This is a genomic window from Pseudomonas gorinensis (assembly GCF_042015035.1).
In the GTDB taxonomy this organism is placed as follows: domain Bacteria; phylum Pseudomonadota; class Gammaproteobacteria; order Pseudomonadales; family Pseudomonadaceae; genus Aquipseudomonas; species Aquipseudomonas gorinensis.
Genome location: NZ_CP167125.1, coordinates 6519946 through 6633279 on the forward strand (window position 1 = coordinate 6519946; position 113334 = coordinate 6633279).

The window sequence follows — 113334 nt, forward strand, 5'->3', positions numbered from 1 at the left end:
GTCTTCGAGGTCGTTCTCGATTTGCTTGAGCGTGAACTGGTAATACGCGCTCTCGTCCCAGTAGGGTTCGTCGTCGATGGTATGGAACAGAAAGCCAAGGTTTTCAGCCGTCTGTTTCCAGTCATCACGTTCTGCGCAATGGATTTTCTTCATGGCCCGGCTCCTTAACTGCTCGACCCGCCGCCGCCCCAGCCGCTGCGTGCGCTGGCCTTGCTGCCGAAGCCGCCACGGGAGGTGGCCGACGCCACGGAGCTCGACTGGCTGGAAGAGCGCAGCGTGTTGGTGTAATTGCTGCTGCCGTACCTGGCCTGATTCGAGCGGCCAAACGTCGCCCCATTCGAGACCCGCTGATTGAGCGTCGAGGAGCCGTAGTCGCCGCGATCATCGCGATAGCGATACACAGGCTCGGAGCGGTAGCTGTTGCGATTGCTGCTCAGCATGTTGCCGATCAGCAGACCGGTCAGCAGGCTGCTGGTGGAGAAGCCGGAGCCGCCGCTGCTGGCTTGCGAGCCGGGAACCTGGGCCTGGGCAGCGTCTACCTGGGATTGTGTCACCTGGCCTTCGGCGGTCAGTTCGAAACCGCCCAGCTTGGGAATGAACTGGCCATTGGAGTCCAGCTGGCACCAGCCCGCGACAAAGTCGGCATCGCAATCGGCCTGGCTGGCGTATACCGGGGCAATGCGGCGATGCTCGGCCATGGCGGTCATGTAGGCGTCCGAGCAGACGTCCACTGGAAGCTTTTCATCGGCACACTGCTGAACCGACTGGAAGTTGTACTTTTTCTGCAAATCGTAGGTTTTTTCCGTCGGCCCACAACCGGATATCGCCATGGCGACCGACGCTGCCAGCGAAAGCTGGACGTACTTGCTTCGTTTCATCGGGAGCTCCGTGCGCAATCAGTTCTGGGTAGGCGTCATGCACGCGGCATTCAACATGCCCACGCTGATGGCCACGGCGGCCACGTAGATGCCCGCAGCGAGCTCGCCTCTCTTGATGCGCTCGGAAGTGCCTTTGAGCACGAGGCTGGTCAGCAGAAACGCCAACAGTTGGACGACGGCGGCGATCACCGCCCAGACGACGAAGTCGAGGATGCTGATCGAGTAGGCAATCACGTTGCTGGCTGGAATGGCGAAACCGACGATGGCGCCGCCCAGGGCGACTGCCGCGGAAACGTTGCCCGCCCGGATCAGCTCGAACTCCTTGTGCGGGGTAACGCGGGTGTAGATGAACTGGAACAGCGCGAACAGCACCGCCGCCCCCAGAATGTAGGTGACAAAGCCGACGACGGCGGCTTTGTTCAGGGAGATGGAGAGAGCTTCTAGCATGGACTTCTTCCTTTTTTAGAGCGCATTCAAGTCGGTTGTGTACAGCGAAATGCCCAGCGACGTGCTCAGGCTGACGGTGCCTTCAGCGTCTTCTTCGACAGAGAACAACAGAAACTCCCGTCGATCGGTCAGGCCTGTGTCACGGGCATATAGCATCGAGCGGTGCTCGACACTGTAGGAGTCCTCGGGGTTTATCACGTGCTCGCTCATGGCCACCAATTCTGTCTGGCCGTCCTCGCTGCCCCACACGCGCGTGTACTCGACGCCATTGTGGGTGTAGGTCGGCAACCCGATCAGACTCTGCGGCCCCGCCAGCCGACGCAATTCAGCCTCGCTGCTGAGGGTGACGTAACTCAGGTAGTTGAACAGGATCACCGACTCGACCTGCCCGGCGATGTCGCCCGTGGTGTGCACCTGCAACCAGTAGTCTTCGTCGTTCATGTAATAGCGCGACAGCCAGGTCGACTGCCCGAGGTCCACGGTGCCGTTACTCCAGATTTCCTGGGAGCCGGGGATAACCACTGTGGTTTTCCCGTCGAGCAACAACTTCAGGGTCGCATCGAATATCACGCCTTTGCCCGGTGCCAGGCCCAGCGGGCCGCTGGTCGGCAGCGGTTCGGCGGCGGCGCCTTTCGATTGTGTAGTCGCTTGCGGGGCCTCAAGCCCCATCAACTGTTTAAACCATCCCATTGGAAATTTCCTTGAGGCGGGTGGAGGCGATGTAGAAGAGTTCGCCGCCTTCAACGCGCGTAGCGCTGGGCGGGTTGATCGAGGGTTGCTGGGCACCTTTGGCGCGATAGCCGATGAGGGTGGCGTTGTGGCGCTCTTTCATTTGGGTGTACAGATCGCCGAACGTTGCTTCAAACGCCTCGGGCAATCTCATCAGGTATTGGGTGGCGCCCTGCCCCACGCACAGCAACTCATTGATGACCACCGACGAGCCCGGATCCTGGGAGGCGCGCACCAACATTTCGATGGCCATGCTTGACGTGCATTCCAGGCTGGGGGCGTAGGAACTGGCCAGTGCGGCAATTTCACTTTCATTGAAGTGGGCGACGACATGCCCGACCGGACTCAGTTGATTCACCGCCAGCACGGTGGCCAGCGTCAAATCGTCAGACGGGGTTCGCACCAACACACGCTCGGCGCCGGGCACACCGGCACGCAGCAACAACGCTGTGGAGGACAGGCTCTCACCACGGATGAACGCCGCTTTGCCCGGCATCGGGTTTTCTTCGAGGGTGCAATCGCAGATGACGATCAGGTTGTCGTTCGAGGTTTCGTCTTGAAGCAATAACTCGATGACCCGCTCACTGGACGCGCCCTCCCAGCCGATGAGCACGGTATGGCCGACCTTGCCGGTGAAATCGCCTTTGCCCTTCATGCCTTTTCTCCATGCATCGATGACAGTGCTGGTGGTTTTGCCGATGGCTGCCGTCAGCAGCGCAATGCCGCCGAGCATGACCCAGGTCGCTACGAACACGCGCCCCGCCGAGGTCTGTGGCGCAAGATCGCCATAGCCGACGGTCAGCGTGGTGGTGAGATAGAAGTAAACAAACGTGGCGAGAGCTGTGAGGTGCTGCTCGCCCAGGAACACCAGGCCCAGATAAGCCGTGCTCAGGTGAACGCCCAAGGCAACGACCAGGCCTGCCCAGCCGAAACGGTGAAAGAGGGAGGAGGCGTACATGCGCAGCAAAAGAAAAATCGACATTCCGTCCCTGACTCCCTGGGTACTTGATTCCTGATCACGCCATCGCCTCGACGTCTGGATGCTCAAGTGCGTTCAGCCGGCATTAAACCTGCTGCGTGGTTTGGAGAGAAGTACCTTGGCTGCAATAAATCCGGCGAATGCACCAAACAGATGCCCTTCGAAGGAAACACCCTGACGCGGCAGGAAGCCAAGGATCAGGCCGCCATACAGTACCGCTACGACACCGGCCGTTATCAGGTTGCTCCAGCTCCGGTGGAACCAGGCGCGCGATAACAGGTAGGCCCATAACCCGAAGACCCAGCCGCTGGCCCCCACGTGTATGCCCGCAAAACCGAACAACCAGAGCAGTGAACCGCCCAGCAGGATAATGATCGCGCTGACGGTAACGAACCGATTGAGCCCTTCGATGATCACCAGGGTGCCCAGGATCAAAAAGGCAACCAGGTTGGCGCTCAGGTGGGCAAACGACCCGTGCAAAAACGGTGAGGTGAGGATGCCGGGCAGCCCCTGCAGCGTTCTCGGGATCAGGCCGAACGCCATGAGGCTGTAACCGGTCGCCACATTGAGCAGTTGCAGCGCGACCATGAAGAAGGCCAAGCCTGCGATTGTCTTGAAACCCTTCAGGGCATCCATCCTGACCTCGACGTAAAAAAGAAGGGCAGACACTGCCCTCCCTGCGGCGACGCTGCTTACTCCGCCGACTTTTGCTTCAGACGCTCCAGAATCGCATTGGCGCTGCCTTCGTTCGGCGTGATGCCGGCTTCGCGCAGCTTGCGCTCCAAGTCGGTCCCGGTCGATGCATCCGCCAGTTCATCCTGGGCTTGCAGTTCAGCGGCGCGCTGCTGTTGCTTGGCCTGCAAACGATTCAGCGTACCGACGGCGGTTTCCAGCTTGCCGTTGGCACCGCCGCTGGCGATGGAGGCGCTGACCTGGGCCTTCTGTACGCTTTCGCGAGCCTTGGCCATATCCACTTGCTGGCGCAGGCTTTTGATCCGGCTTTCGGCCTTGGTGATGTCCTTGCGCATGCTTTCGGCATAGCCACCGAACTCGGTGGCTTGCTTGTGCTCCACATCCCGCTCGTTGGTCAGGGTCGAGATGGCTTCGGCCACTTCCAGGGCGAGGTCTTCACGATTGGCCTGCAGGGCAGCCACCGCCTTGGACTCCAGGTCCTTGATCTTGGCGTCGTACTCGTTGACGCGATCAGTCGCCAATTTGTGCTTGGCCATGATGCTGACCAGTTCACGCTTGGCGTTGGCCAGCGCGGTGTCGGCGTCGCGAATTTCCTGATCGAGGATGCGCAGGGCCTGTTGGTCGACGATCGATTCGCCGACTTCATTGGCACCGCCACGCAGCGCGGTGAACAATTTGCTCCAGATGGACTGAGTCATTGGATACTCCCGAATACTTAATTGAAGAAACGTTCGAAGGCTTCGCTGGCGCGCTGCACGTTGTCGACCAGGGTTTTCACCTCGGTGACGATGTTTGTCAGGCTGGAGTCGGAACTCAACGCACCGAACATGTTGTAGACAACTTGCCCGTTAGGCATGGACTCGATACCGATCGAGGACAGCGGGAACATTTCCCGGCTGCGCAACACCGCGTCATTGAATTTCGTGACATCGTTGATGGATTCGACATCGACTAGAACGGTGTCAACGATGATCTGCTCGCCCACCACCGCGATGTAAATCGGTAAGCCACCGAAGTCGTTCATTTCCAGCTTGATACTGGACTCGGAGCCTTGGACGAGAGAAAGCGTAATGTCCTTGGACACCACGTCGTCCAGGGCCTGAAGAGCGGTGTAGAGGCGATCGATATTCCAGTTGGTACCTGCGCTCATGTAATTCTCCGACATGAATGAGCCAGCCAGAATCGGCTGGCGAAGCTGTTTCTCCATCTGCTTGAGCAAGCTTCGGTTTTCGGGAAGCACCCAAGTCTCGTGTTTCACGTAGCCGGCGGCCGCCAGGCCTGCACGCATCTGCTTCATGTAAAAGCTCGATGGCTTTTTGGCGGACGGCTTCAAGCGCTCTCCCTGAAGGCTCGTTGAATCGGTATCGGGCCCTTTAGACGGACTCGATGGAGAGCGGCGTTCCATGGTACTGACCTCGCTGTGAAAAACTCACGCGTGAGAAAATCTACAGGCATTTTTTGCCACGCTCAATAGCTCACGCGTGAGATTTTTTGACTTACTTTTCCGACCACTAAAAGGATCAGTCCTACTGACAACTCATGAATTGTCGCTTTTGAGTTGACGGTATTACCCATTCCAGCCGATTTATCCCCCAGCACCCACCCATTAATCTGTGCCCATGTTGAACGCAACGCCCAACCAACCTAAACAAAAAAGGATTCAACCATGAGCACTGCAACCTACAACCGCTTGAACAAAGACGACGCCGTAGTTCTGCTGGTCGACCACCAAACCGGCCTGATCTCCCTGGTGCAGGACTTCTCGCCCAACGAGTTCAAGAACAACGTGCTGGCCCTGGCGGACCTGGCCAAGTTCTTCAACCTGCCGACCATCCTCACCACCAGCTTCGAGCAAGGCCCCAACGGCCCGCTGGTCCCCGAGCTGAAAGAGATGTTCCCGGACGCGCCGTACATCGCTCGCCCAGGCCAGATCAATGCCTGGGACAACGAAGACTTCGTCAAGGCGATCAAGGCTACCGGACGTAAGCAGATCATCATTGCCGGCGTGGTAACGGATGTATGCGTAGCGTTCCCGACCTTGTCGGCACTGGCGGAAGGGTTTGATGTGTTTGTGGTTACCGATGCGTCGGGGACCTTCAACACCACGGTGCAGCAGGCAGCGTGGAGCCGGATGACCCAAGCGGGTGCGCAGATGATGAACTGGTTCTCGGTGGCGTGTGAGCTGCATCGCGACTGGCGCAACGATATCGAAGGCCTGGGGAATTTGTTGTCCCAGCGTATCCCTAACTATCGCAACTTGATGAATGGTTATGCGGCGCTGACGGCCCATCAGAAGTAAGTAAGCCGACGGTTGCGATAAGCCTGCCCTGAAAAGCAGGCTTTCGCTGTTTTGTGCCAGCAGTTGCCCCCCTTGACTCTCCCCTATACAGCACACCCTACCCTGAAAGCCCCACCTTTCAGGTCACGCCCCATGGCTCAACGCATCCTGGTCATCCTTGGCCATCCTTCAACCACCAGCTTCTGTTCGGCCCTGGCAGACACCTACAGCCACTCGGCAAAGATCGCCGGCCATGAGGTGCGCGTCCTACGCCTGGGTGATCTGGTTTTCGACCCGATCCTTCACAACGGCTACAGCGAAATCCAGCCCTTGGAACCCGACCTGCTCAGCGCCCAATCCGACATCCTCTGGGCCACTCATCTGACGTTCGTCTTTCCGATTTGGTGGGGCGGCATCCCGGCGCTGTTAAAGGGCTTTATCGACCGCATTTTCCTACCTGGCTTTGCCTTCAAATACCGTGAGGGCAAGCTGTTTCCTGACAAGCTGCTACACGGCCGCACCGCACACTTGCTAGTGACCCTGGATACGCTGCCGTGGTATTACCGCTGGTTCTATCGCATGCCGGGCGTGCATCAGATGCGCAGCACTACATTGGCGTTTTGCGGGATCAAGCCGCTCAAAACGTTACTGCTGGGAGCGGTGCTGGGTTCTACGCCGGGGCAGCGAGCCAAGTGGCTGACACGAGCCAGCGTACTAGCGGGAAAAGGGAGTTTTCATGTACATCGGCAAAGCCGCGCAATTGTCGGGCACGACCATCAAGGCGATTCGGCACTATGAAGCGATTGGCCTGCTGCCGACGCCGCAGCGCCGGGGCCAATACCGGGTCTATTCAGAGCAGAGCGTTGAGCTGCTGATGTTTATCAAGTGTGCGCAGCAGTTGGGTTTCAAGCTCAAGGAGTTGCAGGAAATTTTGCGCGGTTCCCAAGGCGACGCGTTGCCTTGGGAGCGGGCAGACCGGGCCATCGCCAGCAAGAAACGCGAGTTGGCCGCACAAATCGCCAAGTTACAGAGCGTACAGGCCGGCTTGCTTGAGTTTGAGAGCCAACTGAAAGAGGCGCATGGACACTGTTCGTCAATGAGCAGCATCGCTATTTGAAGTAGCCTTTGAAGGTGAACTGACGCGATTTTTTCGCTGCCCACGTAAGCCCATTCTGATTTTCAAAACCGTTCATCCAGCCGCTTTTCGCTGCGGCAGACTCCGACGCCTTGCCTTCTGCCGAGACGTCACGGATGACCAACGCTTCCCACATTGCCCATATCGAACATGAGCTGGATAGCTTCCATCAGAGCCTGGTGACGTATCGCCAGCAACTGGGGGCCTGGTATTCGCGCGCGCTGGATTCGGTGAGCCACGCCGCTGATTTACCGTCGTTGCTGGGGATGGATCGGGTGTTGCGCGCGGGGAATTCGCAACGTTCCGTGAGCCTTTCCGATACCGACTTCTCCACCGTGGCCCGCTGCCCGGCGGGCGGTGTGTTGCAGATCGAAAGCAAGTTCGAGTCGGTGTATGACGTGCCGATCGGCGATATCCCGGTTGAGGTGATCGGCCTGGATGACGGCAGTTCTACCGTGGTCATGCTCGATGAACAGGGTAAAGGCTCACACCCATGCGTCGCGGGCGCGCGCTACCAGGTACGGGTGCAAGGCGGCGTGTCGGCGCAACAGGTGGACGCGTTGTTTGTGTCCTACGCCGGGCTGACCGCAGACCTGGAGCAATGGCTGCGGTCGCAGTGGGAAGGGTTCAAGCCGCATTGGCAACAGTCGACGGCCAGCGCGATTGGCAGCGGGATATTGGCTGGCAGTTGGGCGGCGATTCGCGAGGTGTGGGACAGCATCCAGCTGGTGCAGGCAATTCTTGAAGACCCGTTGAAGTACGTCGAACAGCTTGGCGCCGAAGCGGCCAAACTGGCGGATTTGGCCGCCAGCGCCCCCAAGGTCATGGAACAGGCGATGTTGCTCGCCAGTGATGAAGCGGCGCTGTTCCTGCTGGTGCGCACGGCGATGATCTGGTTGGACGCATTGCCGCCCAGTGAGATTGCGCAAGTGGCGGCTGGGTTTGTGGTGTCGCTGCTGATCGACCTGGTGATGGGTGCGGTGCTGACCATCGCATTGCCGGCGGCGGCTGTGGCGTATTTGAGCCTGCGGCTGGCCAGGTATGGCGCGCAGATGGTTAAGGCGGCGGTGGGTTTTGTTCAGGGCGTGCTGGCGATTCTGACGAAGTTCATGCAGGCGGTGGATCGCTACAAAGCGGTGGCGGTTCGCGGCGTGGTCGGCGGGCTCAAGCAAGGCACGCTGCAGATGCGCTGGCGGGCGCGGCAGAACACGGTGCTGAAGCAAAAAGAGCACGTGGATGATGCGCCTCTTTCGGGGAAAAACCCTGCGGGGGATGCTGCCGCGTCTTCGGATAAAACCGTAACCAACGGCTGCCCGGTGTCGATGGTTACCGGCGAGGAGCTGCTCACCCTCACCGATGGCACGCTGGACGGGATCTTGCCGTTCGAGTGGACCCGGTTGTACCGCACCAGTGCGGTGGAAGTGGATTGCGGGTTGGGGTTTGGCTGGAGTCATTCGCTGGCGCACAGGCTTTCTGTGGTGGGCGATTCAGTCGTCTGGATTGACCATGAAAACCGCACGACTGAGTTCCCGCTGCCCACCGCGGCTCGCCCCGCGATCACCAACAGCCTGGCTGAAGCGGCGATCTATCTGGGCGCTTCGCCGGATGAACTGGTGCTGGCCCAGGCGGCGCGGTTTTATCACTTTCGCGACGGTGTATTGGTCTCGATCAGTGACGCGTATGACAACCGCCTGCGAATTTTCCGCGACGTATTGGGGCGCATTGAGCGGTTGGATAACGGCGCGGGCCGGTCGCTGTTTTTGCGCTATGAACGGGGCCGCATTGTGGCGGTGGACTACCAGGTTCAGCGCGCCAAGGGGCATGAACCCTACGTCTGGGTGACGGAGCAGCACGTTGTTGCCTACGCCTATGACGACGCTGGACGGCTGGTCTCGGCGACCAATGCCGTCGGCGAAAGCGAGGCGTATCGGTACGACGAGCAGCACGTGATTCTTGAGCGTGGCTTGGCCGGTGGGGCGAGTTTCTTCTGGGCGTGGGAACGGTCTGGCAAGGCGGCGCGATGTGTCCGGCATTGGGCCAGCTTTTCGCAGATGGACACGCGCTATGTGTGGAGTGACGACGGGCGCGTCACGGTGCACAACGCCGATGGCAGTCAGGAAGTGTATGTCCATGACCACCGGGCGCGGCTGGTGCAGCGGATTGATCCGGACGGTGCGCAGCACTTCAAATCCTACGATGACAAAGGTCGGCTGACGGTCGAGCAGGACCCGTTGGGGGCGGTGACGGCGTATCAGTACGATGAAGCCGGGCGCTTGGTCGCGCTGTTTCCGGGGGATGACGAGCCGACGTCCTACGAGCATGACAATAGCTTCGTACGGGTTGTAAGGCGGGGTCTGGCGGTCTGGAAGTACGAGCGCAATGACCAGGGCGATGTCATTCGTAAGACCGATCCCGATGGGCATGTCACCGACTACAGCTACGACCAATACGGACAACTGGTTGGGGTTTGGTACCCGGATCACAGCTGCCAGCGGCTGGTGTGGAATGAGCGCGGGCAACTGCTGGAGCAGACGCTGCCCAATGGCGGTGTGCGGCGCTATCGCTATGACGACTTGGGTCGACAGATTGCCCGCGAGGATGAGCATGGCGCGCTGACCCAGTACCAATGGGATGCCGCCGGGCGCCTGGTCAAGCTAACTCAACCGGACGGCGCTACGCGCGAATACAGCTACAACCCCTACGGAAAAATCACCGCCGAACGCGATGAACTCGGGCGCGTCACCCGCTACGAATACGCCGACGGCTTGCACCTGATCAGCCGCCGTATCAATGCCGATGGCACCCAGGTCCACTACCGCTACGACAACGCCCGGCTACTGCTGACCGAGATCGAAAACGAGGTTGGCGAGACCTACCGGCTCGACTACCACCCCAACGGGCTGATTCAACAGGAAGTCGGGTTTGATGGGCAGCGTAGCGCTTACGCCTATGACCTCAACGGCAACCTGCAGGAAAAGACCGAACACGGCGACGATGGCAGTCAGCTCGTTACTCGTTATGAGCGAGACCACGCCGGTCGCCTCGTACGAAAAACCCTGCCCGACGGCAACCTTGTTGAATATACCTACGACCGCCAAGGCAACCTCCTCAGCGTCGACGACGGTCACTGGGCGCTAGCCTACGAATACGATAGCCAAAACCGTCTCACCGCCGAACACCAAGGCTGGGGCACCTTGCGCTATGGCTACGATGCCTGCGGTCAACTTCAAAACCTGCGCCTGCCCGACAACAACCGCGTGGTGTTCAACCACAGCAAAGGCGGCCACCTCGCCACCGTCGAGTTAAATGGCGCACTGCTGACCTCTCATCTATTCAAGGCCGGCCAAGAACACCAACGCCAACAGGGCCAGCTCCTCAGCCACTACCACTACGACGAACAACACCGCCTGCACGCCCACACCGTCGCGCAACAGGACACCCACCTTTACCAGCGCCACTACGACTACGACAAAACCGGCAACCTCACCCGTTTAGTCGACAGCCGCAAAGGCGAACACCACTACCACTACGACCCCCTCGCCCGCCTCACCCGCGCCGACCATACGCAAGCCCCGCACGAACGCTTCGCCCACGACCCGGCCGGCAACCTGCTCATGCAAGACCGCCCCGGCCCCGACATCGTCGCCGGCAACCGCCTGATGATCCAGGGCGACCGCCACTACGACTACGACGCCTTCGGCAACCTGATCCGCGAACGCCGCGGCAAAGACCATCAACTCGTCACCGAGTATCGCTACGACTGCCAGCATCGGCTGATCGGCATTACCCAGCCCGACGGCCAAACCGCGAGCTATCGCTATGACCCGTTTGGGCGGCGCATCAGCAAGACGGTCGACAACATCACCACGGAGTTTTTCTGGCAAGGCGACAAACTCATCGCCGAGCACCACGCCGAAAAGCATCGCAGCTATCTCTACGAACCGGACAGCTTCCGCCCACTGGCGCTACTGGAAGGCTTCGGTCCAAAAGAAACGAAGCCTTATCACTACCAACTCGACCACCTCGGCACACCCCAGGAGCTCACCGCCCCCGACGGTGAAATCGTCTGGTCCGCCCACTACCGCGCCTACGGCGAAATCACCCGGTTCGACATCGGAACAGTCGACAACCCACTGCGTTTTCAGGGTCAGTACTTTGATCAGGAAAGTGGGCTGCACTACAACCGCCATCGCTACTACAATCCGGATGTTGGTCGTTACCTGACACCGGATCCGGTGAAGTTGGCGGGTGGGATCAATGGGTACCAGTACGTGCCTAACCCTACGGGGTGGGTTGACCCGTTGGGACTGAATACTTGTCCCGGTGGAGACAGATGCAAGCCATCTGTCGATGCCAAAAATCCGAAGATAAATGCTAACTCCAATCCGGGCGAACCTGCCCTGCCATCCGCATCAGGAGAGATGGTCAGGGTTAGACACTACACCAATAGGAAGGGATTGAATGGAATAGAGCAAGATGGAGAAATTTTAGCGCTTGACAACAATAGAGTTTACGTAGAACGAGCAAGAAGTAAGATTCTAAGCGCTGCTGATGTACAAAAGCGCTATCAGGTCGATATAAGCCGGGGTCGAGACTACGTAGAAACTGACGTTCCGAAACACATGCTGAAAGAGAAGAAAAACCCAAGGTACGGCTCGTTAGAGCTGACAATTTGGGGAAATCTAAAATTAATAAATCCTACTTTCGTCAGGAGAAAGTGAAATGTTGGATGCAAACAAAAAAATAACCATCTCTGGAGAAGACGCTCTGGAAGCACTGGCAGAAATCGAATTCATGTTAGTTTCACTGCGCAAAATGGGCACCTACTATATTGATAAACCCTGCGAAGACTATCAGCGAGCCACTACGGACTTTATTGACAACGCTCGAATTACATCGAGGCTCGCCAAAGTAAGAGGACTAATCACTGCAGGATTCGACACAACTTTGGGCGACGACGACATGGATGACTTAGAGCGCTACATGCAAGGCTTGGAATTCTGGAAGCCCACATAACACCAAAGCCTTGGCAGAAAGGGGACAGAACTATTTATAGACTAAAGATCCGACTCGCTGTTTTCGATCAAATAAATCTGCCCCCCAGCCCCCTATCTAGCAATAAAAGTCGTACCACACTCTTACGAAGAAGGGCACGGAACCGGATTTTTACCGGGTGAAAAACATCCAGGAAGCTGATATGAAAAAAATCCCTGTGGCAGATGGAACAATTGAAAAACTGATTTGCAACCGCAATACATTGATAATGGAGTTTACAGACTGGCAGGAAAAACGTTGGAATATAACCTTTAACGACCTAGTTGCCTTTCAAGGCTTAGGCCCTGTCGGCACCGAAATATGCGACATGTACGAAGAGGAAAACACATGGCTTTCGCAAGAAGCCACTAGACTGGAGCCTGGTGAAACTGGAATAACCTACTGCTTTACATCGAGTAATGGCGGAAAAACAATTCTTCTCGTAGTTGCTGGCAGCTATAGCGCACAAGAGATATGACATTGACTGACGCGGAGTAGAAAGGGCGCAATCAAATAATTCCGCCCCCTTTTTCCAAAAACCGTATTACAAATAACTAAAAGGTTCGCAAAAAAAAATGAGCTATTTTGATGACGAGCTAATTGCGGAACTGAGATCCCACAACATTGCCTTTAATATTCTTCCTGCCAATGATCACGCTTCCATTGTTAGAGAGATCAATGAAAACATCCCTTTCTCAGGAAGCAAAATTGCCTGGAGCAAATTAAACAACAGCATGAACTTTGGGGGCGACCTTACGGACTCGCCGACCTCACGACTGGCCAAGGAAATCAAAAAAGTCGCCGACGACACAATAATTATTGTGGGTGATTCGGTTTGTGACGACGCTTACTGCATAAACCTCGAACAACTAGAAGAGGCACTCAGCGTTTTCTCCGAAATACCACAGCACACATATATAGTTCAAAAACAGCTAAACTGGATTGCTTGTATTTCATTTGAGGGCGATATCGACTTTGCACTATTGAAGCCCTCCATACCACAAACTCCCAGACGTTGAGACGTGAACAGTGATAGCCATATAGAGAAACTAGTAGACGCAGAACGAAACTTATCTTCGCAGCACAAACCTTACTCTAGACCGCAGGCGTTCGCGGACAACACCATTGAAAAAACGCTATACAAACAAATGAAACAAAGCTACGCATTAGTGCCACCTTTAGCACTAGAGATATTTGCGCACGAGTGCTTTTAACAAAAACACACCAGCCATAAATTTTATAGATCAGCAAAACAGTTTATGGAGCGGATCAAACTCAACGATCTAGTTGCCTTACAAATGATAGGCGCCGCCGGGCCTAAAATAGGCGACATGTACAATGAATAAGACTCTAGCCCCTCACAAAAAAGTCATAAAGCTTGAAGCTAGTGAAGCGAGAAAGCTACTGCTTTATGGCGAATAATACCGGAGAGGGCATCTTCCAGTGGTTGCTGATAGTTATATCGCCCAGAAGGTAAAATCAAAACCTCACATCGCCATAGCTACAGAAAATAACGACAGCCTGACTAGACCCTGAGCCGAATCCGCAGCACAATCGGTTCACAAAATGAGCCGAATAACCTCTTTATTCGGCTCACGCACCCCAGGCATTCCACCATGGCTCATCCACACTGGATCTGGCAACACGCCGACTGGCCTCATTTCCACTGGCAACCCGGTCGCCTTGCGGCTTTGCTGCGCGAGTGCGGGCACGCCCAAGGCAAGCTTTTGGGCATGCTCGGCTCCGTCAGCCAAGCAGTCAGCGCACAAAATGAACTGGATGCGCTGCTGCAAAATATCCTGACGTCCTCGGCGATTGAGGGCGAGCTGTTGAATGTCGGCTCGGTGCGCTCGTCCCTGGCAAGGCGGATGGGCCTGGAAGCAATGGAAGACGGTCAGGTAAGCCGCCGTAGCGAAGGCCTCGCCGAGTTGATGATGGATGCCACTCAACAATTCACCCAGCCTTTTACCCTCGCCCGCTTATTGAACTGGCATCACTTATTGTTCCCGGCCCCAGAAGCAGGCTATGCCGCCAGAGCGCTCAATATTGGGGCATTGAGGGGGGATGAGCCGATGCAGGTAGTGTCGGGCCGGCTTGATCGGCCGACCGTGCATTTCGAGGCGCCACCACGTCTGGGGCTGGAGCAGGCACTGGCGGATTTTCTGGAGTGGTTCGAAATCAGCCGCGATCAGCCGGAGCTGGACCCTCTGGTACGCGCCGGCGTCGCGCACTTCTGGTTTGTCACACTGCATCCCTTCGATGACGGCAATGGTCGCCTGACGCGCGCCATCACCGATTTGGCACTGGCCCAGGGTGAACACCAGGCCATCCGTTTCTATGCCATGTCAGCCAGCATCCTCGAAGACCGCACCGGCTATTACAACGCGCTGGAATCCAGCCAGAAGGCCTCACTGGATATCACGGACTGGCTGGAGTGGTTCCTTAAAACCCTGTTACGCAGCGTGCAGCAGGCCATGGCGCGGATTGACCGAGTGCTGGAAAAGAGTCGGTTCTGGCAGCAACACCGCGACCTCCCTTTGTCGGCTGAACAGATCAAGGTCCTCAATCGCCTGCTCGACGGTGGTGAGAAGGGCTTCGAACACGGCATCAGCGCTGCGCAGTACCAGGCGGTCGCAAAGGTCTCCAAGGCGACAGCGACGCGACACCTGACCGACCTGCTGGAAAAAAACTGCCTGGTCCGCCTCCCCGGAGGCGGCCGCAGCACGCGATATCAGGTCAATACAGGGGGCGAGTGACACCCCACTCATTTGCCCCCATCCCCCATGTCTGCTAGTGTCGCGCCGGTTTACCGTCTACCGGAATAGCCGCCATGGCCCGCAAAAAAGTTGCACTCGATTTCGAACAATCCCTCGCCGACCTGCAAACCTTGGTCGAGCGTCTGGAGAACGGCGAGTTGTCGCTGGAGGACTCGCTGACGGCGTTTGAGCAAGGCATCGGCCTGACCCGTGACTGCCAGAGCGCGTTGGCGCAGGCGGAGCAGAAGGTCCAGGTGTTGCTGGAGCGCGACGGGGAGTTGGCCGAAGAACCTTTCGATGCGGAACAGCCGGAATGATCGACGCGTATCAGGCCAGCAGCCAAGCCCGGGTGAATGCGGCGCTGGAGCCCTTGTTTGTTGCGCCAAGCCCGGAAATGAAGCGTCTCTATGAAGCCATGCGCTACAGCGTGATGAATGGCGGCAAGCGTGTGCGCCCGTTGCTGGCGTATGCGGCCTGTGAAGCCTTGGGCGCACCGGCCGAAGAGGCGAATGGCGCGGCGTGTGCGGTTGAGTTGATTCACGCGTATTCCCTGGTGCATGACGATTTGCCGGCGATGGACGACGACGATCTGCGTCGTGGCCAACCCACCACCCATAAAGCCTTTGATGAAGCCTATGCGATCCTGGCCGGCGACGGTTTGCAGAGCCTGGCGTTCAGCGCCTTGCTGGACCCGGCGCTGAGCAGCGTCAATGCCGAGATCCGCCTGCGTATGGTGACCGCGTTGGCCCTGGCTGCGGGCCCGGCCGGCATGGTCGGCGGGCAGGCGATCGACATGGGGTCGGTCAGCCTCAAGCTGGATCAGCAAGCCCTCGAACATATGCATCGCCACAAGACCGGCGCATTGATAGAAGCTGCCGTGCACCTCGGTGCCCTGGCCAGTGGCCGGGCCAAAGCGCCGCAGTTGGCGGCCCTGCAAACCTATTCCCGGGCCATCGGCCTGGCGTTCCAGGTACAGGACGACATTCTCGACGTGGAAAGTGACACCGCCACCCTGGGCAAACGCCAGGGTGCGGATATCGCACGGGACAAACCGACTTATCCTGCATTGCTCGGGCTTGAAGCTGCCAAGGCGTATGCCATCGAGCTACGCGACCAGGCCCTGGCCGCCCTGCGACCTTTCGACGCGGCAGCCGAGCCGCTGCGGCACCTGGCGCGGTATATCGTCGAACGTCGGCACTGATAACTGCGGCCATTGCAGCCGCATATCAGCCAAGTTCGGCGCTCTGCGTGGGCAGTTTGCGATGCTTGAGGTAAACTGCCGCCTCTTCTATACCTATAACGATTCGCCTGATGCCCACGACGTTTCAAGAGATTCCCCGCAAACGCCCGTCCACGCCCCTGCTCGACCGTGCTGCCACGCCGGACGGCCTGCGTCGTCTGGGTGAAGCCGAGCTGGAAACCCTGGCCGATGAGTTGCGCCTGGAATTGCTCTACACGGTCGGCCAGACCGGTGGGCATTTCGGTGCAGGCCTGGGCGTCATCGAGCTGACCATCGCGCTGCATTACGTGTTCGACACCCCGGACGACCGGCTGGTGTGGGACGTGGGTCACCAGGCGTATCCGCATAAGATCCTCACGGGCCGCCGCGAGCGCATGAGCACCCTGCGCCAGAAGGACGGCATTGCTGCCTTCCCGCGTCGTTCCGAGAGCGAGTACGACACCTTTGGTGTCGGCCACTCGAGCACCTCCATCAGTGCAGCGCTGGGCATGGCGATTGCCGCCCGCCTGCAAGGCAGCGATCGCAAGGCGATTGCCGTGATTGGTGATGGTGCACTGACCGCCGGCATGGCCTTCGAGGCGCTCAACCACGCGCCGGAAGTGGATGCCAATATGTTGGTGATCCTCAACGACAACGACATGTCGATCTCGCGCAATGTCGGTGGCTTGTCCAATTACCTGGCCAAGATCCTCTCCAGCCGTACCTACGCAAGCATGCGCGAAGGCAGCAAGAAAGTGCTGTCACGCCTGCCCGGCGCGTGGGAAATCGCGCGGCGTACCGAGGAATATGCCAAGGGCATGCTGGTGCCCGGCACGCTGTTCGAGGAACTGGGCTGGAACTACATCGGCCCGATCGACGGCCACGACCTGCCGACCCTGATCGCCACATTGCGCAACATGCGTGACCTCAAGGGCCCGCAATTCCTGCATATCGTTACCAAGAAAGGCAAAGGCTTCGCCCCGGCCGAAGTCGACCCGATTGGCTACCACGCCATCACCAAGCTCGAACCCCTGGACGCCCCCGCCGCAGCACCGAAAAAGGCCAGTGGGCCGAAGTATTCCGGAGTGTTCGGCGAATGGCTGTGCGACATGGCCGCTGCCGACCCGCGCCTGGTAGGGATTACCCCGGCGATGAAGGAAGGCTCCGACCTGGTGGCCTTCAGCGAGCGTTTCCCGCTGCGTTACTTCGACGTCGCGATTGCCGAACAACACGCCGTGACCTTCGCCGCCGGCATGGCCTGTGAAGGCGCCAAGCCGGTGGTGGCGATCTATTCCACCTTCCTGCAACGCGGTTATGACCAGTTGGTGCATGACGTGGCGGTGCAGAACCTCGACGTGCTGTTTGCCATCGACCGTGCTGGCCTGGTCGGCGAAGACGGCCCGACCCATGCCGGCAGTTTCGACCTGTCCTACCTGCGTTGCATCCCCGGCATGCTGGTGATGACGCCGAGCGACGAGAACGAACTGCGCAAGATGCTCAGCACCGGCCACCTGTATAACGGCCCGGCCGCTGTGCGTTACCCGCGAGGCAATGGCCCGAACGCGGTGATCGAGAAAGACCTGGCGCCTATCGAGATCGGCAAAGGGATCCTGCGTCGCCAAGGCAGCAAGGCCGCCTTCCTGGTGTTTGGCGTGCAATTGGCCGAAGCGCTGAAAGTCGCCGAGAAGATCGATGCCACCGTGGTCGACATGCGCTTCGTCAAGCCGCTGGATGAAGCCCTGGTACGCGACATCGCCGCCAGCCATGAATTGCTGGTGACGGTTGAAGAGAACGCCATCATGGGCGGTGCCGGTGCCGCCGTCAGCGAGTTCCTGGCGCGCGAGAATATCCTCAAGTCGGTGTTGCACCTGGGCCTGCCGGATATGTACGTCGAACACGCCAAGCCGGCGCAGATGCTGGCGGAGTGCGGGTTGGACGAAGCAGGAATCGAAGCCTCCGTGCGCGAGCGTATGACCCTGCTGGGGCTGTAGAAACCGGCTCAACATGTGGGAGGGGGCTTGCCCCGATAGCGGCAGTTCAGTCAACTACGATGCTGACTGACAAGACGCCATCGGGGGCAAGCCCCCTCCCACATTTGATTTGCGTCACCTTCAAACGCCATGGACAGCCCCATGAGACATCTTCGCCTCGCCCTCCCCCTGCTGCTTCTGCCCTCCCCTGAATTGCTCGCCGACACCCGCGACGCTGCGCTGAAACTCCCCGATGTGGTCATCAGCGCCAACCGCCAGGTCCAGGCGCGCAACGACAGCAGCGCCGCCAACACCGTCTTCACCCGCGACGACATCGACCGCCTGCAACCCACCAGCCTGACCGACCTGCTCAGCCGCGTCCCCGGTGTGCAAGTTGCGCCCACCGGCGGCCGTGGCAGCCTTCCAGGCATTTACCTGCGTGGCACCAAGTCCGCACAAAGCCTGGTGCTGGTGGACGGCCAGCGCATCGCCAATACCACCTCCGGCGACAGTGGCCTGCAGTACCTGAATGTCGATCAGATCGAGCGGGTGGAAGTGCTGCGCGGTTCGCGCTCGGTGATCTACGGCAGCGACGCGATCGGCGGGGTGATCCAGGTGTTTACCCGGCGCAATGCCGAACAGGGCCTGCAACCACGCTTGAACCTGGGCTTGGGCAGCCACCAGTCCTGGGAGCGCAGCCTCGGATTATCCGGCGGTGATGAACACACACGCTTCAACCTGGGCGCGAGCCTGGATGAAACCGCCGGCATCAATTCGACGCACACGTCATTCCCCAGCGATGGCGATCGGGATGCCTACCGCAACCAGTCCGTCAGCCTGAACCTCAGCCATGCCTTCAGTGAGGCGCTGGAGGTGGGTTTCAATCTCCTGGACAGCCGCGGCAAGTCGGAATACGACAACAGCTTCGGGCGCTACGACGCCGCCACCGGGCAGACCGTCGGCCAGAAACCCTACACCGACTACGCCGTGAGCAGCGCCAGCGGTTATGTCGACGCCGAACTCAATGAGCACTGGCAGTCGCGCCTGGAACTGGGCCATAGCGAGAACCGCGATACCAAGCGCGATACCCTCAGCGAGGATTTCAGCGTGTTCAATACCTACCGCGACTCGGTCAACTGGCAGAACGACCTGACGCTGGATGACCAGAACAGCCTGATCCTCGGCGGCGACTGGTACGAAGACCGCTTCCACGGTTCCACCTCCTTTACCGAAAACAGCCGCTGGAACCGCGCCGCCTTCGTGCAGCACCGCTTCCACGGCCAGGGGTTTTCCACCGAGCTGGGCCTGCGCCGCGACCAGAACCAGCAATTCGGCGCCCAGAACAGTTGGAGCGGCACCCTCACCGTGCCGATCAACCCGGACAATGATGTGCTGCTCAGCTACAGCGAGGGCTTTCGCGCGCCGACCTTTAACGACCTTTATTATCCGGACACCCAGTACAGCAACCCCAACCTGCAGCCAGAGACCTCAAAGAGTTACGAGTTGCAATGGCGCAGCCAGCTCAGCGACCGCACACGCCTGGAAGCCTCGCTGTATCGCACCGACTTGAGCGACGCCATCATTCTCGACCGCACCAGCAAGCCGCAGAACGTCGCCGCAGCGCGTATCAACGGCTTTGAGGGCGCACTCAAACAGGAACTGTTTGGCTGGCAAGGCAACCTGGGCGTCTCGGTCATCGACCCGCGTGACCGCAACACCGGGCACACCCTGGCCCGCCGTGCACGGCGCACCGTGAGCCTGGACCTGGATCGGCAATTCGATCAATTCGGAGTCGGCGCGAGCTGGCAGGCGATCAGCAGCAGCTATGACGATGAAGACAATCGCCATCGCCTGGGCGGCTATGCCTTGTTGGGATTGCGCAGCAGTTGGGCGGTGAGCCGGGAAGTGTCGCTGTCGCTGAAGGTCGATAACCTGCTGGACAAGGCTTACGCGCGGGCGCGCTACAGCTATAACGATCCGGCATTCCTGAACAACCAGGATTATCGGGAAGAAGGTCGGGTGTGGAGGATTGGGGTGAGCTGGACGCCGGCGCTCTGAGCAAACATTCGAGGCCCGACCTCACAGGTTCGGCGCAATCACCTGGCACAACCGCGCCAGCGCCTCCAACATCTGCCCACTCGGCCGCTCCAGGCCTTTATCCGGCACTAACAACAAGCGCCCCTGCGCAACGGCAGCCACCTGCGGCCAGGCCTTCCAAGCCTCCAGCTGCGGCTGGTCACCCGCCAGGATCACCTCAGGATTACGCTGCAACACCGACTCGATGCTGACCTGCGGCGCGGGCAACTTCAGATCGTCGAACACATTGCGCGCGCCGCACACGCTGAGCGCATCGCTGATGATCTGCCCGCCGCCCACGGTGTACAGCGGCCGGTTCCACACTTGGTAAAACACGCGCAACGGTTTGGCACGCTGGTAGCGCTGGCGCAACTGAGCCAAGCGTTGGCGCAACTGGGCGGCCAATTGTCGACCGGTGTCGGCGCGCCCCAACTGCTCGGCAATGGCCTGCACCTGGGTGGTCAACTGTTCAAGGCTATGGGGTTCGGCGACGTACACCGGGATACTCAGGCGTTGCAATTGGTCTCGCTGCGCCGAATTGATGCTGCCGGGCCACAGCAGGATCAGGTCGGGCTTGAGGCTGAGCAGGCGCTCCATATTCAACTGCCCGTACTGCCCCACCGACGGCACTGTCGCCAGCGCGGCTGGCCGATCGCCGCCATCCAGTACGCCCACCAGCAGGTCGGCAGCGCCCAGTTCAACCACGATTTCAGACAGGGATGGGGCCAGGCTGACCACCCGTTCGACCGCCAGGGCTTGGGCGCCGCACGCCAGCAGCAGGAGCGCCAGCCAGTGACGCATCATCCCAACTGACGCGGGATGCGATAGAGGTAAAACAGCACCAGGGTCGACAACGCCAGCAGAAACAGCGGCACCGCTTCCAGGCCGACGAACACCGCCAGCGCGCCAATCCAGGCCGGCACGGCAGCCACCAGCAACGCCGTGCGGCGCCGGGCCGCGAGGGTGATCCAGGCCGCGGGTTCTTCAGGGGTGTCGAGGGCTTTGGCGGTGGCGATCAGCGCGTGTTTATAGCCATGGAAAAAACGCAGGCTGAGAAACATCGAGGCCACACCGGCAATAAAGAACGGCATGGCCAGCACCGGCAGCAGGGATTCAGCGTGGCCAAAGACCAGGTTGATCACGAACAACGGCAGCAGCGCCAGGGCCAGGTACTGCCACCAGTTGAAGGACAGTCGCCGTTTTATCTGGCCTCGGGTCACGCGCGGTCGACCTCGCCCTGATGCTCGTTGCCCATCATGTGGTCGAGCTTGCTGGCCTTGGTGGCCAGGTAGAGTTTGTTGTGCGGGTTGTGCCCGGTGTGCAGCGGCACGCGCTCGGCCACGGTGATGCCCATCTCGGTCAAGGCTTTGACCTTGCGCGGGTTGTTGGTCATCAGGCGCAGGGATTTGACGCCCAGGTGCTCCAGCATCGGCAAGCAGATGCCGTAGTCCCGCTGGTCAGCGGCAAAGCCCAGGCGTTCGTTGGCTTCGACGGTGTCGGCGCCGCCATCCTGCAACTCGTAGGCGCGGATCTTGTTCAGCAGGCCAATGCCACGGCCTTCCTGGCGCAGGTACAGCAGCACGCCCCGGCCTTCACGGGCGATGGCTTGCATCGCGGCCTCCAACTGCGAGCCACAATCGCAGCGCTGGCTGAACAGCGCATCGCCAGTCAGGCACTCGGAGTGCACGCGGCCAAGTACCGGCGCGCCATCGGCGATATCACCCAGGCTGAGCACAACGTGCTCGCGCCCGGTTTCTTCTTCGAGAAAGCCATGCATGGTGAATGTGGCAAAAGGGGTAGGCAGCTTGGAAGCAGCGACGAAAACGACGGGCACCGTGTGCTCCTGATTTCAGATTTCACAGAGGCGGGCATTGTAACAGCACGTTCCTACAGACGCTTAAGCTGAATTATCGCTGATAAAGATCAATCGGTTCGATTGGCCTTCGTATCGGTTCTATGTGCAGGAACGAGGGGCCGCCTGGATCTTGCTCGCGAACCTCGTCAACGCTGACGCGCGCAGCCTGAATAAACGCGCTGTGCTTACGTTTTTCGCGAGCAAGCTCGCTCCTACAGGGCGCCTGGGACGGATGAGACGCCTGTTCAGGGCGTCTCGCGAAAGTGCTGATAGCCACGCACGGCTGGGGTGATGTCCTGCCCGTTCGCGTCGAGCAGCGTCACCCCCTGCCCCACCTCGACCCGGCCGATCACATGCACCGGCCAGCCGCCCGCCAGCAACGGCGCCAGCTCGGTCGGTGGCAGAGTGAACACCAGCACGTAGTCATCGCCACCACTCAAGGCCGCCACTCGCGCGGCATCATCCCCCACAAACGCGAGCAGGGCCTTGGACAAAGGCAGCGCCTGGCGCTCGATCAGCAGGCTGACGGACGACGCCTTGGCGATATGCCCGCAATCGGCTAGGAGCCCGTCGGAAATATCCATGGCTGATGTGGCCTTGCCCCGCAGCGCCAGGCCCAGGGCCAATTGCGGTTGCGGCGACCAGTAATGCGCCAGCAGTGGATCGGCGATGGCCGCCTCGGCGCTGCGCTGGCCCAGCACCAACGGCAAGGCGCCGGCAGCATTGCCCAGTTCACCGCCCACACACAGCAGGTCACCCGGACGCGCACCGCTGCGCGTCAACGCCTGCCCGGCCGGCACCCGGCCAAACACGGTCAGGGTCAGGCTCAGCGGCCCGCGCGTGGTGTCGCCGCCGACCAGGCCCACACCGCAGCTTTGCGCCATGGCGTTCAGCCCCTGGGCATAGCGTTGCAGCCAATCGGCATCGACCGTCGGCGTTGTCAGGGCAAGGGTAAACGCAAGGGGATGGGCGCCCATGGCGGCCAGGTCACTCACCGCCACGGCCAGCGAGCGCTGGCCAAGCAGGAACGGATCACAGGGGTCGGCAAAGTGCACGCCGGCCACTAAGGTATCGGTAGAGATTGCCAGTTGCTCCCCAACGGGGAGCGCCAGCAGGGCGCAGTCGTCGCCGATCCCCAGGGCAATGCCTTCGCCGCCCTGCGCACAGGGCGCGGCGGCGAAGTATTTACGGATCAGCTCAAACTCGCCCATCGGGAACTCAAGCGCGGATCAGCGCTTGTGTTCCTTCACTTCGGCTTCACGCAGGCGCGGAGCCAGTTTGTCGAGCACACCGTTGACGAACTTGTGGCCGTCGGTCGAACCGTAGACTTTCGCCAGTTCGATGCCTTCGTTGATCACCACGCGGTACGGCACGTCGACGCGCTTGAGCAGTTCCCAGGTGGACAGGCGCAGTACGGCCAGTTCAACCGGGTCCAGTTCTTCGATGGTCAGGTCCAGGCACGGTGTCAGTGCAGTGTCGATCTCGGTCAGGTTGGCCGGGACGCCATGCAGGATGTCGTGGAAGTAGCTCTGGTCGGCGAAGGTGAAATCGTTGTCGACACGAAATTGCGCTTCGATTTCATTCAGCGAGGTACCCGCCATGTGACGCTGGTACAGCGCCTGGGTAGCGAGTTGGCGAGCCGCACGACGCTTTTCGCTTTTCGATGGCTTGCCGGCATCCGCAGGACGCTCGTCGCGCGGGTTGAAACGATCGCTCTCGTCGGAAATCACTTGGCCTCCAACTGCGACAGCAGGCTGACCATTTCCAGGGCGGACAGGGCAGCTTCAGCGCCTTTGTTACCGGCCTTGGTGCCGGAACGCTCGATGGCTTGCTCGATGGAATCCACGGTCAGCACGCCGAAGGCAACCGGCACGCCGAACTCCATGGACACCTGGGCCAGGCCCTTGGTGCATTCGCCAGCGACGTATTCGAAGTGCGGAGTACCGCCACGAATGACCGCGCCCAGGGCGATGATCGCCGCGTATTCGCCCTGCTGCGCAACTTTTTGCGCAACCAGTGGAATTTCGAAGGCGCCAGGGGCGCGGATGAGGGTGATGTCGCTTTCGCTCACACCGTGGCGAACCAGGGCGTCCACGGCACCGCTTACCAGGCTTTCAACCACGAAGCTGTTGAAACGGCCAACCACCAGGGCATAGCGGCCTTTGGGGGCGATGAAGGTACCTTCGATGGTCTTCAGGGTCATTCGACAAATCTCTTAAAGAGCCGGGACGCGAAAAGTGCGTCCCTCAGTGATGATTTAACCGCGAACAAGGGGCGAAAATCGCCGGCCTTTATTCGGAGGGCACGTATTCTACAACTTCCAGGTCGAAACCGGATATCGCATTAAATTTCATCGGTGCGCTCATCAGGCGCATTTTGCGTACGCCGAGGTCGCGCAGGATCTGCGAACCGGCCCCGACGATGCTGTAGGTGGTCGGTGTCTTGACCTGGGTGTTCTCGGCGGTTTCACGAATATGCGCGAGCAATACGTCGCCATCCACCGGGTTGCCCAGCAGCAATACCACACCGCTGCCGGCCTCGGAAACCGCAGCCATGGCGGCGCGCAGGCTCCAACGACCGGGTTGCTTGACCATCAGCAGGTCACGCAGCGGGTCCATGTTGTGCACGCGCACCAAGGTCGGTTCTTCGGCGCAGATGGTGCCCAGGGTCAGCGCCATGTGCACATCGCCCTCAACGGAATCACGGTAGGTCACCAAATTGAATTGGCCCAGTTCGCTGTCCAGCGGCTGCTCGGCAATCCGCTGAACGGTACGTTCGTGGATCATCCGGTAGTGGATCAGGTCGGCGATGGTGCCGATCTTGAGGTTGTGTTCGGCGGCAAACGCCTCGAGCTCGGCGCGGCGGGCCATGGTGCCGTCGTCGTTCATCACTTCGCAGATCACGCCGCTCGGCTCGAACCCGGCCATGCGCGCCAGATCGCACGCGGCTTCGGTGTGGCCGGCACGGGCCAGGGTGCCGCCCGGTTGAGCCATCAGCGGAAAAATGTGGCCAGGGCTGACGATGTCTTCGGCCTTGGCGTCTTTCGCGGCGGCCGCTTGCACGGTGCGCGCACGGTCGGCGGCGGAAATACCGGTGGTGACGCCGGTGGTCGCTTCAATCGACACGGTGAACTTGGTACCGAAACCCGAACCATTGCGCGGCGCCATCAACGGCAGCTTGAGCAACTCGCAGCGCTCGCGGCTCATGGGCATGCAGATCAGCCCACGGGCGTGCTTGGCCATGAAGTTGATGTGTTCGGCCTGGCACAGTTCGGCGGCCATGATGATATCGCCTTCGTTCTCGCGGTCTTCGTCATCCATCAGGATGACCATCTTGCCTTGGCGGATGTCTTCAACCAGTTCTTCGATGCTATTGAGCGCCACAGGGCACCCCCTTGGTCAGGATTTCAGGTAGCCGTTAGCGGCCAGAAAACTCTCAGTGATGTTCCCGGTTGCAGGCTCTGCGGCCTTATCGCCCAGCAACAGGCGCTCCAGGTAACGGGCAAGCAAGTCGACTTCCAGGTTCACCCGGCGACCCGGCTGGTACGACGCCATGATGGTTTCGCTCAGGGTGTGGGGAATGATGGTCAGTTCAAATTCAGCGCCGTTCACGGCGTTCACCGTCAGGCTGGTGCCGTCGACGGTGATCGAGCCTTTGTGGGCGATGTACTTGGCCAATTCTTTTGGCGCGCGGATGCGAAATTCCACGGCGCGTGCGTTTTCGCTGCGCGATACCACTTCGCCGACACCGTCGACGTGGCCGCTGACCAGGTGGCCGCCCAGGCGGGTGGTCGGGGTCAGGGCTTTTTCCAGGTTGACCGGGCTGCCAGCCTTGAGGTCGTTCATCGCGGTGCAGTCCAGGGTTTCCCGGCTGACGTCGGCGGCAAAGCCGTTGCCCGTCAGCTCGATGACGGTCAGGCACACGCCGCTGACCGCGATGCTGTCGCCCAATTTGACGTCGCCGAGGTCGAGCTTGCCGGTTTCAACCAGCAGGCGCACATCGCCGCCCTTGGGGGTCATGGCACGGATGCTGCCGATGGATTCGATAATGCCGGTGAACATGGCCTTCTCCTGGAAAACGGTACGGGCACTTGAGCGCCCGGTCAGAATTATACGCGCGCGGGTGGAAGCGGGATGGCAGTGACTCGCCAGTCGTCGCCTACAGCGCGCATTTCAGTGATCTTGAGTTGGGGGGCATCCGCCAGTTTCTCAAGCGGCCAGTCCAGCAAAGGCCGGGCGGCGGAGCCGAGGAACTTGCCGGCGACGAAAATCACGTATTCGTCGACCAGGCCCTGCTGGGCAAATGCACCCGCCAGGCTTGGGCCGGCCTCCACCAGCACTTCATTGACGCCACGGGCCGCCAGCGCCACCAGCGCCGAGCGTAGGTCAACCTGGCCATCGACGCCGGGCACCACCAGGCATTCGGGGCCACGGGGGAACTGGTTTTCCGCAGTGACGCAGGTAATGACCAGCGCCGGGCCGGCCTTGAAGAACGGCGCATTGAGCGGCACCCGCAGGCGGCCGTCGATCAGCACGCGCAACGGCGGGCGTGACATGGCCAGGGCGGTGGTGGCGTCATCCAGGCCCAATTCGGCGGCGCGCACGGTCAGGCGCGCACCGTCGGCCAATACCGTGTCGGCGCCGGTCAGCACCACACTGGCCTGGGCGCGCAGGCGCTGTACCGCGGCGCGGGCGGCGGGCCCGGTGATCCATTGGCTCTCGCCGCTGGCCATCGCAGTGCGGCCATCCAGGCTCATCGCCAGCTTGACCCGCACAAACGGCAGGCCGTGCTCCATGCGCTTGAGGAAGCCTTTATTGAGGGCGCGGGCTTCCCCTTCCAGCACACCGCTGTAGACCTCGATACCGGCCTGGGCCAGGCGCTGCATGCCGCGCCCGGCAACTTCCGGGTTAGGGTCCTGCATCGCCGCGACCACCCGCGCCAGCCCGGCACTCACCAGTGCGTCGGCGCAAGGCGGGGTATGGCCATAGTGGCTGCAAGGCTCGAGGGTCACATAGGCCGTGGCGCCTCGGGCTTTACCCCCCGCAGCGCGCAAGGCATGCACTTCGGCATGGGGCTCGCCGGTGCGCACATGCCAGCCTTCGCCGACGACCTGCCCATCACGCACAATCACGCAGCCCACTCGCGGGTTGGGATGGGTGGTGTACAGGCCATTACGCGCCAATTCGAGGGCGCGGGCCATGTAGTGAGCGTCGAGGACAGCCTGTTCAGCAGAAGGTGGGTTCATTTCTTGACCGGCTCACGGGCCAGGCGGTCGATCTCTTCGCGGAACTCATTGAGGTCCTGGAAGCGTCGATACACCGAGGCGAAACGGATATAGGCGACTTCGTCGAGCTTTTGCAGCTCGCCCATCACCAGCTCTCCAACCACCAGGCTCTTGACCTCGCGCTCGCCGGTCGCACGCAGCTTGTGCTTGATATGCACCAGCGCCGCCTCCAGCCGCTCGACACTCACCGGGCGTTTTTCCAGGGCACGCTGCATACCGGCGCGCAATTTGTCTTCATCGAAAGGCTGGCGACTGCCGTCGGACTTGATCAGACGTGGCAATACCAGTTCGGCGGTTTCGAAGGTGGTGAAACGTTCACCGCAGGCCAGGCATTCGCGCCGGCGACGCACTTGATCGCCCTCGGCGACCAGACGTGAGTCAATGACCTTGGTGTCGTTGGCACCGCAGAAGGGACAGTGCATGGTGGCAGGCAACAAAAAAAGGGAGGGCCATGGTAGCGCATCCCCGTGGCAAGACAAGCCATAGCCTTTACGGTATATAGGCTGACTATTATGTTTCATACTTTTTAAGCCACGGATTTTGTCCTTTCTGGAGCCGTACATGCAGTTACGACCACTTGTTTTACTCACCCTGTTCAGTGTTCTGGTCGCCTGCAGCAGCGAAGCCCCGAAACCATCGACGCCCCAACCGACGCCGCAGCAAGAGAAAAAAGTCCCAGGCATTGAAGACGTCGGCCCGCTGCCGGCCTATCAACGGGAAATCAACGGTACCCTCACCAACGTGCCCAGTGGCGCCGAGGTGGAGCTGGCGCTGCTGGTGATCGACGACCGCAGCCGCCCGCAACAACTGCTCGCCAGCAGCGTGCTCAGTGGCAACGGCAAGCCCCTGGCCTTCCGCCTGCGCTTCAACCCCGAAGCGTTCCCGGCCGGTGCACGGGTTGAGTTACGCGGCCGTGCCAGCCAGTCCGGCCAGCTGATCCTGCACCTGCCCGCCGTACGCATCACCCAGGCGATCACCCAGACCACCGGCCCCCTGCAACTCGTCAAGGCACCATGACGCCACCGCTGGACCTGCAACGCGCCCTGAGCGAACTGATCGGCGACGCGCACCTGGTGCCCTGCCCCCTGCCGGGCACCGAGCTGTCGTTGTGGCTGCTCGATGCCGACAATATGGACCGCGCCTTCAGCCCCGAAGAAACCCGGCGCATCCTGCATGAACCGCCCTACTGGAGTTTTTGCTGGGCCAGTGGCCTGGCACTGGCGCGGTACCTGGCAGCGAACCCGGAATGGGTGAAGGGCAAGCGCGTGCTGGATTTCGGCGCCGGCTCCGGTGTGGCCGGGATTGCGGCGGTCAAGGCGGGCGCGTTGGAAGTGGTTGCCTGCGACCTGGATCCGCTGGCGTTAGCGTCCTGCCGCGCGAATGCCGAACTCAATGGTGTGGAACTGAGCTACTCGGCGGACTTTTTCGCCGAAGCCGACCGCTTCGACCTGATCCTGGTGGCTGATGTGCTGTACGACCGCGCCAACCTACCCTTGCTCGACCACTTCCTCAGCCGTGGCCGCGAAGCGCTGGTGGCGGATTCGCGAGTGCGGGACTTCCAGCACCCGGCCTATCGGCGGCTGGAGATACTCGATGCGCTGACGCTGCCGGACTTGGCCGAGCCTTGGGAGTTTCGCAAGGTGAGCCTGTACCATTCGCGAAGATAGCCCCCAATCGTCAGGCCATTTCCGACTTTTTTGAGCGTGAGGCTTCCTTCGGCGAAGCCCTTATGCGCAATGGCATCTACTCACTTTTTTATGAGCGCCCCTACTCTCTGTGGCGAGCGGGCTCGCCCCGCGTTGGGCTGCGCAGCAGCCCCAAAAAGAACGCTGCAGTGTGCCAGGCAGCTCCGGGGCTATGTTTGAGGGCTGCTGCGCAGCCCAACGCGGGGCGAGCCCGCTCGCCACAGTCACAATGTTTCTCCTTAACTGACTGGCATTAGGGCTTGCGCTTGATCATCAGCACCCTGCTCCTTCCGGTAGCCTTCACCAGCCCTTATAGTTGCGCCATTCCCGCTTTATTCGAGACGCCCCATGAGTGAGCCCACGCCGTACATCTTCGACGTCACCACCGCCAACTTCGACCAGGCGGTGATCCAGAACTCCTTTGAAAAGCCCGTGCTGGTGGACTTCTGGGCCGAGTGGTGCGCGCCGTGCAAGGCGTTGATGCCGCTGCTGGCGCAGATTGCCGAGAGTTATCAGGGCGAGTTGCTGCTGGCCAAGGTCGATTGCGAGGCCGAGCAGGACATCGTCGCGCGTTTCGGTATTCGCAGCCTGCCGACGGTGGTGCTGTTCAAGGACGGCCAGCCGGTGGACGGGTTTGCCGGGGCACAGCCAGAGTCGGCAGTGCGGGCCATGTTGGAGCCCCATGTGCAGATGCCGCCGCCGGCTGCGGCGGACCCGCTGGAGCAGGCCCAGGCGTTGTTTGCCGAGGGCCGTATCAGCGACGCCGAAGCCGTATTGGTGACATTGCTGGGCGAGGACAATACCAACGCCGCCGCGCTGATTCTGTATGCCCGCTGCCTGGCCGAACGCGGTGAATTGGGCGAAGCCCAGACCGTGCTCGACGCCGTGAAGAGCGACGATCACAAGGCCGCCCTCGCCGGGGCCAAGGCGCAGATCACCTTCCTGCGCCAGGCCGGTGACCTGCCGGATGCCGCCGACCTGAAAAGCCGCCTGGCGCAAAACCCGCAGGACGATGAAGCGGCCTATCAGTTGACCATCCAGCAACTGGCACGCCAGCAGTACGATGCGGCGCTGGAAGGCTTGCTCAAGCTGTTCATCCGTAACCGCAGCTATGGCGAAGGCTTGCCGCACAAGACCTTGCTGCAGGTGTTCGAGTTACTGGGCAATGATCACCCGCTGGTGACCGTGTACCGTCGCAAGTTGTTCGCTGCGTTGTACTAGTCGCTCTGTAGGAGCGAGCTTGCTCGCGAAAAACGCCAGGGCGCCGCGTTCATCCAGAATACCCGCGTTATCGTTAACGACTTTCGCGAGCAAGCTTGCGCCTACAAGGGCTCAATCCAGGTATAGAGCGGCGTATCCCCGCCGCTGCTCACCTTGACCTTGGCGCTATGGCGCAGGCGCACCAGCAGACGCTTGCCCGCCGAGGCATCCCCCGCCAAACCTTCCAACTGGTCGAGCAGCTCCAGGCCATTGAGCTGCCCGGCATGACGCAAGAGGTCCTGGGCGTGTTGCCACAGGTCATCATTGTGCTTGACCGGAGCAACCGGTGCGGCCGCCGCGCTGTTCACTGGCGTCGCCTGTAGCTGCGCGCCGAGTCGCGCCCAATCGCCATCATCCAGCTCCAGGGTCAAATCCACCGGCAGGTCGCCGACGGTTCCACGAATTCGCAACATCGTCCTTACTCCTGCACTTTTCTGACGAGCATGCTCCCATGCGGCTTGCGCAACGCCAAGCGGACGGTCAAACTCTGCCGACTATTGTTATAAGATCACATAACAAAACTTTCATGTTCTGGAGCCTTGCCATGCGCCGTCTGATGCTTGCTTTGCCGTTCGCCTTGTTGCCACTGGCCGTCGCTCACGCCGCGGATGAACACGACCACGATCATGAGCACGGCAGCCTGGGTGCTCATGAACACGGGGTTGGCCGCCTCAACGCAGTCCTCGACGGCCAGGCCCTGGAGCTTGAACTGGACAGCCCGGCGATGAACCTGGTGGGCTTCGAACATGCGGCAACCAGCGCCGCCGACAAAGCCAAGGTCGCCGCCGCGCGCAAACAGCTGGAAAACCCGCTGGCCCTGTTCAACCTGCCCAAGGCCGCTGGCTGCGTGATCAGCACCCAGGAACTGAACAGCCCGCTGTTCGGCGACAAGCCGGAAGCGGACCATGATGATGACGATGATCACGACGCCAAAGACGGCGCCCATGAGCATCATCACGACCACAGCGAAATCCACGCCCACTACCAGTTCACCTGCGCCACGCCGACCGCCCTGAGCAATCTCGACCTGACGCAAGTGTTCAAGACCTTCCCCGCCACCCAAAAAATCCAGGTACAACTGATCGGCCCAAGCGGCCAGCAAGGTGTTGAAGCGACGCCGCAGGCAGCTACCCTGAAGTTCTGATTGGAATGCGCCCCCACAGGCGATCGGCGCCATTTTTCGTAACCTCGTTAGCAGGCGATACTGATTTCCCATGACTCAAGCGCTCATCGAACTGTCCGACCTGGGCTTCAACTGGCCCGGTCACCCCCAGTTGCTGGACATCCCCGCGTTCCGCCTGGAAGCGGGTGAAACTCTGTTCCTCAAGGGCCCAAGCGGCAGTGGCAAGACCACCCTGCTCGGCCTGCTGGGCGGTGTGCAGAAGCCCAGCCGAGGCAGCATCCGCCTGCTCGGGCAGGAGCTGACCGACCTTTCGGCCGGTGCCCGTGATCGCTTTCGCGTCGACCACACCGGCTATATCTTCCAGCAGTTCAACCTGCTGCCGTTCCTGTCGGTGCGCGAGAACGTCGAGCTGCCGTGCCACTTTTCCAAGCTGCGCGCGCAACGTGCGATCCAGCGTCACGGCAGTATCGACCAGGCCGCCGCGACCTTGCTGGCGCACCTGGGCCTGAAAGACCTCGACCTGCTGGAACGCCGCGCCGATTCGTTGTCCATCGGCCAGCAACAGCGAGTCGCCGCCGCCCGCGCACTGATCGGCCAACCAGAACTGGTGATCGCCGACGAGCCCACCTCGGCCCTCGACTACGACGCCCGCGAAGCCTTCATCCAGCTGTTGTTCGCCGAATGCCGCGAAGCCGGTTCCAGCCTGTTGTTTGTCAGCCATGACCAGAGCCTGGCGCCGTTGTTCGATCGCAACCTGTCGCTGGCCGAACTCAATCGCGCCGCCACGCCCGCAGAGGTTTGAGATGTATTTGTTTCGTCTAGCCATGGCCAGCCTGGCTAACCGTCGCTTTACCGCGATCCTCACCGCCTTCGCCATCGCCCTGTCGGTGTGCCTGCTGCTGGCGGTGGAGCGCGTGCGCGTTGAGGCGCGCAACAGTTTCGCCAGTACCATCAGCGGCACCGACCTGATCGTCGGCGCGCGCTCCGGTTCGGTCAACCTGCTGCTGTATTCGGTGTTCCGCATCGGTAACGCCACCAATAACATCCGCTGGGACAGCTACGAACACTTCGCCGCCAACCCCCAGGTGAAATGGGCGATCCCGATTTCCCTCGGCGACTCCCACCGCGGCTACCGCGTGATGGGCACCAACGAATCGTACTTCGAGCACTATCAGTACGGGCGCAAGCAAAACCTCGAACTGGCCAGCGGCCGTGCCTTCGCCACCGACCCGTTCGAAGTGGTGCTAGGTGCCGAAGTGGCCGATGCACTGCACTACAAGCTGGGCGACAAACTGGTGCTGGCCCATGGTGTGGCAGCGGTCAGCCTGGTCAAGCACGACGACAAACCGTTCACCGTGGTCGGTATTCTCAAGCGCACCGGCACGCCGGTGGACCGCACGCTGCATATCAGCCTCGGCGGCATGGAGGCGATCCATATCGACTGGCACAACGGCGTGCCGGCCCAGGGCAAAGGCCGCATCAGCGCCGACCAGGCACGCAACATGGACCTGACCCCGCAAGCCATCACCGCCTTTATGCTTGGCCTGAACAACAAGATTTCCACCTTTGCGCTGCAACGGGAGATCAATGAATTCCGTGGCGAGCCGATGCTGGCGATCCTGCCCGGCGTGGCGCTGCAAGAGCTATGGAGCATGATGGGCACCGCTGAAAAGGCGCTGTTCGTGATCTCGCTGTTCGTGGTGCTGACCGGTTTGATCGGCATGCTCACGGCGATCCTCACCAGCCTCAACGAACGCCGGCGCGAAATGGCGATCCTGCGTTCGGTGGGCGCGCGGCCCTGGCACATTGCGACGCTGCTGATCTTCGAAGCCTTCGCCCTGGCGCTGTCCGGTGTGATCGCCGGCGTGGGTTTGCTGTATGTATGCATCGCCGCGTCGCGCGGATATCTACAGGCCAATTACGGCCTGGACCTGCCGATGTCCTGGCCGAGCGAATATGAGTGGACGTTACTGGCCGGTATCCTTGCAGCGGCACTGTTGATGGGCAGCGTGCCCGCCTGGCGTGCCTATCGACAATCTTTGGCCGACGGCCTGTCCATACGTTTATGAGGAAGGCTTCGATGCGTCGCGCTCTGTTTGCGTTGTTACTGCTGGTGGCTGTGCCCGCCTGGGCGGAGGATCAGCCCAGGGATCTATCCTGGCAGGAGATGATCCCGCCGGACGCGCCGCCGGAAATCCCCAACATGAAACCGCTGCACGACCTGTCGAACATGGCCGACGCCTTGTCCGTCGAAGCGGCGCCTGCGGCCAAGCAGGACTTGCCCAATGCGCCGGTGGTGCAAAGCCTCGACGGCCAGCATATTCGCCTGCCGGGTTACATCGTGCCGTTGGAAGTCAGCGAGGAAGGCCGTACCACCGAGTTCTTGCTGGTGCCGTATTTCGGCGCGTGCATCCACGTGCCGCCGCCGCCGTCGAACCAGATCGTGCACGTGAAAAGTGAGGTTGGGGTGAAGCTCGATGAGCTGTACCAGCCGTACTGGATCGAAGGGGCGATGCAGGTCAAGCCGTCGTCCAGTGAGCTGGCGGACGCCGGCTACCAGATGGATGCCGAGAAGATTTACCTCTACGAACTGCCGGAATAACGCTTATCACCCTTTCATTGAGCTGAGTCAAAAGTCCGAACGGAACGATCTTTACCATTGGACGTACAACTTTTAAACGTCCCTTGGAGCTCCCATGAACAACAAGTCTCTGCTCGGCGCGTCCCTCTTCGCGCTCGCCCTCGCGGCCCCCGTAGCCCACGCTCACGAAGCGGGCGACATTCTGGTTCGCGCTGGTGCAATTACCGTGAACCCGAAGGCCGACAGCGGCAGTGTCAAGGTAGACCAGGGCCCGCTGGCTGGTACCAACCTGGGCGGCAAGGCGACCATGGACAGCGACACGCAACTGGGTCTGAACTTCGCCTATATGTTCACCAGCCACTGGGGTATCGAACTGCTGGCGGCTACCCCGTTCGAGCATGATGTGAAGCTCAAGAACACGGCTCTCAGCGCCGCCAACGGCAAACTCGGCACCCTGAAACACCTGCCGCCAACCCTGAGCGTTGTGTACTACCCGCTGGACAGCAAGTCGGCGTTCCAACCGTATGTGGGTGCCGGTATCAACTACACCTGGATCTATGACGAACACGTCAGCAGCGGCGCCCAACAAGCTGGCTTCAGCAACTTCAAGGCCGATAACTCCTGGGGCTGGGCCGCGCAAATTGGTGCCGACTACATGATCAACGATAAATGGATGATCAACGGCCAGGTGCGCTACATCGACATCAGCACCACCGCCACCGTTGAAAACAACGGAGTGGCCCCAGGCACTCGCGCCAAGGTTGATGTCGATGTCGACCCATTGGTCTACATGGTCGGTATCGGCTACAAGTTCTAAGCGAAATCGAACAAACGCCACACAACCAATGTGGAAGGGGGCTTGCTCCCGATAGCGGTGGATCAGTCAATGAATCGGTTGGCTGACACCGTGTTATCGGGGGCAAGCCCCCTCCCACATTTTTGCTTTGTGTGGTGTCAGCCGCGGCGGTAGAACCGGTCCAGCAACGCCGGCAACCCGGCCCGCCACGCCCGTGGCTTGATGCCAAAGGTATGCAGGATTTTCTTGCAGGCCAGCACCGCATGTTGCGGTTCGTCGCCCGCATCCGGCCTTGCCGCATGAGCCTGGGCGGTGGGCGATTCGATCGCCAGCGGATGAAAGTGACGCGCTTCGGTAAGAATCGCCTGGCCCAGCGCCAACGGGGTCGTCGCCTCGTGGCCGGCATAGTGATAGGTGCCCCATAGCGGCGCCGCGCAATCGAGTTGCTTGAGCACCGAAAGGATCACCCGCGCGGCATCGTCCACCGGGGTCGGATTGCCGCGCCGGTCATCCGCCATCAGCAATTCCTCCGCTTTCTCCGCTCGGGCCAGAAAGCGCCCAAGGGTGCCGTCGACGCTGTCGTCCAGCAGCCAGCCGAACCGTAGCAGTACGTGTTGCGGGCAAGTGGCGCGCACGCTTTGTTCGATCCGCCACAACGCCTGGCCACGCAGGCCCAGGGGCACCGGTTCGTCTTTTTCGCTGTAGGCGGTGGCGCGGGAGCCATCGAACACGCGGTAGCTGGACGGTTGCAGCAGGGTAATGGTGTGGTGCTGGCACAGTTCGGCCAGACGTTCGATCGCATACTCCTGGGACGCCAGGCGGGTTTCGCTGACCGCCTCTGCCTGGAACCAATCGAAATAGTAGGCGAGGTTGATCAACGCATCGGGACGGGTGTCGTCGAGCAATTGGGTGAGGCTTGCGGCATCCCAGCCGTCTTGGGGCGGTTTGGGTGCGAGGAAACCGATGTCTTCCTCTGCACCGAGGCGAATCAGCGCCTGCCCGAGGGCATTCCCGCCGCCCAGTAACATAAGGCGCATTCGCATAGATTGAGCAGGCCCGGTCTGTTTGGAACGATGGTTATTGTCAGCCGCCTTGTGAGCGATGCTGTGGGTAGTTGCCAGAATCGTTGCATTTTGCGGGTTTGTAGCGCAACCGTCACTTATAAAGTGCGGGGTTGCACGTTGTTGGACGGCGGTGAGCAGGCTTGCCCCGCGTTGGGCTGCGCGGCGGCCCCAATGAGGTAGGATTGTTTTATGAACCTTCCTGAATCAACGGACACGGTATTGAACGGTTTCCACCCCGCCGTCAGCGCCTGGTTCCGTAGTACTTTTCCCTCGGTGACCCAGGCCCAGGCCGAGGCGTGGCCGTTAATCCGCCAGCGCCGCTCGACGCTGATCGCCGCGCCCACCGGTTCCGGCAAGACGCTGACCGCCTTCCTGGCCGTACTGGATGACCTGGTGCACCAAGGCCTGGCCAACGGCGGGCAATTGCCGGATGAAACCCTGGTGGTGTACGTGTCGCCGCTCAAGGCGCTGTCCAACGATATCCAGATCAACCTGCAAAATCCGCTGGCCGGGATCACCGACCATCTGCAGCGCCTGGGCTTGCCACCGCTGGCGATCCGCACCGCCGTGCGCACCGGCGACACCCCGCAAAAAGACCGCGCACTGATGCGCAAGCGCCCGCCGCATATCCTGGTGACGACACCGGAATCGCTGTATGTGCTGCTGGGCTCGGACTCCGGCCGGCAGATGCTCGCCAGCACGCGCACGGTGATTGTCGATGAAATCCACGCCATCGCCGCCGGCAAGCGCGGTAGCCACCTGGCCTTGAGCCTGGAGCGCCTGCAAGGCTTGTGCGCCGAGCCGCTGACCCGCATTGGCCTGTCCGCCACGCAAAAGCCCATCGAGGCCGTGTCGCGCTTTCTGGTGGGCAGCGAGCGCCTGTGCGACATCGTCGATATCGGCCACGCCCGCCCCCGCGACCTGGATATCGAAGTGCCGCCGGTGCCACTGTCGGCGGTGATGGCCAACGATGTGTGGGAGCTGGTCTACGACCGCCTCGCCGCCCTGGCCCGTGAACACCGCACCACGCTGATTTTCGTCAACACCCGGCGCCTGGCCGAACGCCTGGCCCGGCACTTGAGCGAGCGCCTGGGCAAGAGCGCAGTGGCCGCCCACCACGGCAGCCTGGCCAAGGAGCTGCGCCTGGACGCCGAGCAACGCCTCAAGGCCGGCACCCTGCAAGTACTGATCGCCACCGCGTCCCTGGAGCTGGGGATTGATATCGGCGATGTCGACCTGGTGTGCCAGATCGGCTCGCCGGGTTCCATCAACGGGTTTCTGCAACGCGTTGGCCGCTCCGGGCACCAGGTTGGCGGCACGCCCAAGGGGCGCCTGTTCGCCACCACCCGCGACGACCTGATCGAATGCGCCGCGCTGCTCGACTGCGTGCGCCGGGGCGAACTCGACACCTTGCATATCCCGATTGCGCCGCTGGACGTACTGGCCCAGCAGATCATCGCCGAAGTCAGCGCCCAGGAATGGTCGGAACAGGCCCTGCTCGACCTGATCCACCGCGCCGCGCCCTACGCCGCGCTGGATGAGCACCATTACCAGGCGCTGTTGCAGATGCTCAGCGAGGGCTACAACGGTCGCCAGGGCATTCGCAGCGCCTACCTGCACCGCGACGCCTTGACGCGCACCTTGCGCGGCCGCCGGGGCGCCAGACTCACCGCAGTGACCAGCGGCGGCACCATCCCCGACAACGCCGACTACAGCGTGTTGCTCGAACCCCAGGGCCTGAATATCGGCAGCGTCAACGAAGACTTCGCGGTGGAAAGTATCGCTGGGGATATCTTCCAGCTCGGGAATACGTCCTACCGCATCCTGCGCGTCGAGGCCGGCAAGGTGCGGGTCGAAGACGCCCACGGCCAGCCGCCAAGCATTCCGTTCTGGCTGGGCGAGGCACCGGGGCGCAGCAACGAATTATCCGCCGCGGTGGCGCGCTTGCAGGGGCAATTGGACACGCTGCTCAGCGCCACCCCCGGCGACCTGCAAGGTGCACACGACTGGCTGACCGCCACCCTCGGCCTGAACCGCGGCAGCGCCGAACAAATCCTCGATTATCTGGCGCGCGCACGCCTGGCCCTGAGCGCATTGCCGTCCCAGGACACGTTGATCATGGAGCGTTTTTTCGACGAGTCCGGCGGTACCCAGTTGATCATTCACACGCCGTTCGGCAGCCGCGTCAACCGTGCCTGGGGCCTGGCCTTGCGCAAGCGTTTTTGCCGCACCTTCAACTTCGAACTGCAAGCGGCGGCCAGCGAGAATGCGATTGTGCTGTCGCTGTCCACCAGCCACAGTTTCGAGCTGGACGACGTCTGGCGCTATTTGAACAGCCACAGCGCCGAACACCTGCTGATCCAGGCCGTGCTTGATGCGCCGCTGTTCGGTGTGCGCTGGCGCTGGAACGCCGGCGTGGCCTTGGCGTTGCCGCGTTATACCGGGGGGCGCAAGGTGGCCCCCCAGATCCAGCGCATGAAAAGCGAAGACCTGATCGCCTGCGTGTTTCCCGACCAGATCGCCTGCCTGGAAAACCTCGCAGGCGAACGCGAAGTGCCTGAGCATCCGCTGGTGGAACAGACCCTCGATGACTGCCTGCACGAAGCCATGGACAGCGACGCCTGGCTGGCCCTGTTGCGGCGCATGGAGCGCGGCGAAGTGCGGTTGATCAGCCGCGACTTGCCGGCGCCCTCGCCCATGGCCGCCGAAATTCTCAACGCGCGCCCCTACACCTTTCTCGACGATGCCCCGCTGGAAGAACGCCGCACCCAGGCGGTACTCAACCGGCGCTGGAGCGACCCGCAAAGCACCGACGACCTCGGTGCGCTGGACGCGCAGGCCATCGACGGCGTGCGCGAAGAAGCCTGGCCGGCGCCCCAGGGCGTGGATGAAATGCATGAGGCGTTGATGAGCCTGGCGTGCATCGCCAGCCACGAAGTCACGCCACAGTGGGCGCAGTGGCTGCATGCCTTGGCCAAGGGTGGCCGCGCTTATTGTTTGTCGAACGGTCTTTGGGTGGCCGTGGAGCGCTTGAGTTGCGTGCAGACGATTTATCCCAACCACCTGCCGCTGCTACCGGGGTTCGATGAGCCCTGGACTCACGATGACGCGCTGGTGGAACTGCTGCGTGCGCGCCTGGCTGGCTTCGGCCCGCTGACGCTGATCGAAATTGCCGCGCCCCTCGGCCTGCCGGTGGCCGACATCGCACAGGCCCTGGCACGCCTGGAGCAAGAAGGCTACGTGCTGCGCGGGCACTTCAGTCCCGGCATCGGCGAAGAACAATGGTGCGAACGGCACTTGCTCGCGCGGATTCATCGCTACACGGTCAAGCGCCTGCGCCGGGAAATAGAGCCGGTGGCGTTGCAGGATTTCATGCGCTTTCTGTTCGATTGGCAGCACCTGTCCGACAGCACCCGCGGCCAGGGCAGCGCAGTGTTGCCCCAGATTGTCGGGCAGTTCGAAGGCTACGCGGCGGCCGCCTCGGCCTGGGACAGTGACCTGCTCAGTGCGCGGATCAAGGATTACACTCCCACCTGGCTCGATGACCTCTGCCGCAGCGGCAGGCTGGTGTGGATACGCCTGAGCAATAAACCCGGCGCCATGGCGTTGCGCAGCACCCCGGTAGTGCTGTTGCCGCGCAGCCAGGTACCGCTATGGAGCGGGCTGACCGAACAGACGGACAGCACGACGTTGTCGCCCAAGGCACAAAAAGTCCACTTGGCCCTGCGCGAACACGGCGCGCTGTTTTTCGACGAACTGGTGCACGAAGCCCATCTGCTGCGCAGCGAACTGGAAGGCGCCCTACAGGAATTGGTCGGCGCCGGCCTGGTCAATGCCGACAGTTTTGCCGGGCTGCGCGCGCTGACCACGCCCGCCAGTAAACGCCAGGCGCGCAGCAGCCGACGTGGGCGCGGCGCATTGGTTGGCGGGATGGACGATGCCGGGCGTTGGGCGCTGATTCGGCGCCAGCCGGAAGCGGCCGCACCGCACTCCGCCGAGACGCTGGAACATGTGGCGATGACCCTGCTGCGGCGTTATGGCGTGGTGTTCTGGCGATTATTGGAACGCGAGGCGGATTGGTTGCCGAGCTGGCGCGAATTGCTGCGCACGTTCCATCGGCTCGAGGCGCGGGGTGAGATTCGCGGCGGACGGTTTGTCAGTGGCTTGGCCGGGGAACAGTTTGCCTTGCCGGAGGCGATCCCGTTACTGCGCGAAGTGCGGCGGCGGCCCCATGACGGTAGCTTGATCGCAGTGTGCGGTGCCGACCCGTTGAACCTGGTGGGCACGCTGTTGCCGGGCAGCAAGGTGCCGGCGGTGAGTGGGAATCGGCTTGTGTACCGGGATGGGTTGCCAGCGGCGGTGATGGTCGCCGGCAAGCAGCAGGTATTGTTGGAGGTGGATCAGCAGGCGGTCCTGGAGAAGTTGATCAGGCATTGAGTCATAGTGACTTTGAAGGTCCCTCCCCCAGCTTGATCTGTGAACACAATCAAATGTGGGAGGGGGCTTGCCCCCGATGAGGCCAGAACAGTCCTCCCTCATTGAGACCTAGGCTGCTCCGTCAACACCACCGACGCCGGCACCTCTTCATCCGGCTCATCCACCTGGGATGTACGCTTCGGCAGCAAAACCTGCTGTGGATAAGTTTGCGCGAAGTGCACCTCATCACAGTTATCCACAAGCTTTTTCAAACGCTGGTTGAACGCACGGCTCACCGCATATTGCCCGCCCGACACGGTACGGAACTGCGCCGTGAGCACCACGCCGTTGAGGTCCATCTTGTCGACGCCGAACACCTCCAGCGGCCCTTGCAGGTTGTACTTGAGGAACACGTCATCCCGGATCGACTGCCCGGCTTCGCGGATCAGCTCCACGGCCTTATCCACATCGGTGTCGTAGGTGAACTGCACGGAGAAGAACGCATAGGCAAATTGCCGCGATTGGTTGGTGACCGCCTTGATCTGCCCGAACGGCACCGAGTGCACGAAACCCTTGCCGTCGCGCAGGCGCAGAGTACGAATGGTCAGGCCTTCGACAGTGCCCGCGTGACCGGAGTCGAGCACCACCCAATCGCCAATCGACAGGGTGTCTTCGATGATGATGAACAGGCCGGTGATCACATCCTGCACCAGTTGCTGCGAGCCAAAACCAATTGCCAGCCCCACCACCCCGGCCCCCGCCAGCAGCGGCGCGACGTTGATGCCGAGGTTAGCCATGGTGGTGATCGCGCAGATCACCACCAATATGATTTTCACCGCATTGCGCAGCAGGGGCAGGATGGTTTTCACCCGCGTACTGGGCTGGCGGCTGGAGCGTTTGTTTAGCGGCGGTTTCAAGGCTTCCTGAATCGCCGTGTCGAGCACCACCCAGAACAGCCAGGTCATCAGCAGGATCAGGCCGATGCTGCTCAGGGAGTCACTGATGGCGCGCCCCACCGAGTTGCGCTGGGCAAATTCGAACAGCGACACACCCCAGATACGCCCGAGGATTTCGATAAACGCGATGGCCATGATGATGCGCAAGATCGCGTGCAACAGGCTGAGGAAGCGCTCCTTGTAGGCGCTGCTGCGCTGGATCGCCACCTGGCTACGGGATTTGAACAGGTGTTGCAGCACGGTGCTGAGGAATACCGTGCCGATCAGCAGGATCGTGGTAAACAGCGCGCAACGCAGGGCTTTTTGATTGTCGTCGCCGGCACCGATCAGGTTGATCGCCGAGACCAACACCATCAACAGGATCGGCCAGTACCACAGCCCGGAAAACACCCGTAGCGACTGCTGCAACGCGGGATGCTTCAGACGCTGGGCCAGGGGCCGATTGCGGATCAGATGCGCGACCGGGCGCCGCAGGCGTATCACCAGCACAGCGAAAATCACTGCCGCCAACAAACCGGTCAACACCGCAATACTGCTGGTGATATTGCCGCCCAACTGACGGGCGATTTGCGGGCTGGTCAGGGCGTCGCTGAGGGCGGCGAGAAAGCCAATCAGGAACAGCGGCTTGGGGCAGTAGTCGCGAATAATATGCACCGCCGGGCGCTTGTGGCCGACGTTGAACATGACGATGACGCACAGCAGCATGGAGGTGGAGAAAATGCCGCTACTGGTGGCGTAGGCAAAACACAGCGCCAGCGCGCGGCCTATCGAGGTGGGTAGGAAGTGGCTGAAGTAGAGGGTCAGCGGCAGGCAGATCAGCGCGGGAATCGTATAGGGCAGCACATACCCGAGCACCGCACGCAGCCGCCCACGCTGCTCAAAGAACGTGCGCCGCCCAAGGCGCCGCAGGATAAAACGCCCAAGCAGCGTCAACAACGCGAAGGCGCCGATCCACACCCCGGACAGCATCAGGAAATCCCCGGCCACACTCCATGGCGAACGCTGCGCCGTCTGGTTCACCAGGCGCCCGACTTCATCCGCGGCGCGGTCGGCGCGCAGCCGCCACTCATCTATCAGGTTCTGGTTGAGATCGAGCTTCTGCTGCACATCATCCATGCTGGAGCTGATGGCGCCGAGCAATCCGCCTTCGACCAGCAACTCCGGCTTGGCCGGCGCTTCGGCTTCAGGCGCGGAGGCCGCGGCTTGCAGTGCGCCACTGGTGCAAAACAACAGCGCGCCGAGCAGTAATGCAATCTTGAGATTCAGCAAAACTCCGAGCTCCTTCAGAAGGGTCTGTAAGGAACTGACGGGTTTGAATCCTGATCGTTCCCCTGTGTCGACATCTTTGCCCTATAGGCAAAGATCAAATGCCGTTCTCCACCTTTTCCGCACAAGTCACACCCAGCCGCTGCACGCCGGAGTGAAACCACCGGAGTTGCAGCCATGCCCATGGCCTTGCTCGCACTGGCAACCCGCGCGTCTTTCCGGGATGGGTACCGCCTGTAGGCCCACGGAAACTTTCGCGCAAATATCGCAGTCATCCCAAAACGGAGGTCACTCGACCTTACATCCACGGGAGCAAACATGGCGGCGATTCATATCGGCATTTCCGGCGGGCACTACAGGCGGCAACGCGCGTGGTTGATTGCGTCACGCAACGCCTCCCGGAGACGACTGATACCTGAGGGATTGGCATGACTCACTCGGAACTGATCCCCCCGACACCCACCACCACCATCACCCGTTTTCGCGTGCTGACGGTCAATACCCACAAGGGCTTCACCGCCCTCAACCGGCGCTTCATCCTGCCGGAATTACGCGAGGCGGTACGCAGTGTGGCGGCCGATATCGTGTTCCTGCAGGAAATCCACGGCACCCACGAACGCCACCCCAAGCGCTATAGCAACTGGCCGGCGATGCCGCAGTACGAGTTCCTCGCCGACAGCATCTGGCCGCAGTACGCCTATGGGCGCAATGCGGTGTACCCCGATGGCGATCACGGTAATGCGCTGCTGTCGAAGTTCCAGATCGTGCGCTACGACAATCTCGACATCTCCCAGAGCGGCCATGAAAGTCGCGGGCTGCTGCATTGCGTGATGCGCTTGCCCGGGCAGGAGAAGGAACTGCATGCCATTTGCGTGCACCTGGGCTTGCAGGAAAAACATCGCCAGCAGCAACTGCGCCTGATCGCCGAGCGCGTGGCGCAGATTCCCGCCGATGCACCGCTGATCGTTGCCGGCGACTTCAACGACTGGCGCCTGCGCGCCGACCTGCGCCATTGCGGCCTGCGCGAAGTGTTTACCGAGGCCCATGGCAAACCACCGCGCACCTTCCCCGCGCGCCTGCCCCTGCTGCGCCTGGATCGAATCTATGTGCGCAATGTGAAGGCGCATGCGCCCCAGGTGTTGAACAGCCGCCCCTGGTCGCATTTGTCAGACCACGCGCCCCTGTCAGTGGAGATCGAGCTATGAACAGTGCCCCACTGGAAAAAGTCGCCGTCGCCCATATCGCTACCGACCAGCCACCGGACGAAGCCTCGGCGCGGGACCTGGATTACGGCTGGCAGAGCGGCAACCAGATCGAGTTGCTGGAAAACGGCGAGGCCTACTTCCCGAAAGTGTTCGACGCCATGCGCCAGGCCCAGCGGGAAATCCTGCTGGAAACCTTCATCCTGTTCGAAGACAAGGTTGGCCATGAGCTACGGGACATCCTGGTCGATGCGGCACGGCGCGGCGTCAAAGTCGTCGCCAGCCTTGACGGGTTTGGCTGCGGCGAGCTGAGCCCGGCCTTCCTCGCTGAGTTGGCCGAAGCCGGGGTGATAGTGCAGATGTTCGACCCGGCGTCCAAGACCCTCGGCATTCGCACCAATTGGTTCCGCCGCTTGCACCGCAAGATCGTAGTGGTGGATGCGCGCGTGGGGTTTATCGGCGGGATCAACTTCTCTGCCGACCACTTGGGCGACTACGGCCCCGAGGCCAAGCAGGATTACGCGGTGCAGGTGGTCGGCCCGGCGGTCGCCGACCTGCATCACTTTGCCCTGGCCCAAAGCGGCCGAAAAGTACGCAGCCGCCGCGGCTGGCGACGCCGCGACCGGCGCCCCTCACCGTGGACCTCGGCAGACGGCGACGGCCTGGTGCGCCTGATTTATCGCGATAACGTGCAGCACCGCGATGACATCGAAGAGGCTTATATCCACGCCCTGAGTAAAGCCCAGCGCCGCGCGGTGATCGCCAATGCCTACTTCTTCCCCGGCTACCGCTTGCTGCGCGAGATCCGCAACGCCGCGCGGCGGGGCGTGCACGTGCAATTGATCATGCAGGGCCAGCCCGATGTGCTGCTGGCCAAGCTGGCGGCGCGCATGCTCTACGACTACCTGCTCAAGGATGGCGTGGTGATCCACGAGTATTGCCAGCGCCCGCTGCACGGCAAGGTGGCGCTGGTGGATGACGACTGGAGCACCGTGGGTTCCAGCAACCTGGACCCGCTGAGCCTGTCGCTGAACCTGGAAGCCAATGTGCTGATTCGCGACCGGGCATTCAACCAGCAGCTGTACGAACGCCTCGACGTGCTCAGCAAGCACCATTGCCAGACCATGCCGGAAAACCGCACGCCGCGCCTGTGGCTCTGGCGCTTGACCGTGGGTTTCCTGGTGTTCCATGTGATGCGCCATTTCCCGGCGTTGACAGGCTGGCTGCCGGCGCACAAACCGCGTTTGAAACCCTTTGAGAGTCGGGCCCATGACCGCTGAAGCCAACCGCTCGCGTTTTACACGCTGGAAGAAGCCGCTGACTGTCGCGTTCTTCCTCTTGCTGATCGTGTTGTTCACCCTGCTCGCCCGGCGCGTCGACTGGAGCGAAGTGTTCCAGACCTTGGGCGACTTCAAGCTACGCACCTTGCTGATCGCCGGCACGCTGACGTTGTGCAGTTTTATCGTGTACGCCTGCTTCGACCTGATCGGCCGCACCTACATCCGCCAGCCCCTGCGCTGGAAGCAGATCCTGCCGGTGGGGATCATCAGCTATGCGTTCAACCTCAACCTGAGTGCGTGGGTCGGTGGTATCGCCATGCGTTACCGCCTGTATTCGCGCCTGGGGGTAAGCACCGGCAATATTGCCAAGATCCTCGGCTTGAGCCTGGCGACCAATTGGTTCGGCTATATGGCACTGGCCGGCGTCGTGTTCAGCAGCGGGTTGGTGACAATGCCACCGGGCTGGAAGCTCAGCAGCGGCGCCCTGCAAGGTGTCGGAGTATTGCTGGTGCTGGCGAGCCTGGGCTACTTGGCGGCCTGCCAGTTTTCGACAAAACGCGCGTGGGCGATTCGCAGTATCGAGATCAACCTGCCGTCGCTGCGCATGGCGTGTCTGCAACTGGCGCTCGGTGCGTTGAATTGGTCATTGATGGCGGCGGTGATTTTCACCCTGCTGCCGGCGAAGCTGGACTACCCGTTGGTGCTGGGGGTGTTGCTGATCAGTGCGATTGCCGGGGTGGTGACCCATATCCCTGCCGGGCTTGGGGTGCTGGAGGCGGTGTTTATTGCGCTGTTGCAGCATGAGGCGTCGCGGGGCAGCTTGCTCGCCGGGTTGATTGCGTATCGGGCGATCTACTTTATCTTGCCGTTGCTGATTGCGCTGGTGATGTACCTCGCGGTGGAAGCCAAGGCCAAGGCGTTGCGGGTGAAGAAGGCAGCGGCTTGACAGGCGGAGGATCAGGCACTCCTCAGCGGCTGGTTTTGGGGCTGCTACGCAGCCCAACGCGGGGCAAGTCCTAATGCCGTTCAGTTAAGCGTACATCGCCTTCTGTAGGAGCGAGGGGGACGCCTAGTTCTTGCTCGCGAAAAACGTCAACGATAACGCGTGTTTCCTGAATGAACGCGGCGCCTGTGAGTGCTTCGCGAGCACGCTCGCTCCTACAAAAAAGCCTTAACTGAACGGCATTAGGGCAAGCCCGCTGGTTACAGAGCGCCCAATTCGCGGGCGCCAGGCTATTGGGACTGGATGATGCTCAACCGTTCGCCCACCACCATCTCGGTGATCCAGTCCACCAGGATCGAGGTGTAGGCCTGCTGGGAGACTGGGTCACTCAGGGCGTGGTCGGCGCCGTCGATGATGCGGTGGGTCAGGGAGTGTGTCCGCTGGCACGCCGCACGGTAGCTCATGATGGTCGCGTGGGGCACATGGTCGTCGGTTTCCGATTCGACGATCAGCACATCGCCGGTAAATTGCGCGCAGGCATGCAAGGCGCGGTTGGTTTGCGCGTGCACCAGCGTACTGCGGTAATCCATCAGGTCCGCCTTGTCCAAATCGCGCTTGGGCTTGAGCCATTCCTGGTCGCGGTACAGTGCCGGCACGCGCAGCGCCAGCCAGCGCACCGGGCGCAACGACGTCAGAATGGCGGCGAGGTAACCGCCGTAACTGGTGCCCACCACCGCCACCGCCGAGGTGTCGATGGCCGGGTGCGACAGCAGGCGGTCGTAGGCGGCCAACAGGTCGCGCAGGTTGTCTTCGCGGGTCACGCGGGACAACGGAATGCCAGTGCCCGCATGGCCACGCAGGTCGAAGGTCAGGCACACGCAGCCCAGGCCGGCGATGCCTTTGGCCCGTTCCAGATCACGCTCCTGGCTACCGCCCCAGCCGTGCACGAACAACACCCCAGGCACTTTGGACTTGGGGCTCAAGAACGTGCCGCTCATCTGTTCGCCGTCGATGTCGATCGCAATGCTTTCGCTTCTAGCCGTCATAAGGTTTAACCGTCACGTACTTGAGAAGAAAGTCGCTGTTTTCGGCCGGGCCACGGTAAACCTCGATGGCATCCGCCGGCAGTGGCTGGTCCACGTAGGTTTCTACCGAGGACACATGAATGGCTTTAAGGCCCGGGTGGTTGATGAAGCTTTGCAGCGCCGCGACTTCCGCGCTGCTGGCCCCACCCATGCGCCAGGACTGTTCAAGTACACCGCTGCGACGCTGGCCGTTGCTGTCCACGCCCTGGGCGATGTCGTAGTTGCGCCGTGAGGCATAAAAACCAGGGTAGGCCTCAAGCGCGGCGGCGTCGAAGACCTGGGCTTGCCGGATGGCCAGGCGTACGTCGTCGGACAGGTCGAGTTGGAGCAGGTCGTCGTAGTCACCCGGGACCACGATCAGGTTCGAGCCACCGTAGACCTCTTCACCCTGCCCGTCCTGGGTCAAGTATTGCTCGCCGCAATAGCTGAACCGGTGCGCGCCGATGAAACTCTGGCCCACACTATGAGTGACCACATCCTGAAGGTCCTGTTCCAATACCACACCGTCGTCGAATAGCTGCGCCGCTTCGGGGCGCGCCAGCAACGCGTCGAACTCATCCAGGCTACGGATCACTTGCTGGCCACGCCCGGCGCTGGCGTGCACAGGTTTCAACCGGATCGGCCCACTGTAGAGCAGGCGTGTCGCAGCTTCCCGCGCATCCTTGAGGGCAAACACGCTCAAGCCGTCCAACACCACATCGCGCACGCGCTCACCAAATAACGTCGACCAGCCCTCCGGGGCGACGGCTTCGGGGCCCAACACGCCGTGACTGATCGCCTTGGTACAGATGAAGTCGTGATCGACATAGCCGCCCCACAGGTCGTCAGGGCCACTAATACCGAATGGGCGAGCCTGGTCCGGGCCGACCAGGGTTTGGGTGGGCAGCACATACAGATCACGCCCAGCGTGCCGGTTGGGGTCGTAGCTGCCGCCAAACTTGAGGCCGAGGATCTGCGCCAGCCAGCGCGCCAGGGCGCGATTGGTTTCGACTTCATGCTGGGGCGCGCCCTCCCGCGTGGAATGGGCAACGACCAGCTTTTTGCGCTGCGTTGGGGTCATGCGTCCCCCTTGATTGTCCCGCCATGTGTGTGCAGACACTGTTGCAGGGATCAAGCCAAGGCCTGGCTCAAGGCGATGGCGTGAAAATCAAGTGGTTAGCTGAAAAGCGATGGCAGTTGGCCTGTTTGATTCTGCACGACAGCCGCGGATGGACGCGGTGTTCTGCACGATTCACACCCCAAACCGGCTGCGGTAATCACTGGGGGCCAGGCCGGTGATTTTCTTGAAGGTGGCGCGAAAGGCACTGGGGTCCTGATAACCCACGGTCCAGGCGATATGGTCGATGGTGCCGTTGGTGAACTCCAGCATCTGCCGAGCCTTGCCGACCCTCAAGTGCTGGCAGTATTCGGTGGGCTTCAACCCTGTTGCGCCGCGAAAGCGCCGCAGGAATGTGCGCTCTTCCAGACCCGCCTCCTGGGCCATTGCCGCCACGCTGACATCCACCGCACCACTGGCCTGCAACCAGTGCTGCACCTTGAGGATCGCGCTGTCGCCGTGCCCGAGGATCGGCGCAAAGTTGCTGCCGCAGTGGCTGGCGCTGTCACTGTGCGCGATCACCAGGAACCGGGCGGTCTGGGCCGCAATGCTCGGGCCCATGGTGCGGTCAACCAGGCGCAGGCCCAGTTCGGACCAGGCCATCAGCCCGGCGGTCGTGATCAGGTCGCCATCATCGACAATCGGTTTATCCGCTTCCAGGCGTACGGCTGGGTAACGAGCGGCGAAGGATGTGGCGGAGGACCAATGCGTGGTGGCGCTGCGCCCGTCCAGCAGGCCACTACGCGCCAGCATGATCGAACCAATGCACACGCCACCGAGAACCGTGCCCGCCGCGTGTTGCTGGCGAATCCACGCCAGCAACGCGGGCGGCGCTTGCTCGTCGGTGAACTCGCCAATCGAGGGCGGCACCAGCACGGCCATCAGCGGCAGGTCAGGGCCGGGGTGGCTGTCGAATACCCGCGCGGGGGTACCCTGGGCATCCACCTGCCAGTGGCTGACCCGCAGCAGCGGCAGTTGCGCGGATTGATGCTCGGCGGCGATCCGGTTGGCCACACCGAACAGGTCGGTCAAGCCATGCACCGCAGCCAATTGCGCCCCTTGATAGATCAATACACCCAGCTCGACGATCGAGCGTTCCACGGCCATTGTCAGTTTTCCCCCTGTTATTGTCGGTGCAGCCAATCCTCGGCAGCGGCGCCAGCTAAGATACTGGCCCCATCAACCCATCACGAGGCAACACCCATGGCCAAGCAAGCACTCATCCTAATCGATATCCAGAACGACTACTTCCCCCAGGGCAAGTGGCCGCTCAGCGGCGTGGAAGCCGCGGCGGACAAGGCTGCACAAGTGCTCCAGGCCTTTCGCCAGGCGGGCGATGCGGTGATACATGTGCGCCATGAGTTCACCTCGCAGGATGCTCCCTTCTTTACACCGAACTCCGAGGGGGCGCACTTGCACCCCAAGGTGTTGAACGAGGGCAATGAGCCAGTGGTACTGAAGCATTTCGTGAATGCGTTCCGTGAAACCAACCTGCGTGAGCTGTTGGAACAACGCAGCATTACCGAACTGGTGGTGGTCGGCAGCATGAGCCACATGTGCATCGATGCGGTGGTGCGAGCGGCGGCGGACCTGGGCTACAAGGTCACGCTGATCCATGACGCCTGCGCCACCCGCGACCTGGAATTCAATGGCAAAGTCATCCCGGCGGCGCAGGTGCATGACGCTTATATGGCATCGCTGGCATTCGGCTATGCAGGCGTGGTGTCGGCGGATGAATACCTCAAGACACAAACGGCGGCCGCGTGACCGCCCCCCGTATGCTGCTGGCTTCAGCGCGTGGCGATGACGAACAGGCGCGGAAACGGCAGCAGCACGGTGCCATCGCCCAGGGCTGGGTAAGCCTGCGTAATCCGTGCCTGGTATTCCCGTAGGAATGCGGCCTTTTCCCCGTCGCTCAACGGCGCAAGAAATGGCCGCAATGCAGAACCTTTAAACCACTCCACCACCGCCGCATGATCCGCCAACGGATGCAGGTAGGTGGTGCGCCACACGTCGACGGCGCTGCAGTGTTGGCTGAGTAGCTCGTAGTAGTAGCTCGCGGTGTGCCGCTCATGGTGTTTGACCGCACCGATCTTCGCGGACCATGGGCCGTCTGCCGCTACCTCTCGTGCCAGCCGGTGGGCAGGCTCATCAAGGTTGTCCGGGGTTTGCACCGCCAGCGTGCCACCGGGCGTCAGTTGGTTGACCAGGTGCGGGTAGAGCGTGGCGTGATCGGGCAGCCATTGCAGGGAGGCGTTGGCCAGGATGACGTCGAAGGCCTGCTCGGGGCTCCAGGCACCGATATCCGCCCGTTCGAAGTTCAGCCCCGGCAGGCGTTTACGGGCGTCGACCAGCATGTCATCGGAGCTGTCCATGCCGGTGACCTGCGCTTGCGGGAAACGCCCGGCCAGCACTTCAGTGGAGTTACCGGGGCCACAGCCCAAGTCGACAGCGGTGCGCACCTCAGTATTGGGAATGGCCGCGACCAAGTCACGAACCGGGCGAGTGCGCTGTTGTTCAAACATCGTGTATTGCTTGGCAGACCAGGTCATCGCGGCTTTCCTTCTTTTTTAGAGGCGGCTTTTTTAAAGGGTGAAGACAGCCTAAATCTTGTGAGCCATGAGAACAAATGCCAGGATTGACGACCTCCCATACCTGGAAAGTATCCCTATGTTGGAGTTGCGCCAACTCAGAGCCTTTGTCGCCATTGCCGAAGAAGGCTATATCACCCGCGCGGCGGAACGTTTGGGGATGCAGCAGCCACCGTTGACGCGACTGCTGCAAAGCCTTGAGGCCGAGCTGGGCGTTGTGCTGATGGAACGCCTGCCCCGTGGCGTGCGCCCAACCCCTGCCGGGCTGGCGTTGCTGGAGGAAGCGCGCGAGGTCTTGGCACGTGTCGACGGCGTGGCGGAGGTCGTGCGTCGCGCTGCCCGAGGTGAGCGCGGACGGCTGGCCATCGGGTTTACCAGTTCGGCCGCCCTGCACCCATTCGTGCCCAGTGTGCTGCGGCTGTTTCGCGAAACCTTCGTGGGCGTCTCGGTGGTGCTGGAGGAAGCAGGTACCGGCGAACTGCTGGATGCGCTGGTGCATGAAAAACTCGACGCAGCCTTTATCCGCTCACCGCTCAGCGGGATTCAATCGCTGCAGGACCAACCGATCCTCGTGGAGCCCATGTTGTTGGCACTGCCCACCGATCATCCCCTGGCACTCGACGCCGCCTCCCCCCTGCCTTTGGCGGCACTGGCCACTGAGTCCTTCGTACTCTATCGACGGCGCGTGGGGTTGGGTTTGTATGACGCGATCCTGGTGGCCTGCCGTGAAGCGGGGTTCAGCCCGCAAGTGGTGCAGGAAGCGCCGCGCATGACAGCAACCTTGAGCCTGGTGGCAGCGGGCCTTGGCGTATCCATCGTGCCGACGTCGATGCAACGGCTGCGTGGAGACGGCATCGTCTATCGGCCACTGACGGATTGCCGGAACCTGGTGGCGCCGCTCCACCTGGCGACGCGAGCCGGTGATGACTCGGCCGTATTGCGGCGGTTCAAGGACATGGTGCTGACCACGGCGGCAACAGACGCCTGATCAGTAGCCATAAAAATCTATGGTCCCCCCCATTTTTGCAATACTGATTAACGGGCGATGTGGTTGGCTTGCTTAAATCTATCCGGCGTCTGTTTGGGGCTTGCCCCAGCGCCACGATGAGAGTCGCGCCTGACGATCCTTAAAAGCCCGTCGGCTTCTGAAGCCGATTTTTATGTCAGGATCTTCGCCAGGCCGGTAGGCCGTTCACGTCATCCGTTGTTCAGCTATCGCAAAACCTGAAGGGTGAATTGTGGTACTGCAACAACCGCAGGGTCAGGCGTTCAAGGCGTCTGGCCCTGCTTCATATTGCGCATGGTGAGCCGCTATCGCCCAAGCGATACGCGCCAGTTTGTTGGCCAGGGCACAGGCCACCACATTCGAGTGTCGTCGGCGCAGCAGCGCTCGCACCCAGTCGGCCAAAGCCCCCTTCTGATGATCCAGCCTCTGCATGTAAACCCTGGAGCATTGCACCAGCAGTTGCCGCAGGTGCTTGTCACCCCGCTTGCTGATCCCCAACAAATTGGCTTTGCCGCCCGTGCTGTACTGTCGCGGCACCAAGCCCACTGAAGCCGCAAAATCGCGACTGCATCGGTATTGCTTGCCATCGCCCATTTCTACAGCCAGAAGGCTGGCGGTGATCGGACCGACACACGGCATGCTAAGCAAACGGCTCCCCAGATCATCGTCGGCCAGCTGGCAAGCCAGTTGTTTGTCCAGTTCCTTGATCTGTTCATCCAGGTAAACGAAGTGATCGTGCAGGCGTTGCAACAGCACTGTCAGCCGCACAGGCAGCTCATGCTCGGCCAAAACAGCTGCCAAACGCTTCATGATGGCTGAGCCTTTGGGCAGGCTGATGCCAAATTCCAGCAGGAAACCGTGCATCTGATTGGCTGTCTTGGTGCGGTCATGCACCAACGACTCGCGCATGCGATGCAGGACAGACAGGGTTTGCTGAGACTCGGTTTTAGGCGTAACGAAGCGCATGGACGGACGGGAAGCCGCCTCGCAAATGGCCTCTGCGTCGATAAAGTCATTTTTGTTGCCCTTGACGAAAGGGCGGACAAACTGCGGTGAAATCAACTTGGTCGTATGCCCCATCGCCGCAAGCTGACGGGCGATGAAGTGAGAGCCGGCACAGGCTTCCGTTACCACGACGCAGCTCGGCAAGTTGCCGAAGAACCGCATCATCTGCGCTCGCGAGAGCTTTTTGCGAAACACCTCGCGGCCCGATTTGTCTTGGCCCAGAAGGTGGAAATTATGTTTGCCGAGATCGATCCCGATCAGTGCTGACTCGCTCATGATGATGGCCTCCAAAAACAAAACACCCTGCGAAAGCGTAGCCCTCGCAGGGTGTGGGGGTGACCATCTCATTAACCCCCGCGGCCTGCGCCAGCGGGGGTTCTTGAGTATCGCTCGTTGCGGGTCTGCGACCTTAGAACGGGATATCGTCATCAAAGCTGTCGAAATCCGGAGCCGGTTGCGGAGCGGCCTGTTGTGGCGCTGGGCGCGACTCACGTTGTGGCTGCTGGCTTGGCTGCGGACGGGACTGCTGTGGGCGCGGTGCCGAGTTGGACATGCCGCCCTGGCCCTGTTGGTCACCCTGTGGACGGCCGCCCAGCAGTTGCATGGTGCCTTGCATGTCGACCACGATTTCAGTGGTGTAACGCTTGATACCGTCTTTTTCCCACTCGCGGGTTTGCAGCTTGCCTTCGATGTAGACCTGCGAGCCTTTGCGCAGGTATTCACCGGCGATCTCTGCCACCTTGCCGAACATCGACACGCGGTGCCATTCGGTTTTCTCGACCTTCTGGCCGGTCTGCTTGTCGGTCCACTGTTCGCTGGTCGCCAGACTCAGGTTGGTCACGGCATTACCGTTAGGCAAGTAGCGAACTTCGGGATCCTGGCCGCATGTACCGACCAATATGACTTTGTTAACCCCACGGGCCATAACGTTCTCCTAAGCTGGGCGCGCTGTCGGCACTGGGTTGACCAGTTGCTCGAGCGTCGCGCGATCCAATAATTCGGTGTCCAATTTGATGTAAATGGCTGCTTCTTCAGCAACCACGACTGCATCGGTTACCCCAACGACGGCCTTGAGGCGCTCTACCAGACCGCTTTCACGGATCGCCTCGGGCGATAGCGGCAAACGCAGACTTGTGACGTAGGGAGGTTCGCGCATGGTAACAGCAAAGGCCAGCCAAAGTGCAGCCAGCCCGGCACATCCCAGGAACACAACCGACAAACCGCCGTGCTGGAACATCCAGCCACCCATGATGCCGCCCAGTGCAGAACCAAGGAACTGGCTGGTGGAGTACACCCCCATTGCCGTGCCCTTGCCACCGGCCGGTGAAACTTTACTGATCAGCGAAGGCAACGAGGCCTCCAGCAGGTTGAATGCGGTGAAGAACACCACCGTACCGATTACCAGTGCCCGCAGGCTGTCGCCGAACTGCCAGAAGAATAGCTCAGTGAGCATCAGCGTCGCGACGGCGCCGAGTAAAACTCGTTTCATTTTGCGTTTCTTCTCGCCGTAGATGATGAAGGGGATCATGGCGAAGAACGAAATCAGGAGGGCAGTCAGGTAGACCCACCAGTGCTGCTCCTTGGGCAACCCGGCTTTTTGCACCAGGGCCAGGGGCAAGGCGACGAAACTACACATCAGCATTGCGTGTAATACGAAGATACCTAAATCCAGGCGCAGCAAATCCGGATGCTTGAGTGTCGGCAACAGGGCCTTGCGGGCGACGCCCGACTCACGGTGCTGCAACGTGCCGGTGGAGCGCGGCACCATGAAGGCCACGATCACGATCCCGAACAACGCCATGCCGCCGGTGGCCAGGAACAAGCCGTGCAAGCCAAAGGCGCGCGTCAGCAACGGGCCGACCACCATCGCCACGGCGAACGACAGACCGATGGTCATGCCGATCATGGCCATGGCCTTGGTGCGGTGTTGCTCGCGGGTGAGGTCGGACAGCAAGGCCATGACCGCTGCGGAAATTGCCCCGGCCCCCTGCAGGATACGTCCGGCGATCACGCCCCAGATCGAATCCGACTGGGCCGCGAGCACGCTGCCGAGAGCGAACACGATCAGCCCCAGGTAAATCACAGGGCGGCGGCCAATACGGTCGGAAATGATGCCGAATGGAATCTGGAAAATCGCCTGGGTCAGGCCATAGGCGCCAATGGCCAGGCCGATCAAGGCGGGGGTCGCTCCTGCGAGATCCATTCCATAGGTCGCCAGCACTGGCAACACCATAAACATGCCAAGCATACGGAAGGCGAACACCAGGGCCAGACCGCTTGCTGCTCGGGTCTCGCCGCTACTCATGCGTTCGCTGTGGGGATCGTGCATGGAAAAACCTCGTGTGAACCGGCGGCGATTCTACCAGTCCCATCGATTGAGAGGGTATATGCGGCGCTTTGCCGCGCAGCTTTCATGTAAGGCTGCACCCGGCACTTTGACAGTGTATATTCATCCAGTCTTTAGCCGTATACTCCTGCATTATTTACGCCCGCCGTGCGAGGCCATCTTGGACAAGATCCTGATTCGTGGGGCTAGAACCCACAACCTGAAGAACATCGACCTGACCCTGCCCCGGGACAAATTGATCGTCATCACCGGCTTGTCCGGCTCCGGCAAATCTTCCCTGGCGTTCGACACGCTGTATGCCGAAGGTCAGCGTCGCTATGTGGAATCGCTGTCGGCCTATGCCCGCCAGTTCCTGTCGATGATGGAAAAACCCGACGTCGACACCATTGAAGGCCTGTCGCCGGCGATTTCCATCGAACAGAAGTCGACGTCCCACAACCCGCGCTCCACCGTGGGCACCATCACCGAAATCTACGACTACCTGCGCCTGCTGTACGCGCGGGTGGGCATTCCCCGTTGCCCGGACCACGACATTCCACTGGAAGCCCAGACCGTCAGCCAGATGGTCGACCTGGTGCTGGCCCAACCGGAAGGCGCCAAGCTGATGCTGCTGGCGCCGGTGATTCGCGAACGCAAGGGTGAACACCTTTCCGTATTCGAAGAGCTGCGTGCGCAAGGCTTTGTGCGCGCACGCATCAACGGCAAGCTCTACGAACTGGACGAAGCGCCGAAGCTCGACAAGCAGAAGAAGCACTCGATCGATGTGGTGGTCGACCGCTTCAAAGTGCGGGCCGACCTGCAGCAGCGTCTGGCAGAATCGTTCGAGACTGCGTTGAAGCTGGCAGACGGTATAGCCCTAGTGGCGCCGATGGATGACGAGCCGGGCGAAGAGATCATCTTCTCCGCGCGCTTTGCCTGCCCGATCTGTGGCCATGCCATCAGCGAGCTGGAACCCAAGCTGTTCTCCTTCAACAACCCGGCCGGCGCCTGCCCGACCTGCGATGGCCTGGGCGTGAAGCAATTCTTCGACATCAAGCGCCTGGTTAACGGGGAGCTGACATTGGCGGAGGGCGCGATACGCGGCTGGGACAGGCGTAACGTCTACTACTTCCAGATGCTGGGGTCGCTGGCGTCCCACTACAAGTTCAGCCTTGAAGTGCCATTCAATCAACTGTCGGCAGAACAGCAGAAAGTCATCCTCAATGGCAGTGGCTCGCAGAACGTCGATTTCAAATACCTGAACGACCGTGGCGATATCGTCAAGCGCTCCCACCCGTTCGAAGGCATCGTGCCGAACCTGGAGCGGCGCTACCGCGAGACTGAATCGGCGAGCGTGCGCGAAGAACTGGCGAAGTTCCTCAGCACTCAACCCTGCCCGGATTGCCGCGGCACTCGCCTGCGCCGTGAGGCGCGGCATGTGTGGGTTGGCGAGAAGACGCTGCCGGCAGTCACCAACCTGCCAATCGGCGATGCATGCGAGTACTTCGGTACACTCAAGCTGACCGGGCGCCGTGGGGAAATTGCCGACAAGATCCTCAAGGAAATCCGCGAGCGCCTGCAGTTCCTGGTCAACGTTGGCTTGGACTACCTATCGCTGGATCGCAGCGCCGATACGCTGTCAGGCGGCGAAGCCCAGCGGATTCGCCTGGCCAGCCAGATTGGCGCCGGCCTGGTGGGTGTGCTGTACATCCTCGATGAGCCGTCGATCGGTCTGCACCAGCGCGACAATGATCGTCTCCTGGGCACCTTGAAGCACCTTCGGGATATCGGCAACACGGTGATTGTGGTCGAGCATGATGAAGACGCTATCCGCCTGGCGGACTACGTAGTCGATATCGGCCCTGGGGCTGGCGTGCATGGCGGTCATATCGTCGCCGAGGGCACGCCCGCCGAAGTCATGGCTCACCCTGACTCGTTGACCGGCAAGTACCTGTCTGGCCGAGTGAAGATTGAAGTGCCAGCCAAGCGTACGCCACGTAACAAGAAGATGGCATTGCACCTCAAGGGCGCGCGGGGCAACAACTTGCGCAATGTCGACCTGGAAATTCCCCTGGGCTTGCTGACGTGCGTAACCGGTGTTTCCGGCTCAGGCAAATCCACACTGATCAACAACACCCTGTTCCCACTGAGTGCCACCGCCCTGAACGGCGCGACCACCCTGGAAGCGGCGGCACACGACAGCATCAAGGGCCTGGAGCACCTGGACAAAGTGGTCGATATCGACCAGAGCCCGATTGGCCGCACACCACGCTCCAATCCGGCAACCTACACAGGGCTGTTCACGCCGATTCGCGAACTGTTCGCTGGCGTTCCGGAATCTCGCTCGCGGGGCTACGGGCCCGGCCGGTTCTCGTTCAACGTCAAAGGCGGGCGCTGCGAAGCATGCCAGGGTGATGGTTTGATCAAGGTGGAGATGCACTTCCTGCCAGACATCTATGTGCCGTGCGATGTGTGCAAGAGCAAGCGCTACAACCGCGAAACCCTGGAGATCAAGTACAAGGGCAAGAGCATCCACGAAACCCTGGAAATGACTATCGAGGAAGCGCGGGTGTTCTTCGATGCGGTCCCGGCGCTGGCGCGCAAGCTGCAAACGCTGATGGATGTGGGCTTGTCCTATATCAAACTTGGGCAGTCCGCGACCACTCTATCCGGTGGTGAAGCGCAACGGGTGAAGCTGTCTCGCGAGCTGTCCAAGCGCGATACCGGCAAGACCTTGTATATCCTGGATGAGCCAACTACCGGCCTGCATTTCGCGGATATTCAACAGTTGCTGGATGTCTTGCATCGCCTGCGCGACCACGGCAACACCGTGGTGGTGATCGAGCACAATCTGGATGTGATCAAGACGGCCGACTGGCTGGTTGACCTCGGCCCGGAAGGCGGTTCCAAGGGTGGCCAGATCATTGCGGTGGGCACGCCGGAGCAGGTCTCCGAAATGCCACAGTCCCACACGGGTTACTATCTCAAGCCCTTGCTGGCGCGCGACCGGGCCTGATTTATCAAGCCCGATAAAAAAGCCCCCGTCACTTCAGCAGTGACGGGGGCTTTTTTGTAGCCGGGAATCAGAACTGCGATTGCAGGTAATTCTCCAAGCCAACCAACTTGATCAGACCCAACTGCTTTTCCAGCCAATAGGTGTGATCTTCTTCGGTGTCATTCAACTGCACCCGCAGGATTTCCCGGGTGACATAGTCGTTGTGCTGCTCGCAGAGCTCGATGCCCTTGCAGAGCGCGGCACGCACCTTGTACTCGAGGCGCAGGTCGGCAGCGAGCATGTCAGGCACCGTGGTGCCCACATCAAGGTCATCGGGACGCATACGTGGCGTGCCTTCGAGCATCAGGATACGGCGCATCAGTGCGTCGGCGTGCTGTGCCTCTTCTTCCATTTCGTGATTGATACGCTCATAGAGCTCGGTAAAGCCCCAGTCTTCATACATGCGCGAATGGATGAAATATTGGTCACGAGCAGCCAGTTCGCCCGTCAGCAACGTGTTGAGGTAATCGATTACGTCGGGGTGACCTTGCATCGCCCTACATCTCCCTGCTTGAAAGTCTGTAGTTTGAACCATGATGACTCCCAGGTCACGGGATCAACAGCAGAAAAGTGCAGATTTACTGAGAAAAGTGGTCGAATTAACGCAAAAACCGCCCAAATGAGGGCGGTTCTGCTTATCGTTTAGAGTCAGTTAAGCGATACACCGAGCGCCTTTGCGATTGCTTCTCCATAAGCAGGATCAGCCTTGAAAAAGTGCTGCAATTGGCGCTGGACGACATCGCTGGAAACACCGGCCATGGCTCCGGCGATGTTGCTGGTGAGCAACGCTTTCTGCTCATCATTCATCAGGCGGAACAACGCGCCGGCGTGGCTGTAATAGTCGGTGTCTTCGCGGTGATCGTAACGATCCGCCGCACCGCTCAGGGCCAAGGCAGGCTCAGCGTATTGTGGTGCTTGCTTCGGTGCGTCAACGTAGCTGTTCGGCTCGTAGTTAGGAGCCGCGCCACCATTACTGCCGAATGCCATCGAACCATCACGCTGATAGCTGTTCACCGGGCTACGTGGGGCGTTTACCGGCAGTTGCTGATGATTGGTACCGACGCGGTAGCGGTGAGCATCTGCATAAGCGAAGACACGCCCCTGAAGCATACGGTCTGGAGACAGACCAACACCTGGCACCATGTTGCTTGGACCGAACGCTGCTTGTTCTACTTCGGCGAAGTAGTTCTGCGGGTTGCGGTTGAGCTCCAATTCACCGACTTCGATCAATGGGAATTCCTTCTGCGACCAGGTCTTGGTCACGTCAAAAGGGTTCTCGTAATGAGCGTTGGCCTGGGCCTCGGTCATGATCTGAATGCACACACGCCATTTCGGGAAGTCACCGCGCTCGATCGCACCGAACAGATCACGCTGTGCATAATCAGGATCGGTACCTGCCAGCCGCGCTGCTTCTGCCGGCGCCAGGTTCTTGATGCCCTGCTTGGTTTTGTAGTGCCACTTGACCCAGTGACGCTCACCCTTGGCATTAATCAGGCTGTAGGTGTGACTGCCGAAGCCATGCATGTGACGGTAGCCATCAGGAATGCCCCGGTCCGAAAACAGGATAGTGACCTGATGCAGCGCCTCTGGAGAGTGCGACCAGAAGTCCCACATCATCTGCGCGCTCTTCAAGTTGCTTTGCGGCAGGCGCTTTTGGGTGTGAATGAAGTCAGGGAATTTCAACGGATCGCGGATGAAGAACACCGGGGTGTTGTTACCGACGATGTCCCAGTTGCCTTCTTCGGTGTAGAACTTCAAGGCGAAACCACGTGGATCACGTTCAGTGTCAGCCGAACCACGCTCACCACCTACTGTGGAGAACCGCAGGAACGTCGGGGTTTGCTTGCCCACGGCTTCGAACAGCTTGGCACTGGTGTATTGAGTGATGTCTCGGGTGACCGTGAAGGTACCGTAGGCGCCCGAACCCTTGGCGTGCACGCGACGCTCTGGAATATTTTCACGGTTGAAGTGGGCGAGCTTCTCGATCAGGTGAAAGTCGTCGAGCAGCAACGGGCCTCGTGGGCCGGCGGAACGGGAATTCTGGTTGTCCGCAACGGGTGCACCGCTGGCGGTGGTAAGGATTTTGTTCTGGCTCATGTTCAGTTTTCCTCTGGTCGGACTTGGAACTACAGGCTAATCGGCTTGGAGGAAGTATTAATCATCAACATGACGGCTACAAATTCATTAAATTGTGAGCCTCAATAGAAAATTTCTACCAACAATCCAAGCCCCATAGTGCCCAACGCCACAGCAGGAAACTTGTACATATCGCGCTTTTGTCGCGCGCACAAAAAACCGGGCACTAGGCCCGGTTCTTCGTTACAGACTGTCGTCTTACTCGGCGCTTACAGCTTCGCCGGCAGTAGCACGATCAACCAACTCGACGTACGCCATAGGCGCGTTGTCGCCAGTGCGGAAACCGCACTTGAGGATGCGCAGGTAGCCACCCTCACGGGTAGCATAACGCTTGCCCAGGTCGTTGAAGAGCTTACCAACGATAGCTTTCGAACGAGTACGGTCGAAAGCCAGACGGCGGTTAGCCAGGCTGTCTGTCTTAGCCAAAGTGATCAGCGGCTCAGCAACGCGACGCAGTTCTTTAGCTTTCGGCAGTGTAGTTTTGATCAGCTCGTGCTCGAACAGCGACACCGCCATGTTTTGGAACATGGCCTTGCGGTGCGAGCTGGTACGGCTCAGGTGACGACCACTTTTACGATGACGCATGGTTCATTCCTTACCAAACTCACGTTCGGTGATTACGACGATCAGGCAGTCGCCTTGTCGTCCTTCTTAAGACTTGCAGGCGGCCAGTTGTCGAGGCGCATGCCGAGGGACAGACCGCGGGAGGCCAGAACGTCCTTGATTTCAGTCAAGGATTTCTTGCCCAGGTTCGGAGTCTTCAACAGTTCTACTTCGGTACGCTGAATCAGGTCGCCGATGTAGTAAATGTTTTCCGCCTTAAGGCAGTTAGCCGAACGTACAGTCAGTTCCAGATCGTCAACCGGGCGAAGCAGGATCGGATCGATCTCGTCTTCCTGCTCGATTACCACTGGTTCGCTGTCACCTTTGAGGTCGACGAACGCAGCCAACTGCTGTTGCAGAATGGTTGCAGCGCGGCGGATAGCCTCTTCAGGATCCAGAGTACCGTTGGTTTCCAGATCAATAACCAGCTTGTCCAGGTTAGTACGCTGCTCGACACGGGCGTTTTCCACCACGTATGCGATACGGCGAACCGGGCTGAACGAAGAGTCAAGCTGCAAGCGACCAATGCTGCGGCTTTCGTCTTCATCGCTCTGACGCGAGTCGGCCGGTTCATAACCACGACCACGAGCTACAGTGAGCTTCATGTTCAGGGCGCCGTTAGACGCCAGGTTAGCGATTACGTGATCGGGGTTAACGATCTCGACATCATGATCCAGCTGAATATCGGCAGCGGTAACCACCCCCGAACCCTTCTTCGACAAGGTCAGCGTAACTTCGTCACGGCCGTGCAGCTTGATAGCCAGACCTTTAAGGTTCAACAGGATTTCAATTACGTCTTCCTGTACACCTTCGATGGCGCTGTACTCGTGGAGCACACCGTCAATCTCGGCCTCGACTACTGCACAGCCGGGCATTGAGGACAACAGGATGCGGCGCAGCGCGTTGCCCAGGGTGTGGCCAAAACCACGCTCGAGAGGCTCGAGAGTGATCTTGGCGCGGGTTGGACTGACAACCTGCACATCAATATGGCGGGGTGTCAGGAACTCATTTACCGAAATCTGCATGGATGCACCTATTTTCTAGCCCTTACTTGGAGTAGAGCTCGACAATCAGGCTTTCGTTGATGTCGGCGGACAGATCACTGCGAGCAGGAACGTTCTTGAAAACGCCCGACTTCTTCTCAGTGTCTACTTCTACCCATTCTACGCGGCCACGTTGGGCACACAGATCGAGAGCTTGGACAATGCGAAGTTGGTTTTTTGCTTTCTCGCGAACTGCGACCACGTCACCAGCACGAACCTGGTAGGACGGAACGTTCACGGTCTGGCCGTTAACGCTGATCGACTTGTGCGATACCAGCTGACGGGATTCGGCACGAGTAGAACCAAAGCCCATACGGTATACAACGTTGTCCAGACGGCATTCGAGCAGTTGCAGCAGGTTTTCACCGGTTGCACCTTTCTTGCCAGCAGCTTCTTTGTAGTAGCCGCTGAACTGACGCTCGAGAACGCCGTAGATACGACGGACCTTCTGCTTTTCACGCAGTTGGGTGCCGTAATCGGACTGGCGACCGCGGCGTTGGCCGTGGATACCAGGTGCTGCTTCGATGTTGCACTTCGATTCGATCGCGCGCACGCCGCTCTTCAGGAAGAGATCGGTGCCTTCGCGACGAGCGAGTTTGCATTTTGGACCAATGTAACGAGCCATTCTTTACAATCTCCTGGATTACACGCGGCGCTTCTTCGGCGGACGGCACCCGTTGTGCGGGATTGGCGTCACGTCGGTGATGCTGGCGATCTTATAGCCACAGCCGTTCAAAGCACGGACAGCAGACTCACGACCTGGACCTGGACCTTTGACGTTAACGTCGAGGTTTTTCAGGCCATATTCCAGCGCAGCTTGACCAGCACGTTCAGCAGCTACTTGAGCAGCAAACGGGGTGGACTTGCGGGAACCGCGGAAACCCGAACCACCGGAGGTAGCCCAAGAAAGCGCGTTACCTTGACGGTCGGTGATGGTCACGATGGTGTTGTTAAAAGATGCATGGATGTGGGCGATGCCATCAACCACTGTCTTTTTAACTTTTTTACGAGGACGAGCAGCAGGTTTTGCCATGATAATTTTCCTGTCGATTCGCTGGGGCGATTACTTGCGGATCGGCTTACGCGGACCTTTACGGGTACGCGCGTTAGTCTTGGTACGCTGACCGCGTACTGGAAGACCACGACGATGACGCAGACCGCGATAGCAACCGAGGTCCATCAAACGCTTGATTTTCATGTTGATTTCGCGACGCAGGTCACCTTCAGTGGTGAACTTCGCCACTTCGCCACGCAGCAATTCAATCTGCTCGTCGCTCAGATCCTTGATCTTAGCGGCTGGGTTTACCCCAGCAACTGCGCAAATTTTCTGCGCAGTAGTGCGACCAACACCATAGATGTAGGTCAGCGAGATAACAGTGTGCTTGTTATCTGGAATGTTAACGCCTGCAATACGGGCCATTCAGTGGGACTCCAATTGACAGCTACCTACGCCCCGGAAGCCAAGAAATAGGGCGCGAGATAATATCGCTGTAATAACAAATAATCAACCCGGCAGCGCACTAGCTGCCGGGCTTCAAGCGGATCACACTCAGCCTTGGCGCTGTTTGTGACGCGGTTCCGCGCTGCAAATTACTCGAACAACACCTTCGCGGCGAATAATCTTGCAGTTACGGCACAGCTTTTTCACCGATGCACGAACTTTCATCACCAACTCCTCGAACCTTATGGGTACTCAGCGCAACATGCCGCTGCCGTAACCCTTCAGGTTGGCTTTCTTCATCAGGGATTCGTACTGGTGCGAAACGAGGTGCGATTGTACTTGGGACATGAAGTCCATCACAACCACGACCACGATCAGCAACGAGGTCCCGCCAAGGTAGAACGGAACGTTTGCTGCAACCACCAGGAACTGGGGCAACAAGCAGACGGCCGTCATATATAGAGCACCGAACAGGGTCAAACGAGTCAGAACGCCATCAATGTAGCGTGCAGACTGCTCACCTGGACGGATGCCCGGAATAAAGGCACCGGACTTCTTCAGGTTTTCCGCTACGTCTTTCGGATTGAACATCAACGCCGTATAGAAGAAGCAGAAGAAAATAATCCCTGCACTAAACAGCAGAATATTCAACGGCTGACCAGGAGCGATCGACTGAGAGAGGTCCTGCAGCCAGCCCATATTTTCAGACTGACCAAACCAGGTACCCAACGAAGCCGGAAACAGCAAGATGCTGCTCGCGAAGATTGCCGGAATAACACCGGCCATATTCACTTTCAGCGGCAAGTGGCTGGTCTGCGCAGCAAAAACCTTGCGGCCCTGCTGACGCTTGGCGTAGTGAACAGCAATACGACGCTGGCCACGCTCAATGAACACCACAAAACCGATAATCGCTACTGCCAGCAAACCGATGGCAACCAAGGCGAAAATGTTGATATCACCCTGACGTGCAGACTCGAAAGACTGCCCGATTGCTCTCGGAAGACCGGCGACGATACCTGCGAAAATCAACATCGAGATACCGTTGCCAACACCACGCTCAGTAATCTGCTCACCCAGCCACATCATGAACATCGCACCAGCCACAAACGTGGATACCGCGACGAAATGGAAGCCAAAGTCACCAGTGAACGCAACACCCTGCCCCGCCAGGCCAACGGACATGCCGATAGCTTGAACCAGGGCGAGGATGACAGTGCCGTAGCGGGTGTACTGGCTAATCTTGCGACGGCCAGCTTCACCTTCCTTCTTCAACTGCTCCAGCTGCGGGCTGACGGCTGTCATCAGTTGCATGATGATCGATGCCGAGATGTACGGCATGATCCCCAGTGCAAAAATGCTCATCCGTTCCAGCGCGCCGCCAGAAAACATGTTGAACAAGCTAAGAATGGTCCCCTCATTCTGTCGAAACAGGTCTGCGAGTCGGTCCGGATTGATACCTGGAACCGGGATGTGTGCGCCTATTCGGTAGACGATAATCGCCAGGAACAGAAAACGCAGACGAGCCCAAAGTTCAGACATACCGCCTTTGCCGAGCGCTGAGAGAGCACCTTGCTTAGCCATTTATTCCTCGAACTTGCCGCCAGCTGCTTCGATAGCCGAACGCGCACCTTTGGTGGCGCCGATTCCCTTGCCGATAGTGACAGCGCGAGTCACTTCACCGGACAGCATGATTTTCACACGCTGTACGTTGACGTTGATCACGTTGGCATCTTTCAGGGTCTGCACAGTAACGATGTCGCCTTCCACTTTAGCCAGCTCGGACAGACGCACTTCTGCGCGGTCCATGGCCTTCAGGGAAACGAAACCGAACTTAGGCAGGCGACGATGCAGCGGCTGTTGACCGCCTTCAAAGCCTGGAGCAATGGTGCCACCGGAGCGGGAGGTTTGACCTTTGTGGCCACGGCCACCAGTCTTACCCAAACCGCTACCGATACCACGGCCCGGACGATGCTTTTCGCGACGGGAACCCGGCGCTGGACTCAGATCATTGAGTTTCATCGATTAACCCTCGACACGCAGCATGTAGTAAGCCTTGTTGATCATCCCGCGATTCTCGGGAGTATCCTGGACTTCTACAGTGTGACCGATGCGACGCAGACCCAAACCCTTAACGCACAATTTGTGGTTAGGGATGCGGCCGGTCATGCTTTTGATCAGCGTTACTTTAACGGTAGCCATGATCAGAAGATCTCCTTGACGCTTTTGCCACGCTTGGCGGCAATGGATTCAGGAGATTGCATAGCTTTCAAACCTTTGAAAGTGGCGTGAACCACGTTTACCGGGTTAGTCGAGCCGTAGCACTTGGCCAGAACGTTCTGAACGCCAGCAACTTCGAGGACAGCACGCATAGCGCCGCCAGCGATGATACCGGTACCTTCAGAAGCAGGCTGCATGTACACCTTCGAAGCGCCATGAGCAGACTTCATTGCGTACTGCAGAGTGGTGCCGTTCAGGTCAACTTGAATCATGTTGCGACGAGCAGCTTCCATTGCCTTCTGGATCGCAGCAGGCACTTCACGTGACTTGCCACGGCCGAAGCCAACACGCCCTTTACCATCACCAACCACGGTCAACGCGGTGAAAGTGAAGATACGGCCGCCTTTAACGGTTTTGGCTACGCGGTTAACTTGAACCAGCTTCTCAATGTAGCCTTCGTCGCGCTTTTGGTCGTTATTTGACATAACTTAGAACTCCAGCCCAGCTTCACGAGCAGCATCAGCCAGCGCTTTAACGCGGCCGTGGTACTTGAAGCCAGAGCGGTCGAAAGCCACTTGCGAGACGCCAGCGGCCTTAGCACGCGTAGCGACCAGCTGGCCAACCTTTGTGGCCGCGTCGATGTTGCCAGTGGCACCATCACGCAGTTCTTTATCCAAAGTCGAGGCGCTGGCCAGGACTTTGTTGCCGTCGGCCGAGATGACCTGGGCGTAGATGTGCTGCGACGAGCGGAACACGCAGAGACGCACGACTTCTAGTTCGTGCATTTTCAGGCGTGCTTTGCGAGCGCGACGCAGTCGAGTAACTTTTTTGTCGGTCATTTGCTATGCCCTACTTCTTCTTGGCTTCTTTACGACGGACGACTTCGTCCGCGTAGCGCACACCTTTGCCTTTGTACGGCTCTGGTGGACGGAAGTCGCGGATCTCAGCGGCCACCTGACCTACCAGCTGCTTATCGATGCCCTTGATCAGGATATCGGTCTGGCTAGGAGTCTCAGCGGTGATGCCTTCCGGCAGTTCGTAATCCACTGGGTGCGAGAAGCCAAGGGCCAGGTTCAAAACCGAGCCTTTTGCTTGCGCTTTGTAACCAACACCGACCAGCTGGAGCTTACGCTCGAAGCCTTGGCTTACGCCTTGGACCATGTTGTTTACCAACGCACGCGTGGTACCGGCCATTGCGCGAGTTTGTTGATCGCCATTGCGAGCAGCGAAACGCAGCTCACCAGCTTCTTCAACGATCTCAACGGACGAATGGATGTTCAGTTCAAGAGTACCCTTGGCACCCTTCACCGAAAGCTGTTGGCCTGCGAATTTGACTTCGACACCGGCTGGCAGCTTAACGGGGTTCTTAGCGACGCGAGACATGCTTATCCCCCCTTAGAACACAGTGCAAAGAACTTCGCCGCCGACACCGGCAGCGCGCGCAGCACGATCCGTCATCACACCTTTGTTGGTGGAGACGATAGACACGCCAAGACCGCCACGAACTTTTGGCAGATCCTCAACGGACTTGTACTGACGCAGGCCTGGACGGCTAACGCGCTTCACTTCCTCGATGACCGGACGGCCTTCGAAGTACTTCAGCTCGATGGACAGCAGTGGCTTGATTTCGCTGCTGATCTGATAACCCGCAATGTAGCCTTCGTCTTTCAGGACTTTGGCAACAGCTACCTTCAACGTGGAAGATGGCATGCTTACGACGGACTTTTCAGCCATCTGGGCATTACGGATACGAGTTAGCATGTCCGCTAACGGGTCCTGCATACTCATGGGCTAGACGCTCCTAATACAAAAAATTAGCCTTACGGCTACATATGTCGCTGAGTATCTCCGAGCATAGAAAACACGGGCTCAGGCGAGCCGGGTATTCTAGACACACTCCGGAAATGAAACAAGCCCCAAAAGGGGCTTGTTCCAGATTCAAGGTACCGGCGGTCAGTATCTTGCGATCCCGACCACCCGGACTTTGAAAGTACTTACCAACTGGCTTTAACCAGACCTGGTACGTCGCCACGCATTGCCGCTTCACGCAGTTTGTTACGGCCGAGGCCGAACTTGCGGTAAACGCCGTGTGGACGACCAGTCAGGCGGCAGCGGTTACGCATGCGCGAGGCGCTTGCGTCACGTGGCTGCTTCTGCAGAGCAACTGTAGCTTCCCAACGCGCTTCTGGACTTGCGTTCAGATCAACGATGATTGCTTTCAGTGCTGCACGCTTCTTGGCGTACTTGGCAACCGTGAGCTGACGTTTCAGCTCGCGGTTTTTCATGCTCATCTTGGCCATGGTCCTACTCCAATCAGTTGCGGAACGGGAATTTGAAAGCACGCAACAGGGCGCGACCTTCATCATCGTTCTTGGCAGTGGTGGTCAGGGTGATGTCCAGACCGCGGAGAGCATCGATCTTGTCGTAGTCGATTTCCGGGAAAATGATCTGCTCTTTCACGCCCATGCTGTAGTTACCACGACCATCAAAGGACTTGGCATTCAGGCCGCGGAAGTCGCGAACCCGAGGCAGGGAGATCGACAGCAGACGATCCAGGAATTCGTACATACGCTCACGGCGCAGAGTCACTTTGACGCCGATCGGCCAACCTTCACGGACTTTAAAGCCAGCGATGGATTTCCGAGCGTAAGTCACAACGACTTTTTGACCGGTGATCTTTTCCAGGTCAGCAACAGCGTGCTCGATGACTTTTTTGTCGCCGATCGCTTCGCCCAGACCCATGTTCAGGGTGATTTTGGTAACGCGCGGAACTTCCATCACGTTCCCGAGCTTAAGTTCTTCCTTAAGCTTGGGGGCGATTTCCTTCCGGTAAATCTCTTGTAGTCGTGCCATGGTCTTATCTACCTAGCAGTGTTCAAGCATCAACCGCTTTTTGGGTCGACTTGAAGACACGAATTTTCTTACCGTCTTCTACTTTGAAACCAACACGATCAGCCTTGTTGGTTTCGCCGTTGAAGATGGCGACGTTAGAAGCGTGCAATGGCGCTTCTTTCTCGACGATACCGCCCTGTACGCCCGACATCGGGTTAGGCTTGGTATGACGCTTGACCAGGTTCAGACCACCAACGACCAGACGGTCGTCAGCGAGAACCTTCAGCACCTTACCGCGCTTACCTTTGTCTTTGCCGGCGATCACGATGATCTCGTCGTCACGACGAATCTTTTGCATGTCGGATCTCCTTACAGCACTTCTGGGGCGAGCGAGACGATCTTCATGAACTTCTCAGTACGAAGTTCACGGGTCACTGGCCCAAAGATACGGGTGCCGATCGGCTCTTGCTTGTTGTTCAGAAGAACAGCAGCGTTGCCATCAAAGCGGATAATGGAGCCATCTGCACGACGTACGCCGTGACGAGTGCGGACTACAACAGCAGTCATCACTTGGCCTTTTTTCACTTTACCGCGAGGAATTGCTTCCTTGACGGTAACTTTGATGATGTCACCGATACCAGCGTAACGACGATGGGAGCCACCCAGCACCTTGATGCACATAACACGGCGAGCGCCGCTGTTATCGGCCACATCGAGCATGGATTGAGTCTGAATCATATAATTTCTCCGACCCCTAGTCCTTAGACTTCCACAGCGCGTTCGAGAACATCAACCAGTGCCCAAGACTTAGTCTTGGCCAGCGGACGAGTTTCACGAATAGTGACTTTGTCGCCGATGTGGCACTGATTGGTTTCGTCGTGCGCGTGCAGCTTAGTCGAACGCTTAACATATTTACCGTAGATCGGGTGCTTAACGCGACGCTCGATCAGAACGGTGATGGTTTTGTCCATCTTGTCGCTGACAACACGGCCAGTCAGCGTACGGACAGTCTTTTCGGCTTCAGCCATGATCACTTACCTGCCTGCTGGTTGAGCACAGTCTTCACGCGAGCAATGTCACGCTTAACTTGCGAGAGCAGATGAGACTGCCCCAACTGGCCAGTTGCTTTCTGCATACGCAGATTGAACTGGTCGCGCAGCAGGCCGAGCAGTTGCTCGTTCAGCTGCTGTGCGGATTTTTCACGAAGTTCATTCGCTTTCATCACATCACCGTCCGTTTAACAAAGGCGGTGGCGAGCGGCAGCTTTGCAGCAGCCAGGGCAAAAGCCTCACGCGCCAGCTCTTCAGTTACACCCTCGATTTCATACAGGACTTTGCCTGGCTGAATCTGGGCTACCCAGTATTCCACGTTACCCTTACCTTTACCCATCCGAACTTCGAGGGGCTTTTTGGAAATCGGCTTGTCCGGGAATACACGGATCCAGATCTTGCCGCCACGTTTTACGTGACGGGTCAGAGCACGACGCGCTGACTCGATCTGACGAGCGGTGAGACGACCACGAGCTACAGACTTCAGCGCGAATTCGCCGAAGCTGACTTTGCTACCGCGCTGAGCCAGACCACGGTTGTGGCCTGTCATCTGCTTGCGGAACTTCGTACGCTTTGGTTGCAACATTTGGCGTACCCCTTACTTAGCAGCTTTTTTACGAGGCGCTGGTGCTTGTGGTTTCAGTTCTTCTTGGCGACCACCAATTACTTCGCCTTTGAAGATCCAAACCTTTACACCGATCACACCGTAAGTGGTGTGAGCTTCGTAGTTGGCATAGTCGATGTCGGCACGCAGGGTGTGCAACGGCACACGACCTTCGCGATACCATTCAGTACGTGCGATTTCAGCACCGCCGAGACGACCGCTCACTTGGATTTTGATGCCTTTGGCACCAATGCGCATGGCGTTCTGTACAGCGCGCTTCATAGCGCGACGGAACATTACGCGACGCTCCAGCTGCTGAGCTACGCTCTGCGCAACCAGCATACCGTCGAGCTCCGGCTTGCGGATCTCTTCGATATTGATGTGCACAGGCACACCCATTTGCTTGGTCAGGTCCTGACGCAGTTTCTCAACATCTTCACCTTTCTTCCCGATAACGATACCTGGACGAGCGGTGTGGATGGTGATACGTGCAGTTTGCGCCGGACGATGGATATCGATACGGCTTACGGACGCGCTTTTTAGTTTGTCTTGGAGATACTCACGCACCTTCAGATCAGCGAACAAATAGTCCGCATAAGTCCGACCGTCTGCGTACCAGACGGAGGTGTGCTCCTTGACGATTCCCAGGCGAATGCCAATGGGATGTACTTTCTGACCCATCTCTTCGACTCCGTTACTTGTCAGCAACCTTGACAGTGATATGGCAAGACCGCTTGACGATGCGATCAGCACGGCCTTTGGCACGCGGCATGATACGCTTCAGCGAACGCCCTTCGTTGACGAAAACGGTGCTGACCTTCAGGTCATCAACGTCTGCGCCTTCGTTATGCTCGGCGTTGGCTACGGCCGACTCCAGCACTTTCTTCATGATCTCGGCGGCTTTCTTACTGCTGAAAGCCAACAGGTTGAGCGCTTCGCCCACCTTCTTCCCGCGGATCTGGTCGGCGACCAAGCGGGCTTTCTGGGCGGAGATTCGAGCGCCCGACAACTTAGCGGCTACTTCCATTTCCTTACCCCTTAACGCTTGGCTTTCTTGTCTGCCACGTGCCCACGATAAGTGCGGGTACCGGCAAACTCGCCTAGTTTGTGGCCGACCATGTCTTCGTTAACGAGAACTGGGACGTGCAGACGACCGTTGTGTACTGCGATGGTCAAGCCGACCATTTGTGGCAGGATCATCGAACGACGCGACCAGGTCTTAACTGGTTTGCGATCGTTCTTTTCCGCCGCCACTTCGATCTTCTTCAGTAGGTGAAGATCAATAAAAGGACCTTTTTTCAGAGAACGTGGCACTGTCGTATCCCTCTATTTACTTGCGACGACGGACGATCATTTTGTCGGTACGCTTATTACCACGAGTCTTCGCGCCCTTAGTCGGGAAGCCCCATGGCGATACCGGATGACGACCACCAGAGGTACGACCTTCACCACCACCGTGTGGGTGGTCAACCGGGTTCATGGCAACACCACGAACGGTTGGGCGAACGCCACGCCAGCGTTTGGCACCAGCTTTACCCAGCGAACGCAGGCTGTGCTCGGAGTTCGAGACTTCACCCAGGGTCGCGCGGCATTCAGCCAGCACTTTACGCATCTCACCAGAACGCAGACGCAGGGTCACGTAGACACCTTCACGAGCGATCAGCTGAGCCGAAGCACCAGCGGAACGAGCGATTTGCGCGCCTTTACCTGGCTTCAATTCGATGCCGTGTACGGTGCTACCAACCGGAATGTTGCGCAGTTGCAGAGCGTTGCCCGGCTTGATCGGTGCCAAGGCACCTGCGATCAGCTGGTCGCCAGCGCTCACGCCTTTAGGGGCGATGATGTAGCGACGCTCGCCATCTGCGTACAGCAGCAGAGCGATGTGAGCAGTACGGTTTGGATCGTATTCGATACGCTCGACAGTGGCAGCGATGCCATCTTTGTCGTTGCGACGGAAGTCGACCAGACGATAATGCTGCTTATGGCCACCACCGATGTGACGAGTGGTAATACGACCATTGTTGTTACGACCACCAGTCTTCGATTTCTTCTCGAGCAGCGGTGCGTGAGGAGCGCCTTTATGCAGCTCCTGGTTGACCACCTTGACCACAAAACGGCGGCCAGGGGAAGTCGGTTTGCATTTAACGATTGCCATGATGCACCCCTTCCTTACTCAGCACTGCTGCTGAAATCGAGATCTTGGCCTGGTTGAAGGGAGATAACTGCCTTCTTCCAGTCATTACGCTTGCCCAGACCGCGAGCAGTGCGCTTGCTCTTACCCAGAACATTCAGGGTAGTAACACGCTCTACTTTCACGCTGAACAGGCTTTCGACGGCCTTCTTGATTTCCAGCTTGGTTGCGTCAGTCGCAACCTTGAAAACGAACTGGCCTTTCTTGTCAGCCAGAACCGTAGCCTTTTCGGAAACGTGCGGGCCAAGCAGAACTTTAAATACGCGTTCCTGGTTCATCCCAGCAGCTCCTCGAATTTCTTCACGGCCGACACGGTGATCAACACCTTGTCGTATGCGATCAGACTAACTGGATCGGAACCTTGCACGTCACGTACATCAACGTGTGGCAGGTTGCGAGCAGCCAGGTACAGGTTCTGATCAACAGCTTCAGACACGATCAAGACGTCAGTCAGGCCCATGCCGTTCAGCTTGTTCAGCAGATCTTTGGTTTTCGGCGCTTCAACAGCGAAGTCCTGAACCACGACCAGACGATCAGTACGCACGAGTTCAGCAAGGATGGAGCGCAGTGCTGCGCGATACATCTTCTTGTTGAGCTTCTGAGTGTGATCCTGCGGACGAGCTGCGAAAGTGGTACCGCCGCCACGCCAGATTGGGCTACGGATAGTACCGGCACGAGCACGGCCAGTACCTTTCTGACGCCAAGGGCGCTTACCGCCACCACGAACGTCGGAACGGGTCTTTTGCTGCTTGCTACCTTGACGGCCGCCGGCCATGTAGGCCACGACTGCTTGGTGAACCAGCGTCTCGTTGAATTCGCCGCCAAATGTCAGTTCGGAAACTTCGATCGCTTGAGCGTCATTTACATTTAATTGCATGTCAGCTTCCCCTTAACCGCGAGCCTTGGCCGCTGGACGTACAACCAGGTTGCCGCCAGTAGCGCCAGGAACAGCACCCTTGACCAACAACAGATTGCGTTCAGCGTCGACGCGCACTACTTCGAGGGACTGCACGGTCACGCGCTCAGCGCCCATATGACCGGACATTTTTTTGCCCTTGAATACACGACCAGGAGTCTGGCACTGGCCAATAGAGCCCGGGACGCGGTGGGAAACGGAGTTACCGTGAGTGTTGTCTTGGCCACGGAAATTCCAACGCTTGATCGTACCCTGGAAGCCTTTACCTTTGGACTGACCGGTTACATCAACCAGTTGACCAGCGGCGAAGATTTCAGCGTTGATCAGATCGCCTGCCTGGTAGTCGCCTTCTTCAAGACGGAACTCCATAACAGTACGACCAGCTGCAACGTTTGCTTTAGCGAAGTGACCTGCTTGAGCAGCAGTCACGCGCGAAGCACGACGCTCGCCGACAGTGACTTGCACTGCACGATAGCCATCGGTTTCTTCAGTTTTGAACTGGGTGACGCGATTCGGCTCGATCTCAATGACCGTGACCGGAATGGAGACACCTTCTTCGGTGAAAATACGGGTCATACCGCATTTACGACCGACTACACCAATAGTCATGTTGTAAACCTCATGAGTGTACGGGGCTTTCACCCGCTATGGCCGCCCATTTCAGAGCGTTACACGACTAAGACCCAAGTCTTAGCCGAGGCTGATCTGTACTTCCACACCGGCCGCCAGATCAAGCTTCATAAGTGCATCAACGGTTTTATCCGTTGGCTGGACGATGTCCAGTACGCGCTTATGAGTACGGATCTCGTACTGGTCACGCGCGTCTTTGTTGACGTGCGGGGAGACCAGAACGGTGAACCGCTCTTTACGGGTAGGCAGTGGAATTGGACCACGCACTTGTGCACCAGTACGTTTCGCGGTTTCCACGATTTCCTGGGTGGATTGGTCGATCAGGCGATGGTCAAAAGCCTTCAACCTGATACGGATTTGCTGATTTTGCATTGGATTTCAGACTCCGGCTGCTATTCCCACCGGGCGCAATACGCCCGTTAAAAGGAGGCGCAATTCTATAGACGCCCCCAGTAGGTGTCAACCCAATAAAAAAGCCCCCGCTGAGCGGGGGCTTTCTCAAAGCATCGGAGCTAACTCAAAAAGAGCTTACTCGATGATTTTAGCTACAACGCCAGCACCAACGGTACGGCCGCCTTCACGAATAGCGAAGCGCAGACCGTCTTCCATTGCGATGGTTTTGATCAGGGTGACAACCATTTTGATGTTGTCGCCTGGCATTACCATTTCAACGCCTTCCGGCAGTTCGCAGTTACCAGTCACGTCAGTAGTACGGAAGTAGAACTGTGGACGGTAGCCTTTGAAGAACGGAGTGTGACGACCGCCTTCTTCTTTGCTCAGCACGTACACTTCAGCTTCGAACTTGGTGTGCGGCTTAACCGAACCTGGCTTAACCAGAACCTGGCCACGCTCAACGTCGTCACGCTTGGTACCACGCAGCAGAACGCCGCAGTTCTCGCCTGCACGACCTTCGTCGAGCAGTTTACGGAACATTTCAACACCGGTGCAGGTGGTGACGGTAGTGTCACGCAGACCAACGATTTCCAGTGGATCTTGAACCTTAACGATACCGCGCTCGATACGACCGGTAACAACAGTACCACGACCAGAGATCGAGAATACGTCTTCGATCGGCATCAGGAATGGCTTGTCGATAACGCGAACTGGATCTGGGATGTAGCTGTCCAGAGTCTCAACCAGTTTCTTAACGGACGTGGTGCCCATTTCGTTGTCGTCTTTGCCTTCCAGAGCCATACGAGCAGAACCGATGATGATCGGAGTGTCGTCGCCTGGGAAGTCGTAAGTGCTCAGCAGATCGCGCACTTCCATCTCAACCAGTTCCAGCAGCTCAGCGTCGTCTACCAGGTCAGCCTTGTTCAGGTAAACCACGATGTACGGAACGCCAACCTGACGGGACAGCAGGATGTGCTCACGGGTTTGTGGCATCGGACCATCAGCGGCCGAGCAAACCAGGATAGCGCCGTCCATCTGGGCAGCACCGGTGATCATGTTCTTCACATAGTCAGCGTGACCTGGGCAGTCAACGTGAGCGTAGTGACGGATCGAAGAGTTGTACTCAACGTGCGCGGTGTTGATGGTGATACCACGAGCTTTTTCTTCTGGTGCGCTGTCGATTTTATCGAAATCAACGATTGCGGAACCGAATACTTCGGAGCAAACGCGAGTCAGAGCAGCAGTCAGAGTGGTTTTACCGTGGTCAACGTGACCGATGGTGCCAACGTTGACGTGCGGTAGGGAACGATCAAATTTTTCTTTAGCCACGACAATTAACTCCTTGCCTAAAGGACTGAATCAGCCTTGTTTTTTGGATACAGTTTCAGCGATGTGCGCCGGAGCTGTGTTGTATTTTTTGAATTCCATAGAGTAGCTTGCGCGACCCTGGGACATGGAGCGAACGTCGGTCGCATAACCGAACATCTCACCCAACGGAACCTCGGCGCGAATCACTTTGCCGGAAACCGTGTCTTCCATACCCAAGATCATGCCGCGACGACGGTTAAGGTCGCCCATGACATCACCCATATAGTCTTCAGGTGTAACAACTTCTACCGCCATGATTGGCTCAAGCAACTCACCACCGCCCTTCTGGGCCAGTTGCTTGGTTGCCATGGAAGCAGCCACCTTAAACGCCATCTCGTTGGAGTCGACGTCGTGGTAAGAACCGTCAAAAACGGTTGCTTTCAGGCCGATCAGCGGATAGCCGGCAACAACACCGTTCTTCATCTGCTCTTCGATACCCTTCTGGATAGCCGGGATGTATTCCTTAGGAACAACACCACCAACTACTTCGTTCACGAATTGCAGACCTTCTTGACCTTCGTCAGCAGGAGCAAAACGGATCCAGCAGTGACCGAACTGACCACGACCGCCGGATTGACGAACGAACTTGCCTTCGATTTCACAGTTCTTCGTGATGCGCTCACGATAGGAAACCTGAGGCTTACCGATGTTGGCTTCGACGTTGAACTCACGGCGCATCCGGTCAACCAGGATGTCCAGGTGCAACTCGCCCATGCCGGAGATGATCGTTTGACCAGTCTCTTCATCAGTCTTGACGCGGAAAGATGGATCTTCCTGAGCAAGCTTGCCCAGAGCGATACCCATTTTTTCCTGGTCATCCTTGGTCTTAGGCTCTACGGCAACCGAAATAACCGGCTCCGGGAAGTCCATGCGAACCAGGATGATTGGCTTAGCAGCGTCGCACAAAGTCTCACCAGTGGTGACGTCCTTCATGCCGATCAAGGCCGCGATGTCACCAGCGCGCACTTCCTTGATCTCTTCACGGGCGTTTGCGTGCATTTGCACCATACGACCCACGCGCTCTTTCTTACCTTTAACCGAGTTGATCACGCCGTCGCCGGAGGCCAACACGCCCGAGTAAACGCGGACGAAGGTCAAGGTACCCACGAATGGGTCGGTAGCGATCTTGAACGCCAGGGCCGAGAAAGGCTCGCTGTCGTCTGCATGACGCTCCATCTCTTCTTCCTCGTTATCAGGGTTAGTACCCTTGATAGCAGGAATGTCGGTTGGAGCCGGCAGGTAGTCGATCACAGCATCGAGAACCAGGGGAACACCCTTGTTCTTGAACGAGGAACCGCAAACAGCCAAGACGATCTCGCCAGCAATAGTACGCTGACGCAGAGCAGCCTTGATTTCCACGTTGGTGAGTTCTTCACCTTCGAGGTACTTGTTCATCAGCTCTTCGCTGGCTTCGGCCGCAGCCTCCACCATGTTGTTGCGCCACTCGTCAGCCAGTTCCTGCAGTTCTGCAGGGATAGGCTTGCGAACAGGGACCATACCTTTGTCAGCGTCGTTCCAGTAGACAGCTTCCATGGCGATCAGATCGATCTGACCCTGGAAGTTATCTTCGGAACCGATAGCCAATTGGATAGGCACCGGAGTGTGACCCAGACGCTGCTTGATCTGACCGATCACGCGCAGGAAGTTGGCACCAGCACGGTCCATCTTGTTTACATAAACAAGACGTGGAACGCCGTACTTGTTGGCTTGACGCCATACGGTTTCCGACTGAGGCTCAACACCCGAGGTACCGCAAAACACAACGACAGCGCCGTCGAGTACGCGCAGGGAACGCTCAACTTCAATAGTGAAGTCTACGTGGCCCGGGGTATCGATAACGTTGAAGCGGTGCTCGTCCTTGTACTGCTTCTCGGAACCTTTCCAGAAGGCGGTAATAGCAGCAGAAGTAATGGTAATACCACGCTCCTGCTCCTGAACCATCCAGTCTGTGGTCGCGGCGCCGTCATGCACCTCGCCCATCTTGTGACTTTTGCCAGTGTAAAAAAGGACGCGCTCGGTGGTGGTGGTTTTACCAGCATCCACGTGAGCAACGATACCAATGTTACGGTAGCGATTAATCGGTGTAGTACGAGCCATAAAGCCCTCGCAAAATTAGTGACGCTGGATTTAGAAGCGGTAGTGCGAGAAAGCTTTGTTAGCTTCAGCCATACGGTGCACGTCTTCACGCTTCTTAACTGCAGCGCCTTTGCCTTCAGCAGCGTCCAACAGTTCGCCAGCCAAACGCAGAGCCATAGACTTCTCGCCGCGCTTACGGGCGAAGTCTACCAACCAGCGCATTGCCAGAGCATTACGACGGGACGGACGAACTTCAACCGGAACCTGGTAAGTAGCACCGCCTACACGGCGCGACTTCACTTCGACCAGCGGAGCGATGGCGTCGAGAGCTTTCTCGAAGATTTCCAGGGGGTCGCTGTTCTTGCGTTCTTTAACCTTTTCCAGCGCGCCATAAACGATACGTTCGGCAACGGCTTTCTTGCCGCTTTCCATCACGTGGTTCATGAACTTGGCCAGGATCTGGCTTCCGTATTTTGGATCGTCAAGCACTTCGCGCTTGGCTGCTACGCGTCTTCTTGGCATGGATAAGCCCTCAAACGGTCTTCAGGTTCGCTCGGAATTGGTGCCCTTCAGGGGCGCCTCCGACCTTACTCTTATCGACTCAGAAAATAAGATGATTCAGTTTTGCAAAAAGCCGCTACTACTTAGGCTTCTTGGTACCGTACTTCGAACGACCCTGGTTACGACCTTTAACGCCGGAAGTATCCAAGGAGCCGCGTACGGTGTGGTAACGAACACCTGGCAAGTCTTTTACACGACCGCCGCGGATCAGTACCACGCTGTGCTCTTGCAGGTTGTGGCCTTCACCACCGATGTACGAGGAAACCTCGAAACCGTTGGTCAGACGCACACGGCATACTTTACGCAGTGCCGAGTTAGGTTTTTTCGGCGTAGTGGTATACACGCGAGTGCATACGCCACGACGTTGCGGGCAGTTCTGCAGCGCAGGCACGTCGGATTTCTCGACGATACGCTTACGCGGCTGACGTACCAGCTGGTTGATAGTTGCCATCTACTAGCTCCACTGTTGTCTTGCGACGCTATTGTCTTACAAGAAAAGCAAAATGGCAGGAACGAATTCCCGCCAAATTTAGGGGTACAAGAGTCTAAAGAGGATCTTGCCCCCAGTCAAGGCAAGGCCCCGACGTCCCCTCTCATTGAACCGGGGCAATACTGCCTCGATCCGACGAATGGGGGCTGCCAGGGCCCGGACTTATTTATCGCTGAACTCAGTTACCGCTTGAGTTCAGTGCTTCGGTCAGTGCAGCTTCCACTTCACTGGCGCTTACGCGCAGCGGCTTGTCAGCTTCACGGCGGCGCTTACGCTCGCTGTGGTAAGCCAAACCGGTACCGGCCGGGATCAGTCGACCCACAACCACGTTTTCTTTCAGGCCACGCAGGTAATCGCGCTTGCCGGTTACCGCTGCTTCGGTCAGTACGCGAGTGGTCTCCTGGAAGGAGGCCGCCGAGATGAACGACTCAGTGGACAACGACGCCTTGGTGATACCCAGCAGCACGCGAGTGAACTTGGAAACAAACTTGTCTTCCGCGCTCAAGCGCTCGTTCTCTACCAGCACGTGAGTCAGTTCCATCTGGTCGCCCTTGATGAAACTGGAATCGCCGGATTCAGCGATTTCAACTTTACGCAGCATCTGACGCAGGATGGTCTCGATGTGCTTATCGTTGATCTTCACGCCTTGCAGGCGGTAAACGTCCTGGATCTCGTTAACGATGTACTTGGCCAGCGCACTTACACCCAGCAGACGCAGGATGTCGTGTGGATCGCTTGGACCGTCAGAGATAACTTCGCCGCGGTTTACCTGTTCGCCTTCGAAGACGTTCAGGTGACGCCACTTCGGAATCAGCTCTTCATACGGATCGCTACCGTCGTTCGGGGTAATGACCAGACGACGCTTGCCCTTGGTCTCTTTACCGAACGCGATGGTGCCGCTGACTTCAGCCAGAATCGACGCTTCTTTCGGACGACGAGCTTCGAACAAGTCGGCAACACGCGGCAGACCACCGGTGATGTCACGGGTCTTCGAAGTTTCTTGCGGGATACGCGCGATAACATCACCGATCGCGATCTTCGCACCATCCGCTACACCGACCAGGGCGTTGGCTGGCAGGAAGTACTGAGCGATTACGTCAGTGCCTGGCAGCAACAGATCTTTACCGTTGTCATCAACCATCTTCACGGCAGGACGGATGTCTTTACCGGCAGCTGGACGATCTTTCGCGTCGAGTACTTCAATGTTGGTCATACCGGTCAATTCGTCAGTCTGACGCTTGATCGTGATGCCTTCTTCCATGCCCACGTAGGTCACGGTACCTTTCATTTCGGTAACGATTGGGTGAGTGTGCGGATCCCACTTGGCCACGATTGCGCCAGCGTCGACCTTGTCACCCTCTTTAACCGAAATCACAGCACCGTACGGCAGCTTGTAGCGCTCGCGCTCACGACCGTAGTCATCAGCGATTGCCAGCTCACCGGAACGGGACACGGCAACCAGGTGACCATCCACTCGCTCAACGTGCTTCAGGTTGTGCAGACGGACGGTACCGCCATTCTTCACCTGAACGCTATCGGCTGCGGAGGTCCGGCTTGCCGCACCACCGATGTGGAACGTACGCATGGTCAGCTGGGTACCCGGCTCACCGATGGACTGGGCAGCGATAACGCCGACCGCTTCACCGATGTTCACCTGATGACCACGAGCCAAGTCACGGCCGTAGCACTTGGCGCAAATGCCATAGCGGGTTTCGCAGCTGATCGGCGAGCGAACGATCACTTCGTCGATGCTGTTGAGTTCGATGAACTCGACCCACTTCTCATCTACCAGGGTGCCAGCAGGAACGATAATTTCCTCGGTACCTGGCTTGAATACGTCACGGGCGATGACTCGACCCAGTACGCGCTCACCCAACGGCTCAACAACGTCACCGCCTTCGATGTGCGGAGTCATCAGCAGACCGTGTTCGGTGCCGCAGTCGACTTCAGTCACAACCAAGTCTTGCGCCACGTCTACCAGACGACGAGTCAGGTAACCGGAGTTAGCGGTTTTCAACGCGGTATCCGCCAGACCTTTACGAGCACCGTGAGTCGAGATGAAGTACTGAAGTACGCTCAAACCTTCACGGAAGTTCGCGGTAATCGGCGTCTCAATGATGGAACCGTCCGGCTTGGCCATCAGGCCACGCATACCGGCGAGCTGACGGATCTGCGCAGCAGAACCCCGCGCACCCGAGTCAGCCATCATGTACATCGAGTTGAACGACTCTTGGTCGACTTCCACACCATGACGGTCAATAACCTTCTCTTTCGAGAGGTTAGCCATCATTGCCTTCGACACTTCGTCGTTGGCTTTGGACCAAAGGTCGATCACTTTGTTGTACTTCTCGCCCTGGGTTACCAGGCCGGAGGCGTATTGGCTTTCGATCTCTTTCACTTCATCGGTAGCAGCGCCGATGATCTGAGCTTTTTCATCCGGGATAACGAAGTCGTTAACACCGATGGAAACGCCGGAAATAGTCGAGTAAGCAAAACCGGTGTACATCAACTGGTCAGCGAAGATCACGGTCTCTTTCAAACCAACCACGCGGTAGCACTGGTTGATCAGCTTGGAGATCGCCTTTTTCTTCATCGGCAGGTTGACGACGTCGTACGACAGACCTTTTGGCACAACTTGATACAACAGCGCACGACCGACAGTGGTGTCGACGATACGGGTGTTGGTCACGCTGCCGCCGTCACGGTCGTTGACGGTTTCGTTGATCCGCACCTTGACCTTGGCGTGCAGTGCGGCTTCGCCGGCACGGAACACACGGTCAACTTCCTGCAGGTCAGCGAACACACGACCTTCGCCCTTGGCGTTGATCGCTTCACGCGTCATGTAGTACAGACCCAATACAACGTCCTGCGACGGAACGATGATTGGCTCACCGTTGGCTGGCGACAGGATGTTGTTGGTCGACATCATCAACGCACGCGCTTCCAACTGGGCTTCCAGTGTCAGCGGTACGTGCACGGCCATTTGGTCACCGTCGAAGTCGGCGTTGTACGCAGCACAGACCAGAGGGTGCAGCTGGATAGCCTTACCTTCGATCAGTACCGGTTCAAACGCCTGGATACCCAGACGGTGAAGGGTCGGTGCACGGTTGAGGAGAACCGGGTGTTCGCGAATCACTTCAGCAAGAACGTCCCAGACCTCTGGCAGTTCGCGCTCGACCATTTTCTTGGCCGCTTTGATGGTGGTCGCGAGACCGCGCATTTCCAGCTTGCCGAAAATGAACGGCTTGAACAGCTCGAGAGCCATCTTCTTAGGCAGACCGCACTGGTGCAGACGCAGGGTCGGGCCTACGGTAATTACCGAACGACCGGAGTAGTCAACACGCTTACCGAGCAAGTTCTGACGGAAACGACCTTGCTTACCCTTGATCATGTCAGCCAAGGATTTCAGAGGACGCTTGTTGGAACCGGTGATAGCGCGGCCACGACGACCGTTGTCCAGCAGGGCATCGACCGCTTCCTGCAACATACGCTTTTCGTTGCGCACAATGATGTCCGGAGCGGACAGATCAAGCAGGCGCTTCAAGCGGTTGTTACGGTTGATCACTCGGCGATACAGATCGTTGAGGTCGGACGTCGCGAAACGACCACCATCCAACGGCACCAGCGGACGCAGGTCTGGCGGCAGAACCGGCAGAACGGTCAGCACCATCCACTCTGGCAAGTTGCCGGAACCTTGGAAGGCCTCCATCAACTTCAGACGCTTGGACAGCTTCTTGATCTTGGTTTCGGAGTTGGTTTGCGGAATTTCTTCACGCAGGCGACCAATCTCGTGCTCCAGGTCGATAGCGTGCAGCAATTCACGGACCGCTTCGGCACCCATGCGGGCATCGAAATCGTCACCGAACTCTTCCAGCGCTTCGAAGTACTGCTCGTCGTTCAGCAGCTGGCCTTTTTCAAGGGTGGTCATGCCTGGATCGATAACGACATAGCTCTCGAAGTAGAGAACGCGTTCGATATCACGCAGGGTCATGTCCATCAGCAAGCCGATACGGGACGGCAGCGATTTCAGGAACCAGATGTGGGCAACCGGCGAAGCCAGCTCGATGTGCGCCATGCGCTCACGACGAACCTTGGCCAATGCAACTTCAACGCCGCACTTCTCGCAGATCACACCACGGTGCTTCAAGCGCTTGTACTTACCGCACAGGCACTCGTAATCCTTTACCGGGCCAAAGATCTTGGCGCAGAACAGGCCGTCACGCTCAGGTTTGAACGTACGGTAGTTGATGGTTTCCGGCTTTTTAACTTCACCGAACGACCACGAACGGATCATCTCAGGCGATGCCAACCCAATACGGATGGCGTCGAACTCTTCGACTTGACCCTGGTTTTTCAGCAAATTCAGTAGGTCTTTCAAGGCCTTTCCTCCTGGCGGAGCAGAGAGCGGGCTAAACAACCCCGCTCTCGATTCGCGTCACGTGTTATTCGGTTTCCAGATCGATATCGATGCCGAGGGAACGAATTTCTTTGATCAACACGTTGAAGGACTCGGGCATGCCCGGCTCCATACGGTGATCGCCGTCCACGATGTTTTTGTACATCTTGGTCCGACCGTTCACATCGTCCGACTTCACTGTGAGCATTTCTTGCAGAGTGTAAGCAGCACCGTATGCCTCCAGTGCCCAGACCTCCATCTCCCCGAAACGCTGACCACCGAACTGAGCCTTACCACCCAGCGGCTGCTGGGTAACCAGGCTGTACGAACCGGTAGAACGAGCGTGCATCTTGTCGTCTACCAAGTGGTTCAGCTTCAGCATGTACATGTAGCCAACAGTAACCGGGCGTTCAAACTTGTTGCCGGTACGGCCGTCGAACAGCTGCATCTGGCCGCTTTCTGGCAGGTCTGCCAGTTTGAGCATGGCCTTGATTTCGCTTTCCTTGGCACCATCGAACACCGGGGTAGCCATTGGAACGCCGCCGCGCAGGTTTTTCGCCAGATCCAGGATTTCCTGGTCGGAGAAAGTGTCCAGCTCTTCTTTGCGACCGCCGATCTCGTTGTAGATCTCGTGCAGGAACTTACGCAGGTCAGCAACCTTGCGCTGCTCTTCGATCATACGGTTGATCTTCTCACCCAGGCCTTTAGCCGCGAGGCCCAGGTGGGTTTCGAGGATCTGACCAACGTTCATACGCGATGGTACGCCCAACGGGTTGAGGACGACGTCGACCGGGGTGCCATTGGCATCGTGCGGCATGTCTTCAACCGGCATGATCACGGAGACCACACCCTTGTTACCGTGACGACCGGCCATCTTGTCGCCCGGCTGGATGCGACGACGGATTGCCAGGTAAACCTTGACGATTTTCAGCACACCTGGAGCCAGGTCATCGCCCTGCTGCAGTTTGCGCTTCTTGTCTTCGAACTTGTCGTCCAGCAGACGGCGGCGATCAACGATATAGGCCTGGGCCTTCTCGAGCTGCTCGTTCAGAGCATCTTCAGCCATGCGCAGTTTGAACCACTGGCCGTGCTCAAGACCGTCGAGCACTTCGTCGGTGATGTCCTGACCTTTCTTAAGGCCCGCACCACCTTCAGCCTTGTGACCCACCAGGGCGGAACGCAGACGCTCGAAGGTTGCGCCTTCAACGATACGAAACTCTTCGTTCAGGTCCTTGCGGATCTCGTCGAGCTGGGTCTTCTCGATGGACAGTGCACGAGCATCACGCTCAACGCCGTCACGGGTGAAGACCTGTACGTCGATGACAGTACCCTTGGTACCGGTCGGTACGCGCAGGGAAGTGTCTTTAACGTCGCTGGCTTTTTCACCGAAGATGGCACGCAACAGCTTCTCTTCCGGAGTCAGTTGGGTCTCGCCTTTCGGAGTGACCTTACCAACCAGGATGTCGCCCGCGCCAACTTCAGCACCTACATAAACGATACCGGCTTCGTCCAGTTTGTTCAGTGCAGCTTCACCCACGTTCGGGATGTCTGCAGTGATTTCCTCTGGCCCAAGCTTGGTATCACGCGCCACACAGGTCAGTTCCTGGATGTGGATCGTGGTGAAGCGGTCTTCTTGAACAACACGCTCGGACAGGCAGATGGAGTCTTCGAAGTTGAAGCCGTTCCATGCCATGAACGCAATGCGCATGTTCTGGCCCAGCGCCAGTTCACCCATGTCGGTGGACGGGCCGTCGGCCATGATGTCGCTACGCTGAACGCGATCACCCTTACGCACCAGCGGACGCTGGTTGATGCAGGTGTTCTGGTTCGAGCGGGTGTATTTGGTCAGGTTGTAGATGTCGACACCGGCTTCGCCAGTTTCAACTTCGTCATCAGCAACACGAACCACGATACGGCTGGCATCAACGGAGTCGATCACGCCGCCACGACGAGCCACGACGCAAACGCCGGAGTCACGAGCTACGTTACGCTCCATGCCGGTACCCACCAGCGGCTTGTCGGCACGCAGTGTAGGTACAGCTTGACGCTGCATGTTAGAACCCATCAACGCACGGTTGGCGTCATCGTGCTCCAGGAACGGGATCAGCGACGCAGCAACCGAGACTACCTGCTTCGGCGATACGTCCATCAAGGTGACGTCTTCCGGCGCCTTGACGGTGAACTCGTTCAAGTGACGAACAGCTACCAACTCGTCAATCAGTACTTTCTTGTCGTTCATCGTGGCCGAAGCCTGAGCGATCACGTGATCAGCTTCTTCGATGGCGGACAGGAATACGATCTCGTCGGTGACCAGGGCGTCTTTCACCACGCGGTACGGGCTTTCAAGGAAACCGTACTGGTTGGTGCGCGCATAGGCCGCCAGGGAGTTGATCAGGCCGATGTTCGGACCTTCCGGCGTTTCGATCGGGCATACACGACCATAGTGAGTCGGGTGTACGTCACGAACTTCAAAACCTGCACGCTCACGGGTCAGACCGCCCGGGCCCAGTGCGGAAACACGGCGCTTGTGGGTGATCTCGGAGAGCGGGTTGTTCTGGTCCATGAACTGCGAGAGCTGGCTGGAACCGAAGAATTCTTTCACCGCCGCAGCCACTGGCTTGGCGTTGATCAGGTCTTGCGGCATCAGGCCTTCGCTTTCAGCCATCGACAGACGCTCTTTGACCGCACGCTCAACACGCACCAGGCCAACGCGGAACTGGTTCTCGGCCATTTCGCCTACGCAGCGAACACGACGGTTACCCAGGTGGTCGATGTCATCAACGATGCCCTTACCGTTGCGGATGTCGACCAGAGTCTTCAGGACCGCAACGATGTCTTCCTTGCACAGCACGCCCGAACCTTCGATTTCGGTGCGACCGATACGACGGTTGAACTTCATCCGGCCGACCGCAGACAGGTCATAGCGCTCAGGGCTGAAGAACAGGTTGTTGAACAGGGTTTCGGCAGCGTCTTTGGTTGGTGGCTCGCCAGGACGCATCATGCGATAGATCTCGACCAGCGCTTCCAATTGGTTGCTGGTGGAGTCGATCTTCAGGGTGTCGGAAACGAACGGACCGCAGTCGATATCGTTGGTGTACAAAGTCTCGATGCGAACGACCTGGGCCTTGGCGATTTTTGCCAGGATTTCGGTGTTCAGCTCAGTGTTGCACTCAGCCAGGATCTCGCCTGTGGCTGGGTGAACGATGACCTTGGCGGTCGTGCGACCCAGGACGTAGTCCAAAGGCACGTCCAGCGACTTGATACCGGCTTTTTCGATCTGGTTGATGTGGCGCGCAGTAATACGACGGCCAGCCTCAACAATGACCTTGCCCTTTTCATCCTGGATGTCCAGAACAGCAATTTCACCACGCAGACGCGAAGCAATCAGCTCCAGGCTGAGGGTTTCATCCTTCAGGCTGAATACGTTGGTGGTGTAGAAAGCGTCCAGCACTTGCTCAGTGGTGTAGCCAAGCGCGCGCAGCAATACCGAGGCTGGCAGCTTGCGACGACGGTCGATACGCACGAACACGCAGTCTTTCGGGTCGAACTCGAAGTCCAACCACGAACCACGGTACGGAATGATCCGCGCGGAGTACAGGAGTTTGCCGGAGCTGTGCGTCTTGCCGCGGTCGTGGTCGAAGAACACGCCCGGAGAACGGTGCAGCTGGGAAACGATAACACGCTCGGTACCGTTGATAACGAAGGTACCGTTTTCAGTCATCAATGGGATTTCGCCCATGTAGACTTCTTGCTCTTTGATGTCCTTGATCGCTTTGTTCGACGATTCTTTGTCGAAAATGATCAGACGGACTTTTACCCGCAAAGGTACGGCGTACGTAACACCGCGCAACACGCATTCTTTGACATCAAATGCCGGTTCGCCCAGGCGATAACCCACGTACTCCAGCGCAGCATTGCCGGAGTAGCTGATGATCGGGAAAACGGATTTGAAGGCCGCATGCAGGCCCACGTCGCGGAACTGATCTTTGGTCGCTCCCGCCTGCAAGAATTCACGATACGAATCCAGCTGGATAGCCAGAAGGTACGGGACATCCATGACGTCCGGCAACTTGCTAAAGTCCTTGCGGATACGTTTTTTCTCAGTATATGAGTAAGCCATCAGCGTTCCCCAGCTTGGTCACCTGCTTGTTTGGCCCCTCCCGACGGGAGCAGCCAGAAAATCTTGCAAACCCCATGGTTTGCACCACCGCTTCGGGTGGCTACAGCGCGTTAATGGCGGCGACCGAGTCGACAGCCAAGAACGGAAAAAGGCCGGTGGCAAGAGCCACCAGCCATCAGCCTTCAGCTTAACGCTTGGGCTGGAGACGCAAGGTCGATGCTTACTTCAGCTCGACTTTAGCGCCTGCTTCTTCCAGTGCTGCTTTGGCTTTGTCAGCTGCGTCTTTAGCAACAGCTTCCAGAACCATTGCAGGAGCGCCGTCAACTACAGCCTTGGCTTCTTTCAGGCCCAGACCGGTCAGTTCACGAACTGCCTTGATCACGTTTACTTTCTTCTCGCCAGCTTCCAGCAGCATGACGTTGAATTCGGTTTGCTCTTCAGCAGCGACAGCAGCAACAGCTGGACCAGCGGAAGCAGCAGCTGCGGAAACGCCGAATTTTTCTTCGAAAGCTTTGATCAGCTCAACAACCTGCAGAACCGACATTTCAGCTACGGCGTTGAGGATATCTTCTTGGGAGATAGACATTACTGTATTTCCTGAATTGGGGGACGGCCTACGCGGCCATCGAAATAAACAAAAATACGCGAGAGAAAATGCTCAGCCTTAGGCTGCGGCAGCTTCTTTTTGCTCGCGAACTGCAGCCAGAGTACGAGCCAGCTTGCTGGTGGCGCCTTGAATCACGCTCATCAACTGCGAAATAGCTTCGTTGCGGGTCGGCAGTGTTGCCAGTACGTCGATTTGGTTAGCTGCGAGGAACTTGCCCTCGAACGCAGCTGCCTTGATCTCGAACTTTTCCTGACTCTTGGCGAACTCTTTGAACAAACGGGCAGCAGCGCCTGGATGCTCTTTGGAGAACGCAATCAGAGTCGGGCCGGTGAACACGTCGTTGAGAACACTGTATTCAGTGTCAGCAACTGCGCGCTTGAGCAGGGTGTTACGTACAACACGTACGTATACGCCAGCTTCACGAGCCTCTTTACGGAGTCCGGTCATAGCGCCTACTGTCACACCACGGGCATCAGCCACGACAGCGGACAGAGCAGCTTTGGCAGCCTCGTTGACTTCAGCGACGATGGCCTTCTTGTCTTCGAGATTAATTGCCACGGGTTTAACTCCTGCTTGTTACCGTTTCATCTGGCCGGAGCCGGATGTCGTTTTGGTGTCTGATTCGGTAAGGAACCGGGAGCACCATCTGCGTAGGCTTGAGGTTTAAGACTTGCGTCGCCTACGGTCTTGGATAGCCCCCGCCAGGCAGGGACCCCAATTTTTCAATTGGCACGATCTCTCGCGCCAATTTATGTCTTATACGTCCAGCGAGCCTTGGTCGATGACCAGACCTGGGCCCATAGTTGTGCTCAGGGTAACGCGCTTGACGTAGATACCTTTCGAAGAAGCTGGCTTGATACGCTTCAGATCAGCGATCAGGGCTTCAACGTTTTCCTTCAGCTTGACGGCATCAAAACCGACTTTGCCAACGGAGGTGTGAATGATGCCGTTTTTGTCGGTGCGATAACGAACCTGACCAGCCTTGGCGTTTTTAACCGCGGTAGCTACGTCTGGCGTTACAGTGCCGACTTTAGGGTTAGGCATCAGACCACGTGGACCGAGGATCTGACCCAGCTGACCTACAACGCGCATTGCATCCGGGGAGGCAATAACGACGTCATAGTTCAGGTCGCCGCCTTTCATTTCGGCGGCCAGGTCATCCATGCCAACGCGATCGGCACCAGCGGCCAGAGCAGCTTCAGCTGCCGGACCTTGGGTGAAGACAGCTACACGTACAGTCTTGCCAGTACCGTGCGGCAGCACAGTTGCGCTACGAACGACCTGGTCGGATTTACGTGGGTCAACACCCAGGTTCACAGCAACGTCAACAGACTCGCTGAACTTTACAGTCGACAGCTCGGTCAGCAGGGCAGCAGCGTCTACAAAGTTGTAGGCCTTGCCTGCTTCGATTTTGCCGGCGATAGCCTTTTGGCGTTTGGTCAGCTTAGCCATTACACACCCTCCACGTTAAGGCCCATGCTACGAGCAGAACCGGCGATGGTACGCACGGCTGCATCCATATCAGCTGCTGTCAGATCCGCGTTTTTGGTTTTCGCGATTTCTTCCAGCTGAGCACGAGTCACGGTGCCAACCTTAACGGTGTTCGGACGAGCGGAACCGCTAGTCAGACCAGCAGCTTTCTTCAACAGAACCGAAGCCGGGGTCGACTTGGTTTCGAAGGTGAAGCTACGGTCGCTGTATACAGTGATGATCACTGGAGTCGGCAGACCTGGCTCAAGACCCTGAGTACGGGCGTTGAAGGCCTTGCAGAATTCCATGATGTTCACGCCGTGCTGACCCAGAGCAGGACCGACGGGTGGGCTAGGGTTGGCCTGAGCGGCCTTCACTTGCAGCTTGATGTAAGCGGTAATCTTCTTGGCCATGAGGCACTCCAATTACGGGTTCGAACGCCTCGAAAGGCTCCCCGGTTACTTGCGCGTTTATCCCAGTGACGACAAAACCCCACAGCCTAGGCTGCGGGGTTGGGATGATTGCTCAGCTAGACCTTTTCGACCTGACTGAACTCCAACTCTACCGGAGTAGAGCGTCCGAAAATGAGCACCGCCACTTGGATCCGGCTCTTTTCGTAGTTAACTTCTTCGACAGTACCGTTGAAATCAGCAAACGGACCATCGGTGACACGAACAACCTCGCCCGGCTCGAACAATGTCTTCGGCTTGGGCTTGTCGCTACCGTCAGCAACACGACGCAGAATCGCTTCTGCCTCTTTGTCGGTGATCGGAGCAGGCTTATCAGCAGTACCACCAATAAAGCCCATGACACGAGGGGTATCCTTGACCAAGTGCCAAGTACCTTCATTCATGTCCATCTGAACCAGCACGTAGCCAGGGAAGAACTTGCGCTCACTCTTGCGCTTCTGGCCATTCCGCATTTCAACCACTTCTTCAGTGGGAACCAGAATTTCGCCGAAGCCATCTTCCATGCCTGCCAGCTTTACGCGCTCCAGCAAAGAGCGCATAACATGCTTCTCGTAACCCGAGTAAGCATGCACAACGTACCAACGCTTAGCCACGGGACACCCTTAGCCAACAATCAAGGAAACAAGCCAGCCGAGCAGGGAATCAAGCCCCCACAACAGCAACGCCATAACCAGAACAACAGCCACAACAATCAACGTGGTCTGCGTGGTTTCTTGGCGAGTCGGCCAAACGACTTTACGAATTTCGGTGCGAGCTTCCTTTACCAGGACCGCGAAAGACTTGCCTTTGGCAGTCTGCAGGCCTACAAAGGCAGCTACAGCAGCAAGGGCGAGCAAAGCGAGTACGCGGTACAGGATCGGCGAAGCAGAATAGTACTGATTGCCAACAACGCCTACGACCACCAATGCGACTACAGCAAGCCACTTGACCAGATCGAAACGAGAGCTTTGAGCTTCAGCCTTAGGAGTCATCTATGAAGATCCTGTGAAAAGAAAGCCAGACACACCACGTGAATCTGGCAGGTCAGGAGGGAATCGAACCCCCAACCTACGGTTTTGGAGACCGTCGCTCTGCCAATTGAGCTACTGACCTAAAACAAAATCAGGCCGACCATTATGCAGGCCTGAAAAAGACTTTACAACAACCAACCCCAAGAGACTTGAAATGACCAAGAAAACCAAACTAGGTCAGGCCAGACGCCATCAAGCCGAGGCAGCCATTAAAACAAAGGCAGATATTTTCATATCTGCCTTGTTATATGGAGCTCTTGAGCGGATTTGAACCGCTGACCTCACCCTTACCAAGGGTGTGCTCTACCAACTGAGCTACAAGAGCGAAACACCTTGCACAACCTGCAAACTTGGAGCGGGTAGCGGGAATCGAACCCGCATCATCAGCTTGGAAGGCTGAGGTTCTACCACTAAACTATACCCGCGGAGCTTGCAGCTCACGCTAAAAATGGTGGAGGGGGAAGGATTCGAACCTTCGAAGTCGTAGACGTCAGATTTACAGTCTGATCCCTTTGGCCGCTCGGGAACCCCTCCTAAGCGAGCCGGCATTTTACATTACGCCGACCTTCTGTCAAGCATTTTCTCAGTAAAAATATGAGGTTAGCTGCGTTGACGTTCGCTTCACCCTGTTGACCTAAAAGGTCTTCACTGCGAAGCGGGCGCCATTCTATGCAAACTATTCGCTAGTTGCAATGCCTTCGCACAGCATTATTTTATGTTTTAACTCATTGAATTCCTTAGCAAGGTTTTCAAACGGCAGATCGTCAGCCAGGCGACGACTCTCAGGGGCCACCCGAAGCCAATAGCCTGAGGCGTCAGAAGCGCTCAACAATTGAACCTTGACCTTTATATCCAGACTCGTCAGACGCTGCTCGAGAGTCTGAGCCTGATGCAGATCAGAAAAACCGCCTATGTATAAACAGGTATTTTGTGCATCCGGCGTCTTTGCACGGTCACGCCGGACCATCGCATCAGCGGACTCACTCAGTAGTCGAATATCTTGCTGCGAGCCTCGGTAGAGACTCAAAGGCGTGACATCCTTTGCGCGCAAAGGAGCCTCCTGCTGATGCCAGACGTAATAGAAAGCATTGAGTACGAGCAATAGCAAAAACAGCCAACGCATAAACACCTCAGGATAAAGGACATGCCATTGCAAGGCCGACAAACACCAGGTCCGGAACGAGTCGAGCCTGCGGCACGGCATCCCAGACCAGGTCGGCATCCCCCCCAGTGAGAAACACAGTGAAATCATCACCCCAATAAGCTCGAGCCAACTCCAACTGCGTCAGCACAAACCCTCTGATCATCAACGTACAGCCACGCTCAACCGCCTCTACGGTCGTGCGCCCTGGAGAGAGCCGCTCAAGCGCCCTCTCAGCTGCCGCATCGTCGTAACGTATCTTGCGGGTATGGGTACGCAACTGGTTGCGCATGAGCGGCATGCCCGGGCAAATGAAACCACCTAGATGCTCACCATCCGCAGCGATAAAATCTGCGGTAGCCGCAGTACCAAAGTCCAGAACCAGGCAAGGGCCAGCTGCTAATTTGAATCCCCCCAGCATAGCCAACCAACGATCAAGCCCGAGACGCTCGAAATCTTCGTAACCATTGCGCACTCCAGCCATCTCTCGCGAAGAAACAGCGCAGCATACGGTAACGCCGAATGCCTCCTCCAGCGCCGCTATCAGCTTATTGGTTTCCTCTGGGGCCCGTACACTCACCATTCGACAGCGTGTCAGCAACAACCCTGGAAGCGCTTCCAGCGTCTCAATCAACGCGACATCCGAACCAACAACCCCCTCTGCAGAGGCACCCACCTTATTCACATCAAGTACGCGCCACTTGATAAAGCTATTCCCACAGTCGAGTTCAAGAATCATCACGCAACCTCAGGCTTAGCTCACCACCGCTATAGATTTTCTCAGCGCCATCAACACTCAAACGCAACGCACCCTGGTGGTCGACGCCTAATACCACGCCTTCGATTCGATTGACACCGGCGATCAGCGACACAGCTCTTCCTTGCCACGCATGATTCTGCTCCCACTCCTCCTGAAGCCCAGCAAAACCAAGAGTCATATGTTTATGCAAATAGCCTTGCAGCCTCAGACTCAGTTGAGCCACCAGATAATTACGATTAATCGGAATACCCGTTTCGAGCTGCACCGAAGTCCATTGCTGATCGACATCAACGGCCTTCTGCATATTCACATTGATGCCTATCCCCAGGACGACGTGACAGATATCAGCAGGATCCCCCACCAACTCGAGCAAGATGCCGGCAATTTTTTTCTGTCCAACCAAGACGTCATTCGGCCACTTCAAGGCTGCGCCCTGTACGCCAGCGTCACGCAAAGCCTGCATGACCGCCAACCCAACAACGAGACTCAGCCCCTCCAACTGCCGCAGACCACCTTCAATACGCAACACAACACTGTAATAAATATTTTGCGCAAACGGACTAACCCACTTACGACCTCGCCTTCCCCTACCTGCTGTTTGCTGCTCCGCAAGCACTATAAAAGGTGCCGCACAGTTCGCATCAACAAGGCGCAAGGCCTCAGCATTCGTAGAGTCAATGGAATCGAAAATATGGACAGGCCAAGGCAAAGAGGCCGCATGCAGAACGATATCTTCAGCATTCAAAAATACCAAAGGCGAAGCCAACTGATACCCACGACCGCGGACTTTATGAATAGGTAGATTTAACTCGGCCTCGAGATGCTGGAGCTGCTTCCACACAGCGCTGCGGCTGATACCAAGGGCAGCACCTAGCGCCTCTCCAGAATGGAATCGACCATCTTTCAGTAGTTTCAACAACGTCAACATGCAAGTATCGCCTCACAATGAGGCACGCATGATAGCCATGCGTAAGGTCATTGCATAGAAAGGCCGGACACAGGACTGAACTGAAGGGAGCAGCGATAAACCATTCAACTCTTTTCGATCGCCCAAAACAAAACCCCATTTGCTTTCGCAAATGGGGTTTCGGAATTTAATCTTGACGATGACCTACTCTCACATGGGGAAACCCCACACTACCATCGGCGATGCATCGTTTCACTACTGAGTTCGGGATGGGATCAGGTGGTTCCAATGCTCTATGGTCGTCAAGAAATTCGGGTACTGAGTCGTGACCAGCTGGCCTCGCTTCAGCAAATTGGGTATGTGACAGCTTTCGGTGTTTTGTGCGTTTCGAACTTTCGGTTCGTTTCGTCTTCACACACCGCAATCTGGTGCCTTTTCAGGTCAGCAAATTGCTTGGGTGTTATATGGTCAAGCCTCACGGGCAATTAGTATTGGTTAGCTCAACGCCTCACAGCGCTTACACACCCAACCTATCAACGTCGTAGTCTTCGACGGCCCTTCAGGGGACTCAAGGTCCCAGTGAGATCTCATCTTGAGGCTAGTTTCCCGCTTAGATGCTTTCAGCGGTTATCTATTCCGAACATAGCTACCCGGCAATGCCACTGGCGTGACAACCGGAACACCAGAGGTTCGTCCACTCCGGTCCTCTCGTACTAGGAGCAGCCCCTCTCAAATCTCAAACGTCCACGGCAGATAGGGACCGAACTGTCTCACGACGTTCTAAACCCAGCTCGCGTACCACTTTAAATGGCGAACAGCCATACCCTTGGGACCGGCTTCAGCCCCAGGATGTGATGAGCCGACATCGAGGTGCCAAACACCGCCGTCGATATGAACTCTTGGGCGGTATCAGCCTGTTATCCCCGGAGTACCTTTTATCCGTTGAGCGATGGCCCTTCCATACAGAACCACCGGATCACTAAGACCTACTTTCGTACCTGCTCGACGTGTCTGTCTCGCAGTCAAGCGCGCTTTTGCCTTTATACTCTACGACCGATTTCCGACCGGTCTGAGCGCACCTTCGTACTCCTCCGTTACTCTTTAGGAGGAGACCGCCCCAGTCAAACTACCCACCATACACTGTCCTCGATCCGGATAACGGACCTGAGTTAGAACCTCAAAGTTGCCAGGGTGGTATTTCAAGGTTGGCTCCACGCGAACTGGCGTCCACGCTTCAAAGCCTCCCACCTATCCTACACAAGCAAATTCAAAGTCCAGTGCAAAGCTATAGTAAAGGTTCACGGGGTCTTTCCGTCTAGCCGCGGATACACTGCATCTTCACAGCGATTTCAATTTCACTGAGTCTCGGGTGGAGACAGCGCCGCCATCGTTACGCCATTCGTGCAGGTCGGAACTTACCCGACAAGGAATTTCGCTACCTTAGGACCGTTATAGTTACGGCCGCCGTTTACCGGGGCTTCGATCAAGAGCTTCGCGTTAGCTAACCCCATCAATTAACCTTCCGGCACCGGGCAGGCGTCACACCCTATACGTCCACTTTCGTGTTTGCAGAGTGCTGTGTTTTTAATAAACAGTCGCAGCGGCCTGGTATCTTCGACCGGCATGGGCTTACGGAGCAAGTCCTTCACCCTCACCGGCGCACCTTCTCCCGAAGTTACGGTGCCATTTTGCCTAGTTCCTTCACCCGAGTTCTCTCAAGCGCCTTGGTATTCTCTACCCAACCACCTGTGTCGGTTTGGGGTACGGTTCCTGGTTACCTGAAGCTTAGAAGCTTTTCTTGGAAGCATGGCATCAACCACTTCGTCATCTAAAAGACAACTCGTCATCAGCTCTCGGCCTTAAGATCCCGGATTTACCTAAGATCTCAGCCTACCACCTTAAACTTGGACAACCAACGCCAAGCTGGCCTAGCCTTCTCCGTCCCTCCATCGCAATAACCAGAAGTACAGGAATATTAACCTGTTTTCCATCGACTACGCTTTTCAGCCTCGCCTTAGGGACCGACTAACCCTGCGTCGATTAACGTTGCGCAGGAAACCTTGGTCTTTCGGCGTGGGTGTTTTTCACACCCATTGTCGTTACTCATGTCAGCATTCGCACTTCTGATACCTCCAGCAAGCTTCTCAACTCACCTTCACAGGCTTACAGAACGCTCCTCTACCGCATCACTTACGTGATACCCGTAGCTTCGGTGTATGGTTTGAGCCCCGTTACATCTTCCGCGCAGGCCGACTCGACTAGTGAGCTATTACGCTTTCTTTAAAGGGTGGCTGCTTCTAAGCCAACCTCCTAGCTGTCTAAGCCTTCCCACATCGTTTCCCACTTAACCATAACTTTGGGACCTTAGCTGACGGTCTGGGTTGTTTCCCTTTTCACGACGGACGTTAGCACCCGCCGTGTGTCTCCCATGCTCGGCACTTGTAGGTATTCGGAGTTTGCATCGGTTTGGTAAGTCGGGATGACCCCCTAGCCGAAACAGTGCTCTACCCCCTACAGTGATACATGAGGCGCTACCTAAATAGCTTTCGAGGAGAACCAGCTATCTCCGAGCTTGATTAGCCTTTCACTCCGATCCACAGGTCATCCGCTAACTTTTCAACGGTAGTCGGTTCGGTCCTCCAGTTAGTGTTACCCAACCTTCAACCTGCCCATGGATAGATCGCCCGGTTTCGGGTCTATTCCCAGCGACTAGACGCCCTATTAAGACTCGCTTTCGCTACGCCTCCCCTATTCGGTTAAGCTCGCCACTGAAAATAAGTCGCTGACCCATTATACAAAAGGTACGCAGTCACCCAACAAAGTGGGCTCCCACTGCTTGTACGCATACGGTTTCAGGATCTATTTCACTCCCCTCTCCGGGGTTCTTTTCGCCTTTCCCTCACGGTACTAGTTCACTATCGGTCAGTCAGTAGTATTTAGCCTTGGAGGATGGTCCCCCCATATTCAGACAAAGTTTCTCGTGCTCCGTCCTACTCGATTTCATGACTAAGAGATTTTCGCGTACAGGGCTATCACCCACTATGGCCGCACTTTCCAGAGCGTTCCGCTAATCTCAAAGCCACTTAAGGGCTAGTCCCCGTTCGCTCGCCACTACTAAGGGAATCTCGGTTGATTTCTTTTCCTCAGGGTACTTAGATGTTTCAGTTCCCCTGGTTCGCCCCTTACACCTATGTATTCAGTGTAAGGTAACCATCTTATGATGGCTGGGTTCCCCCATTCAGACATCTCCGGATCAAAGTCTGTTTGCCGACTCCCCGAAGCTTTTCGCAGGCTACCACGTCTTTCATCGCCTCTGACTGCCAAGGCATCCACCGTATGCGCTTCTTCACTTGACCATATAACCCCAAGCAATCTGGTTATACTGTGAAGACGACATTCGCCGAAAATTCGAATTTCTCAATTAAGAGAACTCACAAATTTTACCTTAGCCTGATCCGTTACCAGTGAAAGTAACGTTCAGTCTATCTTTCTATCACATACCCAAATTTTTAAAGAACGATCTAATCAAAGACTAGAAATCAACATTCACCATCGCAGTGATGGAATGCTCATTTCTAAGCTTTCAACGTCTAGAAGCAGTAGTGGTGGAGCCAAACGGGATCGAACCGTTGACCTCCTGCGTGCAAGGCAGGCGCTCTCCCAGCTGAGCTATGGCCCCGTATTTCTACAGGCGTTTCCCACACAAAATTGGTGGGTCTGGGCAGATTCGAACTGCCGACCTCACCCTTATCAGGGGTGCGCTCTAACCAACTGAGCTACAGACCCAATTTCGGGCTGCTTCTTTATCGTCTTCTTCAATGAATCAAGCAATTCGTGTGGGAACTTATGGAGCAGCTGATGTCGTCGATTAAGGAGGTGATCCAGCCGCAGGTTCCCCTACGGCTACCTTGTTACGACTTCACCCCAGTCATGAATCACACCGTGGTAACCGTCCCCCCGAAGGTTAGACTAGCTACTTCTGGTGCAACCCACTCCCATGGTGTGACGGGCGGTGTGTACAAGGCCCGGGAACGTATTCACCGCGACATTCTGATTCGCGATTACTAGCGATTCCGACTTCACGCAGTCGAGTTGCAGACTGCGATCCGGACTACGATCGGTTTTGTGGGATTAGCTCCACCTCGCGGCTTGGCAACCCTCTGTACCGACCATTGTAGCACGTGTGTAGCCCAGGCCGTAAGGGCCATGATGACTTGACGTCATCCCCACCTTCCTCCGGTTTGTCACCGGCAGTCTCCTTAGAGTGCCCACCATAACGTGCTGGTAACTAAGGACAAGGGTTGCGCTCGTTACGGGACTTAACCCAACATCTCACGACACGAGCTGACGACAGCCATGCAGCACCTGTCTCAATGTTCCCGAAGGCACCAATCTATCTCTAGAAAGTTCATTGGATGTCAAGGCCTGGTAAGGTTCTTCGCGTTGCTTCGAATTAAACCACATGCTCCACCGCTTGTGCGGGCCCCCGTCAATTCATTTGAGTTTTAACCTTGCGGCCGTACTCCCCAGGCGGTCAACTTAATGCGTTAGCTGCGCCACTAAGAGCTCAAGGCTCCCAACGGCTAGTTGACATCGTTTACGGCGTGGACTACCAGGGTATCTAATCCTGTTTGCTCCCCACGCTTTCGCACCTCAGTGTCAGTATCAGTCCAGGTGGTCGCCTTCGCCACTGGTGTTCCTTCCTATATCTACGCATTTCACCGCTACACAGGAAATTCCACCACCCTCTACCATACTCTAGTCAGTCAGTTTTGAATGCAGTTCCCAGGTTGAGCCCGGGGATTTCACATCCAACTTAACTAACCACCTACGCGCGCTTTACGCCCAGTAATTCCGATTAACGCTTGCACCCTCTGTATTACCGCGGCTGCTGGCACAGAGTTAGCCGGTGCTTATTCTGTCGGTAACGTCAAAACAATCACGTATTAGGTAACTGCCCTTCCTCCCAACTTAAAGTGCTTTACAATCCGAAGACCTTCTTCACACACGCGGCATGGCTGGATCAGGCTTTCGCCCATTGTCCAATATTCCCCACTGCTGCCTCCCGTAGGAGTCTGGACCGTGTCTCAGTTCCAGTGTGACTGATCATCCTCTCAGACCAGTTACGGATCGTCGCCTTGGTGAGCCATTACCTCACCAACTAGCTAATCCGACCTAGGCTCATCTGATAGCGCAAGGCCCGAAGGTCCCCTGCTTTCTCCCGTAGGACGTATGCGGTATTAGCGTCCGTTTCCGAACGTTATCCCCCACTACCAGGCAGATTCCTAGGCATTACTCACCCGTCCGCCGCTCTCAAGAGAAGCAAGCTTCTCTCTACCGCTCGACTTGCATGTGTTAGGCCTGCCGCCAGCGTTCAATCTGAGCCATGATCAAACTCTTCAGTTCAAACATCTTTGGGTTTTTAAGAAACCCTAAACTTGGCTCAGCAATCGTTGGTTACATCTTTGATTTCTCGCGGAGTAACTTGTGATGCTGATAATCTTGTTGACTATCAGTCTGACTCCACAAGCACCCACACGAATTGCTTGATTCAGTTGTTAAAGAGCGGTTGGTTAAGATCTTTCGTCTCAACCGAGGCGCGCATTCTACAGCAGCCTCATTTGCTGTCAAGTGATTATTTTCAGAAGTTTTCAAAGTTTCCTTTGTAACTTCAACCACTTGCGCTTCCGATCTCTCGTTAGCGGGAGGCGAATTCTACAGCGTTACACGCTGCTGTCAACACCTCTTTTTCTCCGCTTTCGACCGAGAGGATCGAAACGTTAATAGAGCCAAACGACACTGCTCTACCAACTCCTTCTGGGCTTCGATGAACTGAAGCAGGTCGCTGTCGAATCTTGCGTAACTCTTTGTTTACCAAGGAGTTTTCCGTTTCGACTGCGCCGGAAGTGGGGCGAATTATAGACAGATATAAAACGCCGTCAACACTTAATTTCAGACTTATTCGGATTTAAGCGTAATACGCGCAAATGCCTTCTTCCCAGCCTGGCAAACATGGGTAGCACCCAGCTCATATATAAAGGTGCGATCAACCACCTCACCATCTATACGCACACCACCCGAACCCAGAAGGTCACGCGCAACCGCCGAGTTCTTCACCAGCCCCGCCTTATTAAGGACAGCCGCGATCGGCATCGCCTCTGCAGCTACCAGCTCGATCTCCGGCAAATCATCCGGCAGCTCGCCATCTCTCATGCGATTGCCTGCCGCACGGTGAGCACTGGCAGCTGCCTCCTCACCATGGAAACGCGCAACGATCTCTTCGGCCAGCTTGATCTTCACGTCGCGCGGATTAGCCCCCGCCTCGACCTCAGCACGCAGCGCGTTGATTTCATCCATAGAACGAAAGCTCAACAACTCGAAGTAACGCCACATCAGCGCATCCGGTATAGAAACCAGCTTGCCATACATCACGCCTGGCGCCTCCTGGATACCCACATAGTTACCCAGCGACTTGGACATCTTCTTGACGCCATCCAAGCCTTCCAGCAACGGCATGGTCAGAATGCATTGGGCTTCCTGCCCATATGCACGCTGCAACTCGCGCCCCATCAACAGATTGAACTTCTGATCGGTACCACCCAACTCAACGTCGGCACGCAAAGCCACCGAGTCATACCCTTGCACCAACGGGTAGAGGAACTCATGAATCGCGATAGGCTGGTTGGTGGAGTAGCGCTTGTCGAAGTCATCTCGCTCAAGCATGCGCGCCACGGTGTATTGGGACGTCAGGCGAATAAAGTCGGCCGGCCCCATCTGATCCATCCAGGTGGAGTTAAAGGCCACCTCGGTCTTGGCTGGATCGAGAATCTTGAACACCTGGGTCTTGTAGGTCTCGGCATTATCGAGAACCTGCTCACGAGTCAGTGGCGGACGCGTTGCGCTCTTGCCACTCGGATCGCCGATCATCCCGGTGAAGTCACCTATAAGGAAGATGACCTGATGCCCCAGTTCCTGGAACTGACGCAGCTTGTTTATAAGCACGGTATGCCCAAGGTGCAGATCCGGCGCCGTCGGATCAAAGCCGGCCTTGATACGCAGGGGCTGGCCGCGCTTGAGCTTTTCGATCAGCTCAGACTCGACCAACAGTTCTTCCGCACCACGTTTTATCAGCGCTAGCTGCTCTTCAACCGACTTCATAACAGACCCGCAAGGCTCAGATTCAAAAGGGAACCAACCATACAAGATCAGGGACTAATTACAAGTTTTGCCCTGCGCACGGACACCGTTCAGCAAGCACAGCGTTCGCGAGCTTGCACCACAGATGATTTGGTTATATTTTATACAGTTATTTCATCTTCATCATGTCATTCATCTTTTCCATTTCATCTTCAAAGTCAAAATTACCTATGACCACTGAACCGTCTAAAGCGCCGCCGCTTTACCCGAAGACCCACCTGCTCGCAGCAAGTGGTATCGCCGCCCTTCTCAGCCTGGCGCTCCTGGTATTCCCTTCCAGTGATGTAGAGGCCAAACGAACATCCCTGAGCCTTGACCTGGAAAGCCCGGTTGAGCAACTGACACAAGATCAAGACGCTTCCGACGCACAGCAAGCCACAACTACCGCTACTGAATCACCGTTCGCCCAGATAGAAAGCAGCCCAGAAGACACCCAGCAAGCAGCTAAACCAGCACCTGCCCCGGCAGCAGATGTCGCCAAGAATCCGCAACACCGCGAAGTCATCGTCGCAAAAGGCGATACGTTGTCGACCCTGTTCGAAAAGGTCGGCCTGCCCGCCGCCACGGTTAATGAAGTACTGGCCAGTGACAAACAGGCCAAGCAATTCACCCAACTCAAGCACGGGCAGAAGCTTGAGTTCGAACTGACCCCAGATGGCCAGTTGAATAACCTGCACAGCAACATCAGCGACCTCGAAAGCATCACCCTGACCAAGGGTGCCAAGGGCTTTGCCTTCAATCGTGTCACCACCAAGCCGGTGATGCGCTCTGCTTATGTACACGGCGTGATCAACAGCTCCTTGTCGCAGTCCGCTGCACGCGCCGGCCTGTCCCATAGCATGACCATGGACATGGCCAGTGTATTTGGATACGACATCGACTTCGCCCAGGACATCCGCCAAGGCGATGAATTCGACGTGATCTACGAGCAGAAGGTCGCCAACGGTAAAGTGGTCGGCACCGGCAATATTCTCTCCGCACGCTTCACCAACCGCGGCAAGACCTATACCGCAGTTCGCTACACCAACAAGCAAGGCAACAGCAGCTACTACACCGCCGATGGCAACAGCATGCGTAAGGCGTTTATCCGCACGCCTGTCGACTTCGCTCGTATTAGCTCGCGATTCTCCATGGGCCGCAAGCATCCAATTCTGAACAAAATCCGCGCCCACAAAGGCGTCGACTATGCCGCCCCTCGTGGTACGCCAATCAAGGCCGCCGGTGACGGCAAGGTGCTGCTGGCCGGTCGTCGCGGAGGCTACGGCAATACCGTGATCATCCAGCACGGCAACACCTACCGTACCCTTTATGGCCACATGCAAGGGTTCGCCAAGGGCGTGCAGACGGGCGGCACCGTGAAGCAAGGCCAGGTGATTGGTTATATCGGCACTACCGGCCTGTCTACCGGACCGCACTTGCATTATGAGTTCCAAGTCAATGGCGTACACGTCGATCCATTGGGCCAAAAGCTACCCATGGCCGACCCCATCGCCAAGGCCGAGCGTGCGCGCTTCATGCAACAGAGCCAGCCGCTGATGGCGCGCATGGATCAGGAGCGCTCCACCCTGCTGGCTTCGGCGAAGCGTTAAGACATGGCGCTCTATATAGGGGTGATGTCTGGCACCAGCCTCGACGGTCTGGATATAGCCCTGATCGAACAAAGCTCGGCGATCAAGCTGATCGCCACTCACTACATCCCCATGCCAGGCAGCCTGCGCGCCGAGCTGCTCAGCCTGTGCGCCAGCGGCCCAGATGAAATCGCTCGCTCGGCAATTGCCCAGCAGCATTGGGTGACAGTGGCTGCCCAAGGCATTCATGCCTTACTGGAGCAGCAAGCTCTCAAGCCCCAAGACATTCGCGCGATCGGTAGCCACGGGCAAACCATCCGCCATGAACCCACCCGAGGCTTTACCGTACAGATCGGTAACCCTGCCCTGCTCACAGAGCTGACAGGCATCACTGTGGTCAGCGACTTCCGCAGCCGCGACGTGGCCGCTGGTGGCCAGGGCGCGCCATTGGTACCCGCCTTTCATGAAGCGTTGTTTGGGGAACGAACCGGCAATCACGCCGTCCTGAATATCGGCGGTTTCAGCAACCTTAGCCTGATCGAGACCGGCAAGCCTGTAGCCGGCTTCGACTGCGGCCCGGGCAACGTTCTGCTGGACACCTGGATTCACCAGCAGCGCGGCGAGCACTTTGATCGTGACGGCCGGTGGGCGGCCGGCGGTAAAGTCGAATCGCAGTTACTCAACACCCTGCTCAGCGACCCCTTCTTTGTCACACAGGGCCCAAAAAGCACCGGACGCGAAGTGTTCAATCGCGAGTGGCTGCAACGACATCTGGCGGGTTTGCCAGCATTTGCTCCCCAGGACGTACAAGCCACGCTGCTGGAGCTGACCGCCCTGACCATCGTCAAATCCCTGCAAACCGCACAACACCAGACCGAAACCCTACTGGTCTGTGGCGGCGGCGCCCATAACGTTACGTTGATGAGCCGCCTGGCCGCGCTACTGCCGGCGACCCAAGTCAGCAGCACCGCCACCTACGGCGTAGATCCTGATTGGGTAGAAGCCATGGCCTTTGCCTGGCTGGCCCATTGCTGCCTGGAAGGCATTGCTGCCAACCGCCCCAGCGTCACCGGCGCACGCGGTCTTCGGGTACTGGGCGCGATCTACCCCGCCTGACAGCCCTCCAGGATCTGCAGACAGCAAAACGCCGCTTGGCCGATCAAAGCCAAGCGGCGTTTTTGTATCCGCCATCGATCAGATCGAGAACGAAGACCCGCAACCACAGGTGGTGGTGGCGTTAGGGTTCTTTATCACGAAACGCGACCCCTCGAGACCTTCCTGATAATCCACCTCGGCACCTGCCAGGTATTGGAAACTCATAGGGTCTACGACCAGGCTGACGCCCTCGCGCTCGACGATGGTATCGTCATCGGCCACATCTTCATCGAAGGTAAAACCGTACTGAAACCCTGAACAACCGCCGCCCGTAACGAATACGCGCAGCTTCAAGCGATCATTACCCTCTTCATCGACCAGGCTCTTCACCTTGTGCGCAGCACCGTGGGTGAATTGCAAAGCCGTGGGGGTGAAGGATTCAACGCTCATGCTGATAATCTCCCGGCGTAGCGCCGCCATATGCGTAATGGCCGGTATTATCCGCTTCTCCTAGAAAAGCGGTCAACTATTGTTACGGTATATCAATCTGCGTAGCCGCCATTAAAAACACAAAAGGCCCGATGATCGGGCCTTTTGCGCAATAACGGGGAAACCTTACGGCAGCATGCCCGCATGGGACAGGCCCAGCTTCTCATCCAGGCCGAACAGGATGTTCATGTTCTGTACAGCCTGGCCCGACGCACCTTTGACCAGATTATCGATCACGGACAGTACTACCACCAAGTCGCCATCCTGCGGACGATGCACCGCGATACGGCACACATTGGCGCCGCGCACGCTGCGAGTTTCCGGGTGACTGCCAGCCGGCATTACATCGACGAACGGCTCGTTGGCATAACGTTTCTCAAACAATGCCTGCAGATCCACCGAGCGATCGACGACAGTCGCGTACAGCGTGGAGTGAATACCACGGATCATCGGCGTCAAATGCGGAACGAAGGTCAAGCCCACCTCCTTGCCCGCGGCACGACGCAACCCCTGGCGGATCTCCGGCAAGTGGCGATGCCCCTTGACCGCATAGGCCTTCATGCTTTCCGACGTCTCGGAATACAGCGAACCTACCGCCGCACCCCGGCCTGCACCGCTGACACCTGACTTGCAGTCCGCGATCAGACGCGAAGCATCGGCCAAGCCTGCTTCCAGCAATGGCAGGAAGCCCAGTTGGGTCGCAGTCGGATAGCAACCCGGCACGGCGATCAGGCGCGCCTGCTTGATCTGCTCGCGATTGACTTCCGGCAGGCCGTACACCGCCTCTTCCAGCAGTTCTGGCGCACCGTGCGGCTGGCCGTACCATTTGGCCCACTCATCGGCGTCCTGCAGACGGAAATCCGCCGACAGGTCGATGACCTTGGTGCCCGCCGCCAGTAATTCACCGGCCAGGGCATGGGCGACACCGTGAGGCGTAGCAAAGAACACTACGTCACAGGCCCCCAGGGTCTTGATGTCCGGCACGCTGAACGCCAGGCCGTCATAGTGGCCTCGCAGGTTGGGGTACATATCGGCCACAGCCAGGCCGGCCTCGGATCGGGAAGTGATGACCACCACCTCTGCCTGCGGATGCTGAGCCAACAGACGCAGCAATTCGACACCGGTGTAACCCGTGCCGCCGACGATACCGACCTTGACCATAAACCTGCCCTCAACGAACCCACTGGAAAGCCGTCGATAATAGGGGCCGCATCGTTCTGCGACAACCGCCAAGGTGACGTAAGGACGCATGAGCCACTACTATCTTCAGCTACCGTGAACCTGGGAATAACTAAAAATGCTTTATCTATGGGTCAAAGCCTTCCATATCGTCGCCATCGTGTGCTGGTTTGCCGGGCTGTTCTACCTGCCGCGCCTGTTCGTCTACCACGCGCAAAGCGAGGATACGGTCAGCAAGGAACGCTTCAGTGTCATGGAGCGCAAGCTGTATCGCGGCATCATGGGGCCCGCGATGGTCGCCACCCTTGTGTTCGGCATCTGGCTGATCGCGCTCAACCCCGCCATCTTCCAGATGGGTGCCTGGATCCATGCCAAGCTGACCCTGGTCGTGCTCCTTATCGGCTATCACCATATGTGCGGCGCGCAGGTAAAGCGCTTTGCCCGTGGCGAAAACACCCGCAGCCATGTCTTTTATCGCTGGTTCAATGAAGTCCCGGTTCTGATATTGCTGGCTATCGTAATTTTGGTCGTGGTCAAACCGTTCTAACTTCTAATGACTCGGGGTACCTCCAATGTCGCTGCCCGCTCTGCTTGAACAACGTCTTCGCCTGCCCGTGGTGGCTGCGCCGATGTTCCTGATTTCCAACCCGCAACTGGTCCTGGCGTGCTGTCGCAACGGAGTGGTCGGGAGTTTCCCGGCGCTCAACCAGCGTGAAAGCAGTGGTTTCAAGGCCTGGCTGGAGGAAATCGAAGCGGGCCTGGCTCCGTTGGACAACCCCGCGCCCTACGCCGTGAACCTTATCGTGCACAACAGCAACCCACGGTTGCAGGCTGACTTGGCGATCTGCGTGGAACACAAGGTCCCGATCGTGATCACCAGCCTGGGCGCCGTGAAGGAACTGGTGGATGCCGTGCACAGCTACGGCGGCCTGGTCTTTCACGATGTCACCACGCGGCGCCATGCGGAGAAAGCCGCGGAGGCCGGTGTCGATGGTTTGATCGCAGTCGCTGCGGGCGCCGGGGGCCATGCCGGGACCTGGAGCCCGTTCGCCCTGATCGCCGAAATCCGCCAGTTCTTCGATAAAACCCTGTTGCTGGCAGGTTGCCTCAACCACGGGCACGAAATTCTTGCCGCCCAGGTGCTGGGGGCCGACCTGGCCTATTTCGGCACACGCTTTATCGGCACGACCGAAAGCCACGCCCCGGATGCTTATAAAGAGATGCTGCTCACAGCGCGCGCCGCCGACATCGTGCACACTCCTGCGGTCTCGGGCGTCCCCGCCAGCTTTATGCGCCAGAGCCTGGAAAATGCCGGTTTCGACCTCGCTGCCCTGCAAGGCAAAGGCGAAGTCAACTTCGGTTCCAAGCTCAAGCCGTTGAGCGATGAGGCCAAGGCCTGGAAAACCGTGTGGTCCGCCGGCCAGGGCGTCGGAGATATTGATGATTTACCCAGCGTCGATGAACTCGTTGCCCGCCTGGATGCCGAATACCGCAAGGCGCGCGAGCAGGCGGCACAACTGCGCTGGCCACGCTGACCCAATTGTCAGGCCTGCCAATCGAAGCAGGCTTGCCCCACCCTCCCTGATTAAGTGACAAGGATGCCTGCATGAGCGACAACCGTTTCAAGATCGTGTTTGACGGAGCCTTGCTCCCAGGTGTCGAAAGCACCACGGCAAAACTCAACCTCGCCGAGCTGTTCAAAAGCGACGTCGAGGCCATCGAGAAGCTTTTTACCGGCCGCCCGGTTGCGTTGAAACGCGACCTTTCCCGGCCTGACGCAGAAACCTACCTGACTGCACTGCACAACGCCGGCATCGATGCGCGCATCGAAGCCGAGCAGCCTGTAGCCTTCAGCTTGGCTGAAACTCACGAGACGGATTCGGGCGCTACGGACTTCTCCCGACCTGCCGCTTCGCCCTACGCTCCACCACGCGCTGCCGTAGGTGATGACTTGCCGGAGTATTCCAGCCTCAAGGTCTTCACCATCAATGGGCGCATCGGCCGTCTGCGCTACCTGGCCTGGACGCTGGTGCTGACGGTTGCGATGCTCGTAGCAGCAGGCATCCTCAGTACCGTGGGCTTCGCGATCGCGACCGCTTCGCCAACGATCGCCGTTATTCTCGGCTCGCTGCTGGGGTTTGCGCTGTTTGTTGCGCTTGTCGTCGTGAGCGTGCAAATCGGCGTGCAACGCCTGCACGACCTGGGCTGGTCCGGCTGGTTGTACCTGCTGAACCTGGTTCCGCTGGTGAACAGCGTCTTCCCGCTTCTGCTGTTGGTACTGCCCGGTAACGCCGGCGCCAACCAGTACGGCGCGCCACCTCCGCGCAACTCCACGGCGGTGAAAGTGCTGGCCTCCCTATGGCTGGCGTTTATCCCATTGGTGCTCATCGTCGTGGTGACCCTGGGGATGAATGGCTACCTGAACCAGCTCGAAGCCAACGTGGACAGCAGCTACGAAAGCAGTTCCCTCACCTCCGATGACGACGCCGATCAAAGCGTGATCGTCGATGAAGAAGACGTGCAAAGTGCTGACGAAGCGGCCGAACCTGTAGACTCTCCAGAACAGTGAAGAAACGCCCGCCGCCTGTGATGCCTCTGTCACAGGCTCGGCGGCGTTGCGATGGAGAAAGGCATGACCCGTTACGCTCTGATCACCGGCGCCTCCAGCGGCATCGGCCTGGCCTTGGCCGAAGCACTGGCCCGTCGCGGCCGCAGCTTGATTCTGGTGGCCCGCCAGCGTGATCAGTTGGAAAGCATTGCAATCGAATTGACTCAACGCTTTGGCGTCGAGGTGCTGTTTCGTGCCTGCGACCTGGGCGAGCCACTGCGCTTGTCCGGGTTCCTGCTGGAACTTGAAGAAGGCGAACGGCAGATCGACTTGCTGGTTAACTGCGCCGGCATCGGCACCAGCGGACCGTTCCTGGCCCAGGACTGGATGACCGAGCAGGACCTGATCGAAGTCAACATCCTCGCACTGACGCGCATGTGTCACGCCCTTGGCAATGCCATGGCGTTGCAAGGCGGCGGGCAGATACTCAATGTCGCCTCGGTTGCGGCGTTCCAGCCCGGCCCGTGGATGAGCAGCTATTACGCCAGCAAGGCGTATGTGCTGCATTTTTCCGAAGGTTTGCGCGAAGAATTGAAGACCTGTGGCATCAAGGTCTCGGTGTTATGCCCCGGCCCGACACGCACGGCGTTCTTCGGCACCGCGCAAATGGACACTGCCAAGCTCGATCGCAGCCAGCAGCTGATGAGCCCGGAAGAAGTGGCCCTCTACACCGTACGCGCACTGGAAAAGAACAAAGCCATCATCATTCCCGGACGGCGCAACCGCTGGCTGGCCTTCAGCCCGCGCTTCAGCCCGCGCTGGCTGACCCGCAAGATTGCCGGCGCGATCAACAAGGCCTATTGCCCACGCTGACCGCCTGAGTACACTCACCCTGCACATTCATATGGAGAAACAGCTGTGGATACTCTGTTCACCAAAATCATCAACAGAGAAATACCCGCGAAGATCATCTACGAAGATGACCAGGTCCTCGCCTTCCACGATATCGCCCCACAGGCGCCGGTACATTTCCTGGTAATCCCGAAGAAACCCATCCGCACCCTGAATGACCTGGGCGAAGACGACAAAGCCCTGGCTGGCCATATTCTGTTTACCGCCCAGCGCCTGGCCTTGGAACTGGGCTGCGAGAAAGGTTTCCGGGTAGTGATGAACTGCAATGAAGAAGGTGGACAGACCGTTTACCACATCCATATGCACGTACTGGGTCAGCGCCAGATGAACTGGCCGCCGGGCTGATACCCCACGATCGAAGGGTCGCAGCCCAGCGCGTGCGACCCCATGCCCTTGACTCAACGCAAACGCTTCGCCCTCTCTTGCGGTAAACTGGCCGCCGAGATTCTTCCCGGAGGTCAGCATGACTACCCAACGTCACTACTCGCCGATTGACCGTCTGTTGCTGCAAGCCGATACGGCCATGCGCACACTGTTGCCCTTCAGCGGCGCACCGTACCGCCCGTCGCCGGCCATCGTGCAACCCGATGCGCAGATGAGCGAGACCGACACCCGCCACGTCGCCGGCCTGATGCGCATCAACCATACCGGTGAAGTCTGTGCCCAGGCGCTGTACCAGGGCCAGGCCCTGACTGCCAAGCTGCCGCAAGTGCGCGCAGCCATGGAGCATGCGGCCGAGGAGGAAATCGACCACCTGGCCTGGTGCGAGCAACGTATTCGCCAACTCGGTAGCCACCCCAGCGTACTGAACCCGCTGTTTTATGGCCTGTCGTTCGGAATTGGCGCTGCCGCCGGCCTGATCAGCGATAAAGTCAGCCTCGGTTTTGTCGCAGCGACAGAACATCAAGTTTGCAAGCACCTTGATGAGCACTTGGAACAACTGCCGGCCGAAGACGAAAAATCCCGAGCGATTCTTGAGCAAATGCGCACCGATGAAGAACACCATGCGCAAAGTGCCCTGGATGCCGGTGGCTTCCGCTTCCCCGCGCCGGTGAGGTTTGGCATGAGCCTGCTGGCCAAGGTCATGACCAAAAGCACCTACCGAATCTAGGCCGAAAAAAAGGGCGCTTTCAAAGCGCCCTTCTTTTTGCCGTTACGGCGATCAGCCCAACTCGATGATTTCGTAATCATGAGTGATGGCCACGCCGGCAGCACCGAGCATGATCGATGCCGAGCAGTACTTCTCGGCCGACAGTTCAATGGCTCGCTTGACCTGAGCCTCCTTCAACGCCCGCCCCTTGACCACAAAATGCATATGGATCTTGGTAAAAACCTTCGGGTCTTCAGTGGCGCGTTCGGCTTCCAGGAAGGCTTCACAGCTTTCAACGGCCTGGCGGGACTTTTTCAGGATGCTGACCACGTCGAAATTACTGCAACCGCCCACGCCAAGCAGGAGCATTTCCATGGGGCGTACGCCCAGGTTACGGCCACCGGCTTCCGGTGGGCCGTCCATGACCACGACATGGCCACTGCCCGACTCACCGAGGAACATGGCTTCGCCCGCCCATTGGATGCGTGCCTTCATCGCCCAGACTCCACTGCTAAAAAAGGGTCGCCAGCTTAGCACAGGGGCTTGCAACCACAGCGTTTCCCATGAAAGCGGATCAACAACCGGCCGCGCTCGGTAAATTCGCTAATCGAGTCAGAAAGCGTCTGTTAAGCTGGCGCTAAATCGATGGCGTATTGCCACCCTTCATACAACGTGTATCAATGCCGATACCGCTGAATACAACAACTCCAAATCACCTCGCGCCGCCTTTTCGGGATAGAACCATGGTTGCTCTTACTCCCATACCCAAGATCAAGAATCTCGACAAGCTGTTGATGCACTGCCAGCGCCGACGTCACCCGGCCAAGCACAACATCATCTGCGCAGGCGAGCGTTCCGAAACACTGTTCTTCATCATCAAGGGCTCGGTCACTATCCTGATCGAGGATGAAGACGGCCGCGAAATGATCATCGCCTACCTCAATACCGGGGATTTCTTTGGCGAACTGGGGCTGTTTGAACAAGCCGGCAAAGAGCAGGAACGCAGCGCCTGGGTACGGACCAAGATCGAATGCGAAGTGGCCGAAATCAGTTACGCGAAATTTCGCGAATTGGCCCAGCAGGACCCCGATATTCTCTACGCCTTGAGCGGCCAGATTGCCCAACGCCTGCGCGACACCACACGCAAGGTCGGCGACCTGGCGTTCTTTGACGTCACCGGTCGGGTAGCCCGCTGCCTGCTGGAGCTGTGCAAACAACCTGACGCCATGACCCACCCCGATGGCATGCAAATCAAAGTCACGCGCCAGGAGATCGGGCGCATTGTCGGGTGTTCACGGGAAATGGTCGGTCGCGTGCTCAAGGACCTGGAAGAACGCAACCTGGTGCACGTCAAAGGCAAGACGATGGTGGTGTTCGGCACCCGTTAACCCGGCAGGAAGCTGGCCAGCATCTGGCGATACAAGGTGTCCAACCGGCTGATCGCATCCGGCGCGGGGAAAGCTTCGTGCAGCGCGATATGGCTGTCGGCACGCACCCGCTGTTCAAGACCGCAGGCTTCATTGAAAAGATTGACCGCCGCAATCAGTTCATCGCGGTCATTCTCCAGCAACAAGGCACCGTGCACCAACCCCACCGGGCGACCACCACTTTGCCGCCAGCGCTGGGCAGTACCGACCATCTTGCGCCCATTGAGGTTGACGTTGTAACGACCGTCGCAGAACGCACCGTCGATTTCTCCGACGGAGGCATCGCCGCCCAATTCAATGAGTAAATCGCAGATCGGCTGACATAAACGCAGGTAACCGGTTTCGATGCGTGCCTGATCGCTTTCGCTGCGTGGCGGCGCGTAGACCAGCGCGATATTGACCGTAGCGTTGGACTGCGGCACCGGCTCGCCGCCGGTTTCGCGCAGCAACACTGGCCAACCGGCGTCGGCTGAGACTTGGCTGGCGGCTTCGAACGCCGGCAGCCGACTCAAACGTCGGGGCATCACCAAGGCTTGATCACTGGGCTGCCAGAACAGCAGGCCAAACTCCTGCTCACCCGCGCAAACGGTGGTCAACAAGGCTTGCTCGGCGGCAAGGCCTGCTTCAACAAGCATCGACACTGGCTGGATCAACGGGCACCTACCTATCTGAATAAACACAAACCCAAATGTGGGAGGGGGCTTGCCCCGATGGCGGTGTGTCAGTCAAGAATGCTCCAACTGAACCGTCGCCATCGGGGGCAAGCCCCCTCCCACACGTTGATCGCATTTCAAATCAATCGAGAGTGGAACCGCTGACCGCCACGCCACGCTCCGGGAAGAACAGACGCTGCAGTTCCGCCCCCGGGTTCTCGGCACGCATAAAGGTCTCACCCACCAGGAACGAGTACACACCGCTGATTTCCATCAGCTCCACGTCGGCGCGGTTAACGATGCCACTCTCGGTGATCACCAGGCGGTCGCGTGGAATACGCGGCAGCAGGTCGAGGGTGTTTTCAAGGCTGACTTCAAAAGTGTGCAGGTTACGGTTGTTAACGCCCACCAACGGTGTGTCGAGGGTCTTGAGTGCACGTTCCAACTCATCGCCGTCGTGCACTTCCACCAGCACATCCAGGCCAACGCTTTTGGCCACGGCCGCCAACTCGGCCATCTTCACGTCGTCCAGCGCGGAGACGATCAGCAGCACGCAGTCAGCACCCAGGGCTCGGGCTTCGACAATCTGGTACGGGTCGATCATGAAATCCTTGCGGATCACCGGCAGCTTGCACGCAGCACGGGCTTGCTTCAAGAACTCGTCGGAGCCCTGGAAAAAGTCGATATCGGTGAGCACGGACAGACAGGTCGCCCCGCCCTTCTCGTAGCTGACGGCGATGTCGGCCGGTACGAAGTTTTCGCGGATGACGCCTTTGCTCGGCGAGGCTTTCTTGATTTCAGCGATAACCGCCGGTTGCTTCTGCTTGGACTGGGCGATCAAGGCGTTGGCAAAACCACGCGGTGCGTCAGCGACCTTCGCCTGGCTTTCCAGCTCGGCCAGGCTCACGCGTGCGCGGCGCACGGCGACTTCTTCAGCTTTGCGGGCCAGGATTTTTTCCAGAACGGTCGGGACACTCATCCTTCATTCTCCATCTTGAATACTGCGGTGAATGCTCCCAGCTCTTCGAGCTTTTCACGAGCCAGACCGGTGTGCAGCGCATCGTGGGCCAAGGCCACACCCTCCTTAAGACTATAGGCATGGTCCGCCGCGTAAAGTGCCGCGCCAGCATTCAAAACAATCATTTCTGCAGCTTTTTGGCCGTTCTCGGTCTTGCGACGCCCCAAGGCATCGCGAATCAGTTCCAGCGAGGCTGCCGGGCTTTCCACCGCCAGGCCATGCAGGCTCTGGCTTTTCATGCCCAGGTCTTCGGGCTCGACCCAATATTCGGTGACCTGGTCGTTCTTCAGTTCGGCCACAAAGGTCGGGGCCGCCAGGCTGAATTCGTCCAGGCCATCCTTGGAATGCACCACCAGCACATGCTTGCTGCCCAGGCGTTGCAATACTTCAGCCAATGGACGGCACAGCGCCTGGCTGAACACGCCCACCACCTGGTGCTTCACACCGGCCGGATTCGTAAGCGGGCCGAGCATGTTGAACAGGGTACGCAGGCCAATGTCCTTGCGCGGGCCGGCCGCATGTTTCATCGCCCCATGGTGGGACTGGGCAAACATAAAGCCGATGCCGACGTTATCGATGCAGCGTGCCACTTGTACCGGCGTCAGGTTCAGGTAGATGCCGGCCGCTTCCAGCAAGTCGGCACTACCGCTTTTGCCCG

Annotated in this window: 116 protein-coding genes, 6 tRNA genes and 3 rRNA genes (2 of these 125 cut by a window edge); 36 read left to right on the plus strand and 89 right to left on the minus strand. The window is 58.3% G+C overall.

Features of this window, described 5'->3' with window-relative positions; all coding sequences use genetic code 11:
• From AB7933_RS29810 to AB7933_RS29845, 8 genes are all read right to left on the minus strand, one after another.
• A protein-coding gene (locus tag AB7933_RS29810) for a glutathionylspermidine synthase family protein (RefSeq protein WP_024077624.1) crosses the window boundary here: on the minus strand, positions 1-153 show its 5' end (the start). Its footprint begins 1005 nt before the window's first position; the window shows 153 of its 1158 coding nt (coding positions 1-153); the start codon lies at positions 151-153; its stop codon lies beyond the left edge, outside the window.
• 11 nt (positions 154-164) lie between these two features.
• On the minus strand, positions 165-878 hold the full coding sequence (locus AB7933_RS29815; RefSeq protein ID WP_024077625.1) for a DUF1190 domain-containing protein: 714 nt from the start codon (positions 876-878) through the stop codon (positions 165-167).
• 18 nt (positions 879-896) lie between these two features.
• On the minus strand, positions 897-1325 hold the full coding sequence (locus AB7933_RS29820; RefSeq protein ID WP_024077626.1) for a DUF350 domain-containing protein: 429 nt from the start codon (positions 1323-1325) through the stop codon (positions 897-899).
• Positions 1326-1340: 15 nt separating this feature from the next.
• On the minus strand, positions 1341-2015 hold the full coding sequence (locus AB7933_RS29825) for a DUF2491 family protein (protein ID WP_024077627.1): 675 nt from the start codon (positions 2013-2015) through the stop codon (positions 1341-1343).
• Positions 2002-3036 (minus strand): ion channel, encoded by a 1035-nt coding sequence (locus AB7933_RS29830; RefSeq protein ID WP_024077628.1) that lies wholly within the window; start codon positions 3034-3036, stop codon positions 2002-2004. Before AB7933_RS29830 ends, AB7933_RS29825 begins: the two co-directional genes overlap by 14 nt.
• 72 nt (positions 3037-3108) lie before the next feature.
• Positions 3109-3669: a rhomboid family intramembrane serine protease gene (locus AB7933_RS29835; protein WP_024077629.1), complete on the minus strand. Its 561-nt coding sequence runs from the start codon at positions 3667-3669 to the stop codon at positions 3109-3111.
• A 56-nt stretch (positions 3670-3725) separates the two neighbouring features.
• Positions 3726-4424: a PspA/IM30 family protein gene (locus tag AB7933_RS29840; protein ID WP_024077630.1), complete on the minus strand. Its 699-nt coding sequence runs from the start codon at positions 4422-4424 to the stop codon at positions 3726-3728.
• A 17-nt stretch (positions 4425-4441) separates the two neighbouring features.
• The gene (locus AB7933_RS29845) at positions 4442-5023 is read right to left on the minus strand and encodes a YjfI family protein (protein ID WP_081730367.1); all 582 of its coding nucleotides are present in this window, start codon (positions 5021-5023) and stop codon (positions 4442-4444) included.
• A gap of 369 nt (positions 5024-5392) precedes the next feature.
• On the opposite strand from AB7933_RS29845, the gene ycaC reads away from it, so the two are divergent.
• From ycaC to AB7933_RS29905, 12 genes are all read left to right on the plus strand, one after another.
• On the plus strand, positions 5393-6025 hold the full coding sequence (ycaC, locus tag AB7933_RS29850; protein WP_024077632.1) for an isochorismate family cysteine hydrolase YcaC: 633 nt from the start codon (positions 5393-5395) through the stop codon (positions 6023-6025).
• Positions 6026-6157: 132 nt separating this feature from the next.
• Positions 6158-6802, plus strand: coding sequence for an NAD(P)H-dependent oxidoreductase (locus tag AB7933_RS29855; protein WP_024077633.1), 645 nt, complete (start codon positions 6158-6160; stop codon positions 6800-6802).
• Entirely contained in the window at positions 6741-7121 is a 381-nt protein-coding gene (locus tag AB7933_RS29860; protein WP_024077634.1) for a MerR family transcriptional regulator, read from the plus strand. The genes AB7933_RS29855 and AB7933_RS29860 overlap by 62 nt, the downstream gene beginning before the upstream one ends.
• A 134-nt stretch (positions 7122-7255) precedes the next feature.
• On the plus strand, positions 7256-11860 hold the full coding sequence (locus AB7933_RS29865; protein ID WP_024077635.1) for an RHS repeat-associated core domain-containing protein: 4605 nt from the start codon (positions 7256-7258) through the stop codon (positions 11858-11860).
• A 1-nt stretch (position 11861) separates the two neighbouring features.
• Entirely contained in the window at positions 11862-12155 is a 294-nt protein-coding gene (locus AB7933_RS29870) for a hypothetical protein (RefSeq protein WP_024077636.1), read from the plus strand.
• 181 nt (positions 12156-12336) lie between these two features.
• Positions 12337-12651, plus strand: coding sequence for a hypothetical protein (locus AB7933_RS29875; protein WP_024077637.1), 315 nt, complete (start codon positions 12337-12339; stop codon positions 12649-12651).
• A gap of 97 nt (positions 12652-12748) precedes the next feature.
• Complete coding sequence (locus AB7933_RS29880; RefSeq protein ID WP_024077638.1) at positions 12749-13192, plus strand: hypothetical protein; 444 nt, start codon at positions 12749-12751, stop codon at positions 13190-13192.
• Positions 13193-13789: 597 nt separating this feature from the next.
• The gene (locus AB7933_RS29885) at positions 13790-14929 is read left to right on the plus strand and encodes a Fic family protein (RefSeq protein WP_024077639.1); all 1140 of its coding nucleotides are present in this window, start codon (positions 13790-13792) and stop codon (positions 14927-14929) included.
• Between the two features lie 74 nt (positions 14930-15003).
• On the plus strand, positions 15004-15246 hold the full coding sequence (locus AB7933_RS29890; protein ID WP_003176346.1) for an exodeoxyribonuclease VII small subunit: 243 nt from the start codon (positions 15004-15006) through the stop codon (positions 15244-15246).
• Positions 15243-16130, plus strand: a complete 888-nt coding sequence (ispA, locus tag AB7933_RS29895; RefSeq protein WP_024077640.1) for a (2E,6E)-farnesyl diphosphate synthase — start codon at positions 15243-15245, stop codon at positions 16128-16130. Before AB7933_RS29890 ends, ispA begins: the two co-directional genes overlap by 4 nt.
• 110 nt (positions 16131-16240) lie before the next feature.
• Positions 16241-18139 (plus strand): 1-deoxy-D-xylulose-5-phosphate synthase, encoded by a 1899-nt coding sequence (gene dxs, locus AB7933_RS29900; protein WP_024077641.1) that lies wholly within the window; start codon positions 16241-16243, stop codon positions 18137-18139.
• Between the two features lie 141 nt (positions 18140-18280).
• Positions 18281-20176, plus strand: a complete 1896-nt coding sequence (locus AB7933_RS29905; protein ID WP_024077642.1) for a TonB-dependent receptor domain-containing protein — start codon at positions 18281-18283, stop codon at positions 20174-20176.
• Between the two features lie 21 nt (positions 20177-20197).
• On the opposite strand, the gene AB7933_RS29910 is transcribed toward AB7933_RS29905, so the two are convergent.
• From AB7933_RS29910 to nrdR, 10 genes are all read right to left on the minus strand, one after another.
• Positions 20198-20998, minus strand: a complete 801-nt coding sequence (locus tag AB7933_RS29910; RefSeq protein WP_024077643.1) for a cobalamin-binding protein — start codon at positions 20996-20998, stop codon at positions 20198-20200.
• Complete coding sequence (locus AB7933_RS29915; protein WP_024077644.1) at positions 20995-21414, minus strand: nuclear FMR1 interacting 1 family protein; 420 nt, start codon at positions 21412-21414, stop codon at positions 20995-20997. The genes AB7933_RS29910 and AB7933_RS29915 overlap by 4 nt, the downstream gene beginning before the upstream one ends.
• Positions 21411-22028, minus strand: coding sequence for a GTP cyclohydrolase II (gene ribA, locus AB7933_RS29920; RefSeq protein ID WP_024077645.1), 618 nt, complete (start codon positions 22026-22028; stop codon positions 21411-21413). The genes AB7933_RS29915 and ribA overlap by 4 nt, the downstream gene beginning before the upstream one ends.
• 266 nt (positions 22029-22294) lie before the next feature.
• A complete protein-coding gene (gene thiL / locus AB7933_RS29925) occupies positions 22295-23260 on the minus strand; it encodes a thiamine-phosphate kinase (protein WP_024077646.1) in 966 nt (321 codons plus the stop codon).
• 18 nt (positions 23261-23278) lie between these two features.
• Positions 23279-23779: a transcription antitermination factor NusB gene (nusB, locus tag AB7933_RS29930; protein ID WP_024077647.1), complete on the minus strand. Its 501-nt coding sequence runs from the start codon at positions 23777-23779 to the stop codon at positions 23279-23281.
• Positions 23776-24252 carry a 6,7-dimethyl-8-ribityllumazine synthase gene (gene ribE, locus AB7933_RS29935; protein ID WP_003194576.1) on the minus strand — a complete coding sequence of 159 codons (477 nt, stop codon included), beginning with the start codon at positions 24250-24252 and terminating at the stop codon, positions 23776-23778. Before ribE ends, nusB begins: the two co-directional genes overlap by 4 nt.
• An 88-nt stretch (positions 24253-24340) precedes the next feature.
• Positions 24341-25432 carry a bifunctional 3,4-dihydroxy-2-butanone-4-phosphate synthase/GTP cyclohydrolase II gene (gene ribBA / locus AB7933_RS29940; RefSeq protein WP_024077648.1) on the minus strand — a complete coding sequence of 364 codons (1092 nt, stop codon included), beginning with the start codon at positions 25430-25432 and terminating at the stop codon, positions 24341-24343.
• 15 nt (positions 25433-25447) lie between these two features.
• Entirely contained in the window at positions 25448-26110 is a 663-nt protein-coding gene (locus AB7933_RS29945; RefSeq protein ID WP_024077649.1) for a riboflavin synthase, read from the minus strand.
• A 47-nt stretch (positions 26111-26157) separates the two neighbouring features.
• Positions 26158-27294 carry a bifunctional diaminohydroxyphosphoribosylaminopyrimidine deaminase/5-amino-6-(5-phosphoribosylamino)uracil reductase RibD gene (ribD, locus tag AB7933_RS29950; RefSeq protein ID WP_024077650.1) on the minus strand — a complete coding sequence of 379 codons (1137 nt, stop codon included), beginning with the start codon at positions 27292-27294 and terminating at the stop codon, positions 26158-26160.
• The gene (gene nrdR, locus AB7933_RS29955; protein ID WP_041161032.1) at positions 27291-27755 is read right to left on the minus strand and encodes a transcriptional regulator NrdR; all 465 of its coding nucleotides are present in this window, start codon (positions 27753-27755) and stop codon (positions 27291-27293) included. Before nrdR ends, ribD begins: the two co-directional genes overlap by 4 nt.
• Before the next feature lie 139 nt (positions 27756-27894).
• Between nrdR and AB7933_RS29960 the strand changes: the two genes are divergently transcribed.
• The 3 genes from AB7933_RS29960 to trxA all read left to right on the plus strand — a co-directional run bounded on the left by AB7933_RS29960 (position 27895) and on the right by trxA (position 30239).
• Complete coding sequence (locus tag AB7933_RS29960) at positions 27895-28350, plus strand: YbaY family lipoprotein (protein WP_024077652.1); 456 nt, start codon at positions 27895-27897, stop codon at positions 28348-28350.
• Positions 28347-29000 (plus strand): class I SAM-dependent methyltransferase, encoded by a 654-nt coding sequence (locus AB7933_RS29965; protein ID WP_024077653.1) that lies wholly within the window; start codon positions 28347-28349, stop codon positions 28998-29000. Before AB7933_RS29960 ends, AB7933_RS29965 begins: the two co-directional genes overlap by 4 nt.
• 366 nt (positions 29001-29366) lie before the next feature.
• Positions 29367-30239 carry a thioredoxin gene (gene trxA, locus AB7933_RS29970; RefSeq protein ID WP_024077654.1) on the plus strand — a complete coding sequence of 291 codons (873 nt, stop codon included), beginning with the start codon at positions 29367-29369 and terminating at the stop codon, positions 30237-30239.
• A gap of 101 nt (positions 30240-30340) precedes the next feature.
• Here the strand turns inward: trxA and AB7933_RS29975 are convergent, their stop codons facing one another.
• Entirely contained in the window at positions 30341-30691 is a 351-nt protein-coding gene (locus AB7933_RS29975) for a hypothetical protein (protein ID WP_024077655.1), read from the minus strand.
• 131 nt (positions 30692-30822) lie between these two features.
• On the opposite strand from AB7933_RS29975, the gene AB7933_RS29980 reads away from it, so the two are divergent.
• The 5 genes from AB7933_RS29980 to AB7933_RS30000 all read left to right on the plus strand — a co-directional run bounded on the left by AB7933_RS29980 (position 30823) and on the right by AB7933_RS30000 (position 34799).
• Positions 30823-31422: a DUF2796 domain-containing protein gene (locus tag AB7933_RS29980; protein ID WP_024077656.1), complete on the plus strand. Its 600-nt coding sequence runs from the start codon at positions 30823-30825 to the stop codon at positions 31420-31422.
• Between the two features lie 70 nt (positions 31423-31492).
• On the plus strand, positions 31493-32203 hold the full coding sequence (locus tag AB7933_RS29985; RefSeq protein WP_024077657.1) for an ABC transporter ATP-binding protein: 711 nt from the start codon (positions 31493-31495) through the stop codon (positions 32201-32203).
• A 1-nt stretch (position 32204) separates the two neighbouring features.
• Positions 32205-33470, plus strand: a complete 1266-nt coding sequence (locus AB7933_RS29990; protein WP_024077658.1) for an ABC transporter permease — start codon at positions 32205-32207, stop codon at positions 33468-33470.
• Between the two features lie 11 nt (positions 33471-33481).
• Positions 33482-34003 (plus strand): DUF3299 domain-containing protein, encoded by a 522-nt coding sequence (locus AB7933_RS29995; RefSeq protein ID WP_041161033.1) that lies wholly within the window; start codon positions 33482-33484, stop codon positions 34001-34003.
• A gap of 94 nt (positions 34004-34097) precedes the next feature.
• On the plus strand, positions 34098-34799 hold the full coding sequence (locus AB7933_RS30000; RefSeq protein WP_024077660.1) for an OmpW/AlkL family protein: 702 nt from the start codon (positions 34098-34100) through the stop codon (positions 34797-34799).
• Between the two features lie 137 nt (positions 34800-34936).
• Here AB7933_RS30000 and AB7933_RS30005 read toward each other — a convergent pair whose 3' ends face one another.
• Positions 34937-35821 (minus strand): sugar nucleotide-binding protein, encoded by an 885-nt coding sequence (locus AB7933_RS30005; RefSeq protein WP_024077661.1) that lies wholly within the window; start codon positions 35819-35821, stop codon positions 34937-34939.
• A 210-nt stretch (positions 35822-36031) separates the two neighbouring features.
• On the opposite strand from AB7933_RS30005, the gene AB7933_RS30010 reads away from it, so the two are divergent.
• Positions 36032-40279, plus strand: a complete 4248-nt coding sequence (locus AB7933_RS30010) for an Lhr family helicase (protein WP_024077662.1) — start codon at positions 36032-36034, stop codon at positions 40277-40279.
• Positions 40280-40377: 98 nt separating this feature from the next.
• Here the strand turns inward: AB7933_RS30010 and AB7933_RS30015 are convergent, their stop codons facing one another.
• Positions 40378-42483, minus strand: a complete 2106-nt coding sequence (locus AB7933_RS30015) for a mechanosensitive ion channel family protein (protein ID WP_024077663.1) — start codon at positions 42481-42483, stop codon at positions 40378-40380.
• A 425-nt stretch (positions 42484-42908) separates the two neighbouring features.
• Between AB7933_RS30015 and AB7933_RS30020 the strand changes: the two genes are divergently transcribed.
• The 3 genes from AB7933_RS30020 to AB7933_RS30030 are packed head-to-tail and all read left to right on the plus strand — an operon-like array spanning position 42909 to position 45908.
• On the plus strand, positions 42909-43685 hold the full coding sequence (locus AB7933_RS30020) for an endonuclease/exonuclease/phosphatase family protein (protein WP_024077664.1): 777 nt from the start codon (positions 42909-42911) through the stop codon (positions 43683-43685).
• A complete protein-coding gene (gene clsB / locus AB7933_RS30025; RefSeq protein ID WP_024077665.1) occupies positions 43682-44962 on the plus strand; it encodes a cardiolipin synthase ClsB in 1281 nt (426 codons plus the stop codon). Before AB7933_RS30020 ends, clsB begins: the two co-directional genes overlap by 4 nt.
• Positions 44952-45908, plus strand: coding sequence for a lysylphosphatidylglycerol synthase domain-containing protein (locus AB7933_RS30030; protein WP_024077666.1), 957 nt, complete (start codon positions 44952-44954; stop codon positions 45906-45908). Before clsB ends, AB7933_RS30030 begins: the two co-directional genes overlap by 11 nt.
• A 287-nt stretch (positions 45909-46195) precedes the next feature.
• Here the strand turns inward: AB7933_RS30030 and AB7933_RS30035 are convergent, their stop codons facing one another.
• From AB7933_RS30035 to AB7933_RS30045, 3 genes are all read right to left on the minus strand, one after another.
• The gene (locus AB7933_RS30035; RefSeq protein WP_024077667.1) at positions 46196-46951 is read right to left on the minus strand and encodes an alpha/beta hydrolase family protein; all 756 of its coding nucleotides are present in this window, start codon (positions 46949-46951) and stop codon (positions 46196-46198) included.
• Entirely contained in the window at positions 46941-48050 is a 1110-nt protein-coding gene (locus tag AB7933_RS30040) for a DUF3182 family protein (protein ID WP_024077668.1), read from the minus strand. The genes AB7933_RS30035 and AB7933_RS30040 overlap by 11 nt, the downstream gene beginning before the upstream one ends.
• A 171-nt stretch (positions 48051-48221) precedes the next feature.
• Entirely contained in the window at positions 48222-49193 is a 972-nt protein-coding gene (locus tag AB7933_RS30045) for a GlxA family transcriptional regulator (protein ID WP_041161034.1), read from the minus strand.
• A 96-nt stretch (positions 49194-49289) separates the two neighbouring features.
• Here AB7933_RS30045 and AB7933_RS30050 point away from each other — a divergent pair, with 96 nt between their 5' ends.
• On the plus strand, positions 49290-49853 hold the full coding sequence (locus AB7933_RS30050) for a cysteine hydrolase family protein (RefSeq protein ID WP_024077670.1): 564 nt from the start codon (positions 49290-49292) through the stop codon (positions 49851-49853).
• A gap of 23 nt (positions 49854-49876) precedes the next feature.
• Here the strand turns inward: AB7933_RS30050 and tam are convergent, their stop codons facing one another.
• Positions 49877-50638: a trans-aconitate 2-methyltransferase gene (gene tam / locus AB7933_RS30055; RefSeq protein WP_024077671.1), complete on the minus strand. Its 762-nt coding sequence runs from the start codon at positions 50636-50638 to the stop codon at positions 49877-49879.
• A 118-nt stretch (positions 50639-50756) separates the two neighbouring features.
• Here tam and AB7933_RS30060 point away from each other — a divergent pair, with 118 nt between their 5' ends.
• Entirely contained in the window at positions 50757-51665 is a 909-nt protein-coding gene (locus tag AB7933_RS30060; protein ID WP_024077672.1) for a LysR family transcriptional regulator, read from the plus strand.
• Positions 51666-51938: 273 nt separating this feature from the next.
• On the opposite strand, the gene AB7933_RS30065 is transcribed toward AB7933_RS30060, so the two are convergent.
• From AB7933_RS30065 to AB7933_RS30075, 3 genes are all read right to left on the minus strand, one after another.
• The gene (locus AB7933_RS30065; RefSeq protein ID WP_024074122.1) at positions 51939-52964 is read right to left on the minus strand and encodes an IS110 family transposase; all 1026 of its coding nucleotides are present in this window, start codon (positions 52962-52964) and stop codon (positions 51939-51941) included.
• 133 nt (positions 52965-53097) lie between these two features.
• Positions 53098-53613 (minus strand): single-stranded DNA-binding protein, encoded by a 516-nt coding sequence (locus tag AB7933_RS30070; protein ID WP_003232445.1) that lies wholly within the window; start codon positions 53611-53613, stop codon positions 53098-53100.
• 9 nt (positions 53614-53622) lie between these two features.
• Positions 53623-55017 carry an MFS transporter gene (locus tag AB7933_RS30075; RefSeq protein WP_024077673.1) on the minus strand — a complete coding sequence of 465 codons (1395 nt, stop codon included), beginning with the start codon at positions 55015-55017 and terminating at the stop codon, positions 53623-53625.
• Between the two features lie 178 nt (positions 55018-55195).
• Here AB7933_RS30075 and uvrA point away from each other — a divergent pair, with 178 nt between their 5' ends.
• A complete protein-coding gene (gene uvrA / locus AB7933_RS30080) occupies positions 55196-58030 on the plus strand; it encodes an excinuclease ABC subunit UvrA (RefSeq protein WP_024077674.1) in 2835 nt (944 codons plus the stop codon).
• 67 nt (positions 58031-58097) lie between these two features.
• On the opposite strand, the gene bfr is transcribed toward uvrA, so the two are convergent.
• The 55 genes from bfr to tyrS all read right to left on the minus strand — a co-directional run bounded on the left by bfr (position 58098) and on the right by tyrS (position 100658).
• A complete protein-coding gene (bfr, locus tag AB7933_RS30085; protein ID WP_015886133.1) occupies positions 58098-58562 on the minus strand; it encodes a bacterioferritin in 465 nt (154 codons plus the stop codon).
• A gap of 155 nt (positions 58563-58717) precedes the next feature.
• Positions 58718-60166, minus strand: coding sequence for a catalase (locus tag AB7933_RS30090; protein WP_024077675.1), 1449 nt, complete (start codon positions 60164-60166; stop codon positions 58718-58720).
• A 237-nt stretch (positions 60167-60403) separates the two neighbouring features.
• Positions 60404-60790, minus strand: coding sequence for a 50S ribosomal protein L17 (rplQ, locus tag AB7933_RS30095; RefSeq protein ID WP_007918448.1), 387 nt, complete (start codon positions 60788-60790; stop codon positions 60404-60406).
• A 41-nt stretch (positions 60791-60831) separates the two neighbouring features.
• Positions 60832-61833 carry a DNA-directed RNA polymerase subunit alpha gene (locus AB7933_RS30100; protein WP_003176403.1) on the minus strand — a complete coding sequence of 334 codons (1002 nt, stop codon included), beginning with the start codon at positions 61831-61833 and terminating at the stop codon, positions 60832-60834.
• A gap of 22 nt (positions 61834-61855) precedes the next feature.
• Positions 61856-62476: a 30S ribosomal protein S4 gene (rpsD, locus tag AB7933_RS30105; protein WP_003176404.1), complete on the minus strand. Its 621-nt coding sequence runs from the start codon at positions 62474-62476 to the stop codon at positions 61856-61858.
• 18 nt (positions 62477-62494) lie between these two features.
• A complete protein-coding gene (gene rpsK / locus AB7933_RS30110) occupies positions 62495-62884 on the minus strand; it encodes a 30S ribosomal protein S11 (RefSeq protein WP_002555466.1) in 390 nt (129 codons plus the stop codon).
• 30 nt (positions 62885-62914) lie between these two features.
• A complete protein-coding gene (gene rpsM, locus AB7933_RS30115) occupies positions 62915-63271 on the minus strand; it encodes a 30S ribosomal protein S13 (RefSeq protein ID WP_024077676.1) in 357 nt (118 codons plus the stop codon).
• A gap of 129 nt (positions 63272-63400) precedes the next feature.
• Complete coding sequence (gene rpmJ, locus AB7933_RS30120) at positions 63401-63517, minus strand: 50S ribosomal protein L36 (RefSeq protein WP_002555468.1); 117 nt, start codon at positions 63515-63517, stop codon at positions 63401-63403.
• A 27-nt stretch (positions 63518-63544) separates the two neighbouring features.
• Positions 63545-64873 (minus strand): preprotein translocase subunit SecY, encoded by a 1329-nt coding sequence (secY, locus tag AB7933_RS30125; protein ID WP_003176406.1) that lies wholly within the window; start codon positions 64871-64873, stop codon positions 63545-63547.
• Positions 64874-65311, minus strand: coding sequence for a 50S ribosomal protein L15 (rplO, locus tag AB7933_RS30130; RefSeq protein WP_003176407.1), 438 nt, complete (start codon positions 65309-65311; stop codon positions 64874-64876).
• A gap of 3 nt (positions 65312-65314) precedes the next feature.
• Positions 65315-65491 (minus strand): 50S ribosomal protein L30, encoded by a 177-nt coding sequence (gene rpmD, locus AB7933_RS30135; RefSeq protein WP_003176408.1) that lies wholly within the window; start codon positions 65489-65491, stop codon positions 65315-65317.
• Between the two features lie 2 nt (positions 65492-65493).
• Entirely contained in the window at positions 65494-65994 is a 501-nt protein-coding gene (gene rpsE, locus AB7933_RS30140) for a 30S ribosomal protein S5 (RefSeq protein WP_003186035.1), read from the minus strand.
• A gap of 3 nt (positions 65995-65997) precedes the next feature.
• Positions 65998-66348, minus strand: coding sequence for a 50S ribosomal protein L18 (gene rplR / locus AB7933_RS30145; RefSeq protein ID WP_003186037.1), 351 nt, complete (start codon positions 66346-66348; stop codon positions 65998-66000).
• Between the two features lie 10 nt (positions 66349-66358).
• Complete coding sequence (gene rplF / locus AB7933_RS30150) at positions 66359-66892, minus strand: 50S ribosomal protein L6 (protein ID WP_024077677.1); 534 nt, start codon at positions 66890-66892, stop codon at positions 66359-66361.
• Between the two features lie 12 nt (positions 66893-66904).
• Positions 66905-67297: a 30S ribosomal protein S8 gene (gene rpsH, locus AB7933_RS30155; RefSeq protein ID WP_017848802.1), complete on the minus strand. Its 393-nt coding sequence runs from the start codon at positions 67295-67297 to the stop codon at positions 66905-66907.
• A gap of 206 nt (positions 67298-67503) precedes the next feature.
• Positions 67504-67809, minus strand: coding sequence for a 30S ribosomal protein S14 (gene rpsN, locus AB7933_RS30160; RefSeq protein WP_003176414.1), 306 nt, complete (start codon positions 67807-67809; stop codon positions 67504-67506).
• A gap of 13 nt (positions 67810-67822) precedes the next feature.
• A complete protein-coding gene (gene rplE, locus AB7933_RS30165; RefSeq protein WP_003194642.1) occupies positions 67823-68362 on the minus strand; it encodes a 50S ribosomal protein L5 in 540 nt (179 codons plus the stop codon).
• A 22-nt stretch (positions 68363-68384) separates the two neighbouring features.
• Positions 68385-68699: a 50S ribosomal protein L24 gene (gene rplX, locus AB7933_RS30170; RefSeq protein ID WP_007896770.1), complete on the minus strand. Its 315-nt coding sequence runs from the start codon at positions 68697-68699 to the stop codon at positions 68385-68387.
• Between the two features lie 11 nt (positions 68700-68710).
• A complete protein-coding gene (gene rplN, locus AB7933_RS30175) occupies positions 68711-69079 on the minus strand; it encodes a 50S ribosomal protein L14 (protein ID WP_002555479.1) in 369 nt (122 codons plus the stop codon).
• A gap of 23 nt (positions 69080-69102) precedes the next feature.
• Entirely contained in the window at positions 69103-69369 is a 267-nt protein-coding gene (gene rpsQ, locus AB7933_RS30180; protein WP_003176419.1) for a 30S ribosomal protein S17, read from the minus strand.
• A 2-nt stretch (positions 69370-69371) separates the two neighbouring features.
• Complete coding sequence (gene rpmC, locus AB7933_RS30185; protein WP_002555481.1) at positions 69372-69563, minus strand: 50S ribosomal protein L29; 192 nt, start codon at positions 69561-69563, stop codon at positions 69372-69374.
• Positions 69563-69976 (minus strand): 50S ribosomal protein L16, encoded by a 414-nt coding sequence (rplP, locus tag AB7933_RS30190; RefSeq protein ID WP_003232424.1) that lies wholly within the window; start codon positions 69974-69976, stop codon positions 69563-69565. Before rplP ends, rpmC begins: the two co-directional genes overlap by 1 nt.
• A gap of 12 nt (positions 69977-69988) precedes the next feature.
• On the minus strand, positions 69989-70675 hold the full coding sequence (gene rpsC / locus AB7933_RS30195) for a 30S ribosomal protein S3 (protein WP_003176422.1): 687 nt from the start codon (positions 70673-70675) through the stop codon (positions 69989-69991).
• Between the two features lie 13 nt (positions 70676-70688).
• The gene (rplV, locus tag AB7933_RS30200; protein WP_003103908.1) at positions 70689-71021 is read right to left on the minus strand and encodes a 50S ribosomal protein L22; all 333 of its coding nucleotides are present in this window, start codon (positions 71019-71021) and stop codon (positions 70689-70691) included.
• 11 nt (positions 71022-71032) lie between these two features.
• Positions 71033-71308, minus strand: coding sequence for a 30S ribosomal protein S19 (rpsS, locus tag AB7933_RS30205; RefSeq protein WP_003232420.1), 276 nt, complete (start codon positions 71306-71308; stop codon positions 71033-71035).
• A gap of 16 nt (positions 71309-71324) precedes the next feature.
• Positions 71325-72149, minus strand: a complete 825-nt coding sequence (rplB, locus tag AB7933_RS30210; RefSeq protein WP_003210080.1) for a 50S ribosomal protein L2 — start codon at positions 72147-72149, stop codon at positions 71325-71327.
• A 14-nt stretch (positions 72150-72163) separates the two neighbouring features.
• Positions 72164-72463 carry a 50S ribosomal protein L23 gene (gene rplW / locus AB7933_RS30215; RefSeq protein WP_002555488.1) on the minus strand — a complete coding sequence of 100 codons (300 nt, stop codon included), beginning with the start codon at positions 72461-72463 and terminating at the stop codon, positions 72164-72166.
• A complete protein-coding gene (rplD, locus tag AB7933_RS30220) occupies positions 72460-73062 on the minus strand; it encodes a 50S ribosomal protein L4 (RefSeq protein ID WP_003210082.1) in 603 nt (200 codons plus the stop codon). The genes rplW and rplD overlap by 4 nt, the downstream gene beginning before the upstream one ends.
• A gap of 12 nt (positions 73063-73074) precedes the next feature.
• Positions 73075-73710 carry a 50S ribosomal protein L3 gene (gene rplC, locus AB7933_RS30225; protein ID WP_007253310.1) on the minus strand — a complete coding sequence of 212 codons (636 nt, stop codon included), beginning with the start codon at positions 73708-73710 and terminating at the stop codon, positions 73075-73077.
• Between the two features lie 81 nt (positions 73711-73791).
• Positions 73792-74103, minus strand: coding sequence for a 30S ribosomal protein S10 (rpsJ, locus tag AB7933_RS30230; protein WP_003186070.1), 312 nt, complete (start codon positions 74101-74103; stop codon positions 73792-73794).
• Between the two features lie 156 nt (positions 74104-74259).
• Positions 74260-75453, minus strand: coding sequence for an elongation factor Tu (tuf, locus tag AB7933_RS30235; RefSeq protein ID WP_010566854.1), 1194 nt, complete (start codon positions 75451-75453; stop codon positions 74260-74262).
• A gap of 30 nt (positions 75454-75483) precedes the next feature.
• Positions 75484-77589 (minus strand): elongation factor G, encoded by a 2106-nt coding sequence (gene fusA, locus AB7933_RS30240; RefSeq protein ID WP_024077678.1) that lies wholly within the window; start codon positions 77587-77589, stop codon positions 75484-75486.
• Between the two features lie 30 nt (positions 77590-77619).
• Entirely contained in the window at positions 77620-78090 is a 471-nt protein-coding gene (rpsG, locus tag AB7933_RS30245) for a 30S ribosomal protein S7 (protein ID WP_002555493.1), read from the minus strand.
• 118 nt (positions 78091-78208) lie between these two features.
• On the minus strand, positions 78209-78580 hold the full coding sequence (gene rpsL / locus AB7933_RS30250; protein WP_002555494.1) for a 30S ribosomal protein S12: 372 nt from the start codon (positions 78578-78580) through the stop codon (positions 78209-78211).
• A 217-nt stretch (positions 78581-78797) separates the two neighbouring features.
• Positions 78798-82997, minus strand: coding sequence for a DNA-directed RNA polymerase subunit beta' (gene rpoC / locus AB7933_RS30255; protein WP_024077679.1), 4200 nt, complete (start codon positions 82995-82997; stop codon positions 78798-78800).
• A 64-nt stretch (positions 82998-83061) separates the two neighbouring features.
• A complete protein-coding gene (gene rpoB / locus AB7933_RS30260) occupies positions 83062-87135 on the minus strand; it encodes a DNA-directed RNA polymerase subunit beta (protein ID WP_024077680.1) in 4074 nt (1357 codons plus the stop codon).
• 220 nt (positions 87136-87355) lie between these two features.
• Positions 87356-87721 carry a 50S ribosomal protein L7/L12 gene (gene rplL / locus AB7933_RS30265; RefSeq protein WP_024077681.1) on the minus strand — a complete coding sequence of 122 codons (366 nt, stop codon included), beginning with the start codon at positions 87719-87721 and terminating at the stop codon, positions 87356-87358.
• Positions 87722-87799: 78 nt separating this feature from the next.
• Entirely contained in the window at positions 87800-88300 is a 501-nt protein-coding gene (gene rplJ, locus AB7933_RS30270; protein WP_024077682.1) for a 50S ribosomal protein L10, read from the minus strand.
• A 198-nt stretch (positions 88301-88498) separates the two neighbouring features.
• Positions 88499-89194, minus strand: a complete 696-nt coding sequence (rplA, locus tag AB7933_RS30275) for a 50S ribosomal protein L1 (protein WP_003232403.1) — start codon at positions 89192-89194, stop codon at positions 88499-88501.
• On the minus strand, positions 89194-89625 hold the full coding sequence (gene rplK / locus AB7933_RS30280) for a 50S ribosomal protein L11 (protein ID WP_003176435.1): 432 nt from the start codon (positions 89623-89625) through the stop codon (positions 89194-89196). Before rplK ends, rplA begins: the two co-directional genes overlap by 1 nt.
• A gap of 116 nt (positions 89626-89741) precedes the next feature.
• On the minus strand, positions 89742-90275 hold the full coding sequence (gene nusG / locus AB7933_RS30285; RefSeq protein WP_003176436.1) for a transcription termination/antitermination protein NusG: 534 nt from the start codon (positions 90273-90275) through the stop codon (positions 89742-89744).
• A gap of 9 nt (positions 90276-90284) precedes the next feature.
• On the minus strand, positions 90285-90653 hold the full coding sequence (gene secE, locus AB7933_RS30290; RefSeq protein ID WP_003194658.1) for a preprotein translocase subunit SecE: 369 nt from the start codon (positions 90651-90653) through the stop codon (positions 90285-90287).
• Between the two features lie 45 nt (positions 90654-90698).
• A tRNA-Trp gene (locus AB7933_RS30295) sits at positions 90699-90774 on the minus strand.
• Positions 90775-90941: 167 nt separating this feature from the next.
• Positions 90942-91017, minus strand: a tRNA-Thr gene (locus AB7933_RS30300).
• A 26-nt stretch (positions 91018-91043) separates the two neighbouring features.
• Positions 91044-91117 (minus strand) — tRNA-Gly (locus AB7933_RS30305).
• Positions 91118-91141: 24 nt separating this feature from the next.
• Positions 91142-91226 (minus strand) — tRNA-Tyr (locus AB7933_RS30310).
• Between the two features lie 142 nt (positions 91227-91368).
• Entirely contained in the window at positions 91369-91815 is a 447-nt protein-coding gene (locus AB7933_RS30315; protein ID WP_024077683.1) for a hypothetical protein, read from the minus strand.
• Positions 91816-91822: 7 nt separating this feature from the next.
• Positions 91823-92572, minus strand: coding sequence for a pantothenate kinase (locus AB7933_RS30320; protein WP_024077684.1), 750 nt, complete (start codon positions 92570-92572; stop codon positions 91823-91825).
• A complete protein-coding gene (birA, locus tag AB7933_RS30325; RefSeq protein WP_024077685.1) occupies positions 92562-93521 on the minus strand; it encodes a bifunctional biotin--[acetyl-CoA-carboxylase] ligase/biotin operon repressor BirA in 960 nt (319 codons plus the stop codon). Before birA ends, AB7933_RS30320 begins: the two co-directional genes overlap by 11 nt.
• A 170-nt stretch (positions 93522-93691) precedes the next feature.
• A 5S ribosomal RNA gene (gene rrf / locus AB7933_RS30330) occupies positions 93692-93807 on the minus strand.
• 157 nt (positions 93808-93964) lie between these two features.
• A 23S ribosomal RNA gene (locus AB7933_RS30335) occupies positions 93965-96856 on the minus strand.
• 247 nt (positions 96857-97103) lie between these two features.
• Positions 97104-97179 (minus strand) — tRNA-Ala (locus AB7933_RS30340).
• A 30-nt stretch (positions 97180-97209) separates the two neighbouring features.
• Positions 97210-97286, minus strand: a tRNA-Ile gene (locus tag AB7933_RS30345).
• 83 nt (positions 97287-97369) lie between these two features.
• Positions 97370-98906 (minus strand): 16S ribosomal RNA (locus AB7933_RS30350).
• Together the 16S, 23S and 5S rRNA genes with 2 tRNA genes alongside form the textbook arrangement of a ribosomal RNA operon.
• Positions 98907-99458: 552 nt before the next feature.
• On the minus strand, positions 99459-100658 hold the full coding sequence (gene tyrS / locus AB7933_RS30355; protein WP_024077686.1) for a tyrosine--tRNA ligase: 1200 nt from the start codon (positions 100656-100658) through the stop codon (positions 99459-99461).
• A 209-nt stretch (positions 100659-100867) separates the two neighbouring features.
• Between tyrS and AB7933_RS30360 the strand changes: the two genes are divergently transcribed.
• Both AB7933_RS30360 and AB7933_RS30365 read left to right on the plus strand, forming a co-directional pair.
• Positions 100868-102286, plus strand: a complete 1419-nt coding sequence (locus AB7933_RS30360) for a peptidoglycan DD-metalloendopeptidase family protein (RefSeq protein ID WP_024077687.1) — start codon at positions 100868-100870, stop codon at positions 102284-102286.
• A gap of 3 nt (positions 102287-102289) precedes the next feature.
• On the plus strand, positions 102290-103381 hold the full coding sequence (locus AB7933_RS30365) for an anhydro-N-acetylmuramic acid kinase (RefSeq protein WP_024077688.1): 1092 nt from the start codon (positions 102290-102292) through the stop codon (positions 103379-103381).
• Between the two features lie 78 nt (positions 103382-103459).
• On the opposite strand, the gene erpA is transcribed toward AB7933_RS30365, so the two are convergent.
• Positions 103460-103810: an iron-sulfur cluster insertion protein ErpA gene (gene erpA / locus AB7933_RS30370; protein ID WP_003176443.1), complete on the minus strand. Its 351-nt coding sequence runs from the start codon at positions 103808-103810 to the stop codon at positions 103460-103462.
• Between the two features lie 165 nt (positions 103811-103975).
• Positions 103976-105010 carry an N-acetyl-gamma-glutamyl-phosphate reductase gene (gene argC / locus AB7933_RS30375; RefSeq protein WP_024077689.1) on the minus strand — a complete coding sequence of 345 codons (1035 nt, stop codon included), beginning with the start codon at positions 105008-105010 and terminating at the stop codon, positions 103976-103978.
• A gap of 136 nt (positions 105011-105146) precedes the next feature.
• On the opposite strand from argC, the gene hemJ reads away from it, so the two are divergent.
• The 6 genes from hemJ to coq7 all read left to right on the plus strand — a co-directional run bounded on the left by hemJ (position 105147) and on the right by coq7 (position 109599).
• On the plus strand, positions 105147-105575 hold the full coding sequence (hemJ, locus tag AB7933_RS30380) for a protoporphyrinogen oxidase HemJ (RefSeq protein ID WP_024077690.1): 429 nt from the start codon (positions 105147-105149) through the stop codon (positions 105573-105575).
• Positions 105576-105600: 25 nt separating this feature from the next.
• Entirely contained in the window at positions 105601-106563 is a 963-nt protein-coding gene (locus AB7933_RS30385; RefSeq protein ID WP_024077691.1) for an NAD(P)H-dependent flavin oxidoreductase, read from the plus strand.
• Between the two features lie 71 nt (positions 106564-106634).
• Entirely contained in the window at positions 106635-107597 is a 963-nt protein-coding gene (locus AB7933_RS30390) for a DUF805 domain-containing protein (RefSeq protein WP_024077692.1), read from the plus strand.
• Positions 107598-107660: 63 nt separating this feature from the next.
• Complete coding sequence (locus tag AB7933_RS30395) at positions 107661-108449, plus strand: SDR family NAD(P)-dependent oxidoreductase (protein ID WP_024077693.1); 789 nt, start codon at positions 107661-107663, stop codon at positions 108447-108449.
• Positions 108450-108494: 45 nt separating this feature from the next.
• A complete protein-coding gene (locus AB7933_RS30400; RefSeq protein ID WP_024077694.1) occupies positions 108495-108833 on the plus strand; it encodes a histidine triad nucleotide-binding protein in 339 nt (112 codons plus the stop codon).
• 118 nt (positions 108834-108951) lie between these two features.
• Complete coding sequence (gene coq7, locus AB7933_RS30405) at positions 108952-109599, plus strand: 2-polyprenyl-3-methyl-6-methoxy-1,4-benzoquinone monooxygenase (protein ID WP_024077695.1); 648 nt, start codon at positions 108952-108954, stop codon at positions 109597-109599.
• Between the two features lie 51 nt (positions 109600-109650).
• On the opposite strand, the gene AB7933_RS30410 is transcribed toward coq7, so the two are convergent.
• Positions 109651-110073, minus strand: a complete 423-nt coding sequence (locus AB7933_RS30410; protein ID WP_005792019.1) for an OsmC family protein — start codon at positions 110071-110073, stop codon at positions 109651-109653.
• Between the two features lie 248 nt (positions 110074-110321).
• Here AB7933_RS30410 and crp point away from each other — a divergent pair, with 248 nt between their 5' ends.
• Positions 110322-110966: a cAMP-activated global transcriptional regulator CRP gene (gene crp, locus AB7933_RS30415; protein ID WP_024077696.1), complete on the plus strand. Its 645-nt coding sequence runs from the start codon at positions 110322-110324 to the stop codon at positions 110964-110966.
• Here crp and AB7933_RS30420 read toward each other — a convergent pair.
• From AB7933_RS30420 to trpD, 3 genes are all read right to left on the minus strand, one after another.
• A complete protein-coding gene (locus AB7933_RS30420; protein WP_024077697.1) occupies positions 110963-111658 on the minus strand; it encodes a lipoate--protein ligase family protein in 696 nt (231 codons plus the stop codon). The two genes, crp and AB7933_RS30420, sit on opposite strands and share 4 nt — an antisense overlap.
• 142 nt (positions 111659-111800) lie before the next feature.
• Positions 111801-112637 carry an indole-3-glycerol phosphate synthase TrpC gene (gene trpC / locus AB7933_RS30425; protein ID WP_024077698.1) on the minus strand — a complete coding sequence of 279 codons (837 nt, stop codon included), beginning with the start codon at positions 112635-112637 and terminating at the stop codon, positions 111801-111803.
• Positions 112634-113334, minus strand: the 3' portion of a protein-coding gene (gene trpD, locus AB7933_RS30430; protein WP_024077699.1) for an anthranilate phosphoribosyltransferase. 349 nt of this gene lie beyond the right edge of the window; only the last 701 of its 1050 coding nucleotides appear in the window; the start codon falls outside the window, past its right edge; the stop codon is at positions 112634-112636. Before trpD ends, trpC begins: the two co-directional genes overlap by 4 nt.

Excerpts from the sequence above, each read along its gene's own strand:
- AB7933_RS29815 (WP_024077625.1), bottom strand. The coding sequence starts at position 878 with ATGAAACGAAGCAAGTACGTCCAGCTTTCGCTGGCAGCGTCGGTCGCC.
- AB7933_RS29820 (WP_024077626.1), bottom strand. The coding sequence starts at position 1,325 with ATGCTAGAAGCTCTCTCCATCTCCCTGAACAAAGCCGCCGTCGTCGGC.
- AB7933_RS29825 (WP_024077627.1), bottom strand. The coding sequence starts at position 2,015 with ATGGGATGGTTTAAACAGTTGATGGGGCTTGAGGCCCCGCAAGCGACT.
- AB7933_RS29830 (WP_024077628.1), bottom strand. The coding sequence starts at position 3,036 with ATGTCGATTTTTCTTTTGCTGCGCATGTACGCCTCCTCCCTCTTTCAC.
- AB7933_RS29835 (WP_024077629.1), bottom strand. The coding sequence starts at position 3,669 with ATGGATGCCCTGAAGGGTTTCAAGACAATCGCAGGCTTGGCCTTCTTC.
- AB7933_RS29840 (WP_024077630.1), bottom strand. The coding sequence starts at position 4,424 with ATGACTCAGTCCATCTGGAGCAAATTGTTCACCGCGCTGCGTGGCGGT.
- AB7933_RS29845 (WP_081730367.1), bottom strand. The coding sequence starts at position 5,023 with ATGAAGCAGATGCGTGCAGGCCTGGCGGCCGCCGGCTACGTGAAACAC.
- ycaC (WP_024077632.1), top strand. The coding sequence starts at position 5,393 with ATGAGCACTGCAACCTACAACCGCTTGAACAAAGACGACGCCGTAGTT.
- AB7933_RS29855 (WP_024077633.1), top strand. The coding sequence starts at position 6,158 with ATGGCTCAACGCATCCTGGTCATCCTTGGCCATCCTTCAACCACCAGC.
- AB7933_RS29860 (WP_024077634.1), top strand. The coding sequence starts at position 6,741 with ATGTACATCGGCAAAGCCGCGCAATTGTCGGGCACGACCATCAAGGCG.
- AB7933_RS29865 (WP_024077635.1), top strand. The coding sequence starts at position 7,256 with ATGACCAACGCTTCCCACATTGCCCATATCGAACATGAGCTGGATAGC.
- AB7933_RS29870 (WP_024077636.1), top strand. The coding sequence starts at position 11,862 with ATGTTGGATGCAAACAAAAAAATAACCATCTCTGGAGAAGACGCTCTG.
- AB7933_RS29875 (WP_024077637.1), top strand. The coding sequence starts at position 12,337 with ATGAAAAAAATCCCTGTGGCAGATGGAACAATTGAAAAACTGATTTGC.
- AB7933_RS29880 (WP_024077638.1), top strand. The coding sequence starts at position 12,749 with ATGAGCTATTTTGATGACGAGCTAATTGCGGAACTGAGATCCCACAAC.
- AB7933_RS29885 (WP_024077639.1), top strand. The coding sequence starts at position 13,790 with ATGGCTCATCCACACTGGATCTGGCAACACGCCGACTGGCCTCATTTC.
- AB7933_RS29890 (WP_003176346.1), top strand. The coding sequence starts at position 15,004 with ATGGCCCGCAAAAAAGTTGCACTCGATTTCGAACAATCCCTCGCCGAC.
- ispA (WP_024077640.1), top strand. The coding sequence starts at position 15,243 with ATGATCGACGCGTATCAGGCCAGCAGCCAAGCCCGGGTGAATGCGGCG.
- dxs (WP_024077641.1), top strand. The coding sequence starts at position 16,241 with ATGCCCACGACGTTTCAAGAGATTCCCCGCAAACGCCCGTCCACGCCC.
- AB7933_RS29905 (WP_024077642.1), top strand. The coding sequence starts at position 18,281 with ATGAGACATCTTCGCCTCGCCCTCCCCCTGCTGCTTCTGCCCTCCCCT.
- AB7933_RS29910 (WP_024077643.1), bottom strand. The coding sequence starts at position 20,998 with ATGATGCGTCACTGGCTGGCGCTCCTGCTGCTGGCGTGCGGCGCCCAA.
- thiL (WP_024077646.1), bottom strand. The coding sequence starts at position 23,260 with ATGGGCGAGTTTGAGCTGATCCGTAAATACTTCGCCGCCGCGCCCTGT.
- ribE (WP_003194576.1), bottom strand. The coding sequence starts at position 24,252 with ATGACCCTGAAGACCATCGAAGGTACCTTCATCGCCCCCAAAGGCCGC.
- AB7933_RS29945 (WP_024077649.1), bottom strand. The coding sequence starts at position 26,110 with ATGTTCACCGGCATTATCGAATCCATCGGCAGCATCCGTGCCATGACC.
- ribD (WP_024077650.1), bottom strand. The coding sequence starts at position 27,294 with ATGAACCCACCTTCTGCTGAACAGGCTGTCCTCGACGCTCACTACATG.
- nrdR (WP_041161032.1), bottom strand. The coding sequence starts at position 27,755 with ATGCACTGTCCCTTCTGCGGTGCCAACGACACCAAGGTCATTGACTCA.
- AB7933_RS29960 (WP_024077652.1), top strand. The coding sequence starts at position 27,895 with ATGCAGTTACGACCACTTGTTTTACTCACCCTGTTCAGTGTTCTGGTC.
- AB7933_RS29965 (WP_024077653.1), top strand. The coding sequence starts at position 28,347 with ATGACGCCACCGCTGGACCTGCAACGCGCCCTGAGCGAACTGATCGGC.
- trxA (WP_024077654.1), top strand. The coding sequence starts at position 29,367 with ATGAGTGAGCCCACGCCGTACATCTTCGACGTCACCACCGCCAACTTC.
- AB7933_RS29975 (WP_024077655.1), bottom strand. The coding sequence starts at position 30,691 with ATGTTGCGAATTCGTGGAACCGTCGGCGACCTGCCGGTGGATTTGACC.
- AB7933_RS29980 (WP_024077656.1), top strand. The coding sequence starts at position 30,823 with ATGCGCCGTCTGATGCTTGCTTTGCCGTTCGCCTTGTTGCCACTGGCC.
- AB7933_RS29985 (WP_024077657.1), top strand. The coding sequence starts at position 31,493 with ATGACTCAAGCGCTCATCGAACTGTCCGACCTGGGCTTCAACTGGCCC.
- AB7933_RS29990 (WP_024077658.1), top strand. The coding sequence starts at position 32,205 with ATGTATTTGTTTCGTCTAGCCATGGCCAGCCTGGCTAACCGTCGCTTT.
- AB7933_RS29995 (WP_041161033.1), top strand. The coding sequence starts at position 33,482 with ATGCGTCGCGCTCTGTTTGCGTTGTTACTGCTGGTGGCTGTGCCCGCC.
- AB7933_RS30000 (WP_024077660.1), top strand. The coding sequence starts at position 34,098 with ATGAACAACAAGTCTCTGCTCGGCGCGTCCCTCTTCGCGCTCGCCCTC.
- AB7933_RS30005 (WP_024077661.1), bottom strand. The coding sequence starts at position 35,821 with ATGCGAATGCGCCTTATGTTACTGGGCGGCGGGAATGCCCTCGGGCAG.
- AB7933_RS30010 (WP_024077662.1), top strand. The coding sequence starts at position 36,032 with ATGAACCTTCCTGAATCAACGGACACGGTATTGAACGGTTTCCACCCC.
- AB7933_RS30020 (WP_024077664.1), top strand. The coding sequence starts at position 42,909 with ATGACTCACTCGGAACTGATCCCCCCGACACCCACCACCACCATCACC.
- clsB (WP_024077665.1), top strand. The coding sequence starts at position 43,682 with ATGAACAGTGCCCCACTGGAAAAAGTCGCCGTCGCCCATATCGCTACC.
- AB7933_RS30030 (WP_024077666.1), top strand. The coding sequence starts at position 44,952 with ATGACCGCTGAAGCCAACCGCTCGCGTTTTACACGCTGGAAGAAGCCG.
- AB7933_RS30035 (WP_024077667.1), bottom strand. The coding sequence starts at position 46,951 with ATGACGGCTAGAAGCGAAAGCATTGCGATCGACATCGACGGCGAACAG.
- AB7933_RS30040 (WP_024077668.1), bottom strand. The coding sequence starts at position 48,050 with ATGACCCCAACGCAGCGCAAAAAGCTGGTCGTTGCCCATTCCACGCGG.
- AB7933_RS30045 (WP_041161034.1), bottom strand. The coding sequence starts at position 49,193 with ATGGCCGTGGAACGCTCGATCGTCGAGCTGGGTGTATTGATCTATCAA.
- AB7933_RS30050 (WP_024077670.1), top strand. The coding sequence starts at position 49,290 with ATGGCCAAGCAAGCACTCATCCTAATCGATATCCAGAACGACTACTTC.
- tam (WP_024077671.1), bottom strand. The coding sequence starts at position 50,638 with ATGACCTGGTCTGCCAAGCAATACACGATGTTTGAACAACAGCGCACT.
- AB7933_RS30060 (WP_024077672.1), top strand. The coding sequence starts at position 50,757 with ATGTTGGAGTTGCGCCAACTCAGAGCCTTTGTCGCCATTGCCGAAGAA.
- AB7933_RS30065 (WP_024074122.1), bottom strand. The coding sequence starts at position 52,964 with ATGAGCGAGTCAGCACTGATCGGGATCGATCTCGGCAAACATAATTTC.
- AB7933_RS30070 (WP_003232445.1), bottom strand. The coding sequence starts at position 53,613 with ATGGCCCGTGGGGTTAACAAAGTCATATTGGTCGGTACATGCGGCCAG.
- AB7933_RS30075 (WP_024077673.1), bottom strand. The coding sequence starts at position 55,017 with ATGCACGATCCCCACAGCGAACGCATGAGTAGCGGCGAGACCCGAGCA.
- bfr (WP_015886133.1), bottom strand. The coding sequence starts at position 58,562 with ATGCAAGGTCACCCCGACGTAATCGATTACCTCAACACGTTGCTGACG.
- AB7933_RS30090 (WP_024077675.1), bottom strand. The coding sequence starts at position 60,166 with ATGAGCCAGAACAAAATCCTTACCACCGCCAGCGGTGCACCCGTTGCG.
- rplQ (WP_007918448.1), bottom strand. The coding sequence starts at position 60,790 with ATGCGTCATCGTAAAAGTGGTCGTCACCTGAGCCGTACCAGCTCGCAC.
- AB7933_RS30100 (WP_003176403.1), bottom strand. The coding sequence starts at position 61,833 with ATGCAGATTTCGGTAAATGAGTTCCTGACACCCCGCCATATTGATGTG.
- rpsD (WP_003176404.1), bottom strand. The coding sequence starts at position 62,476 with ATGGCTCGTTACATTGGTCCAAAATGCAAACTCGCTCGTCGCGAAGGC.
- rpsK (WP_002555466.1), bottom strand. The coding sequence starts at position 62,884 with ATGGCAAAACCTGCTGCTCGTCCTCGTAAAAAAGTTAAAAAGACAGTG.
- rpsM (WP_024077676.1), bottom strand. The coding sequence starts at position 63,271 with ATGGCCCGTATTGCAGGCGTTAACATTCCAGATAACAAGCACACTGTT.
- rpmJ (WP_002555468.1), bottom strand. The coding sequence starts at position 63,517 with ATGAAAGTTCGTGCATCGGTGAAAAAGCTGTGCCGTAACTGCAAGATT.
- secY (WP_003176406.1), bottom strand. The coding sequence starts at position 64,873 with ATGGCTAAGCAAGGTGCTCTCTCAGCGCTCGGCAAAGGCGGTATGTCT.
- rplO (WP_003176407.1), bottom strand. The coding sequence starts at position 65,311 with ATGAAACTCAATGATCTGAGTCCAGCGCCGGGTTCCCGTCGCGAAAAG.
- rpmD (WP_003176408.1), bottom strand. The coding sequence starts at position 65,491 with ATGGCTACCGTTAAAGTAACGCTGATCAAAAGCATGACCGGCCGCATC.
- rpsE (WP_003186035.1), bottom strand. The coding sequence starts at position 65,994 with ATGTCAAATAACGACCAAAAGCGCGACGAAGGCTACATTGAGAAGCTG.
- rplR (WP_003186037.1), bottom strand. The coding sequence starts at position 66,348 with ATGACCGACAAAAAAGTTACTCGACTGCGTCGCGCTCGCAAAGCACGC.
- rplF (WP_024077677.1), bottom strand. The coding sequence starts at position 66,892 with ATGTCTCGCGTCGCTAAGAACCCCGTTAAGCTGCCAGCCGGTGTCGAA.
- rpsH (WP_017848802.1), bottom strand. The coding sequence starts at position 67,297 with ATGAGTATGCAGGACCCGTTAGCGGACATGCTAACTCGTATCCGTAAT.
- rpsN (WP_003176414.1), bottom strand. The coding sequence starts at position 67,809 with ATGGCCAAGATGAGCATGAAAAACCGCGAGCTGAAACGTCAGCTCACG.
- rplE (WP_003194642.1), bottom strand. The coding sequence starts at position 68,362 with ATGGCACGACTACAAGAGATTTACCGGAAGGAAATCGCCCCCAAGCTT.
- rplX (WP_007896770.1), bottom strand. The coding sequence starts at position 68,699 with ATGCAAAAGATTCGTCGTGACGACGAGATCATCGTGATCGCCGGCAAA.
- rplN (WP_002555479.1), bottom strand. The coding sequence starts at position 69,079 with ATGATTCAGACTCAATCCATGCTCGATGTGGCCGATAACAGCGGCGCT.
- rpsQ (WP_003176419.1), bottom strand. The coding sequence starts at position 69,369 with ATGGCTGAAGCCGAAAAGACTGTCCGTACGCTGACTGGCCGTGTTGTC.
- rpmC (WP_002555481.1), bottom strand. The coding sequence starts at position 69,563 with ATGAAAGCGAATGAACTTCGTGAAAAATCCGCACAGCAGCTGAACGAG.
- rplP (WP_003232424.1), bottom strand. The coding sequence starts at position 69,976 with ATGTTGCAACCAAAGCGTACGAAGTTCCGCAAGCAGATGACAGGCCAC.
- rpsC (WP_003176422.1), bottom strand. The coding sequence starts at position 70,675 with ATGGGTCAGAAAGTACATCCCATTGGCATTCGCCTGGGAATCGTCAAG.
- rplV (WP_003103908.1), bottom strand. The coding sequence starts at position 71,021 with ATGGAAGTAGCCGCTAAGTTGTCGGGCGCTCGAATCTCCGCCCAGAAA.
- rplB (WP_003210080.1), bottom strand. The coding sequence starts at position 72,149 with ATGGCAATCGTTAAATGCAAACCGACTTCCCCTGGCCGCCGTTTTGTG.
- rplW (WP_002555488.1), bottom strand. The coding sequence starts at position 72,463 with ATGAACCAGGAACGCGTATTTAAAGTTCTGCTTGGCCCGCACGTTTCC.
- rplD (WP_003210082.1), bottom strand. The coding sequence starts at position 73,062 with ATGCAATTAAATGTAAATGACGCTCAAGCGATCGAAGTTTCCGAACTG.
- rplC (WP_007253310.1), bottom strand. The coding sequence starts at position 73,710 with ATGACTATTGGTGTAGTCGGTCGTAAATGCGGTATGACCCGTATTTTC.
- rpsJ (WP_003186070.1), bottom strand. The coding sequence starts at position 74,103 with ATGCAAAATCAGCAAATCCGTATCAGGTTGAAGGCTTTTGACCATCGC.
- fusA (WP_024077678.1), bottom strand. The coding sequence starts at position 77,589 with ATGGCTCGTACTACACCGATTAATCGCTACCGTAACATTGGTATCGTT.
- rpsG (WP_002555493.1), bottom strand. The coding sequence starts at position 78,090 with ATGCCAAGAAGACGCGTAGCAGCCAAGCGCGAAGTGCTTGACGATCCA.
- rpsL (WP_002555494.1), bottom strand. The coding sequence starts at position 78,580 with ATGGCAACTATCAACCAGCTGGTACGTCAGCCGCGTAAGCGTATCGTC.
- rpoB (WP_024077680.1), bottom strand. The coding sequence starts at position 87,135 with ATGGCTTACTCATATACTGAGAAAAAACGTATCCGCAAGGACTTTAGC.
- rplL (WP_024077681.1), bottom strand. The coding sequence starts at position 87,721 with ATGTCTATCTCCCAAGAAGATATCCTCAACGCCGTAGCTGAAATGTCG.
- rplA (WP_003232403.1), bottom strand. The coding sequence starts at position 89,194 with ATGGCTAAGCTGACCAAACGCCAAAAGGCTATCGCCGGCAAAATCGAA.
- rplK (WP_003176435.1), bottom strand. The coding sequence starts at position 89,625 with ATGGCCAAGAAGATTACCGCTTACATCAAGCTGCAAGTGAAGGCCGCT.
- secE (WP_003194658.1), bottom strand. The coding sequence starts at position 90,653 with ATGACTCCTAAGGCTGAAGCTCAAAGCTCTCGTTTCGATCTGGTCAAG.
- AB7933_RS30315 (WP_024077683.1), bottom strand. The coding sequence starts at position 91,815 with ATGCGTTGGCTGTTTTTGCTATTGCTCGTACTCAATGCTTTCTATTAC.
- AB7933_RS30320 (WP_024077684.1), bottom strand. The coding sequence starts at position 92,572 with ATGATTCTTGAACTCGACTGTGGGAATAGCTTTATCAAGTGGCGCGTA.
- birA (WP_024077685.1), bottom strand. The coding sequence starts at position 93,521 with ATGTTGACGTTGTTGAAACTACTGAAAGATGGTCGATTCCATTCTGGA.
- tyrS (WP_024077686.1), bottom strand. The coding sequence starts at position 100,658 with ATGAAGTCGGTTGAAGAGCAGCTAGCGCTGATAAAACGTGGTGCGGAA.
- AB7933_RS30360 (WP_024077687.1), top strand. The coding sequence starts at position 100,868 with ATGACCACTGAACCGTCTAAAGCGCCGCCGCTTTACCCGAAGACCCAC.
- AB7933_RS30365 (WP_024077688.1), top strand. The coding sequence starts at position 102,290 with ATGGCGCTCTATATAGGGGTGATGTCTGGCACCAGCCTCGACGGTCTG.
- erpA (WP_003176443.1), bottom strand. The coding sequence starts at position 103,810 with ATGAGCGTTGAATCCTTCACCCCCACGGCTTTGCAATTCACCCACGGT.
- argC (WP_024077689.1), bottom strand. The coding sequence starts at position 105,010 with ATGGTCAAGGTCGGTATCGTCGGCGGCACGGGTTACACCGGTGTCGAA.
- hemJ (WP_024077690.1), top strand. The coding sequence starts at position 105,147 with ATGCTTTATCTATGGGTCAAAGCCTTCCATATCGTCGCCATCGTGTGC.
- AB7933_RS30385 (WP_024077691.1), top strand. The coding sequence starts at position 105,601 with ATGTCGCTGCCCGCTCTGCTTGAACAACGTCTTCGCCTGCCCGTGGTG.
- AB7933_RS30390 (WP_024077692.1), top strand. The coding sequence starts at position 106,635 with ATGAGCGACAACCGTTTCAAGATCGTGTTTGACGGAGCCTTGCTCCCA.
- AB7933_RS30395 (WP_024077693.1), top strand. The coding sequence starts at position 107,661 with ATGACCCGTTACGCTCTGATCACCGGCGCCTCCAGCGGCATCGGCCTG.
- coq7 (WP_024077695.1), top strand. The coding sequence starts at position 108,952 with ATGACTACCCAACGTCACTACTCGCCGATTGACCGTCTGTTGCTGCAA.
- AB7933_RS30410 (WP_005792019.1), bottom strand. The coding sequence starts at position 110,073 with ATGAAGGCACGCATCCAATGGGCGGGCGAAGCCATGTTCCTCGGTGAG.
- crp (WP_024077696.1), top strand. The coding sequence starts at position 110,322 with ATGGTTGCTCTTACTCCCATACCCAAGATCAAGAATCTCGACAAGCTG.
- trpC (WP_024077698.1), bottom strand. The coding sequence starts at position 112,637 with ATGAGTGTCCCGACCGTTCTGGAAAAAATCCTGGCCCGCAAAGCTGAA.